This is a genomic window from Klebsiella terrigena, assembly GCF_012029655.1.
GTDB lineage: Bacteria > Pseudomonadota > Gammaproteobacteria > Enterobacterales > Enterobacteriaceae > Klebsiella > Klebsiella terrigena.
On record NZ_CP050508.1, the window covers coordinates 736,116 to 849,400 of the forward strand.

The following is a 113,285-nucleotide window of genomic DNA, read 5'->3' on the forward strand; positions in this document are numbered from 1 at the left end:
CATCCTGGGCAAGCAGATTATTCGCGAGATGCTCTACTACGTGCTGACCGGGCCGTGCGGCGGGGCGCTGCTGGCGCTGGTCAGCCGGCAAACGCACTTCAGCCTGATTAGCCGCGTTCTCAAGCGCATTGAAAGCCAGTACACCGAGAACCTGAGCGTCGATCAGCTGGCGGCGGAGGCCAACATGAGCGTCTCGGCGTTTCATCACAATTTTAAATCGGTCACCAGCACCTCGCCGCTGCAGTATCTGAAAAGCTATCGTCTGCATAAGGCGCGGATGCTGATGATCCACGACGGGATGAAGGCCAGCGCGGCGGCGATGCGCGTGGGCTACGAAAGCGCGTCGCAGTTCAGCCGGGAGTTTAAGCGCTATTTTGGCATGACGCCGGGCGAAGACGCGGCGCGGATCAGAACGATTCAGGGGATCTAACGGGAAATGCCCGCTTCGGGAAGGCGCGCTGGCGCCCTCCCGGGAAGGTCAATCAGGCGCTGCAGAACTTTTTCTTAATGACCACCACCAGCGTACCCAGCAGCCCGGCAACCAGCAGAGCGATAGGCAGGATCATCAGGCAGGTCATCACCTGATCTTCGTGGCGCTTGACGAAAGGGATCATGCTGAGCGCATATCCGAGCCCGGTGACCACGCCGACCCACAGCAGCGCGCTGAGCCAGTTGAAGAACTGGAAGCGGCGGTTGGAGAGCCCGGAAATACCGGCCATTGTTGGCAGCAGGGTGCGAACGAAGGCCAGGAAGCGCCCGGCCAGCAGGGCCAGCAGCCCGTGCTTATCGAACATGCAGGTCGCGCGCTGATGATATTTCTGCGGCAGATGGGCAAGCCAGCCCTTAACGGTCTCGGTGTTGCCGAGCCAGCGCCCCTGAATATAGCTCAGCCAGCAGCCGAGGCTGGCCGCCGCGGTCAGAATGGCGAGGGTGGGCACAAAGTCCATGACGCCTTTCGCAATCAGCGCGCCGGCGAGCAGCAGCAGGCTGTCCCCGGGTAAAAACGAGGCCGGCAGCAGACCGTTCTCGAGAAACAGGGTCGCGAACATGACCAGATATACAACGCCCACAACGTGAGGGTTCGCCAATGCGGCAAAATCATGTTGCCAGAGCGCGGCGACAATCTCTTGGATAACAACCATGGACTTTCCTAAGTGGTACCGTATTTTTGACTAGTGTACTCCTGAAGAGCCCCGAACACCTTGATCCCGGGCGCAACAAAAGCGGCCGCCTCTAACAGAACGTCCGCAATTATTGCCACTGGCCGTCACTTTACACGATACGCGCGAAGCCCGCCGCTAAATCCGCCAGCAGATCGTCAACATTTTCTAAACCGATATGGACGCGAATCAGCGTGCCGCTGAAATCGACTTCCGCCTCGGGGCGGATGGCAGCGATGTGCTCCGGCTGGTTAGCCAGGATCAGTGATTCGAAACCGCCCCAGGAGTAGGCCATGCTGAACAGGCTGAAGTTGTCCAGATAAGTGGACAGCTCGGCGTCGTTCAGCCGCTTATTGAGAATAAACGAGAACAGGCCGCTGCTGCCGGTAAAGTCGCGCTTCCAGAACTCATGCCCTTTGCTGCCCGGCAGCGCGGGATGGTTGACCCGCGCCACCTGCGGATGCTGCGCCAGCCATTCGGCGATGCGCAGGCTGCTCTCGTGGTGCTGACGCAGGCGCACGCCGAGGGTGCGCAGGCCGCGGCTGGTCATATAGGCGGTATCCGCGTCGAGCATCTGCCCCATCAGATAGGCGTTCTCACGCAGCTGGTCCCAGCAGCGCGCGTTGGCAACCGCGGTGCCGACCATCGCATCGGAGTGGCCAATCAGGTATTTGGTCCCGGCCTGAATCGAGATATCGACGCCAAAATCCAGCGCCCTGAACAGCACGCCGGCCGCCCAGGTGTTGTCGATCATGATGATTGCCTCCGGGGCAACGCTGCGCACGGCCGCGACGATCGCCGGAACGTCGTGGACCTCCATAGTGATTGAACCCGGAGACTCGAGAAACACCACGCGGGTATTCGGCTGGACCAGACGGGCGATATCGGCGCCAATCAGCGGATCGAACCAGCCGGTGCTCACGCCGAGCCTGGCAAGCACCTTGGTACTGAAGTCCTGGCTCGGCTCATAGGCGGTGTTGGTCATCAGAACGTGGTCGCCCTGCTCAACAAACGCCAGAATCGTATTGGCCACCGCCGCCGCACCGCAGGGGAACAGGGCGCAGCCGGCGCCGCCTTCCAGCTCGCACATGGCTTCCTGCAGCGAGAAGTGGGTCAGCGTGCCGCGGCGGCCGTAAAACAGCTCGCCCTTCGCCCGGTTGCGGGTGGCATGTTTCTTATCTTCGACGGTGTCGAACACCAGCGACGAAGCGCGCTGAATCACGCTGTTTACCGATCCGAGGGTATATTTTTTACTGCGTCCGGCGTGGACCAGAGCGGTATCAAGATGTTTGTCAGCCATGTTTTTTGCCTGTTTTTATACGTCTGGACGTCTAAACTAGCATGAATACCCGGAGCTGTACCGGCTAACGACGGATACAGGCAAAAATTTTACCAAATCCCCCGGCTGCCGCTTTTTTACTGCGTAAGCGCAAGGAAAATAAACGTGATTTGCTGCACAGTGTAAATACTAATGAGAACCACTATCAATTCGATGCCGTTTTGATATTATTATGCTCAGATTTTGTGATTTACGTCCTGGAGACTCAGAGTGGGTAATAATTTGATGCAGGCGGATCTTTCCGTTTGGGGTATGTATCATCATGCCGATATTGTCGTTAAGGTCGTGATGATTGGCCTGATTCTGGCGTCGATAGTCACATGGGCTATCTTCTTCGGCAAGGGTGCTGAAATCCTCTCCAGCAAGCGCCGCCTCAAGCGCGAACAGCAGCTTCTCGGCGAAGCGCGCTCCCTCGACCAGGCCAGCGACATCGCCAACGCTTTCGATCCTAAAAGCCTGAGCACGCAGCTTATCAACGAAGCGCAGAACGAGCTCGAGCTGTCGGCTGGCGTCGAAGATAACGAAGGCATTAAAGAGCGTACCGGTTTCCGCCTTGAGCGCCGCGTGGCGTTTGTAGGTCGCTATATGGGCCGCGGAAACGGCTACCTGGCGACCATCGGCGCCATCTCCCCGTTCGTCGGCCTGTTTGGTACCGTCTGGGGCATCATGAACAGCTTTATCGGCATCGCCCAGACTCAGACCACCAACCTCGCGGTTGTCGCACCGGGCATCGCGGAAGCGCTGCTGGCAACGGCTATCGGCCTGTTTGCCGCTATCCCGGCGGTAGTTATCTATAACATCTTCGCCCGTATGATCGGCAGCTACAAAGCCACTCTCGGCGACGTCGCCGCCCAGGTATTGCTGCTGCAAAGCCGCGATCTGGACCTGAGTGCCAGCGGCTCTTCGCCGGTACGTACCGCGCAGAAATTACGAGTAGGTTGATGCTTTATGGCGATGCATTTTAACGAAAACCTCGATGATAACGGCGAAATGCACGATATTAACGTGACGCCGTTTATCGACGTCATGCTCGTGCTGCTGATTATCTTTATGGTGGCCGCTCCGCTGGCGACGGTTGATGTGAAGGTCAACCTGCCCGCCTCCTCCAGCCAGCCGCAGCCGCGTCCGGAAAAGCCGATCTATCTGTCGGTGAAGGCGGATAAAACGATGTTCCTCGGCAACGATCCGGTGACCGAAGAGAGCATGATTAACGCGCTGAATACCCTGACTGAAGGTAAGAAAGACACCACCGTCTTCTTCCGCGCCGATAAAACCGTGGACTACGAGACGATGATGAAAGTCATGGATACCCTGCACCAGGCGGGCTATCTGAAGATTGGTCTGGTGGGCGAAGAGACCGTTAAAGCGCAGTAGCCCTCACCAACATCTCCCCAGGAGGCTGGCCTTGTGCCGGCCTTTTTTATCTCTGTCGATCCGCAGCGCTGAGCGGATGTTGCAATCACGCTGGCGGGTTGCGATATAATGCCGATCGTTTTTTTTAACTTACAGGGTCTTATGGAACGCTTTCTGGAAAATGCCATGTACGCCTCACGCTGGCTGCTGGCACCGGTTTATTTTGGTCTCTCTCTGGGACTGGTGGCGCTGTCGATCAAATTTTTTCAGGAGATCCTCCACATCCTGCCGCATATCTTTAGCGTAGGGGAGTCGGACCTGATCCTGACCCTGCTGTCGCTGGTGGATATGACGCTGGTCGGCGGCCTGCTGGTAATGGTGATGTTCTCGGGGTATGAAAACTTTGTCTCTCAGCTGGATATCAACGAGGGCAAAGAGAAGCTCAGCTGGCTGGGAAAAATGGACGCCACTTCGCTGAAAAACAAGGTTGCGGCCTCCATCGTTGCGATCTCCTCGATCCACCTGCTGCGGGTGTTTATGGATGCCAAAAACGTGCCGGACAATAAGCTGATGTGGTACGTCATTATCCACCTGACCTTCGTGCTGTCGGCGTTTGTGATGGGCTATCTCGATCGCCTGACCAAAGTTAAGCACTAGTTCCTGCCTGCCCGGCAGCGTTTAGCTACCGGGCGAGCGGTTTGCCTCTCTGACGAAGTCTGCCACATATTCAGCTGACCAACCGCCGCGTGCTGGCCGCTCTGCGCCAGCTCTCCCAGCACCCTCTGCGCCAGGCCACGATCCCGCTTCTTTTACCGACCCTCGCGGGATTTCTGGCGTCCCGGCGAGCTTATGCTTTGCTTAAAGGGCCTTCACTAACGGAGAACACGCGATGACGCGACTGACGGCCAAAGATTTCCCGCAACAGCTGCTCGAGTACTACGACTACTATGCCCACGGTAAAATCAGCAAACGTGAGTTTCTCCAGCTGGCGGGGAAATATGCCGTCGGCGGAATGACCGCGCTGGCGCTGTTTAACCTGCTGAAACCCAACTATGCCCTGGCGGAGCAGGTGACGTTTACCGACCCGGATATCCGCCCGGAGTATATTCACTATCCCTCTCCCGACGGTCATGGCGAGGTGCGCGCATACCTGGTGACGCCGACGAAGATCGCCGACAAAGCCGCGGCGGTGGTGGTGGTGCATGAGAACCGCGGCCTCAATCCCTATATTGAAGACGTTGCCCGGCGGGTGGCGAAGGCGGGCTACATCGCCCTGGCGCCGGACGGCCTGAGCTCCGTCGGCGGCTATCCCGGCAATGATGATGAGGGGAGAGAGCTGCAGCAGAAAGTCGATCCCGTGAAGCTGATGAACGACTTTTTTGCCGCGATCGCGTTTATGGCGAAGCATCCGCAGGCGACGGGAAAAGTCGGCATCACCGGCTTTTGCTACGGCGGAGGCGTCAGCAACGCCGCCGCGGTGGCTACCCCGGAGCTAGCCTGCGCGGTACCGTTCTACGGCCGGCAGCCGCCGCTCAACGAAGTCGCCAGGATTCAGGCGCCGCTGCTGCTGCACTACGCCGGTCTCGATAGCGGCATCAACCAGGGCTGGCCGGCCTATGAAGAGGCGCTGAAAGCGCAGCATAAGGTCTATGAGGCCTATATTTATCAGGGCGTTAATCACGGGTTTCATAATGACTCCACGCCGCGCTATGACCGGGAAGCGGCGGAGCTGGCGTGGCAGAGAACCCTGGCCTGGTTTGAGAAGTATTTACGCTAGCGTCATCGATTATGGATTTCTTTAAAGAGGGGAGTTCCGGCACCGCGATGCGCTACTTTATGGCGGGATAGCGCCTGGAGCGCTAATAGCCGAAGGCCGAAGCCTTCGGCTGGGATGGCCTTATGCCTGGCGCTTGTCTTCGGTTTGGCTGTCGAAATCGCTGGCGCTATGGCGCTCGTGGAGCTGCTCGTTTAGCGGGCCGTTGGTGCGGTTAACGATCCGTCCGCGCTGCACCGCCGGACGGCTGCCGACCTCCTGCGCCCAGCGCAGAACGTTTTTATAGCTGCCGGCGTCGAGGAATTCGGCAGCGTTGTAGACGCCTCCGAGCACTACGTTGCCGTACCACGGCCAGATAGCCATATCGGCGATGGTGTACTCTTCTCCGGCGACGTAGCGGTTATCGGCGAGCCGCTTATCCAGCACGTCGAGCTGACGCTTGGCTTCCATGGTGAAGCGGTCGATGGCGTACTCGATTTTCACCGGCGCGTAGTTGAAGAAGTGGCCAAAGCCGCCGCCGAGGAACGGCGCGGCGCCCTGCAGCCAGAACAGCCAGTTCAGCGTCTCGGTGCGCCCGGCCGGATCTTTTGGCAGGAAGAAACCGAACTTCTCCGCGAGATAAAGCAGAATGCTGCCGGACTCAAACACGCGGGTTGGCGGGGTGGTTGAGCGATCGCTCAGCGCCGGGATTTTTGAGTTCGGGTTCACCGCAACAAAGCCGCTTGAGAACTGATCGCCCTCGCCGATCCGAATCAGCCAGGCGTCATACTCCGCATCGCTCACGCCGAGCGCCAGCAGCTCTTCCAGCAGGATCGTCACCTTCTGGCCGTTAGGCGTGCCCAGGGAGTAAAGCTGAAGCGGATGTGAGCCGACCGGCAGCTCTTGCTCATGCGTTGCGCCGGAGACAGGACGGTTGATGTTGGCGAACGCGCCGCCGTTGTTCTGCTTCCATTCCCACACTTTCGGGGGTTGGTAGTTATTCTCTGACATGCTGGTCTGCCTTTGTAGTGAGGTGTTCAGGGAGTGTAGCAGGTGGCGTAGTAAGGATTTAACAGTGTGAGGCTTATTCACCCGCTGGCGATATTCCCGGACGGTTTCCCCGGCCGCGTTACGCTCACCGGGGCAGCGCCCTAACTCAGGCCATTATCCGCGCGGCCCAGACGCTGATATCGTCGCCGCTGCCGAGATCCGCCTGCACCAGCCCGTTGACCATAAAGGTTGGCGACACGTGGATGCCGTTCTGGCGCGCATATTTGCTGTGCCATTTGATCTCCGCCTGCAGCTCAGGGCGGGCGAACGCTGCGGAAAGCAGAACGTGGCTGTAGCGCTCGATACGCTCAACGATTTGCTGCGGAGTGGCGTTCATATTCGGCCCGCTGCAGTGATCGGTAAATTCGAACTCTTCGCGATGGTCGGCCACGGCTTGTAGCACCTTATGCGCCTGCTCTCTGCCGTGCGGCAGGGTGGAGGCCGCCAGAATACAGCGCACGATGACCCCCGAGAACATATGCCAGGGCTGGGACTGCAGGCGAATTTTAATGGTCACGTTATCCGCGCCGACCTCGTCGAGCAGGTCGTCGAGCTTATTGAATGCGCGTACCGAATAGGGGCAGGTCGGCTCCAGGAAAACCTCGAAGGTGCGCGGGCCATGTCCCCAGACCAGCGGTTGCGCTTGCAGATGCGGTTGTGTGCTCATAATCAACTCCTGACGTTAATTCGCTATTTGTTGTTATATCTCAGATAAACGATATCACTTTTGCCCTGCGGCGCAGGGTTATTTTCCGTAAGGGCACAATTAGCGAATCGAATGAGTGGTATCATCATTCCACCTCTGTCTGGTAAGTGCCTGCGGCAGGATAAGAAGAGGGAGTTTTGTTCCGCCAACTGCCCGGGCTGCATTAATTTGAGGTCAGGCTAATGAGCAAAGGATCGACAAGCAGTGATGCCCCTTTTGGTACATTGTTAGGCTACGCGCCGGGCGGCGTGGCAATCTATTCATCGAACTACAGCAGCTTAAATCCGCAAGATTATCCGGATGACGCCACGTTCCGCAGCTATATCAATAACGAGTATATGGGGCACAAATGGCAGTGCGTCGAGTTCGCGCGCCGCTTCCTGTTTCTCACCTACGGTTTCGTCTTCACCGACGTCGGCATGGCGTATGAAATCTTCTCTCTGCGCTTTCTGCGCGAAGTGGTTAACGACAATATTCTGCCGCTGCAGGCCTTTGCCAACGGCTCGCGTCGTGCGCCGATGGCCGGCTCCCTGCTGATCTGGCAGAAGGGCGGCGAGTTCAAGCATACCGGCCACGTGGCGGTGATTACGCAGCTGGTGGGCAATAAGGTCAGGATCGCCGAGCAAAACGTTATCCACACGCCGCTGCCGCAGGGCCAGCAGTGGACGCGGGAGCTCACCCTCGAGGTGCACAACGGCGTCTATACCCTCAAAGATACCTTCGCCGACACCGAGATCCTTGGCTGGATGATCCAGACCGCCGATACCGAGCACAGCCTGGCGCAGCCGGTGCTGCCGGGCGAAGCGCTGGCCATTCGCGGTGCCCGCCTGCCGAACAACGGACAGTTTCGCGGCAGGTGGCTGAACGAGAAAGACACGCTGCAGAAAGCCTACGTTGACGCCAACGGCCACTTTATTAACGCCGACCCTTACCAGTATTTCACCATTACCGAAAGCGCCGAGCAGGAGCTGATCAAAGCAACCAACGAGCTGCATTTGATGTACCTGCACGCCACCGATAAGGTGATGAAAGACGACGGCCTGCTGGCGCTGTTCGATATCCCCAAAATTCTCTGGCCGCGTCTGCGCCTCTCATGGCAGCGACGTCGCCATCATATGATCACCGGCCGCATGGATTTCTGCATGGACGAGCGCGGGCTGAAGGTCTATGAATACAACGCCGACTCCGCCTCCTGCCATACCGAAGGCGGGATGATCCTCGAGCAGTGGCTGAAGCAGGGCTACTACGGCAGCGGTCATAATCCGGCGGAAGATCTGCTGGATGAGCTGGCGGGCGCGTGGAAGCACAGCCGGGCGCGGCCTTTTGTGCACATCATGCAGGATAAGGATCTGGAGGAGAACTACCACGCGCTGTTTATCCAGCGTTCGCTCACCCAGGCCGGCTTCGAGAGCAAAATCCTCTTTGGCCTTGATGAGCTGCGCTGGGATGCCGCCGGGCAGCTGATTGACGGCGACGGGCGGCTGGTTAACTGCGTCTGGAAAACCTGGGCATGGGAAACCGCTATCGAGCAGGTGCGCGAGGTCAGCGCCGACGAGTACGCCGCCGTGCCGATCCGCACCGGCCATCCGCAAAACGAGGTGCGGCTGATTGACGTCCTGCTGCGCCCCGAGGTGCTGGTATTCGAACCGCTGTGGACGGTGATCCCCGGCAACAAGGCGATTCTGCCGGTGCTGTGGTCGCTGTTCCCGAATCATCGCTATCTGCTGGATACCGACTTTGTCGTCAACGACGAGCTGGCGAAAACCGGCTATGCGGTTAAGCCTATCTCCGGGCGCTGCGGCAACAATATCGACCTGATTGGCCCCGACGACGAGGTGCTGGATAAGACCAGCGGGCAGTTTGTCGATCGCAAAAATATTTATCAGCAGCTGTGGTGCCTGCCGAAAGTGGATGGTAAATACATTCAGGTATGCACCTTTACCGTTGGCGGCAACTACGGCGGCACCTGCCTGCGCGGCGATGATTCGCTGGTGGTCAAAAAAGAGAGCGATATTGAACCGTTAATTGTGCTGAAAGACAACGAGAGACGATAGTTTCGCCGGCGCCGAATCGCAGGGGCCGTAAAATCCCCGGTAAGCATAGCGCTGCCGGGGATTTTGGGTAAAAATTGGTACTAAATAGTTAACAAACCACAACAACAAGACAGACAAAAAAGGAAAATAATATGCACGATCGGCGACTCGCCGCCCGCGCGGGTGAACTCAAGCCCTCCGCCGTCCGCGAACTTCTCAAGCACAGTAAACTCCCCGGCGTTATCTCACTGGGTGGTGGGATCCCGGCTCCGGAGCTGTTTGATACCGAAGGTCTGAATCTGGCGGTGCAGCAGGTGATGAGCGGGCGTTTCAACGATGCGTTCCAGTACGGATTGACCGAAGGCTATCCGCCGCTGCGTCAGGCCGTCAGCGAACTGTGTCAGGCGCGCGGCGTTGCCTGTCCGGCAAGCCATGTCTATATCACCTCCGGTTCGCAGCAGTCTTTGGATATCGTCGCGCGTACGCTGCTCGATCCGGGCGATGCGATCGTCGTCGAGCGCCCGACCTATCTGGCTGCGCTGCAGGTGTTCCAGCTGGCTCAGGCGAATATCCTCAGCGTCGATACCGATGACGACGGCATGCTGGTGGAACAGCTGGCGGATCTGCTGGAGACGACTAAGGTCAAGGCCGTGTACCTGGTGCCCACCTTCGGCAACCCGGGCGGAAAAACCCTCAGCGCCGATCGCCGCCGTCGGGTGGTTGAGCTGGCGAAGCAGCATGATTTCGTGATTATCGAAGACGATCCCTACGGCGAAATCAGCTTTACCGACGAAGTCCGCCGCCCGCTCTACCAGTACGCGCAGGAGCTCGGCTGTGAAGACCAGGTGGTCTACACCTCGACGTTCTCCAAGATCCTCGCCCCGGGCATGCGCATTGGCTGGATTGTGATGCCGGACTGGCTGGCGCAGCAGACGGTGATCGTCAAGCAGGCGGCGGATCTCCACACCAACATGCTGTCGCAGGTGATCACCGCGGAATACCTGGCGATGAACCGCCTGGAGAACCAGATAGCCCTGATTCGCGAAGACTATCGCAAGAAGTGCGTCGCGCTGGCCGATGCCCTGGAGAGCCAGCTTGGCGAGCATCTGGAGTTCAGCCGTCCCAAAGGCGGCATGTTCCTGTGGGCCCGTTTCCGCTATCCGTTCGATACCATGCAATGGATGAAAAAGACCCTCGAAAACGGCGTGGTCTACGTGCCGGGCGAAGCGTTCTATAACGACAATCCGGATACCCGCACGCTGCGCCTCTCCTACTCAACGGTGTCGGAAGCGGGTCTGCTGACCGCCGTCGAACGCCTGGCAAAGTCGCTGTAATTACCGCGCTTTCACTCCGCGTCGCGAGACGGCGCGGAGCCTTCACGCTTTCCCGCACCGCGGCGAGTGAGCAGATTGGCTGAAGTGGCTCGGGTGCTGCAGGAACAGCCCGTAGCGCTTCACGATGAGCGCACACGGGCATGTAGAATAAAAGAGGGGGGAGCTGCGCGCCGGAGGTTAATCCTGCTCGCTGATGCGATCGTCAAGCCAGATCAGCATTAATGAAGAGAGAAAAGCAACTGCTGCTGTGCCAATAAATAGCAACATAAGAAATACCTCAGAGGTTTTTAATTATTTTTCTAATTTTACCGGTGAGTGGGTGTTTTTGTCGGAGATGGTGATTTTGGTGGCGTGCTGGGATGTCGCGAGGGTGAAAAAATCATCGGCATCAATATCAAAGTTAAGAACTATTTCCTTATATTTCCCGCAGTTAATTAATTCTTTGGCTTCTTTCATACTACCGGCTGTAATAGTAGGCATCGTTTTATCTCGTTTGAAAAACTGACAAGCAAAATAAAAGCTTGTGCGTATCAGATCAACTACTTTTTTATGACCGCGAGCAATATATGGTTTCTTTATAATTTAAAGAAGAAATCACTGGCGAAACGGGAATAGAAGGCAGGTCGCCAGCAACCACGACCTGCCCTACGGGCTAAAAGGCGTACGCCATGGTCAGCTTGCGGCTGGCTTAATCCTGCTTCTTCTCGCCCATCAGCTGATAGCAGCGCTGCCGGTCTTCGCGGCTCGCGCGTTGCTCATCCGGGCTAAGCTGCTGCCACGTTTGCCGCATTTTTTCACCCAGAGCCGGAATGTAGCGGATCTTGTGCAGGGCATAATCCGAATTACCGCCTTCGACAACACTTTCCATATCGTGAAGGAATGCGCGGCTGTCGTGATGATCGATGAGGCAGAAAACCGAGCGATAGTAGGCTTCGTCTTCTTCAGAGTAGCGTGGCGTAAACCACCAGACGACCAGGGCTGCCAGCGCCAGGAGTGGAACAATAAAGCGTAGTTTCTTCAGCATGAGTGACTTGAGAGGGAGTACTGGAGGCGTAGTGTACCCGCTAAAGAAACGGGATGTCATCCCGAAGGCGCCTTCCGCCTCCGGCTGATGGATATCAGAGCTGGTATTGCCAGGCCAGCAGGATGCGCTTATCGGCCTCATCAAGGTAGGTGTTGTTATCCTGAACGTACGTCAGCACCTTCACCGCGTTATGCTCGGTGAGGTTATAACCGAGGCCGAGACCGCCGAAGTAGCCTTTATAGTTGTCACCCGCGTCGCTTTTCGAACCATAAGAGCCGCCCAGGAAGCCGATCATCCGCAGATTCTGCGTCAGCGGTTTGAGGACAAAGGCGCCGAGATAGCCGCTGCTGCCGGAGATATTGGTTGATTCAAAACCATTTTCCGGCGACGGCATGCCGCTAAAATCGGACTGCGAGCAGGCCTTATGCTTATCGGCATTGCAGGCCATGCGATCGCCGGTGTTGTAGCTATAGCCGGCCATCGGGAATATCTGGAAGCCTGCGGGCTCAATACCAAAGAAGCTCAGCGGCACAAAGGTGCCGATGGAGTAGTTGGTCTGCGACGCGTCGCCGGGGTACTCATTTTTGCCGAAATTGAAGTTAAAGATCCCAATCGGAAACAGCCACGAACCGCCAACGCGCCATTCGGAAGCATCGCTGTTGATCCGCACGTTGATTTTCCGGGCCTGGTCCAAGGCCAGCGAACCGGAGAAGGCGAGGTTGCTGTCATCCATTGCATAGTTATCGGACCAGGCGATGCCGACCCTGGTGGTGACCCGGGTTGGGTCATCAGCCGATTTTTCGGCGTTGGTTTTGACTTGTCCCGTTTGCGCCAGCAGCGCGCCGGGAAGCAGGCCGATGCAGAGCGTCAAAAGGGGCAGGAGTGGTATGCGCATTCAGGGTATCCAGGGTAACGATTGTCATGTGAAAATAAAAATAACGCGCCACTGTACAGGCCGCCGCTCCTCGCCAGGAGGCGCTTTTTATTTATTTTTGTATTTCACCTGCGCCGCGATCTTTATTTGGCGGGATGCTTCACGGGTTTTGAAAATAGCAGCACCAGCGGCACTAAAATAAAGCACAGGAACATCATCAGGCGGAAGTCCTGATAATAGGCCAGCACCATCGCCTGGCGCGTGACCTCGCCGTTAATGGCCACGAGTCCGGGCAGGTGATGAATATTGTAAGCGCCCGCTTGCATATCGTGCTGCAGAGCCTTATTGAACGGATTAATAAAGCCGGAAAATAGCATGTGGTTACGCTGGGACTGCTGCGCCAGATAGGTCGTCACCACCGAAATACCGATGCTGCTGCCGATATTGCGAATCAGCGAATAGAGCGCGGTGCCCTCGGTGCGATACTGCGGCTGCAGCGTGGAGAAGGTCAGCGTCGAAAGCGGCACGAAGGTTAATCCCATCCCCACGCCCTGCACCACGCCGGAGCTGACGATATCCCACGGGCTCATCCACATGGCGTAGCGCGTCATCATCCACAGCGAAGCCGCCATAATGACGATCCCCACGGTAATGACGTGGCGCATATCGACTTTGCCCGCCATTCGCCCGACCAGCATCATGCTGAACATGGTGCCAAAACCGCGCGGCGTCATCAGCAGGCCGACGTCAATGACCGGATATCCCATCAGCCCCTGCAGCAGCGGCGGCATCAGCGCCATGGTCGCCAGCAGGATCGTCCCGACCACAAAACTGAACAGCAGGCCGACGACAAAGTTCTTATCGCGGAAAATCGCCGGGTCGATAAAGGGTTTTTTAATCGTAAAAATATGCACCACAAACAGATACAGCGTCAGCGCCGCCAGCACCGCTTCAGTGATTATCTCGCCGCTGGCAAACCACGCCTTTGACTCGCCGCGATCGAGGAAGAGCTGCAGGCTGCCGATGGCAACGCTGAGGAAAAAGAATCCCAGCAGATCGAACCGGCGGGTGCTATCGATCGGCGTTTCGGTGACGAAGGTGCTAATGCCCAGCCACGCGAGGACGCCGAAGGGAATATTGATATAGAACACCCAGCGCCAGCTGTAGTATTCGGTCAGCCAGCCGCCGAGGGCCGGGCCGAGGATCGGGCCAACCATAACCCCCATCCCCCACATTGCCATCGCGGAGCCCTGTTTCTCCGGCGGCCAGCTGTCTAACATGACCGATTGCGAGAGCGGCACCAGGCTGGCGCCAAAAATCCCCTGCAGCAGGCGAAAGAGCACAATCTGATTCAGCGACTGGGCGGCGCCGCACAGCATCGAAGCGACGGTGAAGCCGATGACCGAAATAACGAACAGACGTTTGCGGCCGATGCGGGCGGAGATAAAACCGGTCAGCGGCATGGCGATGGCCGCGGCGACGATATAGGAGGTGAGCACCCACGAGGTTTGATCCTGAGTGGCTCCCATCGCGCCCTGCATATGCGGCAGGGCAACGTTGGCAATCGTGGTATCCAGCGCCTGCATGATGGTCGCCAGCATCACCGAGAAGGTGATGAGCAGGCGGCGATCGACGGAGCTACTTTTACGCGGCGGGGCGAGGGTGGTATCAGACATAGTCACCTCGTTACGACGCACGGCCGGCGTCAGACCGGGTGTCAATTTTTATGGTGGCGCTCAGGCCCGCCCGCAGCTGCGGCTGCCGGGCATCGGTCTGCAGGTGAATACGTACCGGAATACGCTGGGTCACCTTCACCCAGTTACCGGTGGCATTTTCGGCGGGAATTACCGCATACTCCGCGCCGGTGGCCGGGCTGATGCTGCTGACCTTGCCGTGCCAGGTCACGCCCGGAGCGTAATCAACGCTGATCTCCGCCTGCTGGTTATTGCGAATATGGGTCAGATCTTTCTCGGTAAAATTGGCCTCGATATAGAGGTTGGCATCGGAGACCAAAAGCATCGCCGTGGTACCGTCCTGCACGTATTCGCCGGTTTGTAATACCCGGGTTATGGTGCCGGAGGCGGGAGCGTATTCATTAACGTGGCGTAGATTATTTTTGGCCGTATTGAGCTCAGCCAGCGCTTTCTTATAACGCGGGTGCTGCTGTAGCGGCATATTAATATCCCCGCCAAAGCTGTCGGCCACTTCCTGGAGCTGCTTCTTCAACATGTTGACCTCAAGGGCCATAAGCAGCGTTTTCTGATGCGCGCCGTCCAGATCGGAGGCCGAGACGTAGCCTGGCCCGTTCAGACGATGCAGGCGCGCCTCTTCACGGCGAGCGTACTCGTGCTGGCTTTGGGAAACCTGAATATTGGCCTGCTTGCTTTGATACTGCGACTTAATGGTTTTCAAATCGATGATCGTACTATTGAGATCCGATTCCGCTTCGGCAACGGCGAGCTGATAGGGCCTGGCATCGACGCTGAACAGAAGGTCGCCTTTATTCACGTGCTGGTTTTCTTTCACCAGCACCTTTACCACCCGACCCGCGACTTCGGCGCTGATATCGGTTTTATCGGCCTTCACGTAGGCATTATCTGTTTCAACGTAGTGACCGTTGGCAAAATAGCACCAGCCGCCCGCCGCCAGCCCCAGAGCCGGTACGACGAGCAGCAGCATTAAACGCAGCTTTTTAATATTCATATTGCGGGTCTCTTTATTATGGCGATATCGATAGCCGGGTCCGGTCGTCGCACTTTGGGCGCCGGGCGGGGATTCGATATTTCATGGCACAGCATAAATAGCGATACGTACCGCTATATCTTGCAGAGAAGATCGATCGGCAATGAGTGAATGTCGCCAGAGGTGGTTGATGGAGTGAAATAATAGTTAGCAAGCTTATTATAAACTAAGCAGCACGTGCTATTTGCAGTTTAAAAATAAACCGCAGACGGGGCGTTGGTTTGTGCGGAAATTAGCGGGCGCGCGTTTTTGCGGGTTAATCGCTTTATTTATCGAGAGAAGGGCAGGCCCCCCGGCGCCTGTGGCGGCGCGGGGGGAAGAGGATAATTTACAGCAGGCCGGCTTCCTTCGCCGTACGGTCGATAGCGCGTTTGGTCTTCTCGACCAGCTCATCCAGCTCGCTGCGTCCGGCGATCAGCGCCGGCGCCATGATCATCCGCCCCAGGGTCGAGCGAATAATGACTCCCTCCTCAAAACCGATGGTTCGGCAGCGCCAGGCCAGCTCGTTCTCGTTGGCGAAGCGGCGGCGGGTGCTTTTATCTTCCGCGAACTGCAGGGCCGCGACGAGGCCGGTACCCTGAACTTCGCCGATCAGCGGGTGATTGTCGAATACCTCCCGCAGCGTTTTCTGCAGATACGGGCCGGTGTTGTCGCGCACGTTGGTGACGTGGTTTTCGTCACGCAGCGCTTTGAGGTTGGCGATCGCCACCGCGGCGGCAACGGGGTGGCCGGAGTAGGTCAGACCGTGGGCGAAGACGCCGCCTTTCTCAACCAGCACTTCCGCCATGCGCTTGCTCAGCACCAGGCCGCCCATCGGCACGTACCCGGAGGTCAGCCCTTTGGCGATGGACAGCGTATCCGGCTCGAAGCCGAAGTACTGATGCGCGAACCACTCGCCGGTGCGGCCAAAGCCGCCAATGACCTCATCGGCGCACAGCAGGACGTCGTACTTCCGGCAAATACGCTGAATTTCAGGCCAGTAGCTTTCCGGCGGGAAAATCATCCCGCCCGCGCCCTGGAACGGCTCGGCGATAAAACCGGCCACGTTTTCCGCGCCCAGCTCGACTATTTTCTCCTCGAGCTGGCCGGCGCAGCGCAGGCCAAACTCGTGCGGCGTCAGGCTGCCGCCGTGCATGTACCAGTAGGGTTCGTCGATATGGGCCACGTCGGGGATCATGCCGCCCATGGTGTGCATCGCCTTCATCCCGCCCAGCGCGGTGGCGGCGAGGGTTGAGCCGTGATAGCCGTTCCAGCGGCCAATCATCACCTTCTTCTGCGGCTTGTCGAGGATCTGCCAGTAGCGGCGAACGGTGCGGATCAGCACTTCGTTCGATTCAGAACCCGAGTTGGTGTAAATCGCGTGGCTGTAGTGCGGCGGCAGCAGGCTGAACAGCAGCTCGGAGAGCTCGATCACCGTCGGGTGGGTGGTGTGGAAGAACATATTGTAATAGGGCAGTTTAGCGAACTGCTGCGCCGCCGCATCCGCCAGATCCTGGCGGCTGTAGCCAAGCTGGGTGCACCACAGGCCGGACATGCCGTCGAGGTATTTGTTGCCGTCGTTATCCCAAAGGTACAGACCCTCCCCGCGGACCATCACGCGAGGCCCCTCGGCGTTCAGCGCCTTCTGGTCGAGAAAGGCGTGGATATGGTGCGCGGCATCGGCGCTCTGGTAGTCCGGGGTGCTGCGCTGCGGGTTATTCGGGGTAGTCATCTTCTCTCTCCTGTAAGCGGAATCTAAAAATGCGAAAGCTGCCGGGTGCTAGCGAAACTGGAACCAGGTCGTTTTGAGGCTGGTGAATTTGTCAAAGGCGTGCAGCGACAGGTCGCGGCCAAAGCCAGACTGCTTATTGCCGCCAAACGGCACGCTGACGTCCAGCGCGTCGACGGTATTCACCGAAACTGTCCCGGCGTTAAGCATTCCGGCAACGCGATGGGCGCGGTGGAGATCGTCGGTCCACACCGAGGCGGCGAGGGCGTAGATGTGCTGATTGGCCAGGGTGATGGCCTGCTGCTCGTCGTCAAAAGGCATGACGGCAAGCACCGGGCCGAAAATCTCCTCCTGCCACAGGGAGGAGGCGGTATCTGCGGCTTCAATCAGCGTCGGTTCCACGTAGTTGGCGACGCCGTCAATCTCAATCTCATGACCGCCGAGGAGGACGCGGGCACCGGCGCGCTCGGCGGCGCGGATGGCGCTTATCACCTTTTGCGCATGCGCCGCGCTGACCATGGCGCCCATTTTGGCTGCAGGCTCGAAGGGGTGAGAGGGCGCCCACGCCTGCATTTTCTCCTGCAGCTTAGCGATAAATTCGGCGTAAATCGTCCGCTCGACCAGCAGGCGAGAGTTAGCCGAGCAGACCTCGCCCTGGTTGAAGCAGATGCCGAAAGCCGCTTTTTCGGCGGCCAGATCGAGATCCTTGCAGTCGGCGAAGATGATATTGGCGCTTTTGCCGCCGCACTCCAGCCAGACCTGCTTCAGATTGGACTGCGCGGAGTAGGCCATAAAGGCTTTGCCGACGGCGGTAGAGCCGGTGAAGGTGATGGTATCGACGTCGTTATGCAGGCCTAAGGCGCTGCCGGCTTCGGTCCCCAGGCCGGTGACGACGTTCAGCACGCCCGCCGGGAGGCCCGCCTCAAGCGCCAGCTCCGCCAGACGCAGCGCCGAAAACGGCGAGTTCTCCGAAGGTTTAAGGATCACGCTATTACCGGCCGCCAGCGCCGGGCCGAGCTTCCACGAGGCGAGGTCGAGCGGGAAGTTCCACGGCACGATGGCCGCCACGACGCCAATCGCTTCGCGGGTGATGGTGGCGAGAGAGCCTTTCCTGGCGGGGGCCACCTCGTCGTAAATCTTATCCACGCTTTCGGCGTACCACGAGAAAACGTGCGCCGCGCCGGGAACGTCGACGTTTAGCGCATCGTTGACCGGTTTACCCATGCTGACGCTCTCCAGCAGCGCCAGCTCTTCACGATGCGCGAGGATCAGCTCCGACAGCCGCAGCAGAACGGCCTTGCGCTCCTGCGCGGAGATCCCTGACCAGATGCCTGAGTCAAAGGCCTTACGGGAGGACTGGACGGCGACAGCAATATCTTCTGCCTGCAGCGCCGTGACCTCGGCGAGCAGCGCGTTGGAGGCGGGATTGATAACCGGGAAAACGCGGCGGCTTTGGGCGACGTAGGGCTGGCCATCGACGATGGCATGGCTGATAAAGCGCTGCGCCTGCAGCCTGCTGTGCCAAAAGTTTCTGTCGGTCATAAGCCTCTCCGTTATCGTGTTGCGTAATTGTTATTTATTTGTTGCCGTTAATTCATGATGCCGGAGGGGGAAGAAGTGAGAAAGGACTAAAAATCTAGGTAACCTCCATAAAAAACTTTGTTAGCCTGGTCGGGAGTCGCCGGCGCGCGGATCCTGCCGATGACGCTTTGCGTGATGTGGCTCAAAGGAATTCGCCATCTGAGATTTTAATGACCTGTAATTTAACGGATTTTATTTTCTAGGTGGGATTTTAGCGCCGGATGGTGATGGCGTTTCTGGAAAGCTTTAATGTTGTCAGATGGGGAGGTAAGGAACTAAAAAAATATAACCGGACTTTTTTAGCCACCGCCATAAAGCCGCTGCCCCGTGACGGCGTCGCCGTTTTCTTTACGCCTTCATGTTAATTTTCTGTAAAAATCTGACCGATGTCGGATTGTTGATCTTTATTTGTCGGCGGGGTTGCGCCCGAGGGGGAGCATCGTTTAATCCTATTCAGCTTATCTCTTTGCCTACAAAAAATAAGGTATCGCATGCCCCATTTCACCCTGAAACAGCTCAAATACTTTGTTGCCGTTGTCGAAGCTGAGAGCATTGCCGAAGCCTCCCGACAGCTCCATATCGCGCAGCCCTCTATCTCCATCGCGGTGAAAACCCTGGAAGATATGTTTGAGCAGCAGTTTTTTATTCGCCACCATGCGCAGGGGGTTTCCATGACCTCCAGCGGGCAGCGCTTCTATGAGAAAGCGAAGGAGCTGCTCCGGCTCTCGTACCAGTTCGAGCAAAACTCGAGGGCGGATAATGAGCTGGTCTCGGGGATTGTTTCTATCGGCTGTTTCGAGACCGCGGCGCCGCTCTACCTGCCGTCGCTTATCGCCGGGTTTAAGACTATTTATCCGGATATCACCATTAAAATTTACGATGGCGAGCAGCATGAAATAGCCCATGGCCTGCACCGCGGTCGCTTTGACCTGGCGTTTATGTACGATCTCGAGCTGGACGTTTCGATTCAGACCGAGAGCCTGAACGCGCCGCAAAAGCCCTACGCGCTGCTGCCGGCAAATCATCCGCTGGCGCAGCGGGCGTCGGTCAAGCTGTCGGAGCTGAGCCACCTGCCGATGGTGCTGCTGGACGTTGTCCCCAGCCGTAACTATTTCATCAGTATTTTCAAAGATAAAGGCTATAACCCTCAGGTGGCCTACAGCTCGCCGTCGATTGAGATGGTGCGCTGCATGGTCGGCCAGGGGCTGGGCTTTTCGGTTCTGGTGACCCGCCCGGTTTCTGATATCACCTACGACGGGCAGCAGGTGCGCTGCGTCGAGATTCAGGATGAGATGGCCAACTCGACGCTGGTGATGGCCCATCTGCGCAGCAGCGAGCCCACCAACCCCGCCAAACTGTTTATGGAATATTGCCGCAACGCGGTGCTCAGCCCGCCGGAGCAGGCGGCGCGGGTGGCCTGACCGGGGTTTTATTCAGCTCAGCGGCCCGCGCCCGCGCGGGTCTTTTTATATTTGGCGGCATATTTTCTGAATATAAAAAAACGATACTCTGCATATATTTTTTATATCCTCTCGGGTTGCCCCCCGCCGCGTTGCTAAATAAGCGCTAAGCACAAAATTATCCGGCGAATATTTTCCGCTAAAACCCGCTTTACCTTGTAGATTCAAGGTTCTGCACTCTGCATCACTATTTTATTCTCAGGTTCTAAATTTATAATAATTTACCTGTTTGTTACTGTTTATTAACCTCGGTCCTGCGCAGTGGTTTATTCCTGGCGATTGAACTCCATTCGAAGGACACATTTATGACCGTAGAAAAAACACAAATTGATACGCTGATTGTTGGCGGGGGTCAGGCCGGTATTGCCATGAGTGAGCATCTGACCCAGCTGGGGATCTCGCATCTGGTTATCGAGAAAAACCGTATTGCTGAGGCCTGGCGTACCGGGCGCTGGGATTCGCTGGTGGCGAACGGCCCGGCGTGGCACGACCGCTTCCCGGGAATGGAGTTTAAAGGCGGCCAGCCGGATAGCTTCATTCCCAAGGACGATGTGGCGCAGTACTTTGAAGATTACGTCAGGAAATTCTCCCTGCCGGTGCGTACCGGCGTGGAGGTAAAAAGCGCGGTTCGCAACAGCGGACGTCCCGGATTTACCGTTGAAACCACGGATGGGGTGATCGAAGCGCAGCGCATCGTTGCCGCGACCGGGCCGTTCCAGAAGCCGGTTATTCCGCCGATTGCGCCGAAAGAGGGCGACATTCATCAGATCCATTCCGCCAAATACTACAACCCTGAGCAGCTGCCCGCCGGCGCGGTGCTGGTGGTTGGCGCCGGCTCCTCCGGCGTGCAGATTGCCGATGAGCTCCAGCGCGCGGGTCGCCAGGTCTATCTCTCCGTTGGCGCCCACGACCGGCCGCCGCGCGCCTACCGCAACCGGGATTTCTGCTGGTGGCTGGGGGTGCTGGGACTGTGGGATGCCCCCGCCAGCGAGCCGGGGAAAGAGCACGTTACCATCGCGGTGAGCGGCGCCCACGGCGGGCGGACGGTGGATTTTCGCGAGCTGGCGCAGCGCGGCATCACCCTGGTCGGGCTGACGAAGGCGTTTGCATCCGGCGTCGCGACCTTCCAGCCGGATCTGTGCGACAACATCCGCCGCGGCGATGAAAACTACCTCTCGCTGCTGGACGCCGCTGACGCCTACGTTGCGGCCAACGGCCTCGATTTGCCGCCGGAGCCCGCGGCGCGTGAATTCTTAGCCGACCCGGCGTGCATGACGTCGCCGATCCTCTCTCTGGACCTGGCGCAGGCCGGCGTGACGAGCATCATCTGGGCGACCGGCTACGCCGTGGACTACGGCTGGCTCAACGTTAACGCCTTTAACGCGCAGAATCGCCCTCAGCACCAGCGCGGCGTCTCCAGCGAGCCGGGGGTCTATTTCCTCGGCCTGCCGTGGCTGTCACGCCGGGGTTCGACCTTTATCTGGGGCGTTTGGCACGACGCGAAGCACATCGCCGACCATATCGCGACCCAGCGGAAATACAGCCAGTACCGGGATGCCGGTCAGCGCTGAACTGTAGCTCTTAATCAGGATAAAAATGATGCCGACACATACCCGTATTCGCATGTTTAACACCAAAGAGACCTATCCCAATCAGACCCTGGACAACGATTTGTGCCAGGCCGTACGCGCCGGTAATACCGTCTACGTGCGCGGCCAGGTGGGCACGGATTTTGAAGGCAATCTGGTGGGGCTGGGCGACCCGCAGGCTCAGGCCGAGCAGGCGATGAAAAACGTCAAGCAGCTGCTGGAGGAGGCCGGAAGCGACCTTTCGCATATTGTGAAAACCACCACCTATATTATCGACCCGCGCTATCGCGAGCCGGTCTATCAGGAAGTTGGCAAGTGGCTGAAGGGCGTGTTTCCCATCTCCACCGGGCTGGTTATCTCAGGCCTGGCGCAGCCGCAGTGGCTGATGGAAATTGACGTGATCGCCGTGATCCCCGATGGCTATGTGAAATAAGGAGCCGCCATGACCTTTTCTATCGCGGCATTCTGCCCGGAAACCGGGCAGTTTGGCATCGCCATAAGCTCCTCCAGCATTGCCGTCGGCGCCCGCTGCCCGTGGCTGCAGGCGGGAGTCGGCGCGGTCTCCAGTCAGAACATTACCCTGCCTGCCCTCGGCCAGCTGACGCTCTCGCAGCTGGAGCAGGGGCTGGCGCCGGAAAAGGCGCTGCGTAAGGCGCTGGCAGAGGATGATTTCAGCCGCTATCGGCAGATTATCGCCATCAACGCCAGCGGGGAAACGGCCTCGTTTAGCGGCGATAAAACCCTCGGCATCTATCACGTTGCCGAAGGGGTAAACTGTATCGCCGGCGGCAATATGCTCGCCAGCACTGCGGTGGTTGAGGCGATGGTTGCCGAATTCCAGCAGGCCGAAGGGGAGATGGCGATGCGCCTGCTGGCCGCTCTCCAGGCGGGGCTGGCCCTCGGCGGCGAGGCCGGGCCGGTGCACTCTGCGGCGGTAAAAGTCGTGGATGATTACTCCTGGCCGCTGGTTGACCTGCGGGTTGACTGGCACGAACAGGATCCGATTGGCGAGCTTACCGCGCTGTGGCTGGCGTATGAGCCGCAGATGCAGGCCTATATTACGCGCGCGCTCGACCCGCGGGAGGCCCCCAGTTACGGAGTACCGGGTGATGAATAGTGACCTGAAACGGATCCTCGCGACGCTGCTGGCATTCGACACCACCAGCCGCGCATCTAATCTGCAGCTGATTAACTATATCGATGAGTATCTCCGCGGTTTTGGCATTGCCACGCGGCTTTTCTTTGATGAGGAAGGCAAAAAAGCCAACCTCTACGCCCGCTTTGGCCCGCAGGGGCCGGGGGGCGTGATGCTCTCGGGCCACACCGACGTGGTCCCGGTTGACGGGCAGCGCTGGACGGTGCCTCCGTTTGAACTCACCCTGCGCGACGACCTCTGCTACGGCCGCGGCAGCACCGATATGAAAGGCTTTATCGCCTGCGTGCTGGCCGCCGTTCCCGACTTTCTCTCCCAACCTTTACGCATGCCGCTGCATCTGGCCTTTTCCTACGATGAGGAGGTCGGCTGCCTTGGCGTACGCAGCCTGGTGGACCATCTTAAAGCCTCAAAGGACAAGCCGGCGCTGTGCATCATCGGCGAGCCTACGGAGATGCGTCCGGTCTACGGCCATAAGGGCAAGCTGGCCATGCGCTGTACGGTGCAGGGCAAGGCCTGCCACTCGGCCTACGCGCCCCACGGCGTCAACGCCATCGAGTATGCGGCAAAGCTGATTACCCGTTTAGGTACGCTTGGCGAAACGCTGGCGCAGACCCGGGATAGCCGCTTTGACCCGCCTTACAGCACGCTGCAGGTTGGGGTGATTCACGGCGGGGCGGCGCTCAATATCGTGCCGGAAAGCTGCCAGTTTGATTTTGAAATTCGCCATCTGCCGGAGGTCTCGCTCGAGCCGACCCTCGCCGAGCTGCACGGCTACGCTGCAGGCGAGCTGCTGACGTCGATGCGGGCGGTGGCGCCGCAGGCGGATATTACCTTTAGCCCGCTCAGCCGCTATCCTGGCCTGCTCAGCGACCCGCAGTCGGAGTTTGCCGGCTGGCTGGCGCAGTGGGCGCAAAGCGAGGCGTTTTCCACCGTGGCCTTCGGTACCGAGGGCGGCCTGTTCGATGAAGCCGGCGTAGCCACGCTGATCTGCGGGCCTGGAAGTATGGATCAAGGGCATAAGGCGGATGAGTTTATTGCCCTCGCTCAGCTGGAGAAGTGCCTGACGATGCTGGGTAATCTGCGCCGCTGGATGGTGCTGGCTTAACCTTTACGCGCCGGCATTAAGGCGCGTTTTTTTTATCTCTCCCCCCCCGACCTGCTCCTTTGCCACCTTCCTCCTGTTCCTGCGCTGCCCCGCACCCTGCTTCGTCGCCGTCCAGAGATAAAAAAACTCCGGATGGTTTATCCGGAGTCAGCAATGCGTACTGATATTCCCGTCATCTCTCAAGCCGCATGGCCGGCGCCTTCACCGGGCGCCTGCCTGAAGCTCGACTTATTTAGGGAAAAGAAAGCGAAGCGCTAAACTTTCTCTTTCACCAGGGCGATACTCTTCACCACCTTGGCTTTAGAGAGGGTGTAATAGACCGGTGAGACCACCAGCAGACCAATAATCCATGATAAATCGGCCCCGCCAAATGCGGTTGCAATCGGGCCGGTATAAATCGCCGTCGACATAAACGGCACCTCAACTAATATCCCCAACAAATAGCAGAAGATGGCGGTAGCATTAAAGTAGCCATATATTCCGCCGTCGCGCTTAAAGAAGGAGTCGACATCATATTCGCCGTGCGCAACCAGGTAATAATCCACCAGGTTAATTGCCGTCCACGGCACCAGGACATACAGCAGGACGGTAATAAAGTTGGTATAGATTAACAGGAAGTTTTCCTGACCATAGATCGCCAGCGCTATTTCAAGGAGCATGGTGAGGATCGCGGTAATTATCCTCGCGCGGGCCATCGGCGACCAGCCGTCAATAAAGGTCTGGCCCAGGGTCAGCGTACAGAGCACGCCGCAGTACAGCATCATCGAGTTTGTGGCGGCAATCCCCAGCGCCAGCACCACGATAACCACCGCGCCGAAGCCGCCGGTGAGGTCAATAATGCCTTGAATAATATCATCATTGCCAATGCTGGTAGCCACCAGCACCCCGAGAACCATCGGCAGATAAGAGCCTAATATGCAGCCAAAGTAGCTGGCGTAAAAAACGCTTTTGTCGTTGGTGCTGTAGGGCATATAGCGTGAGTAGTCAGAGACATAGGGCGCGTAGGCCAGCTGCCACAGTGCGGCAATCGAGACCGCGCCGAGGAACCCAACCTTGTTGAAACCGCCGCGATCGAGAAAATCGACCGGCAGCCCGTGGACAAAGACGATCCACACAAAGGTTGCGGCCAGCACAATCCCGGATATCCACGACATAATTCTGGCGTAGGAGTGGATGATCTTATAGCCAAAAATAGTGGCAAACAGACTCAGGGCGCCGACGATAATAATCCCTACGTCGGAGTTCATCGGCTTATAGATGGCGTGCATGGACTGCCCGCCTAATACCAGACTGGAGGCGGTAAAGCCGATATACATTAATACGACAATGGACACCACCAGCACCGAACCATAGGAGCCAAACTGGCCCTTGGTTTGCACCATTTGCGGCACGCCGAGCTTTGGACCCTGTGCGGAATGCAGGGCCATGAACAGCCCGCCGACCAGACTACCGATAAACAGCGCAACGACAGACCAGAAAAAAGAGAGATGGAAAATAGTGACCGACATCGCTCCGGTGATAACGGTTAATAGCATGATGTTAGAGCCAAACCAGATGGTAAACAGATCGCCCGGTTTGCCGTGTCGCATATTAAGAGGGATAGGTCTGATGGTATTGCTTTCGAGATTTTCAACGTTGACAGGTTGATGTTTAGTCATGGTGCTCTCTCATCACTGTGGGTCTATACCGTGAATAATTCAGGCAACAGCAGGCCGCTAGCTGAGCGAACGCAGCCAACAGCGAAGTCGCCTGAAGCATCATGGGTATAAATCAGCGTTAGATTGATATTCCAATGAGGAGTACAGCTAATCTACTCATCATAACATTTCGTTTACTATTCTCACAATCTCGTATCATTTTGGAAATTATTAAAAATGTCGAACGTCGATATAAAAAAAGTGCTTTACCCGGGACCCTGGGCCTGATTGTGGTTAACGCTTGGCCATCTCCCGCTTGTTTTTAGACGTTTATGCTGCGGCCCTGCTTTTTTTATATTTAACAATCTGGACGGCTAATTTAAGCCAGATAATTCTGCGAGCAGGCGGATGCGGCGTGGAATGATTGAGGGTCTGCAATAAAAGCAAAGGCGTATTTATTGTAGGGAATATAAAAGCCGCTTTAATTCACCAGATAATGACGATAACTCCGAAAGATATTTAATCTAATCTGAGATAAATCATGGGATTGACCGTCGCTGCTGGCAGCGGTCGTCTGCGGCGCGTAAATTAAATATGCGAGGTTGTTCACAATAAAATTCATTTATTAAGAGTGTGCGATGGATCAATATTTAAAACACGTGGCGCTGGCGCTGAGCAGATGAATGGCGAAGAAATAGCCTCTGCAGAGATAAATAATAACCCGCCAGCGTGGCGGGTTATTAGCGACGGGCGGATTATCAGTAGCCGACGGTGTATATCCGACCGCTCTGGACGCCCTCCACGCTGCGGCGGTACGCCTGGGCCACCGTGGCGGCCGGGACGCTGATAAAGCCCGGGAAGAACCCGTCATAGGCGGCGGCTGATTCGGTCAGCACCGTGGGGCTGATCAGGTTGATGCGGATCCCGCGCGGCAGCTCGCAGGCAGCGGCGCGGACGAAGCCCTCGAGGCCGGCGTTCACCGTCGTGGCGTTAACGCCCTGGGCAATCGGCTCATGCGCCACGATGCCGCTGATAAGGGTGATGGAGCCGCCGTCGTTCAAATAGTGCTGGCCGGTGAGCGCCAGGCGGATTTGCCCCAGCAGCTTGTCCTGAAGGCCCTGGTTGAAATTGTCGTCGGTCATGGTGGCCAGCGGGCCAAAGAACAGGCTTCCGCTCGCCGAGACAATCGCATCAACCCGGCCAATTTTTTCAAACAGCGCCTGGACGCTTTGCTGAGAAGTGATATCAACCTGATGGTCGCCCTGAGACCGACCGACGCGAATGACTTCATGCTGACGACTGAGCTCTGCGGTGACCGCGCGGCCTACGGTACCGCTGGCACCAATAACGACGATTTTCATGGCTGACTCCTGATAAGTTGTGAGCCTCTATTCTTTAATGAAATGGATATCGGATAAACTGGCAAAAAGTTAGATGATTACTAACCAGAGGTTCGCAATATGGATAAGCTGCGCGGAATGGAAACGTTTATCGCCGTGGTGGAGCACGGCAGTTTTACCGAGGCGGCATCGCACCTGGAGATGTCGGCGGTGATGGTGGGCAAATATATCGCCCTCATCGAACGCCGGCTGGCGACGCGCCTGCTTGAGCGCAACACCCGCCGCCAGAGCCTCACCGACGCCGGGCGAGTCTACTATGAAGAGGCGAAACGCGTTCTGGAGCAGGTCTCAATCGCCGAAAGCTCGGTTGAGCGACTGCGGCTGGCACCCGCAGGGACGCTGCGCATCAGCGCGCCGACCTCATTTGGCGCCTGCGTTATGGCGCCGCTGACCGCCACCTTCTTACAGCAGTGGCCGGACGTGCGCGTGGAGCTTGACCTGACCAACCGGCTGGTCGATCTGGTGGATGAAGGGTTCGATCTGGCTGTCCGCATTGGCGATATTCACCAAACCGACCTGGTGGCGAAATATCTCTGCGCCTACCGGATGGTGATTTGCGCCGCCCCTGCCTATCTCAGTCGCCACGGCACGCCGCTCACGCCGGCCGACCTTGCTGGCCATCTCTGCCTCTCCCATACGGTGTGGACCGCGCGCAACGAGTGGAAGCTGCCGGGCGTCACGCAAGAGGTGCGCTGGCGGCGCGATGCTGTCCTCCGCTGCAACGACGGCTACGGCCTGAGGATGGCGGCCATCGCCGGAGCCGGCCTGCTGCTGCAGCCGGAAGTGCTGCTGGGGGAGGATCTTGCCAGCGGAAAACTGGTCCGCGTACTTAAGGCCTATACCCCCGAACCGCGCCCGGTTCATCTGCTCTGGCGTCAGGATCTTCGCCCGTTGCCGAAGCTGACCCGGTTTGTCGAGCACGTGCTGACCGAGGTCGGGCGCCATTAATGAACTATTATTATCGGGTCTGGTCTGATGAACGTTCTTCATAGATCACTTCTGCTAAAAGGAGATTGGTATGAGTTTATTGAGTTTTGTGAAAGAAGCGGGCGAGAAAATCTGGGATGCCGTTTCGGGCGGAGACAAAGAGAGCCAGGCCGATAAGCTGAAAAAGCATATCGATGGGCTTAATCTCCCTGGCGCGGATAAGGTCAGCATCACCGTGGCTGAAGACGGCACCGCGACGGTCACCGGCGACGTCGGCTCGCAGGAAGATAAGGAAAAAATTATGGTGGCGGTGGGTAACGTCACCGGCATTGCCCAGGTCAGCGATAACGTGAGCGTCACGCAGAGCGGCGCCGAGAGCCGCTACTACACCGTGAAATCCGGCGACACGCTGAGTGCTATTTCTAAAACCGTGTACGGATCGGCGAATGACTATCAGCGGATCTTTGAAGCCAACAAGCCGATGTTAAAGCATCCCGACAAGATCTATCCGGGACAGGTGCTGATTATCCCGAATAAGTAAGGCGGGAAAATCGGCGTTATGCACGCTCTATTGATACGGAGTCGGTAATGGGACTACTTGATCAAATTGGCGGTATGCTCGGCGGCCAGGCCGGTAAAGCCGAGCAGCTGCAGGCCATCATGGCCTGGATCCAGCAGCAGGGGGGCGTCCAGGGAATCCTCGAAAAATTCCGCAGCGGCGGCCTGGGTGAGATCGTTGAATCCTGGATCGGCCAGCAGGGCAATATTCCGGTTTCCAGTGACCAGGTCACCTCGGTGTTCGGATCGTCCGCGCTGCAGGATCTCGGGGCCAGGCTCGGGATCGACCCGCAGACCGCCTCGTCGCTTATCTCCGAGTATCTGCCGAAAATTGTCGATGGCTTATCTCCGCAGGGCGAAGCGCCTGCGCAGCAGGATCTGCTGTCTGAAGGCATGAACCTGCTTAAAGGCAAGCTGTTTAGCTAAGCGCATCGTGCGCGGCAGATGTACCAAAAGTTAAACCCGCCGACAGGCGGGTTTATTGTTTATGCCCGCAGCGCCTGCTGCCAGTCGGCAATCAGATCCTGCTCGTCCTCAATGCCAACGGAGAGGCGAATGAGCTGGGGCGTAATGCCGTTTGCCAGCCGCTGCTCGAGCGGAATGGAAGCGTGGGTCATGCTAAACGGCTGGCTGACCAGGCTCTCCACGCCGCCGAGGCTCTCCGCCAGCGTAAACAGGCGCAGCCTGCCGATAACCTGCTCTGCGTAGCCATCGTCGCCTTTCACCACCAGCGAAATCATCCCGCCCGGCAGCGCCATCTGCCTGCGCGCCAGCTGATGATGCGGGTGCGACGCCAGCCACGGGAACCACACCTTTTCCACCTGCGGCTGCTGCTCCAGCCACTCGGCGAGCGCCAGCGCGTTGCTGCTGTGGCGTTCCATACGCAGCGCGAGGGTGCGAATGCCGCGCAGCGTCAAAAAGCTGCTGAAGGGGTCGAGCACGCCGCCCACCGCGTTTTGCAGATACCCCAGCCGCTCTGCCAGTTCGCGGTTGTCGCCGACCACCGCGAGGCCCGCCACCACGTCGGAATGGCCGTTGAGATATTTTGTCGCCGAGTGTACGACGATATCAAAGCCCAGCTCGAGGGGACGATGAATGGCCGGCGAGGCGAAGGTGTTATCGGTGACGCTGATGAGATTGTGCCGCCGGGCGATCGCCGCGATGGCGCTGAGGTCCGCCAGCTTGAGCAGCGGATTCGTCGGCGTTTCAACCCATATCATCCGCGTATCCGGCCTGATGGCCGCCTCAATCGCCGCCAGGTCGTCGGGTTTGACCCAGCTGACCTGCAGGCCGGCGCTGCGGCGGCGGACGTTTTCGATCAGCCGCCAGGTGCCGCCGTACACGTCGTCGACGGCCACCAGGTGGCTGTCTTTATCCAGCAGCTCAAGCACCGTGGAAATCGCCGCCAGCCCGGAAGCAAAGGCGTAACCGCGGGAGCCGCTCTCCAGTTCGGCAATCGCCGTTTCCAGCGCGTGGCGGGTAGGGTTACCGCTGCGCGAATATTCATAGCCGGTATGCTGCCCGGGGGCTGGCTGTGCGAAGGTGGAGGTGGCATAAATGGGCGGCATTACGGCGCCGTGCGCATCGTTAAAGGTGCCGCCGTGTACGCTTAATGTATTTAAATTTTTCATGGACGATCCTTAGTGTTCGAGTCGGTTACGCCAGGTGGTCAGCACGTCGCTGCGGGTGATCAGGCCGAGAAAACGATCGTTATCGGCGATGACGGCTACCAGGCCGCGATCGAAAATGGCTTTTAGCGCGCTTTCCGGCGCGCGTTTATCGAGGGTTTCGACGTTGCGGGTCATGGCCTCTCTGACCGGCAGCGCAAAGCGCTGGCTGTCGCCCTCGACGTGGCTAATCAAATCCCACTCATCGACGATGCCAACGACGCGGCCGTTTTCCAGCACCGGCAGCTGGGAGATGTCGTACAGGCGCATGCGCGCCAGGATGGCGGCCAGCGTGTCGTCCGGCGCGGCGGTGACGGTGGCGTCTTCGTCATGACGCAGGGCGATAAAATCGGTTAAATCGCCGCGTGAGGGGCGGGTCAGCAGCCCCTGCTGGCGCATCCAGTCGTCGTTGAACATTTTCGACAGGTACTTGTTGCCGCTGTCGCAGGCGAAAGTCACCACGCGTTTGGCGGTCGTCTGCGCCTGACAGTAGCGCAGGGCGGCGTGCAGCAGCGTGCCCGTTGAAGAGCCGGCAAGAATGCCCTCGGTCTGCAGCAGCGTCCGCGCGGTGGCAAACGCCTCCCCGTCGGTGACGCGATAGGCGGTATGAACGCCGTCGAGATGGGCCAGCGGCGGGACAAAATCTTCGCCAATCCCCTCGACCAGCCACGATCCCGCCTCGCCGGAGCGGCCGGTTTCTACCCGATCGGCGAGGATCGATCCCGCCGGATCGGCAAGAATAAACTCCGTTTTCGGCGAGTGTTCGGCAAACCACGCCTGCAGCCCGCCGAGGGTTCCGCCGGAGCCGACGCCAACGACGATAGCGTCGATATCGCCGTCGAGCTGGGCGAAGATTTCTGGCGCGGTGGTGCTGATATGCGCCAGCGGATTGGCCTCGTTATTAAATTGATCGATATAGAACGCTCCCGGCGTCTCCTCCGCCAGGCGACGGGCGTAATCCTGATAGTAGGCCGGGTGGCCTTTATTCACGTCGGAGCGGGTGAGCAGCACCGTTGCCCCCAGCGCCCGCAGATGGAATATCTTCTCGCGGCTCATTTTGTCGGGGACGACGAGGATCAGGCGGTAGTTCTTTTGCGCCGCAATGAGCGCCAGGCCGAGCCCGGTATTGCCGGCGGTGGCTTCAATAATCGTGCCGCCGGGCTGCAGCTTACCGAGGCGCTCGGCCTCGTTAATCATCGACAGCGCGACGCGATCCTTAATAGAACCGCCGGGGTTTTGATTTTCCAGCTTGAGGAACAGGCTACAGGGGCCGGTTTCCAGCTTGTGCAGCTGGAGCAGGGGCGTGTGGCCGATAAGATCGCTAACAGAATGAAAGAGTGACATGACTATTTACCCATTCGTATCGAGATGACGAATGGTAGGTCTGTGAATTTGGCAAATTAAAGAATATTTAACCGCTCATAAGAGCAAAATGGAATATAAGATGCTATTTAGCCATCCGGAGGGAAAGGTTGTTAGCCGCCTGGGTGTATTGATATCTGAAAAAGAGAGTTTTTGGCGTAATTTCCAGCAATTAATACCTTTTTACGCCGACGCAAATGCGTTTTTCAGCAAAGGATGGTTAAAAAAATTATAGCCGAAAATATCAGGATGGCGTGCGCGATATACTCTGCCGATGCATAGCTGTTGGCCGAAAACAAATAACAAAGCCGGCTATTCAATACCGTTTTTGATAGATACGTCTGGGCTCGGACGCATGATAACCTTTTATTCAATTAGAGTGATTTGCGATTACGTCTGGGCTTATTAATGAGGCGCCGGAAGAAAAGGTGAGATGTGCCTGAATTTATATCACTAGCGATTAGTTCATTCTGGCCGATGCTGTATGCCGGGCTGGTTTTTACTATCCCCATTACGTTAATTTCGTTTGCCCTCGGCCTCGGGCTGGGGTTTATCGTGGCGCTTATCAGGCTGTACGGGCCGCGACCGCTGCGACTGCTGGTGCGTTTCTACGTCTGGGTTATCCGCGGCACGCCGCTGCTGGTGCAGCTGTTTCTGATTTTTTACGCGCTGCCGGGCGTCGGCATTACCCTCGACGCTTTTCCCGCTGCGGTGATCGGCTTTACGCTGAACGTCGGGGCCTTCACTTCCGAGGTTATCCGGGCGACGCTGCTCTCCGTGGCTAAGGGGCAGTGGGAGGCCGCGCACTCGATCGGCATGAACTGGTGGCAGTCGCTGCGCCATATTATTTTGCCGCAGGCCGCACGGGTGGCCGTGCCGCCGTTATCGAATACCTTTATTTCGCTGGTGAAAGATACCTCGCTGGCGTCGGTTATTACCGTACCGGAGCTATTTTTAGCGGCCCAGAGAATTGCCGCCGTGACCTATCAACCCTTAATACTCTATACCGAAGCCGCCCTAATCTATTTATTAATCAGCTCGGTGCTGTCGTATCTGCAATCGAGGCTCGAGGCCCGGTTAGAAAAAAACACCTCAGGCAAGGAACATAATAATGATAACCCTGTCCGGGCTTGAGAAAAGTTTTGCCGGGCAACAGGTCCTGCAGGATATTTCTTTGAATATTGCCGAAGGGAGCGTTACCGCGCTTATTGGGCCATCGGGAAGCGGCAAAAGCACGCTATTACGCTGTATTAACCTGCTTGAGCTGCCGCAGGCCGGGAAATTAACCATTGGTCAGGAGAATATTACCTTCTCGGCGGATGCTGCGCCGAAGAGAAAGGATATCCGCCGTATGTGCCAGCAGACCGGAATGGTTTTCCAGAGTTTTCAGCTGTTCCCCCACCTGTCGGTACTCGAAAACATTATGACGGGGCTGATTGTGGTGCAGAAATGGCCCGTCGAACGGGCGAGGGCCCGCGCCGAAGCGCTGCTGGCGAAAGTGGGGCTGCTGCATAAGCGTCATGCCTGGCCGGCGATGCTGTCCGGCGGCCAGCAGCAGCGGGTGGCGATTGCCCGGGCGCTGGCGCCTTCACCCAAGGTTCTGCTCTGCGATGAGCCAACTTCGGCGCTGGATCCCGAGCTGTCGCTGGAGGTGATTGCGGTTTTGCGTCAGCTGGCTCAGGAGGGGACCACCATGCTGATGGCCACGCACGATCTGCGCCTGGCCGCCAGCATCGCCAGCCAGGTGGTGTTTCTTGAGTCCGGGCAGATTATTGAGAGCGGCAGCTCGCGGGATATTTTTACCCGCGCGAAGAAAACCCGAACCCAGCTTTTTATTTCCACCTTAACCGAAACGTTTCCCGATTCCTGGGAAATTTAAAACAACAACACGGCATAGCAGATTAAGGAGTTAATGATGAAGGTATTGATGACGGCACTACTGGCTACCGCTATTCAGCTGGGCGTGGCGCATGCGGCGGCCGCGCAGGACGACCTCGCAAAGATTAAAACGGCCGGCGTGTTTAAGGTCGGCACCGAAGGGACCTTCCCCCCGTTTACCTACCACAATAGCGCGGGGAATCTGGTGGGTTTTGACGTTGATATCGCGCGTGAAATTGCCAAACGGATTGGCGTAAAGGCCGAGTTCGTTGAAGGCAAGTGGGATGGCCTGGTTGCCGGCCTGGACGCTAAGCGCTACGACGCGGTGATAAACCAGGTGTCCATCACGCCCGAGAGGGAGGCGAAGTATGATTTCTCCGATCCCTACATTTCCCCGAAAGCCGTACTGATCGTCAATGATAAAAACACCGATATTCATACCTTTGCCGATCTAAAAGGCAAGAAATCGGCGCATACCCTGACCAGTAACTACGCGCAGATTGCCCGTGAAAATGGCGCGGAAGTCGTGGGCACCGACGGCTTTGACCAGTCCATTGCGCTGGTGTCGCAGGGACGGGCGGATGCGACCATCAACAGCAACCTCTCATTCCTCGATTTCAAAAAGCATAAACCCGACGCCCCGGTAAAAATTGTGGCCGAACGGGCCGATACCGAACAGGAGGCGGTATTGATCCGCAAGGGGAATCCGGATCTGCGTCAGGCGATCAATACGGCGCTGGCGGGTATTAAATCCGACGGCACCTGGCAGCGGATCTCCAACGAGTATTTCGCCGCCGACGTGTCGAAATAAGAGGATTCGGCGGCGTTACTGATAGGAAAAAGTAATGCTCGCGAGGGCGTTGGCGCTGCCCGGCACCAGCTCACCGGTGCGGACGTACTGCGCCTGGAACGGCAGCGACAGGATTTGGGTCGCCGTGGTGGTCTGGATAAAGAACTGGTTTGCGGTGCCCGCTGCGGAGCTGTCCGGCCCCATCATCAGCGGGCCGCTGCCGTTATAAAAGAACTGTACGCCGATGCCGGAGGCGGTGGAGTCGCTGGTCAGGGTTACCACGGAGGAGTCGTTCGTTGGCGTGGTTTGATCGGTCATTACCGCATACAGCGCTACCTGCTCGTCGCAGGTCAGGCTGACGTTAAACGAGCCCGACGGGGAGGTGCTGCCGACGGTGGGCAGCGTACGCATATCCGGCGCGCCGAGATCGATGCTGGCGCTTTTGGTGCTCACCGTACAGCCGCTGGCCGTCACCGTGACGGTCGTCGGGTTGATGATCACCCGTGCCGTTTTGGTCTCGTTATTATAGGCGGTCAGGATCGCGGCGCTGATGGCAGGGAGGTGGTATACGCCCGACTTCAGCGCGTTATCCGTTTTAACGTACGTCAATTTTGCCGACCAGCCTAAATCAAAAGCCATGCCGTTGGTGCCATCGGCGGGGTAGCTTTGGGTCACGCCGGTTTGCAGCGGCACGTAGGTTGTGCCGTTAAAATCCTTCAGGCCGAGGATATAGCCGATGCCGGGGATGCCGGTTTCAAAAACGCTATAGTTTACGCCATCAACGTTGACGGATACTCCTGCCGACACGGCGCTACTGCCGGGTTCGAGGGTTCCTTTGGTGCAGACGAATATGTATCCGCACCAGAACACCTGCTGCACGCTGGCCGTGGCGCTCCACGCTGAGCCGATAATATTTCCCGGCATAACGGAGTCCGCGGGGCCGGTGTAGGTCATCGCCTGGGGCGAGAGCGTAATGTCGGATATCCAGTCGAGGGCCAAAACCTTCGCGCTGACGCACAGCCAGCAGGCAAGCAGTAAGAAACGCATTATTGATACTCCGTAGTCCAGGTGGCGATGGCGGAAACGTCTCCGGCGCTGACGGCGGCGCCGTTGGCCGCCAGCCGGGCATAAAATGTCATCTGCACGCGTTCATCTCCCGAGGTGCCGTAGGCTGTCGTTTGGGCCTCCAGCGGAATCAGCTCCCCGTCTTTATCGAGGATTTGCACCGCCACGCCGCTCGCTCCGCCGTCGTCCGTCTTAATCAGCTGCGGGTTGCGTTCATCCGGCGTGCCGCTAAAGCGGATCTTCACGCCGACAAAGGTCGGGCCGCACTCTTCCAGCGTTAGGGTGAAGGCCTGTTTGATATTGCTGACCGCCCCCGGTGCGTGAAACTGCTTTATGCCGATGGCGCCCAGCGGGACGGTTTGCTCTACTGAATCGGCGGCAACCACGCAGGTATTGCCGATCAGGTTGCCGGTAACGGAAACCAGCACGTCATAGCCGAGGGCCGGGGTGACGAGGGCCGTAAGCAGGGCGATGCCGGATAGGCGGACGGCTACTGACATTGCGCCTCCTGTGAATAAAGGCCCGTGCGGGCGCTGTAATCCTGCGGATTGAGGCGATATTTAATGACGCACTTTTTGTCGCTGCCCTGTCCCCAGACGGCGCTGAGCGTGCCTTCCGCCGGCAGGCCGGCGAGATAAAGGCTGCCACCGTCCCCCACGATGCCGCTGGCCTGCTCATCGGCGAGCGTGACCACGGTGCCAAACGGCAGCGCCTCGTTGCGGTAGCCGATAGTGAACAGGGCCTTCGCGCCGCGGCGGGTGACGATGGTTGCGCGCACCAGCGCGCCATCGGTCGGCGTTTTACTGACGATAGCGTTCTCCAGCTCAACGTCGTTTCCGGCGGTAGTGACGTCCAGCGCGACCTGGTTGACGCGATACGGCGTGGCGTACGGAATGACGGCATAGCCGCGGCTATCGGTTTTGATGCCTTTGTGATTAAGCACCGCCACGCTACCGGCCCCCGGCGCCTTGACCAGGATGTTGGTGTTCCCCAGCGGCTGGCTGAGGGTCAGGCCATCTTCATGCAGCACCGCGCCGCCGCTCATGCCGTAGCTGAGGTTGCGGGAGTCGCTGGAGTAGCTGTAGCCGAGGCTGTAATCGCCCAGCTGGCCCGCATACTGCAGCGCGGCATCGCCGCCGTACCGCTGCTGCGCGCCGTAGCGCTGATTGACGCTATAGAACAGGCTCTCCTGTCCGGGGACGTAGCCGCTGACGCCCGCGCTGCCGGTGGCGCCCGTTGAGTCCGCACGGGTGGTGGTAAAACGCGCCCGGGTAGCCTGCTGCGGGTTGCCGAACGGCACGGAAAGCGACATCGCCACGATGTTATCTTTATGGCTATCGTACAGGCTGGTGCTGCGCTGAACGCTCACGCCGACGGAGACGTTGCGCACCATTGCGTTCCACGCAAACTGCATGCTCTGCGTTCTGTTGGCGGTGCGCCAGTAGGTTTGCCGATCCCACGACAGCGAAAGCGAACCAAATCTGCCCATTGGCTGCGACAGCAGCAGCTGATTTTTGGCCTTGCGCGACATATGCAGGTTATACAGGTTTTCATAGCTGGTGGTGACGGCGCCGTCTGCCCCGGTGACCTGCTTTGCCGTGCCGCCCGTCATCCCCTTATAGGCGGTATCGCTGAGGGTATAGAACCCCTGCGTCGAGTAGCGCAGAGAGTAGAAGTTAAAGCGCGTGCCGATATCGTTCAGCCGCTTGCTGTATCGCAGGCGCACGGAGTCCCCGGAGTAGGGCCGATCGTCGGCCAGCACGCTGCGCGCGTGGGTCACATCGACGGAGTAGGCGCCAAAGCGCCCGAGATTTTGTCCTACGCCCAGCGCGAGCCCGCTGTAGCGCTCTGCAAGCTGCGCGCCGCCGTAAAAGGTGAGGCCGTATTCCCAGCCGAAAAACAGCTCTCCCTGGGCAAACGTCGGGGTGTTCTGGCCGCCGACGGCGCGAAGCTTACCGGCGCCGAGGGCGTATTTTATCTGCCCGCTGCGCACCAGGTTCGGCACGCTGGCAAACGGCACGGTATATTGCGTTTTGCGGCCGTCGCTCTCCTCAATCGTCACCTGCAAATCGCCGCCGGAGGAGGTGGGATAAAGGTCTTTCAGCATGAACTCCCCGGCGGGGACGCTGGTTTGATAAATAGTGTTGCCGTTCTGCTGGACGGTAACGGTCGCGCTGCTGCGGGCGATGCCGCGAACCTCCGGCGCATAGCCGTTCAGGCTGGCAGGCAGCATATTATCATCGGTTTTCAGCGCGAGGCCGCGCAGGCCAACGGAGTCAAAAACCTGAGCGGAGGTGTAGGTTTCCCCTGCGTACGCCTGCGCGCCCAGGGCGGGGATATCCCGCTGCAGCCAGGTCTGGACGTGGCTAAGCGTATTCGCATCTTTGGTCCAGGTCGTGTAATCGCGCAGGCGCCAGGCGCCCAGGTTCACGCCGCTGTTCAGGCTAACGAATAGCTGCCGGGCGCGGGTGCGCTTGTCGCCCCGGTACTCATTGTTGGCGCCGTTAACGACATAGTTCAGCCACGCGGCAGGGATCCCGGCCTCCCAGCTCTCAGGGCTGACGTAGCCACGCGGAAGATTCCGCATATAGCTCTGCGGCAGGCTGAGATTGAGCGTCAGCGTCTTCTGGTCGAAGTCAAAGCTGGCGCCGGGGAACGCGTGATTCAAAAAATAGCATTGCCGGGTCAGCGGCAGCAGCTCTTTCGCGGCCAGGCGGCTATCAATGCCCAGGGCGGCAATCTGCTGCGGCGTGACGCAGGGCTGGGCGTCCTCCTGGGCCGCATTTTTATCAACGCTGAATTCGACATTTCCGGTGAAGGCGTAATTTTTATTGATATAAACGTTAATGTTGTATTCGCCCGGCGGTAAGGCGCTCCCGGCATTGACCCATGAGAGGTCGGCAATATTTCCACTTTCGCCGTTGAGGAACGCAGGGTTAAATTGCAAATCGTTCTCTGCGGCAGAGACATACCGAACGGCATGGCAGATCATCAGGGCACAGACGATTTTTGCTTTCACTCACTCGCACCTTTCTTCTTTTATTTCCGGTTCAACGACAGGCTGACGGCAGGGGTCCATGCGCCGTAATCATTGATGGTCTGATAGCTAAAAGTGCTTGCCTGACTGAACGATCCGCCCAGGGTGACGCTTGCTTTTGGCGGGACCATCGCCGGCTGTACCGGCTTGCCATCGACTTTTAAATTGATGGTGGTGAGGTAATAGGGCGTTGGGTTATTGAGCGTAATTTTGCCCGCACGGTAGTCGGCGGTTATTTTTTTCCAGCCCTCGCTGGCGCCGCTTTGCAGCCCCTCCGGGCGGTAAAAAACTTTAATGCGGTTGGCTGAGGCAAACTGCAGCGAATTGCTGGCGGCGCTTTTGGACTGCTGTGGAATGGCTTTGACCGTAATCCAGTACAGCGTTTCCCGGTCCTGCGGCAGGGATTTACCGCTAAACATAATTTTCACTACGCTTTCGGTGGCCGGTTTTAAAACATACAGCGGCGGCGTAATGACGAAATCGTTGGAGCGCCGATTGTTCTCATCCTCGACCCATGACTGAATGAGGAATGAGGCGTCGGGATGCGTATTTCTGACCTGCAGCATCGACTGGTTGGCGCTGCCGAGGTAGACCATTCGCGTTGCGCCCAGCCCCACGCCGCCGGCGCAGGCTACGGATGACCACAGCGAGCCGAGCAGACAAATCCATGTAAACGAGCGCATAGCGTCTCTCTCCTGAAGGTTGGGCCTGGCCCGGCAACGCGGCCGGGCCAGAGGATTACGAATAGGTGACGGTGTAGGTGGCGACAGCGCTGGCATCGCCAGCCGTGGCGTTGCCCTGCGGGGAGTAGTATTTGGCGCTGAAGTTCAGAGTGTTCGAGCCGCTGCGCAGCTCGACGGGGGCAGCGGACTCGCCCAGTCTTACGACGTTGCCCTGTTCGTCATACAGGCGAATTGCGACGTTTTGCGCCGAGGCGCTGCTGCCGTTTGAGCCGACGGCCAGGCCATCGGCATCGGTGCTATCCGGGGTGCCGGTGAAGGTGACGGCAACCGTTGTCGCCGGGATCGGATCTTCTTCGGTGCCGGCGGAGGTATCGGCGATTTCGCAATCTTCAAGGGTGATGGTGAAGGCTTTTGCCGTGTTGGCTTCGCTGCCTGCCGCGGCCAGCGTGGCGGTACGAACTTCACCCAGGTCGACGTCAATATTGCTGCTGTTGGCGCTGATGGCGCAGGCCGAGGTTACGACGCTACCGCTGAAGTTTACGGTGCCGCCGCTGGCGGTGGCGGCCAGAGAGGAGCCCGCAGGCAGCAGCGCCGCAATGCCCAGCGCCAGCAGAGTTTTGTTGTTTAAGTAAGCTTTCATTTTTCTGATTCCATAGTTTTATTATGACGAGATTGGCCCTGAAGGCAGCAGTTCTAGCTGGTTAAAAACACCAGTAAATCTGTTTTATTCCTGAGCCCGAGTTTTCTTATTGCTGAGCTTTTTAACGCGCTGACACGGCGGTATGAAAGCTTCTCTATTTCTGCGATATAACGTATATCCAGTCCATTTCTCAGTTTCTTCAATACCCTCCATTCCCCTGGTGTTAGCGAAAGTGCCATTGATTTCTTTTTCGGCTGAGCGCGGTTTTCCGCTATTTTTAATAAACAGTTTCGCCAGCGATAAAGCGGGTCCTGTAGTGAAATATAGGCATCAATATCGCCGTGGACCCACAGTGATGAATTCACCGCTGCGGAATACATGTATATAAGCACCTGCGGGTAGCTGGCTTTAATCGTTTTTATATACGCCAGACAATCCATGCCGGTATGGTGTTTCTCTAGCCCGGAGATAAAAATAACGTCAATTGGGGTCATTGCTAAAAGATCGTCAAGGTGCTGGTAATCATTTATCGATGTTGTGATTTGAATATCAGCATACATTCCTTGCAATAAGGCGGTGATGCCGCCGCGTGCGAAGCGATCTCCGCCGATTAACGCAACATTTAAATGTTGCTGTAGTTCAAGCTTATTCGCCATGTTATTCCCTCGATTTATAATAGTAAGGAGGTCAGCCTGTATGCGTATGACAGGTATCAACCTGTATTCCTGTATTTTCGAAGCAATTAAGCCTTTCACTTTGTAGAACTACTATACCTCGGGAGATGAGAAGGTAATCTCAATTAATCTTAAGTTATATTAATTGCAGAACGCGCGGCCGTCCGGTGAGGCCGTTCGCCAATCGATATTGGCTTAACTGCGGACGAACTGTCCTCAATTCCCGGAGGTGGCCGGTTTTTTGTACTGCTTATTATCGCTTTTTTTCAAGGCTTCAGGCGCGTGTTGAGCCATGTGATGTCTTCTGTTTTTCTTTTCACATCAGCCTGTTGTTGGCATTTTTTCTACGCCAGACAAGGCGCAGGAGCGAACGGTCAGGGCGTGAGGAGAGACCTGCGGGCAGGTATTTGTTCGCCGGTTGAGTGAAGATAAGAAGGACTTAAGAAAAGATAAGATAAGGACGTTCGCACCCGTCGGGCGGCGGCTGAGAAAGGGATGAATAGCGGGGTTAGCGTTTATTGTACTTCAGTTAACCTGCAGAGCAATGACAGGAAAATAAGATGTTTCGCCAGCGGTTGTGATATACAGCACTAAATTTATCGGCCATATTACCCCCTCAGAAAGGAGATGGATCCCTCTCTTCTCATCCATATGGTGATAAGACCTGGGCACTTCCGACATGCTTTCACCGGAGACTTTTCGCCGATTGTATGCACAAGCATTATATTATCAATGAAATAGTTGAGTTTCATCCCGTGGACGGCACGCTGCGCGATCTCAGCAATCCGGATCGCGTGGTGGTACTGAATTCACCAGCGGGGCGCTGCTTATTATTATTAATAGAGCGGGCCGGCACTATTGTGACTCAGCAGGAGTGTATGGATATCGTCTGGCAAAGGCGAGGGATGCTGGTTTCGCCTAATACCTATTACCAGAATATTTCTGTTTTACGCAAAGGATTGAGAAAAATAGGCTTCCAGAACGATCCGATCGTTACAATTCCGCGTATTGGATTAACGTTGGCCAGCGAAACGACGATAACGATTAAAGAGGTTCCGCGGCAAGCGTCAGAGGACCATGAATATGATACTGCGCGTTCGGATGAAGCGAGCGCTTCGCAGGCTGAACCTACCGCGCAGCCTACAATAGCGGTTTATTCACCACGGCGTATGCGCTGGTGGACGAAAGCGTTATTGGTGGTTTTGTTATTCAGCGGTGCAGGCGTGATTAATCACAGCTTTTCCCGGAGCAATCTTTTTATTGATGATTATTACTTTGCGAGCACGGTGGGAGCGTGTCGGGTTTATTTGGCAAATAGCATCCAGGCGCAGGATGAGCGGGCGATGGCGCTGACCTACGTTGGGCAATTTAAAGATGGCTGCGTTAACTATCCGTGGGTGTATATCGGCAGATACGCGCGGCTGCCTCGTGCCTCCGTCATTCGGTGCGATCGGTCGATGAAGGAGCCAAACCGCTGCATTTCTGACTATTTTATTGAGGATCGCTAGCATGGCCCATCATCGTCAGGTGCTTTACCTGTCCTGCTTTTGCCTGCTGCTCGGCAGCGTACTGGCGGGGTATTTTTTGTGGCGCCGCTATTATGTTGCGCCGTTTTCCTGTCGGGTGAGCTTTGTCCAGCATCATCAGGATACGACCCTCGTTCTGTGGATGAACTACATCCTGGACGGGAAGAGCGGTACGCTCAGCATCAACGGCCACGTGCAGGGGGAGCCCGGCAGAATCATTAACCGCAAAATATCGTTTATGGTGACGCGAAGGGGCAGCGCTTACTACCTGATATCAGAGCACAATATTAAATTTCCGGACGATAGCGTGCCGGATAGCTGGCTGGAAAAATATGAGCCCCTGTTTTTCGTCTATCCGGCAAAAAACATCTATATGCGCATTCATGAACTGCAGAACGGTAGCTATCTCTTTATTTTGGGCACGCTGCCGACCTATGTGTGCAGTAGCGCCACGAGCGAGGCCGCGCAGCGATAAGCAGCCAACCACAGGCCGGGCCTCTGTTTAGCGCGCCAGCGCGTGTCCACAAACTCATCGTGGACACGCGCTGTTATCCAAATTGCCGCGTTATCGCCGGTCCGATAGCGGCGCCGTTTGGAACTAGCGTCTGAAAAAGAGATGCTCAGCAGAGGGGACGAAAGGCAGTACGGCGAAATCATCCGACCTCAGCGGCCGTTGAAATAAAAGATGAGCTATATTGTTGGCACGCTCTTTACGCCACCGATACGTGCCCCCTTATATCGGAGATATCGTTATGAAACTCTTACAACTCATCGCCCTGGCTCCTCTATTACTGCTGCCGGCAGGCGCATTTGCCTCCTCAGAGGCGGCGTGGAAAGAATTTGATAAGACCATCCAGCGCGCCTGCCTGGCGCAGAGCGACCTGCCGCATAAAAAGGTGGCCGGGCAGCGGATCGATTTTAGTGATGACGTCGGCTACTCGGCGCTTATTATTTCCGGTAAAAGAGTCGATAAAGGCAAGGTGCAAACGGTGAAATCTCTCTGCCTGTATAACCGGCAAAAACAAACTGCCGCTCTTGCGGATATGCCATGAATTGACGCTCCCTTCTGAGGGACATCTTCTCCGGCGGCATTCAGGTCGATGCTCTGTCGGTTTCGACCTCTGCGGCCGGCGAACGCCAGTTTGCCCTCCGGGGCGAGATCTGTGTCGGCTGAGAATCGGTGGGCGTCGGGAGAAGTGATATTTTTTATCGCCGGATTCTTACGCTGCGGTTTCGACCGCAGGACAAATTTATACCCTCTTCCCCAGACGGTTAGCAGGCGCTCCGGCTCCGCCGGGTTGCGTTCTATCTTGATCCGCAGGCGGTTAATGTGCGTATTGACCGTATGCTCATAACCTTCATGCTGATAGCCCCAGACCTGATTGAGCAGGCTCATGCGCGAGAAGACTTTTCCGGGGTTTTTGGCGAAAAAATAGAGCAGATCGAATTCACGCGGCGTAAGTTCCACCGGTTTGCGGTCCAGATGGACTTCACGCGCGATCGGATCGATAACCAGGCCGGCAAAGCGCAACATTCCTGCATCCATTCTGGTAGCGCAGATCATCGCTTCCTGACGGCGAAACAGGGCCTTGATGCGGGCGACCAGCTCCAGCATCGAAAACGGTTTTGCCAGATAGTCATCGGCCCCCAGCTCCAGGCCAAGCACGCGGTGTATTTCGCTGGCGCGGGCGCTGATAATAATGACTGGCGTATAGTGGGCCATATTACGCGCTCGACGGCAGATCTCCAGGCCATCGATACCGGGGAGCATCAGGTCGAGGATCAGCGCATCCCAGCCGCTGTTTTCCAGCAGGTCGACGCCCTTATTGCCGTCGTCGGCATGGGTAACGTCATAGCCCTCATCACGCAGGTGAAGAGCGAGAAGGTCGGCAATATCGGCATCATCTTCGACGATCAGGACTTTTTTTGCGCTTACGCCTGTCATATTTAACTCCCGTTTTCTCGTCTACTCCTGCAGCTTACACAACTCCCTCTGCTGGGATTGAACTATCACATTTTATTTAAACTTACGTGAGGCTTTGGGGAACAGATGGGGCGGATAGTCGGTGATGGTATCGCGGGTATATCGACAATAACTGAGGAAAACAGGATGAAAAAATTAGCTATTCTCGCACTGTCAGCCGTCTGGGCTATGGGTTCCGTGGCGGTGAGCTATGCGGCAGATTCAACGAGCGAAACGTCATCGACCACCATGATGAAAGCAGACAAGAAGTCCGGCGCGATGATGGAGGCCGATAATCATTCCGCAACCATGATGAAAGCGGATAAACATCCAGGCACCAAGATGAAGAAGGAGAAAAAACCTGCCGCCGGGATGGCAATGAAAAAAAAGGAAGAGGTTAAAAATCCGATGTAACCGGCAGCGAGCAGCCGAACGCAGTTCGATGGAGAGTCCGGCTGCAGAAACGCAAAAACCCGCCTTTGGGCGGGTTCTTTAAATAGTGGTGCCGGACTCGGACTAACGCCGGAGGCGTTGAACGGCGCGCCTGTCGCGCCGGCCCCGAAGGGGTGAGCCGCTGGCGGCGAATAATCGAACGCAGTTCGATGGAGAGCCCGGCTGCAGAAACGCAAAAACCCGCCTTTGGGCGGGTTCTTTAAATAGTGGTGCCCGGCTCGGACTAACGCCGAAGGCGTTGAACGGCGCGCCTGTCGCGCCGGCCCCGAAGGGGTGAGCCGCTGGCGGCGAATAATCGAACGCAGTTCGATGGAGAGTCCGGCTGTAGAAACGCAAAAACCCGCCTTTTGGGCGGGTTCTTTAAATAGTGGTGCCCGGACTCGGAATCGAACCAAGGACACGGGGATTTTCAATCCCCTGCTCTACCGACTGAGCTATCCGGGCAACGGGGCGCATTAAAACCGATTCGCCTCGCTGCGTCAACGAAATTTCATCAAATCAACGCAGGATGGACAATCTATCACCACATTGCATTAAAAGCACGCACCTTCAGGCGAAAAAGAGGCTCCAGGCTGCCGATAGCGGCATGGCCAGCACCAGCGCCGGCAGCATATTGACCACCGCAAACATCTTGATACCGCAGATGCGCAGCCCGGTCGCCAGCAGCAGCATTCCGCCAACGGCGCTGAAATCAGCCATCATCATCGGGGTCGTCAAAGGCATAATTAACGCCGCGCATGCCGCCAGGGTGAGCTGAATAGCCAGCATCGGGAAGCTTATCGCCGCGACGGCAATGCCGAGAGAACAGGCAAAGATGGTGGCGGTGAAAAAGTCGAGGAACGCTTTGGCAATAAGGATACTGGCGTCGCCGGTCATGCCTTCGCGCATCGCGCCGAAGATCCCGGTGCCGCTGGCGCAGAACAGCACGATAATCGCGACGTAGCTCTGAACAAAAGAGTCATGGGCGGCAATCCGCCGCTTGCCCTTGGGCGAGAATATCTGCTGGAGCTTGCCGACCAAAGCGTTGGTCCCTTTCTCCATATTGCACACTTCGCCAAGCAGGGCGCCCAGCAGGGTGGCGAGCACCATCACCGGCAGGTTGGCGCATTTAATCACTAATAAAATACCGATACCCAAAGAGGCGAGGCCAAAAATAGAGGTCATCGATGTGCGGATGCGCTCCGGCAATCTCTGGCTTAAAAGTGCGCCAATAATGCCGCCTAACAGCACCGCACCGGCGTTAATAAAAGGCCCTGTAACCACAGTGTGCTCCCGTTAATTATCCCTAATAAGTGCATTATTATGAACCTGTCACGGCGTAAACGCTTGTGGATCCGTGGTATGACTGCATATGCAATTCATCTTGCCTGGGTATGGCAAAGGTGACATTATTGCGCGAATTTTCTTCTCTTCAACTATGAGGCCGCCGGGATGACCGCATCACCAACGCATTGCCGCCGTGCGCGGATGCGCAAGCCGCCTCATCTTGCTACTCTTAGTCTCGATCCTCTTCCCCTCATGCGGTGAAGGCAGCGTATGCTCACTGCAGGACAACAGTAAAAGCGGACCCGGTCTGCTTTTACTGATGTCGGGTGGTCGGAGCTGGAATCCAGTCGGACCCTGACATTTCGTTGGACAAGGCGTGAAGGCCTTGTCTGAGGCCTTTTACTCTCCGGAAACGGGTATTCGCGCTAATGAAATCAATGCACATTGCCGCCAGCTGCGAGCTGGTCCCCCATCTGTCCACCCACCGTCGCGTGGTGGCGCTGGACAGTACTGATTTTACCGATGTGGCGGCAGTCGTCATTACCGCAGCGGACAGCCGTAGCGGCATCCTCTCTCTACTTAAGCGTAGCGGGTTTAACCTGCCGGTCTATCTGCTAAGCGAAAATGAAATGGCAAAGCCAGACGGCGTCGCGGCGGTGATGAGCGGCAAAGAGCAGGAGTGGCTGGAGCTGGAAGCGGCCGCCTGCCGCTATGAAGACAACCTGCTGCCGCCGTTCTTTAATACCCTGACTCAGTACGTCGAGATGGACAACAGCACCTTTGCCTGTCCGGGGCATCAGCACGGGGCGTTTTTTAAAAAACACCCTGCGGGCCGTCAATTCTTTGACTTCTTTGGTGAGAACGTCTTCCGCGCCGATATGTGCAATGCCGACGTCAAGCTGGGTGACCTGCTGATCCACGAAGGCTCCGCCAAGCATGCGCAGAAGTTCGCGGCGAAGGTGTTTAACGCCGACAAAACCTATTTCGTTCTTAACGGCACCTCGGCGGCGAATAAGGTGGTCAGCAACGCGCTGCTCACCCGCGACGACCTGGTGCTGTTTGATCGTAATAACCACAAATCCAACCACCACGGCGCGCTGATTCAGGCCGGGGCCACGCCGGTCTACCTGGAGGCCTCGCGCAACCCGTTCGGCTTTATCGGCGGCATCGATGACCACTGCTTCGATGAAGGCTATCTGCGTAACCTGATCCGTGAAGTGGCGCCGGAGAAGGCCGATGCGCCGCGGCCGTTTCGCCTGGCGGTGATTCAGCTTGGCACCTACGACGGGACCGTCTACAACGCCCGTCAGGTGGTGGATAAGATTGGCCGCCTGTGCGACTACATCCTGTTTGATTCCGCCTGGGTCGGCTACGAGCAGTTTATTCCGATGATGGCCGACTGTTCGCCGCTGCTGCTCGATCTGACGCCGGAAGACCCGGGCATTTTTGTCACCCAGTCGGTGCACAAACAGCAGGCCGGTTTCTCGCAAACGTCGCAGATCCACAAGAAGGATAACCACCTGCGCGGTCAGGCACGATTCTGCCCGCACAAGCGGTTGAATAACGCCTTTATGCTGCACGCGTCAACCAGCCCGTTTTACCCGCTGTTTGCGGCGCTCGACGTGAATGCCAAAATTCATGAAGGCGAAAGCGGCCGCCGGCTGTGGGCAGAGTGCGTGGCGCTGGGTATCGAAGCGCGTAAGGCGATCCTTGCCCGCTGTAAGATGATTCAGCCCTTTGTTCCGCCGACGGTGGCCGGGCGTCCGTGGCAGGATCATCCGACCGAAGCCATCGCCCGCGAGCGGCGCTTCTTCAGCTTTGAGCCGGGCGCCAGCTGGCACGGCTTTGAGGGCTATGCGGGCGATCAGTACTTCGTTGATCCCTGCAAGCTGCTGCTGACCACGCCGGGCATTGACGCGCAAAGCGGCGAATATACCGACTTCGGGATCCCGGCGACGATTCTGGCGCACTACCTGCGCGAGAACGGCATTGTGCCCGAGAAGTGCGATCTGAACTCGATTTTGTTCCTGCTGACCCCGGCCGAGAGCGCTGAAAAAATGGCGCAGCTGGTGGCGATGCTGGCGCAGTTTGAACAGCATATCGAAGCCGATACCCCGCTGGCCGACGTGCTGCCGACCATCTTTAACAAGTATCCGGTGCGCTATCGTGATTACACTATCCGCGAGCTGTGCCAGGAGATGCACGATCTGTACGTCAGTTTCGACGTTAAGGATCTGCAAAAAGAGATGTTCCGCAAGCGGAGCTTCCCGCGGGTGGTGATGAATCCGCAGGACGCGAACCGCGAGTTTATCCGCGGTAACGTTGATCTCGTGCGCCTGAGCGAGGCCGAAGGCCGCGTGGCGGCTGAGGGGGCGCTGCCGTATCCGCCGGGGGTGCTGTGCGTGGTGCCGGGCGAAGTGTGGGGCGGAGCGGTGCTGCGCTACTTCCTCGCGCTGGAGGAGGGCGTCAATATGCTGCCCGGCTTCTCGCCGGAGCTGCAGGGCGTCTACAGCGAAACGGATCCTGACGGCATTAAGCGGCTGTACGGCAACGTGCTGAAGGCATAAAAAAACGCCCCGGCGCGAGCGCGGGGCGTGGCATTTTGTAGCCCGGCAGGCGTTGCGCCGCCGGGCTGTTATCAGGCGCTCTGCTGGACGGCGGCAGGCTGTCTGACGTGCTTGTATTTAAACAGCGCGACGAAGGCGAAGGCCAGAACCAGCGAGTATCCGGCGAAGATAAGCCATACCGGCTGCCAGTTGGTGATACCGTTGGTGGTATACATCTCCACCACTTTCCCACTCACTACGCCGCCAAGAATACAGCCGAAGCCGTTGGTCATCATCAGGAACATCCCCTGGGCGCTGGCGCGAATTTCCGGTCTCACCTCTTTCTCGACAAACACCGAACCCGAGATGTTGAAGAAGTCGAAGGCGCAGCCGTAGACAATCATCGACAGAACCAGCAGCACGGTGCCGAACGGCGATGGGTCGCCGTAGGCGAACAGGCCGAAGCGCAGCATCCACGCCACGATACTGATCAGCATGACGTTCTTGATGCCGTAGCGGCTCAGGAAGAACGGAATGGTCAGAATAAACAGGGTTTCGGAGATCTGGGAAATCGACATCATTACCGACGCATGCTCGACAATAAAGCTGCCCGCGAAGAGTGGGTTATTGTCGAAGCTGTGCAGGAAGGTATTACCGAACATGTTGGTGATCTGCAGCTCTGCGCCTAACAGCATGGAGAAGATAAAGAAAATCGCCATCCGTTTGTTTTTGAACAGGGCAAATGCGTCCAGGCCCAGCATGGTGCTCCAGCTCTGGTTTTTCTGCTGGTTAGAGACCGGGATATGCGGCAGCGTCAGGGTGAACAGCGCCAGCACGACGGAGAGCGTTGCGCCGATATAAAGCTGCATATGGCTTAGCTCGAAGCCGGCGAAGCTGACGGCCCACATCGCCATGATAAAACCGATGGTTCCCCAGATACGGATAGGCGGGAAATCGGTGACGATATCCATGCCGGCGGATTTCAGACGATAGTAGGAAATGGTGTTAATCAGCCCCAGCGTTGGCATATAGGCCAGCGAGTTGAGGAGAATAACCAGGAACATCTCGCCCGGCGTGGTGACCTGGGCCGCCATAAACAGCGTCCCCGCCCCGACCAGATGACATAGCGCATAGACCCACTTGGCGCTGATCCACTTATCCGCCACGATACCCAGCAGCGTGGGCATAAACACGGCCGCAATACCCAACGAGCTGTAAACGGCACCGATCGACGCTCCGTCAAACTTAAGCGTCACAAACATATAGGAGCCTAGCGTAGTCAGCCAACTACCCCACAGGCAGAACTGCAGAAACGACAATATTTTAAGCTGCAGCTTAAGGTTCATGTTATTTTCCTCACGAGTAAGCGGGGGAGCTGTTGTTATGGTTACATTCAGGACTACGATTTGATGAAATTCTATCAGCAAGCGGCATCATGTTTTGTTACCTTCCGCAAATAAATGCAATCCATATTAATTTGCAGATTAGATTGTGATGCAAATAACGTTTTCGTATGGCGCACGGTGAAATGGCACGAGACGATCCCGGCTCTCGCGCGTGCCGAGAGCCGGGTAGAGGGTAAAGACCCTATTTGCGGCGGTAGGACTTCTGCGCCGTGTTGACTTTATACAGGTAGCGGCGGGATTCCCCTGAGGGGTGGCGGGTGGTGAGCGTCGTGTAGACGTCGCCCGGCGTCATGCTGTTAATGATATTGGCCGCCTGGACCTTATCGCTGGAGAAGACCCGCAGTACGCTCCCCGCGCCGCCGTTATAGGCGGTGATCACCGCGTAGCGTCGCGAGGTAGGGTTGTCGATGCCGGCGAGGTAGACGTTGTTCAACATCGCCAGATACGCGGTCCCGGTGTCGATATTATTGGCCGGATCGAACAGGAAGCTGCGGCTCGGCAGGCCCGATCTCCCCTGGGAGCGGAAAACGTCTTTCCCGGCGCTGTGCTGGACGACCTGCATCAGGCCCAGCGCGTCGGCATGGCTGACGGCGTAAGGGTTAAAGGAGGATTCGGTCTGCATAATCGCCAGGATCAGCGACTCGTCAATGCCGTACTTCCGCGCCGACTGGCGCACCATACCGATATACTTATGCGCGCGCTTATCGAGGTGGTTCGGCACCAGGTTGATGGTGATGCTGTAAATGATCCGCAGGCCGTTGCTGCGGCTCTTCAGCCGCGTCTGCAGCAGATAGTCGGCGTAACGCGACGCGCGCCACTCCCAGCGAATCGGATCGCCGTGATTGTCCACCACCTGACCGTAGAGGAACGGCTCTTTCGAAATCTGGATATCGTCGGTGTCGGAGTAGAGGTCAATGGAGCCCGGATCGTCGCCCATCAGCAGCGTTTTGATGATGGTCTGACGAAGACGGCCGGTGGGATCGGTACCGGCGATAGTCTCGACGGTAATGGTACCCTCATCAAAGTTGATGTGGCTACGGGTCTGATAACCGTCGGTATATTTAACGTAGTCTTTCGGCCCGGCGAGCAGGACTTCGTTATAACCCCAAATATTTTCGACGTTGTGGGCGAACTGGCCCATCAGGATATCGAAACCGTTGGTGTCCTTTACCCACGCTTCGTCATACCCGGCGCCCTTTTTATTCGAGCTGGAACACGAAACGAGCAAAGGCGCAATGAGCGCTAGCGCTAAATATTTTTTCATCATTCCGGGAGTGTGCGTTGTGTTGGTGGTGGTAAAAGCCGTCAGGCTCTTACCGTTTTTCCGGCGGCGTATAGCCTTCGATATGCACATCCTTCCCTTCAAACAGGAACTGAATCATCTCCTGCTCAAGCAGTTTGCGGTGCTCTACGTTCATCATGTTGAGCTTCTGCTCGTTGATCAGCATGGTCTGCTTGTGCTGCCACTGGGCCCAGGCTTCCTTGGAGATTTCGTTATAGATGCGTTTGCCGAGATCGCCCGGGTAGAGCTGGAAATCCTGGCCATCCGCTTCGCGCTGCAGGAAAGTACAAAAAATAGTTCTGCTCATGATTAATCCTCTTTAATTGGCCTGAACGCTATACCAGCGCCCCGGCCTTAAGCTGTTGCAACAGGCGTTCCACGGGAGCCGCCAGACCGACTGACGGCGGCTGCGCTAAGTTATACCAGAGTGCGCCAGCTTCATCCATGCATGCGCCTGATGAGTGCACTGTAAGCCACATCGGCACAATATCCAGGTGGAAATGGCTGAAAGTGTGGCGAAACGCGGTCAGCTGCGTCAGATTATCGGCCTGAATCTGCCGCTGTGCCAGCCACTCGCGCAGCGTCTCTTCATCTTCAAACTGCGGAAAACAGAATAATCCGCCCCACAGCCCTACCGGCGGGCGCTGGGCGAGAAACACCTCGTCGCCGTGCTGCATCAGCAGAAAATAGCCGGTGCGTTGCGGAATAGTTTGCTTCGGTTTCCTGCCGGGATATTGAGTCCATGAATTATTGGCGTAGGCCTCGCAGCCGTTATTCAGCGGGCACAGCTCGCATTTAGGCTTCGAGCGGGTGCAGACGATCGCCCCCAGATCCATCATCGCCTGGTTAAAACGTTCGACCCCTTTGGCCGGCGTCACCTCTTCGCTAATCCCCCAAAGCTGCTTCTCTACCTCTTTTTTCCCCGGCCAGCCGCTGACCGCATAGCAGCGGGCCAGCACGCGCTTCACGTTGCCGTCGAGAATCGGAAAATGCTTACCAAGAGAGAGCGATAAAATGGCGCCCGCCGTCGAGCGTCCGACTCCGGGCAGGGCGGCCACTTCGTCAAAGGTCTGCGGGAATTCGCCGCCGTGCTGGTTGGCCACCTGCTGCGCCGCCTTATGTAAATTACGCGCCCGGGCGTAGTAGCCGAGGCCGGTCCACAGATGCAGGACTTCGTCCAGCGGGGCGTTGGCCAGATCGATAACCGTTGGGAAACGCGCCATAAAGCGTTCAAAATAAGGGATTACCGTTGCCACCTGCGTTTGTTGCAACATCACCTCGGAGAGCCATACTTTGTAGGGCGTTTTGCCGATTTGCCATGGCAGGGTTTTACGCCCGTATTTGTCGTACCACTCCAGCACCTGGGCTGAAAATTGCGCGGCGAGAAAAGTCAAAGCTGCAGCTCCGGAATTGCGATAACAGGGTGGCAGATTGCAGCACAAGGGCGAGAGGCTGTAAACCCTTGCATCCGTCGGGTAACTTTGGATAATGCCCGTTTTCCGAACACATTCACAAGCAGACCTAACCTTTATGAAAAACGACGTCATATCTCCGGAGTTTGATGAAAACGGCCGCCCTCTGCGCCGCATTCGTAGCTTCGTCCGCCGCCAGGGCCGCCTGACCAAAGGGCAACAGCACGCGTTGGATAATATCTGGCCGGTGATGGGCGTTGAGTTCACCGATGCGCCGCTTGATTTAGCTTCGCTGTTTGGCCGCGAGGCGCCGGTCACCTTAGAGATCGGTTTTGGCATGGGCTCCTCGCTGGTCGCGATGGCCAAGGCGAAACCGGAGCAGAATTTCCTCGGGATTGAAGTACACTCTCCGGGCGTCGGGGCGTGCCTTGCTTCCGCTGAGGAAGAGGGTGTACAAAACCTGCGCGTGATGTGTCACGATGCGGTCGAAGTTCTGCACACCATGATCGCGGATAACTCCCTTAATATGGTGCAGCTCTTTTTCCCGGACCCGTGGCATAAAGCGCGGCATAATAAACGCCGCATCGTGCAGGCGCCGTTTGCTGAACTGGTTAAAAGCAAGCTCAAGCTCGGCGGCGTCTTCCATATGGCGACCGACTGGGAACAGTATGCCGAGCATATGCTGGAAGTGATGTCGTCGCTCGACGGCTACCGCAACCGCTCGGAAAGCAACGACTATGTACCGCGCCCGGAATCGCGCCCGGTAACCAAATTTGAACAGCGTGGCCATCGTCTTGGCCACGGCGTATGGGACTTAATGTTCGAGAGGGTGAAATAATGGCAAAGAATCGTAGCCGTCGTCTGCGTAAGAAAATGCATATCGACGAGTTTCAGGAAGTGGGCTTCTCCGTCGCCTGGCGTTTCCCGGACGGGAGCAGCGAAGAGCATATCGACCAGACCGTGAATGACCTGATCAATGAAGTGATCGAGCCGAACAAGCTGGCGTTTGACGGCAGCGGCTACCTCTCCTGGGAAGGTCTGATCTGCCTGCAGGAAATCGGTAAATGTACCGAAGAGCATCAGGCCATTGTCCGCAAGTGGCTGGAAGAGCGTCAGCTTGCTGACGTGCGCACCAGCGAACTTTTTGACATCTGGTGGGACTAAGTTTGACGAGGGTCGGCAATTGCCGACCCGTTTTGTCTGAAGGGAGCTTTATGATGCGCAAAACGCTGCTGGCGGTGGCGCTGTCCGTCACCGCTTTGACCGCGCATGCGGACTACCAGTGTAGCGTCACGCCGCGCGACGACGTGATCCTCAGCCCGCAGAAGGTGCAGGTGAAAGGGGAGAACGGCGATCTGGTGATTATGCCGGACGGCAGCCTGACCTATAACGGAAAACAGTATCCCCTGAACGCGGCCCAGCGCGAGCAGGCTCAGGATTATCAGGCCGGCCTGCGCAGCAGCCTGCCGTGGATTGACGACGGCGCCCGCGCGCGGGTTGAAAAAGGCCGCAAGGCGCTGGATAAAATCATCACCGAACAGGTGGGAACCAGCAGCAGCATGCACGGTCGTCTGACCAAGCTGGACGCGCAGCTAAAAACGCAGATGAATCGTATTATTGAACGCCGCAGCGATGGACTGACCTTCCATTATAAAGCGATCGATCAGGTCCGCGCCGACGGCCAGCAGCTGGTCAATCAGGCGATGGGCGGCATCCTGCAGGACAGCATTAACGAAATGGGCGCGAAGGCGGTTCTCAAGGGCGGCGGTAACCCGCTGCAGGGGATCCTCGGCAGCCTTGGCGGCCTGCAAACGGCGATTCAGGAAGAGTGGAAGAACCAGGAAGCGGATTTCCAGCAGTTCGGCAAAGACGTCTGCAGCCGGGTGGTTTCCCTTGAAGATAGCCGCAAGACGCTGGTGAGTTCACTGAAATAACCTATTCATTGCGCGGCCCGTAACGCCCGAGCCGCGCACTATTCTCTTTAATCGTCCCGATTCAGGCACGTCCGTGCGATACGCGCGAGCGGCGGGCCAGCGAGTCGATAATCACCGCAATCGCCAGCACGCAGCCGGTAATGATATAGCGCAGCGATGAGGGCAGATTCAGCAGCGTCAGACCGTTCGAAATCGACTGAATCACGATGATCCCCAGCAGTGCGGACCAGGCGCTACCGCGCCCGCCAAACAGGCTGGTGCCGCCGATCACCGCCGCGGCGATGGCGTTGAGGTTAACGTCGCCGGTACCGGCCTGCTGGCTGGCTGAGGCCAGGCGTGAAGCCGCCAGAATCCCCCCGAATGTCGCCAGCGTCGCGCAGAGCACAAAGGCGCTGACGTAAATGGCCCTGACGTTAATCCCCGAACGACGCGCGGCCTCGCGGTTGCCGCCGACCGCAAACATCGAGCGTCCCCATTTTGTCCGCTTCAGCGCATAGTTGAGCACCATCGCCGCCGCGACAAACAGACCGAAAATCCACGGCACGCCGCGACCCAGGTTGAGGTAGAAAACGGCGGCCTCAAAAATCACCGTCAGCAGCACCGCGCGCAGCAGCAGCGAGCTGACGGACTCCGCGGAGAGGTTAGCCTGCAGGCGCCGTACGCGGGTTTTAACGCCAAACGTCAGCAGCGCCAGGCCGGGTAGAAGCGCCATGGTATGCGAGAACCAGTCCGGCATGACCATCAGCTGGCCGAAGCGAACCAGCGGCGAAGCGTAGGGCAGGTTGATGCTGCCGCTGGGGCCGAGAATGTACAGCTGCATCCCGAGCAGCGCCAGCAGGCCGGCGAGCGTCGCCACGAAGCTCGGCATCCCGACGCGGTTGTAGAGCAGGGCGTAAATCAGGCCGACGGCGATACCGCACAGCAGCGCGACGCCAATAGCCGCGGCGACCGGCCAGCCTGCGTTGACCCACAGGACGCCGACAATCGCCGAGGCCAGACCGCTCATCGAGCCGACGGAAAGGTCGATTTCGCCCAGCATCAGCACGCAGACGATCCCCAGCGAGATAAAGCCTACGGTGGCGCAGTCAAAAAGCAGGTTTACCAGGTTATTCGGCGCAATAAACACCGGGTTGAGCCAGGTAAACACCAGGGAGATAACGATCAGCCCGGCAATCACCGGGGCGGTGCCGAGATCGCCGGTCTTGATACGGTTGATTTGCGCACGCACCACGCCGAACAGACCATCGTTGTGCTGGACGCGCTCATCGCTGCGATCCAGGGCCGGGCGGGTTTCTGTCTTGCTGTTCATAAAATTAAATCACTCCCGAAGAACTTAACTGTGATTTACGTTCAACGCGGCGCGATACGGCATTTTCCGTTGCGCCGGTAATGGCGGCGACCAGATCCTGGTTGGATGCGTCGGGGGTGAAGATCCCCTTATTGCGTCCGAGGCGCAGCACCACGATGCGATCGGCAACCGCGCGCACGTCTTCCATGTTATGGCTGATAATAATGACGCCGAGGCCGCGTTCGCGAACGCGCTCGATCAGGTTGAGCACTTCCGCCGTCTGGGCGACGCCGAGGGCGGCGGTTGGCTCATCCAGCATGATGATTTTTGGATTCATCAGCAGGGAGCGGGCAATGGCGACGGTTTGGCGCTGGCCGCCGGAGAGCGAGGCGATGGGTTCGCGCACCGACGGAATTCGGGCCGCCAGCTCCTGCAGCAGCGTCCACGCCCGCACCTCCATGGCGACCTCATCCAGCTGTAAAGGCGAGATCTCCTGGCCTAAAAACAGGTTGGCCACCACATCCAGGTTTTCGCACAGGGCTAAATCCTGAAAAACCGTGGCGATGCCGTATTCCAGCGCTTTTCCCGGGCTATCAAGCGTGACGACCCTGCCGTCGAACTCAATGGTGCCATCGGTAGGCTGATGCACGCCGGCGAGGATTTTGACCAGCGTAGATTTTCCCGCGCCGTTATCGCCCACCAGCGCCACCACTTCCCCGGCGTGGACCTCCAGCTCGATATCCGCCAGGGCGCAGACGGCGCCAAAGTGTTTAGAGACGTTGCTGAGCTTCAGGATCGGCTGCCCGGCCGTGGATATTTTCTCTTGTTCTTGCGACATGGAAGAGACCTCAACTATTGCGAAACTACGCCCGCCGTTGGATGACGGGCGCGTGGGCAAAATTACTTTTCGATGCCTAACTTCTGGCAGGCTGCGGCGTATTCGCCGGTACAAACCTGAGCGTAGGTCTGGATCTTCTTATCGAAGATTTCCGCTTTAATATTCTTCGCGGTGATCACCGCCGGGGTGAAGAGCTGCGAAGGGGTGTTGTACAGGGTGGTGCTGGCCTGCGGCTTCTTACCCTGAATAAACTCAACGGCCACTTTCGCCGCCGCCGCCGCGACGATTTCCGACGGTTTGGAGATGGTGTTGTACTGGTCGCCGGCAATAATGAGCTGCAGCGCGGCGATGGTGGCGTCATTGCCGGTGACCGGCGGTAACGGCTGTACGCCAGCGGCTTTGAAGGCGGCAATCGCCCCGCCGCCGGTGCCGTCGTTGGCGGCAACCACGCCTTTAATTTTGTCACCAAAGCGGGTTATCTGCCCGGCAGCCCACTCCTGCGCTTTAGGCGGCGCCCATTCCGGCGTATCAAATTCTGCGAGGGTTTTGTAGCCCGACTCCTTCAGGCCACGGTGGATACCGTCGCGGATCAGTCCCGCCGCCGCGTCGGTAGGGGAGCCGTTGATTTGCAGCACGCCGGCATCCTGCGGCACGCCGCTCTCTTTCAGATGGCTGGTTAAGGATTTAGAGATGGCATAGCCAATCCCTTCGTTATCAAACGAGACGTAGAAATCTGCCGGTTTCGCCGGGATGGGGCGATCGTAGGCGATCACTTTGACATCCTGCGCCTGGGCGTTGGCGACCAGCGCAGCGGCGGCGGAAGAGTCCACCGGATCGAGAACGATGATTTTCGCGCCCTGGGCAATCACCGAGTTGAACTGCTGCTGCTGCAGGGTGGCGCTGGCGTTGGCGTTTTGATAAATGACCTTGCAGTCGGCGCACAGTTTGCTCATCTCCGCCTTGAAGCCCGGAAAATCATGCTGCTCGTAGCGCGTCGATGCCTGGTCGGGCATTAAAAAGGCGACCGTGGCGGATTCCGCTGCCTGTGCTGAAGCGGTAATGCCGGCGGATATTGTGGCAAGTGCGATAAAAACATTGCGGTAATTCATTGTCTTACCCTCTTTTTTATATGCTTGAGCCCGCCGGCATGGGCCGACGTCATAAAGACTTTTTTAATAAGAGTTACCAATAATTCACATGTAGGATACTTCGGTTTTACATTTGCTCAACCGATGAAGCAGGATTACCACCGCGCAAAAAAGGAGTCAAGAAATGGAAAAATATCGATGTGTATTTGTGATTGGCTGCAAAGATCTGAATAAAAAAGGAGCAGGCGCTTTGACCGAAGCGCGGAGGGAAAAACGAGGGTGAGAAGAGGGGATCGTGCGGGAAAAAACGGGCGGCGAAGGGCCGCCCGGATGCTTAATCTTCGCTCAGGAACAGCTCCAGCAGCGAGTTTAAAAACAGCTTGCCGTGCTCGGTTATCTGCCAGCAGTGCGCATCCTCAGCCAGGTAGCCCTGGGCGATGGCGGCGGCAATTTGCGGGCGAATCACGCTCTCATCAAGGCCGGTATAGCGGCTGAACTCGGCGCGCGGCGCGGCTTCCAGCAGGCGGAAACGGTTCATAAAGAACTCGAACGGCTTATCCGTCGCCTCGACGTCGTGCTGACGCTCAAGGTAGCGGCCTTCCATGTAGCCGCGGGGATGGCGCGTTTTTGCCGTACGCAGAATGCGTCCGTCAGGGAAGGTCACCTTACCGTGCGCCCCGCAGCCGATGCCGAGGTAGTCGCCAAAGCGCCAGTAGTTAAGATTGTGCTGGCACTGGTAGCCGGGTTTGGCGTAGGCGGAGGTTTCATACTGCTGATAGCCTGCCGCCGTCAGCAGCTGATGCCCCTGCTCAAAAATATCCCACAGCGCATCGTCGTCCGGCAGCACCGGCGGACGGGAGCCGAACAGGGTATTCGGCTCAATCGTTAGCTGATACCACGACAGGTGCGGCGGGTTGAGCTCAATGGCCTGGCGCAGATCGTCCAGCGCTTCATCCAGAGACTGGTCCGGCAGGCCGTGCATCAGGTCGAGGTTGAAGCTGCGCAGGCCGAGGCCGGTGGCCAGATGCGCCGCGCGTTTCGCCTCGTCCGGGCCGTGAATACGTCCCAGACGCTGCAGTTTTGCTTCGCTAAAGCTTTGCACGCCGATGGAGATCCGGTTAACCCCCGCGCGCTGATACTCAACGAAGCGATCGGCTTCCACGGTGCCGGGGTTGGCCTCCATGGTTATCTCGGCGTCGGCGGCCAGCGGCAGGCAGGCGCGAACGCCGTCGAGCAGCGTCTGCATCGCCGGCCCGGAGAGCAGGCTAGGCGTACCGCCGCCGATAAAAATAGTCCTGATTTCACGGCCCTGGGCATAGTGTGCGTCGGCCCGCAGATCGTTGAGCAGGTGCTGCACATAGTCGTCGTGCGGCACCTCGCCCTTTAACGCGTGCGAGTTAAAATCGCAGTACGGGCACTTCTGCACGCACCACGGGATGTGAATATACAGGCTCAGAGGTGGCAAGTTAGCCATTACGTAATGCTTCCAGTAACAGTTTCAGCGCGCGCCCGCGGTGGGATATCGCGCTTTTTTCTTCACGACTCAGCTCCGCCGCGGTTTTCCCCTCGGACGGAACAAAGAAAATAGGATCGTAGCCAAAGCCGCCGCTGCCTGCCGCGCTGCGGGCAATCACGCCGGGCCAGCTGCCGTGACAAACAATCGGCGTTGGGTCTGCGGCATGGCGCAGGTAGACCAGCACGCAGTGGAACTGCGCCTGGCGCTTATCGTCGGGAACGTCGTGCAGGGCAACGAGCAGCTTTTCCAGGTTCTGCTGGTCGCTGGCACCTTCGCCGGAGTAGCGCGCGGAGTAGATCCCCGGCGCGCCGCCTAGCGCATCGACCGCCAGGCCGGAGTCATCGGCAATCGCCGGCAGGCCGGTAATCTCTGCGGCATGGCGCGCCTTCAGAATGGCGTTTTCGATAAACGTCAGCCCGGTTTCTTCGGCGTTGTCGACTCCCAGCTCGGTTTGAGCAACGATATCCAGACCAAAATCTTCCAGCAGCGAGGCCAGCTCGCGGACCTTTCCGGCGTTGCCGGTGGCGAGAACAACTTTTTGCATGATTAATCCTGTTTAGAGCCAGGCTCTTATTCTGTCAGCGCCGCGACCTGAGTCGGGATCTGTTGCGGGTTAATGATTTTTATCTGCTTGTGCCGGCCCAGTTCGCCTTTTTCAAGAAGCACCTGGCTTTTCGCGACGCGAAACTGTTTGGCGAGGAACTTAATCAGATGGGCGTTTGCCTGACCATCAACGGGCGGGGCGGTAATGGCGACTTTGAGCTCGTCGCCATGTAAACCAACGATGCTATCACGGCTGGCCTTGGGCTGAATATACAGCCGCAAAACCAGCCCGTCAGCGCAGGCTTCGACGGCACTCATAGCGCCATCCACAGCCCCGGAAGCAGAACGTTACCGGTCGCCTGAAGCAGCTCGGAAATGCCCATGTTAATCACGTACAGCAGCAGAACCAGCACCATCGGCGAGAAGTCGATACCGCCCATGGACGGCAGCAGCTTGCGAATAGGACGCAGCAGCGGGTCGGCGAGCTGCATCAGCACGTATTCAACCGGGCTGCGGCCCTGGCTTACCCAGCTCATAATCGCCATCAGCAGCAGCACCCAGAAAATCAGCAGGCCGATAGTCTTAATCAGGATCAGCAGCGCGGAAATCCAGATGATTGGCTGGAAGGTGACCACCATAAACAGCACGATGGCTTTGATGACGCAGAGAATAAAGGCCAGCAGCATCGAGGCGCTGTCGAGCGGCCCCAGAGCCGGGATAATACGGCGCAGCGGCCCAACCACCGGCTGGGTTGCCTTCACCACAAACTGCGAGAAGGGGTTGTAAAAGTCGCAGCGTGCCCACTGCATCCAGACGCGTAACAACATGATCATGGTGTAGAGTTCAATGACCGTTGAAAGCAGGAAAGTCAACGTCTTCATGGCGTTCCTCAGATTCCTTAATTTTTGCTGTAGTCGCGCGCACCGAAGATTGCGGTACCGATGCGCACCATAGTGCTTCCCGCCGCGATAGCGGCTTCCATATCATCCGACATTCCCAGAGACAGCGTATCGACCGCAGGGTAGTGCGCCTTAAGCCGCGCAAATGCTACCGCCATTTGTTGGGCGACGGCAAACTGCCTTACATACTCTGACTCAGGGGCCGGAATGGCCATTAATCCGCGTAGCTGCAGATTCGGCAGGACATCGATCTCTGCCGCCAGCGCATCCAGCTCCTCAGGTGGGATCCCTGATTTGCTTTGCTCGTCGCTGATATTAATTTGAATCAACACGTTAAGCGGCGGCAGATGCGCCGGACGCTGCTCGCTAAGCCGGGCGGCGATCTTCAGCCGGTCGACGGTGTGGCACCAGTCGAAATGCTCCGCTACCAGACGACTTTTGTTGGACTGCAGCGGGCCAATAAAGTGCCACTGCAGATGGTGAACCCCGGCATCCTGAAAGTGGCGAATTTTTTCCACGCCTTCCTGAACGTAGTTTTCACCGAAAGCCACCTGACCGGCAGCCACCGCTTCTTCGACCGCGCTCGCAGGTTTGGTTTTACTGACTGCAAGCAACGTAACTTCTTCTGGCGAGCGGCCGCAGCGAGCGGCAGCGCCTGAGATTTTGTCCCGGACCTGTGCCAGGTTATGCGCAATATCGTTCATATTCCGAGGATGAGTTATGGAGCTGGAAGAAATAGTGGCCCTTAGTGTAAAGCATAACGTCTCCGATCTACACCTGTGCAATGCCTCGGCGCCGCGCTGGCGTCGTCAGGGGAGGCTGGAGCCCGCGCCCTTCACGTCGCCGGAGATCGGCAAAATACTCGCGCAGTGGCTCAATAACGATCAGCAGGCGCAGTGGCAGGCCAGCGGACAGGTTGATTTCGCGCTGGCGCTACCCGGCGGGCCGCGCCTTCGCGCCAGCGCATTTGCCCACACGCGCGGGCTATCGCTGGCGCTGCGCCTGCTGCCGGAAGCCTGTCCGCGGCTTGATGAGCTCTGCGTTCCCGCCGCGATAGCCGAGCTGCTCAATGAAGAGAGCGGGCTGATCCTCGTGACCGGCGCGACCGGCAGCGGTAAATCGACCACCCTCGCGGCGATGGTTGGCTATCTCAATCAGCGCCTCGACGGCCATATCCTGACCCTTGAAGATCCGGTGGAGTTTGTCCATGGCAGCGAGCGCTGCCTGGTCCAGCAGCGTGAAATTGGCCGCCACGCGCCGTCGTTTGCGGCGGCGCTGCGGGTGGCGCTGCGCCAGGACCCGGACGTCATTCTGCTGGGCGAGCTGCGCGACAGCGAGACCATCCGCCTGGCGCTGACGGCTGCGGAGACCGGGCACCTGGTGATGGCCACGCTGCATACCCGCGGCGCCGCGCAGGCGGTGGAGCGTCTGGTTGACGTTTTTCCTGCTCAGGAAAAAGAGCAGGTTCGCGGCCAGCTGGCGGGAAGTTTATGCGCCGTACTGGCACAAAAATTATTACCGGATATATCTGGCGGTAGAGTTGCGCTATTCGAGCTTTTGGTAAATACCCCAGCGGTGGCTAATTTGATCCGCGAAGGTAAAACCCATCAGCTGCCCGGCGTTATGCAGACCGGACAGCAGAGCGGAATGCAGACTTTTACGCAAAGTTTTCAACAGCGTGTCTCCTCCGGTCGCCTGTAGCCGGAGGTTTAATATCCAGTCATCATGCCAGTTTGTTGTTATCGTAATGTTTTATTAATGTTCTTTGATATTGATTTTAAATATAGGTAAGCGTAAATGACTACGTCAAAATAATGAGTGCCAGGAATTTGCTTAGGCATTATCCTCGCAGAAATGGGAAAAAAATAAGATTATCTTTTGACACTTTTAATGAATTCACCTTATGCTGTTTGTGGGGATAGGATGATTCCCATGAAATATTGTTTTAATATGTAAACTTATTTCAGTTTATTAATGAATATGTGATTTTTTGTTTTTAATTCATTTAACCACCATGATGGTGGATGTTTGCTAAGGAGAGTTTTAAGTGATTAATTTATCAGGTAATTGCGCCCATTCTCGTCAGATTATCTTTATTACTCATCCCTCGATTCAGAGTAAGTCTTTTGTCAGCGGACTGGCGGAAACCCTATCGATCGCAGTGACTCTGCATAATATCAATAAGCCCCTGACGCAGCGTTTAGCGAAAGACTGTGTAATATTATTTGATATTGCCGTGTCGAATAAAAAACTGAACGGCGTGTGGCGAGATATTATTCGATCGCACGCAGAGAACCCGCGCCTGCTGATTATCAACAGCGCACAAAAGTATGAGCTCTATGAGATGGCGCAGTGGCCCGCGCTCTACGGCGTCTTCCGCCATGACGATGACGTCTCGCGTTTAATTGAGGGCGTGAAGGCCGTGCTGAACGGCGAACAGACGGCTGAGCTGAGCGTGATGCATCCGGCGATGTACGCTGCGAATCATGCATCGGTGCCGGTGGAAAGCTCGCCGCTTACGGAACGGGAATGTGAGATCTTAAATGAGCTGCGCTGCGGTGCGACCAATATGGATATTGCCCGGGCGCTGTTCATTAGTGAGAATACGGTGCGCACTCATCTCTATAACGTCTTTCGCAAGCTGAGCGTGAAGAATCGTACTCAGGCGGTGAGCTGGGCTAACGAGCATCTCCGTCACTAGGTCGTCACTAAGTCGTCACGATGATGGCGCCGGCTCGGCGCCATCATGTCGGGGTTTAAAAACCCTGCTCGAAGTAGCTTTCCAGAATAACCACCGCCGAGGCTGAGTCGACGCTGCCTTTATTCAAGGCGCGAAACCCGCCGTGCTCAAAGAGCCCCGCGCGGGCTTCCACCGTGCTCAGACGCTCATCGTGCAGGGTTATCTTGACCCCGAAGCGGCCGTGAATTTTATTGGCGAAGTTGCGCGCGCGCGCGGTTAGCGGCTGCTCGGTGCCGTCCATATTCAGCGGCAGGCCGACGATAACAGCTTCCGGCTGCCACTCTTTCAGCAGCTTTTCGATAACGTTCCAGTCCGGCTTCCCATCCTGTGCTTTTAGCGCAGGAAGCGGGCGGGCGGTGCCGGTAATGCGTTGTCCAATCGCGACGCCGATGCTTTTGGTTCCAAAATCAAAGCTCAGTAAGGTTCCACTCATTACGCGTGCCCCGCAACGCCGGGCATCGTCACAATATCGATCCCAATCAGTTTTGCCGCTTCACGCCAGCGATCGGCAATCGGTGTTTTAAACAAAATATTCTGATCCGCCGGGGCGGTGAGCCAGGCGTTATCGAGCAGCTCCTGCTCCAGCTGTCCCTTTTCCCAGGAGGCGTAGCCCAGCGCGACCAGAACGTTGCTCGGCTGTTTATCGGTACCGAGAGTTTCCAGCACGTCTCGCGACGTGGTGATCACGGTATTGTCGGAAATACGGATGCTGGAAGAGAAGTCGGAGGGCGGCGAGTGCAGAATAAAGCCGCGATCTTCCGCCAGCGGGCCGCCAAGCATGACCGGCTTATCGAGACGAATATCGGGATTGCGCGGCTCAGCGACAATTTTCAGCTTCTCGAGGATCCCGTCAATCTGCAGATTTTCCAGCGGTTTGTTGACGATAATACCCATGGCACCGTCATCGTTGTACTCGCAGATATAAACCACGGAGCGGCGGAATATGGGGTCCTGAAGCGCAGGCATGGCAATCAAAAAGTGATGCTGTAAATTCATTGGCAGAGGTTCTGTTCCTGGTTCAAAAAGCAGCACCCAGTATGCGGGCAAAGTGCTGCCCTGTCGATTCAACTTTATCTTTCACGCTACGGGGGCGTTGGCTTCCTCGCTCGCCCCGGTCACATAGTAAACTATGCTCCCGGGCGCTCGCTGCGTCGCCGCCTTCCCGTAGCGCGAAATCTTTCGTTGAATCAGTTTGGCCGATTATCGGTTCGAAAAGGGCGAAGAGTAAAAAGCGAAGAACAAGGAGCAAAGAGCAAAGGGCAAGAGAACAAAAGAGTAAAGGGGCGTTGGCCCTTTTACTCTTAAGCTTTTGTTGATGCAAGCTGGCTCATCTACAAGCCGCTGATTACTTAGTGAGGCGCTTCTCGATGGCGTCCATCAGCATCCCGGTGATGGAGATCGGGAAGGCGGCCTCAATCTCGCGTACGCAGGTTGGGCTGGTGACGTTAATTTCCGTCAGGCGATCGCCGATGATATCCAGACCGACGAAAATCAGACCCTTGGCCTTCAGCGTAGGGCCGACGCGGCGGGCAATCTCCCAATCGCTCTCGGTCAGCGGGCGGGCTTCGCCGCGACCGCCGGCGGCCAGGTTGCCGCGCGTCTCTCCGCCTTGCGGAATACGCGCCAGGCACCAGGGAACCGGCTCGCCGTCGACGACCAGCACGCGCTTATCGCCGTCCTTGATGGCCGGCAGATAGTTTTGCGCCATGCAGTAGCGGCTGCCCAGATCGGTCAGCGTTTCCGCAATCACCGGCAGGTTAGGATCGCCCTCTTTCACGCGGAAAATAGAGGAACCGCCCATGCCGTCCAGCGGCTTGAGGATAATATCGCCGTGCTTTTCCCAGAAGGCTTTCAGCTGCGCCTTGTTGCGGGTGACCAGCGTTTCTGGCGTCAGGTCGGCAAACCAGGCGGTAAACAGCTTCTCGTTACAGTCGCGCAGGCTCTGCGGCTTGTTGACGATAAGCGTGCCCTTATCTTCCGCGCGCTCGAGAATATAGGTGGCATAAATGAACTCGGTATCGAACGGCGGATCCTTACGCATCAGAATCACGTCGAGATCAGCCAGCGGCAGATCCTGCTCACCGCTGAACTCGTACCACTTGTCGTAATTCTGCTCGACGCTCAGCGTGCGCGTACGGGCGCGGGCTTCGCCGTTGATTAAGTACAGGTCGTTCATCTCCATATAATGGAGTTCGTAGCCACGACGCTGGGCTTCCAGCAGCATGGCGAAGCTGGTGTCTTTCTTGATGTTGATGGTTGCGATGGGGTCCATCACGATGCCGAGCTTGATCATTATTATTCTCCGTTAACGCTTCAACCTAAGTCGCCAAAACGCACCTGTAGCGCGGTAATGGCGGTTAGCGCAGTTGTCTCTGTACGCAGAACGCGCGGTCCCAACAGAATATCAGTAAACTGGTAACGAGCGGTCATCGCGATCTCTTCCGCTGACAGCCCTCCTTCAGGGCCAATCAGCAGACGAATGCGCTCGACCGGCAGCGGCAGCGTGTTAATGCTGGCGCTGGCGCGAGGGTGCAGGTTCAGCTTCAGGCTATCATCCTGCTCCGCACACCATGCTTCCAGCTGCATGGCCGGGCGAATCTCTGGCACCACGTTGCGGCCGCTCTGCTCGCAGGCGGCAATGGCGATTTTCTGCCACTGCTGGATCTTTTTCTGCAAGCGTTCGGCATCCAGTTTAACCCCGCAGCGCTCGGAAAACAGTGGCGTAATGAGGCTTACCCCGAGCTCGATCGATTTCTGGATGGTGAATTCCATCTTTTCGCCGCGCGACATGACCTGACCGAGGTGAATATGCAGCGGCGATTCGCGGTCGTCACGCTCGCCGCTGACAATCTCAACCGTCACATTTTTCTTGCCCGCGTCGACGATTGTGGCTTCAAATACCTGATTACTACCGTCAAAAAGCTGAATGGCCTGGCCTTTACCCATTCGCAGTACGCGGCCAACGTGGTTCGCCGCGTCGTCGGAAAGGGCTATCTGGCTGCCGACGATAATCGGTTCGGGGTGGTGGATGCGGGGAGTGCGCATGCTTGATATTCCGTTCTTCGCGCAGGCCCCGGTTCCCCGCCGCAGCGGGAGAATAGCGGGACCTGCAAATTAACAATTGCCGCTAGTGTAGGTTAGCTCTTTTGCGCCTGGCAAGCCTGCTGGACGTAAGGATTGTGGTTGCCCTGAACTTTAGCGATACGCTCATCGCGTTCGCACTCCCAACTGGTGACCGGGTAGGTCTTATCCCAGGCGGTAAACAGCTGGGTTTGCTGACGGGAAAGGGTGAGCTGATAGCTATCGCGCATATAGAAGTAGGTCCGCGCAATCGCGCCGCGCGCGCGCACCGGCGGCTCGGCGACCTTCTCTTTAAAATCGACCTTCATCGCGCACTGGCCGTACTGGCCTTCGCCGCCGTTCCACTGGCTGTACATATAGTTAGCGCGGTCGCCGTTGACCTCGCCAACCGCCGGCTGCAGGTTGTGCATATCGCTTTCCATCCTGCGGTAAACCGGATCTTTGGCGCAGTTTTTACGCCCGCCATCCTGCCAGCACTGGCGCTGGTGGCCAAACTGCCACGCCGGGACGACGTGCTCCCACTCGACGCGGCTGGCGCGGTTTTCGTTTTTACGCACTTTATAGCCGCAGGATTGTAGATTGATAATGCCTTTTTTACCCTGCCAGTCGATTTTGCAGCCGCAGTAGAAGTCGCCGGGGGCATCGGCGTTAACCTTCACTCCGGCGGCTTTTGCCTGGGAAAAACTGTGGATCCCTTCGGCCATAGCCTGACCGCTAAAGGCCGCAGTCAAAAGCGCTGCGGCAAAAATATGAGTACGGGACATCGTGAACTCCGTGTCAAAAAGAGCCCGCAACGTAGCGAATGCGATTGTCAGATGCAATCAGTCAGATCAGAAAATTTCCAGTTATAGCCGATATTTACTCTTCGGCGACCAGCAGATCGCCGCAGCGAACGCAGCGGTAGGTGGCTTCGCCGCGCGTCACGCGGTTGTGACGGCGAACGGTAAGCTGGTGCTGCTGGCACTGGCAGCGGTAGGGGAAGGTATTCTGCCGCACGGAGTCCAGTTCGAAGCGGTGGGTGCGGCGGGCCGGCACTTCCAGCACGCTTTCCATCATCCACTTCCACTCTTTGCCATGCGGCGCCACGCGTCCAAAATGCTGCCACACCAGCAGGTGCGCCAGCTCGTGCGGCACGACCTCATCGATAAACGCCTGCTGGTTCTCCAGCAGCAGCACCGGGTTGAGGCGAATTTCATTCTTCTCCAGCCAGGCGGTGCCGGCGGAGGTTCCTCGCTGCTGATAGACCAGCGCGGGTTCCGGATAGCGGCGCTCAAGCTTGAGGTTCGCGAGGGCGAGTTTTTCCCGCAGGCTGCGCATTACGGCCTGCTGCGTAGCGATGGGAATTCGGGGTGTCTTCATAGCGCCAGAGGATAGTGCGGCGAGGAGAGGAGAGCAAGAAGAAGCTTCCTCCCGCGGGGGGAGGAAGCGCGGTGATGACTAGTCGCGAGCGCCGATTTCACGCAGCGGACGGCCCTTCATCAGGTTACGTTCGATATGTTCCAGCGAAACGTTTTTGGTTTCCGGAATCAGCCACAGGGTCAGGAAGATGAACAGGATATTCAGGCCGCCATAGACCCAGAAGGTGTTCGCGCTGCCCAGCGAGTTCAGCATGGTCAGGAAGGTCGCACCGACGATCATGTTGGCAATCCAGTTGGTGGCCGTGGAGCAGGTGATGCCGAAATCGCGGCCCTTCAGCGGCTGAATTTCTGAACACAGGACCCAGATCAGCGGGCCTGCGCTCATTGCAAAGCCGACGATAAACATCAGCAGCATCAGCACGGAGAAGTACTGCGCGGTCGTGGAGTGAATGCCGATATGCATCATGCTGCCCAGCACGCCCATGCCGACGGCCATGACGATAAAGCCGAGGATCAGCGTTGGCTTACGGCCCCAGCGGTCAACCAGGCCGATCGCGATAAAGGTCGCCAGCACGTTGGTCAGGCCGACGATAACCGTGCCCCACATCTGCTCGGTGGTGTTGGCGTAGCCCGCCAGCTCAAAGATCTTCGGCGCGTAGTACATGATGACATTCATCCCGGTGAACTGCTGCATCACCTGCAGCAGGACCCCGAGGAACACCGCGCGGCGGAAGTTGCTGTTCTCTTTAAACAGCTCCCAGCCGGACTGTTTAACCTTCAGGCTTTCACGGATTTCATCGAGCTCACGTTTGGCTTCGGCGCTGGTATCACGCAGGCGCAGCAGCACGCGCTCAGCGTCGACAAAGCGGCGTTTAGCGGCAAACCAGCGCGGGCTGTCCGGCAGGAAGAAGACGCCAATCAGCAGCAGAATGGCCGGGATGATAATGACCCCGAGCATCCAGCGCCATGCGCCGCTGTAGCTAAACGCGGTATCCGACAGATAGGCGCCGAGAATACCGATGGTGATCATCAGCTGATACATCGAGATCATGCTGCCGCGAATTTTCTCCGGCGCAATTTCCGAGAGATACAGCGGGGCGGTGTAGGAGGCGACGCCTACCGCCAGGCCGAGCAGTACGCGGGAAATCAGCAGCACTTCAACGTTCGGCGCGGCGGCGGAGCACAGCGAGCCGGCAACGAACAGGATGGCGCCGATCATCAGGCTTTTCTTGCGGCCCAGCTTGAAGGAGAGCCAGCCGCTGCCGACCGCACCGACCGCGGCGCCGAACATCATGGAGCTCACCACCCATTCCTGAGTGTGAGCGGTAATCTGAAACTCGTTGGCAATAAAGGGTAGGGCACCCGCAATGACGCCGATATCAAGGCCAAAAAGCAGGCCGGCCAGTGCGGCGAGGAAACAGACAAAGAACGTCATCGTTTTGTTCGAGCGCCCTTGTTTTTTGTTGTCAGGCATAACGCCCTCCAGTTGAGTTATTGATTCTGTCGCTGCTTAGAGTAGGGGAGTGCGTAGCAAAAAAATGTGATTGTAATCACGGCTGTGTAATCGATTACACTAAGGTAAAGAAACGTAATCAATAAATTTTTATATAAATCAATATAGTATGTGATTTTAGTTAATGAGATAAAAAACGGAAATCAGACTTGCCTGAAATAGTATGTAACATTGTGAAAGATTGCTTCATTAACGCTGATGCTGAGCTAAATAATGGCTGCCAATCTGATGTAATCGCTTTCATTGTCGAGGGTTGCAGGAACCGATGGCGGCGGGGCGCAGAGCGCGGTGGGGGAAGAGATAAAGAAAAAGGCCAGCACGAGGCTGGCCTTTGAAACGGTAAAGCGCGCGGTTATTTCAGGCCGGCAGCTTCGCGCAGCAGAGCGGCTTTGTCGGTTTTTTCCCATGGGAAATGTTCGCGACCAAAGTGACCGTATGCCGCGGTTTCTTTGTAGATCGGGTGCAGCAGATCCAGCATCTGGATCAGGCCGTACGGACGCAGGTCGAAGAATTCGCGCACCAGCAGCGTCAGCTGCTCGGAAGCAATCTTCTCGGTGCCGAAGGTTTCCACCATGATAGAGGTCGGTTCAGCCACGCCGATTGCGTAGGACACCTGAATCTCACAGCGATCGGCCAGGCCTGCAGCAACGATGTTCTTCGCCACATAGCGCGCTGCGTAAGCCGCGGAGCGGTCAACTTTAGACGGATCCTTACCGGAGAACGCGCCGCCGCCGTGACGAGCCATGCCGCCGTAGGTATCAACGATGATTTTACGCCCGGTCAGGCCGCAGTCGCCCATCGGGCCGCCGATCACAAAGCGGCCGGTTGGGTTGATAAAGAATTTGGTGGCGCTGCTCAGCCATTCGGTCGGCAGAACCGGCTTGATGATCTCTTCCATCACCGCTTCCTGCAGCGATTTCTGATCGATATCTTCCGCGTGCTGGGTCGACAGTACCACCGCGTCGATGCCGACGATTTTGCCGTCGTCATACTGGAAGGTCACCTGGCTCTTTGCATCAGGACGCAGCCACGGCAGCGTGCCGTTTTTACGCACTTCAGCCTGACGCTGCACCAGACGGTGAGCATAGGTGATCGGCGCCGGCATCAGCACGTCGGTCTCGTTAGTGGCATAGCCAAACATCAGGCCCTGGTCGCCCGCGCCCTGCTCCAGCGGATCGGCACGGTCAACGCCCTGGTTGATGTCCGGGGACTGCTTGCCGATTGCGCTCAGCACGGCGCAGGAGTTGGCATCAAAGCCCATATCGGAATGCACGTAGCCAATTTCACGAACCGTATTACGGGTGATCTCTTCGATATCAACCCATGCGCTGGTGGTGATTTCACCGCCAACCAAAACCATGCCGGTTTTGACGTAGGTTTCACACGCGACGCGGGCTTTCGGATCCTGTTCCAGGATCGCATCAAGCACGGCATCGGAGATTTGGTCAGCAATTTTGTCTGGATGCCCTTCTGATACGGACTCGGACGTAAAGAGGTGTTTTGCCATGTTTTATTTTACCTGTGGAGTATTCGTATAGCTCATACTGTTGTGTGGATTAGCTTTGGTGGATGATTCTACCAAAGCCTGCAGGTAGTGACACGAGCAGTCTGAGTGTTAATCAGTATAGACGGATTAACTTCTGGACGGCTATTTTAGGTCAAATCTTAATCCCATTTCCAGACTTTTTTTGATGCACATCGCATTTATGCGTCATAGCCGGTGGAAATTTTTCCTGCCAGATGCGGCAACGCGCATATTTTTATTTTGCATTTTAGCCTGCTTCTCGGTATAAAACGCCGCGCGCGGCTCATTATGACAGCGCACGAAGAGTACCTCGTGACGCCACTTCCAGCCGGGTTAAGCACTCTGTATTGACAGAATCCCGCAGCGGCCTTTGCGCCTGCTGCCAGGTATATAGCTTTGGCTTGTCGCTGGCCCGTTTCGGGGCAGTGTGGAGGTGATACCAGATAATGAACCCACGTTTTTCACCTGATTCGTCGCGTCGTTCCGTCGCGCGTCACTATCCCGCAATCTGCATCTCTTTCATGCACACCTGCCGATGTTCTACCCATCTCGGCGCTTCTCAGGATTCCAGGGCCGGAAGGTCGTCAGAAAACTGAACAAGGGCTCTCTTGCCGCTATCGCAAGGGTTTTCTCGTGGTTTCTCCGAACTGTCATACCAGGTTCGGGTACGTGTTTTATTATCATATGAAGAAGAAACCGGTCGCGCAGTCGCAGCGCCAGCACTATCTGCTGGGGTTTAGGACTGTTCATGGGTTGTTATCGCGTCTTTGGACTGCGATAGTAGTTAACTGTCTTACACTTATTATTAAAAATTGAGGTTCGCTATGTCTGACGACATGTCTATGGTTTCGCCTTCGTCAGCAGGCGAACACGGTGTACTACGTTCTATGCAGGAGGTGGCGATGAGCTCCCAGGAAGCTAGCAAAATGCTACGTACTTATAATATTGCCTGGTGGGGTAATAACTACTACGACGTCAACGAACTGGGCCATATCAGCGTTTGCCCGGATCCTGACGTACCGGAAGCGCGCGTCGATCTTGCCGAATTAGTTAAAGCGCGCGAAGCGCAGGGGCAGCGCCTGCCTGCACTGTTTTGCTTCCCGCAGATCCTGCAGCATCGCCTGCGCTCGATTAACGCCGCCTTCAAGCGCGCGCGCGAGTCCTACGGCTATAACGGCGACTATTTCCTGGTTTACCCGATTAAGGTTAACCAGCATCGTCGCGTGATTGAGTCGCTGATCCACTCCGGCGAGCCGCTGGGCCTGGAAGCCGGTTCAAAGGCCGAACTGATGGCGGTGCTGGCGCACGCGGGCATGACCCGCAGCGTGATCGTCTGTAACGGCTATAAAGACCGTGAATATATCCGCCTGGCGCTGGTCGGCGAAAAGATGGGCCACAAGGTCTATCTGGTCATCGAAAAGATGTCGGAAATTGCCATCGTGCTGGAAGAAGCCGCGCGCCTGAACGTGGTGCCGCGTCTTGGCGTCCGCGCGCGTCTGGCCTCGCAGGGCTCCGGTAAATGGCAGTCCTCCGGCGGCGAGAAATCCAAGTTCGGCCTTGCGGCAACGCAGGTTCTGCAGCTGGTTGAAATTCTGCGCGCGGCAGGACATCTGGAAAGCCTGCAGCTGCTGCACTTCCACCTTGGCTCGCAGATGGCCAACATTCGCGATATCGCCACCGGCGTGCGCGAATCCTCGCGCTTTTACGTTGAGCTGCATAAGCTGGGCGTCAATATTCAGTGCTTTGACGTCGGCGGCGGCCTGGGCGTGGACTATGAGGGCACCCGTTCGCAGTCCGACTGTTCGGTGAACTACGGCCTCAACGAGTACGCTAACAACATTATCTGGGCGATCGGCGACGCCTGTGAAGAGAACGGCCTGCCGCACCCGACGGTGATTACCGAATCCGGGCGTGCGGTCACCGCGCACCATACCGTGTTGGTCTCCAATATTATCGGCGTTGAGCGTAACGAATACACCGAGGCGACCCCGCCTGCGGAAGATGCGGCGCGCCCGCTGCAGAGCATGTGGGAAACCTGGCAGGAGATGCACGAGACCGGCAACCGCCGCTCGCTGCGCGAATGGCTGCACGATAGCCAGATGGACCTGCACGATATTCACACCGGCTACTCTTCCGGCACCTTCAACCTGCAGGAGCGCGCGTGGGCGGAGCAGCTGTATCTGAACATGTGTCACGAAGTGCAGAAACAGCTCGACCCGAGCAACCGCGCGCACCGTCCAATCATTGACGAGCTGCAGGAGCGGATGGCGGATAAAATTTACGTCAACTTCTCGCTGTTCCAGTCGATGCCGGACGCGTGGGGTATCGATCAGCTGTTCCCGGTGATGCCGCTGGAAGGGCTGAACATGGTGCCTGAGCGTCGCGCGGTGCTGCTGGATATCACCTGCGACTCCGATGGCGCTATCGATCACTACGTCGACGGCGACGGGATCGCCACCACCATGCCGATGCCGGAATACGATCCTGATAACCCGCCGATGCTGGGCTTCTTTATGGTCGGCGCCTACCAGGAGATCCTCGGCAACATGCACAACCTGTTCGGTGATACCGAAGCGGTTGACGTGTTCGTCTTCCCTGACGGCAGCGTTGAAGTCGAGCTCTCCGACGAAGGGGATACCGTGGCCGATATGCTGCAGTACGTGCAGCTGGATCCGAACACGCTGCTGACCCAGTTCCGCGATCAGGTGAAAAACTCCGGTCTTGACGAGGCGCTGCAGCAGCAGTTCCTCGAAGAGTTCGAAGCGGGCCTGTACGGCTACACTTACCTGGAAGACGAGTAACATGCTGCGCGCCCTCTCTTATGAAGGAGAGGGCATCTGGTCACGCAAACGCGATACCGACTTGAACCCGCATGCATTAACGGCGATAATTCGCCCAACAAGCAGTCACCCTATTCAAACCCTTCCTCGTCGGGCCTAACGACGCGGAGGGGTTTTTTTATGTGCATTTTTAACACTATCGCCTGTAAAAAGAGGTCACACCCATGAGCACTTTAGGTCATCAATACGATAATTCCCTGGTCTCTAACGCGTTTGGTTTTTTGCGTCTGCCGCTGAACTTCCAGCCGTACGACAGCGACGCCGACTGGGTGATCACCGGCGTTCCTTTTGATGCGGCAACCTCCGGCCGCGCGGGCGGGCGTCACGGTCCTGCGGCGATCCGTCAGGTTTCCACCAACCTCGCCTGGGAAGGCAACCGCTTCCCGTGGAACTTCGACATGCGCGAGCGTCTGAACGTTGTCGACTGCGGCGACCTGGTTTACGCCTTCGGCGACGCGCGCGACATGAGCGAACGTTTGCAGGCCCACGCTGAGAAGCTGCTGGCGGCCGGGAAACGTATGCTCTCCTTCGGCGGCGATCACTTCGTCACTCTCCCGCTGCTGCGCGCGCACGCTAAGCATTTCGGTAAAATGGCGCTGGTGCATTTCGATGCCCATACCGACACCTACGCCAATGGCTGCGAGTTCGATCACGGCACCATGTTCTACACCGCGCCGAACGAAGGCCTGATCGACCCGAACCACTCGGTGCAGATCGGTATCCGCACCGAGTTCGATAAAGACAACGGCTTTACCGTACTGGATGCGGGCCAGGTTAACGATCGCACCGCTGAGGATGTTATTGCTCAGATCAAACAGATCGTTGGCGATATGCCGGTCTATCTGACCTTCGACATTGACTGCCTGGATCCGGCGTTTGCCCCGGGCACCGGTACGCCGGTGATCGGCGGGCTGACTTCGGATCGCGCGATCAAGCTGGTGCGCGGCCTGAAGGATCTGAACATCGTCGGGATGGACGTGGTGGAAGTGGCTCCGGCCTACGATCAGTCCGAGATCACCGCCCTGGCGGCGGCGACCCTGGCGCTGGAAATGCTCTATATTCAGGCGGCGAAAAAGGGCGAATAAGCCCTAAGCGCTCACTGCTGCTGCGCGACGCATGCGCAGCAGCAGCACGCCTCCGGCAAGCAGGGTAACGACCTGTGACGCCACCAGCACCGAAAATCCTGAACTGACCGACCCTACCGACTTCATCACCAGCCCCATCAGCAGCGGGATAAACGCCGCGCAGATATTGCCGATACCGTTAATGATGCCGTAGGCGCTGCCTACCGCCTCCTTTGCCGCGTGATGCTGCACCACCGCCGGTATCGCCGCCCCCTGAAGCCCCCAGAATATATTGGCCGACAGCATAAACAGCGCCAGCCACGCCGGCTGGTGGCTGAGCATCAGCGCCAGTATCGAGCAGGCCGTCAGAAGGCCGCCGCTTATAAACAGCAGCGGAGCCTGCTCGGGACGCATTTTATCGAGCAGCACGCCGCCAAGAAATTTAGAGCCGAGGCTGAGCAGAAAGGGGATCGCTGCCAGAATGCCGGTGGCCTGTAGCGAGAAGTGATGCTCATCGCGCAGCCACGCCGGCAGCCAGGCGCTGCTGCCCCACAGATAGCTGAGGGTGGCGATCTCGACCAGCAGGATCCAGCCGAGGAGCGGCGTGCGCCAGGCCAGCTGAAACGTCTGCTTAAAGCCGGCGCGAGACCTTTGCGCCGCCGCGGCCGGAGCCGGCAGGAAGCGCCAGATAAGCCCGCCGCCGAGCAGCAGGTTCAACGCGGCCAGGCTGTAGAAAGAGCCTTGCCACCCCTGATGCGCGATTAAAAAAGTGACCAGCGGGAAGCCCACCGCCAGCCCCAGCGAGACCCCGAGCGCGGTGACCGCGTTCGGTTTACCGATCTCGTCGGCGGCGAAGCTGTCGCTGATAAAGCGCGTTTTAAGTGAAAATAGCGGCCCCTCCGCAATACCTAAGATAACGCGGGCGATCAGCATCCCGAACAGCGATCCGAGCAGCGGAGAAACGGCGCACACTGCGGCCCAGATAGCGATGCTGATTAATAGCCCCTGCCGATAGTGCAGTCGGTTTTCAATCACCGGCGTTAAGAGTAGTGCCGACAGTCCATAGCCCACAAGAAAGCAGGTCATCAGCATTCCCTGTAACATTCTGTTTTCATTTAGCTGAAAATGGGCCGCAAATTCGGGGTTAAGTATCATCACTGAGATATTTACCCGGTCAATATAAGAGATGATAATTAACAACAGTAGCGCGATTGTTCCCTGCCATCTTGCGGTCATGATTACTCTTTTCTCCCGGTCATTTATGAATCAAAGGCGCTATTTTTAAATAACGGTGATAGTCACGTATGTAAAACGATTCATAGGTGAAACTCGTTGTTTTAAAAGATAATAATTGAAAAGTGTTTCACCAGTGAAACTTGATGTTTAGCCGGCTTTATCATTTTTAATGATTGTAGGGAAAAGAAGTCAATAGTCATTTTCGAAAAGTTAAGCACCCGCTTAATTTATTTTCACGCCTTCTTTTAAATATCACAATTTCATATTACCGCAATTTTTCGTGATCGATTGCACACTTAGATAATTAAATCACGATCGGTTAACAAATCCTTCACATTGCCGCTTGACGAAAGATTGAACGCTTTTATATTGACCGTATTAAATAAGAAACAAAGTTTCATATATGAAATAAAGCCTGGAGGATCGTGATGAGCTGGATAGGCGTATGTGACGCAGAGCAGGTACAGGAAGATTTCCCTTATAGCGGCAATATCGACGGTAAAGAGATCGGCATTTATCTGATTGATGGCGAGTATTACGCGCTGGAGGACGTGTGTCCCCATGCCTACGCGCTGTTAAGCCAGGGCTTTGTGGAAGACGGCAAGGTTGAATGCCCGCTGCACGAAGCGGTATTCGATGTGAAAACCGGTCAGTGCCTGCACGGTCCGGGCGGTCGTAGCCTCAATCGTTACCCGGTGCGGGTATTCGACAATCAGATCCAGATTACTTTTATCGAGGAGAGCGTGGCATGAGCGAAACCCTGAACTTCAACCCGGCGCTGCCGGAAAGCCGCCAGTTTACGCCGCCCGCCGAGGGCGGTAACGGCAATATCCACAAGCCGGGCGACTACGCCAATCTTATCTGGCAGACCCGCAGCCGCGTTCCGGAAAACTGGGAGCTGCAGCTTATCGCCACCCTTGAAGGGCTGTTTGAGCAGGGCGCAGAGAGCCTGACGCAGCTGGTGGACGGGCTGAACGACCTGAGAATGCACGACCAGCAGGGCGAACCCTGGAGCGAGACCAGCTTCGAGGCTTTTTTGCAGGTAAACGGATACTGAGGACACAGCGATGACGACAACGGTACAAAACTATCTCGATAAAGGGTTACGCGGCCTGTGGTATCCGGTGCTGGCAAGCTGGGAGGTGCAGTCCGCGCCGGTGGGCATCACCCGCCTCGGCGAGCAGATTGTGGTCTGGCGTAATAAAGACGGCCAGCTGCAGGCGCTGGAAGACCGCTGCCCGCACCGCGGCGCGCGCCTGTCGATGGGCTGGAACCTCGGCGACCGCATCGCCTGCTGGTATCACGGCGTGGAAGTGGCGGGAAACGGCGAAGTGAAAGATGTCCCGGCGGTCGACAAGTGTCCGCTGGTGGGCCAGCAGTGCGTGCGCAGCTATAGCGTTCAGGAAGCGCACGGGGCGATCTTCTTATGGTTTGGCGCCACGGCGAACCAGCCGCCGGAGGAGCTGACCTTCCCGGAAGAGCTGGCTAACGGCGACAAATACAGCAACTTCCTCTGCACCGCCGCGTGGAAATGTAACTATCAGTACGCGCTGGAAAACGTCATGGACCCGATGCACGGCACCTATCTGCACTCCTCTTCGCACTCGATGGCGGAAGGCGAGCGTAAAGCGGACATGGTGCTGCAGCCGACCAAAACCGGCTTCATTTTTGAGAAGAAGGGGCAGAGCGGCGTCAACTTTGACTGGGTAGAGCTCGGCAACAGCGGCGCCTGCTGGATGCGCCTGTCGATCCCGTATCAGAAACGCTTTGGGCCAGGAGGCCACTTCTTTATCGTCGGCATGGTGGTGCCGGAAGATAACGACAACTGTCGGGTCTTTTTCTGGCGTATCCGCGGCGTGCAGGGCTGGCAGCGCGATATGTGGCGCTTTATGTACCGCAACCGCCTGGAAAAACTGCACTGGGAAGTGCTCGAGCAGGATCGGGTGGTGCTGGAGAGCCTGGCGCCGAACGCCCGCGACCACGAATATCTTTATCAGCACGACGTCGGGCTGTCGCGCCTGCGCCGCATGATGCAAAAAGCGGCCAAAGAGCAGCTGGCGGCGCGTGAAGAACAGCAGGGTGCCGCCTGATGAACGGACTGCTGAACGGTAAACGCATCGTGGTGACCGGCGCCGCGCGCGGGCTGGGCTATCACTTTGCCAAAGCCTGTGCGGAGCAGGGCGCGAAGGTGGTGATGTGCGACATCCTCGAGGGCGAACTGGCCGAGCGCGCGCATGGGCTCAGTGAACAAGGTTTTGCCATTGAGTCTCAGGCTATAGATCTCGCCGATCCGCACTCAATCGCGCAGGCGTTTAGCGCGATTGGCGAACGAGGTCCCATTGACGGACTGGTGAATAACGCCGCGATGGCCACCGGCGTCGGCGGCAAAAATCTGATCGATTACGATCCGGATCTGTGGGATCGGGTGATGTCGGTTAACGTCAAGGGCACCTGGCTGGTGACCCGGGCGGCGGTACCGCTGCTGCGAGAAGGCAGCGGGATCGTTAACGTGGCGTCGGACACCGCGCTGTGGGGCGCGCCGCGCCTGATGGCCTACGTCGCCAGCAAAGGCGCGGTGATCGCCATGACTCGCTCAATGGCGCGCGAGCTCGGGGAGAAGCGCATCCGCATTAACGCGATCGCCCCAGGGCTGACCCGCGTGGAGGCCACCGAGTACGTTCCGGCTGAACGTCATCAGCTGTATGAGAACGGCCGGGCCCTGAGCGGCGCCCAGCAGCCGGAAGATGTTACCGGCAGCGTGGTGTGGCTGCTCAGCGAGCTGTCGCGGTTTATCACCGGGCAGCTGATCCCGGTCAACGGCGGATTTGTTTTTAACTAAAGAGGCGAGGCGGTATGGCAAACGAGCGGGAAGTGAAGTACCTGGTGCCGGGCCTGGAGCGGGGGCTGGAGCTGCTGCTGGCGTTTGGCGAGCAGCATCGCGATCTGACCTTCGCCGAGCTGCATCGGCTGGTGGATATGCCGAAAGCGACCGCCTATCGCGTGGTGCAGACGCTGGAATATATGGGCTTTCTCGAGCGCAATCCACGCACCAATACCTTTTCGCTCGGGATGAACGTCCTGCGTCTGGGCTTTGAATACATCGCCTCGCTGGATGTGGCGCAGGTCGGTCAGCCGGTGATTGAGCAGCTGCGCGATACCAGCCAGTGCAGCAGCCACCTGGCGATCCGCGACGGGCGAGACATTATCTACATCGCCCGCGTCAGCGCCGCCGGCTCGCGCATTAATCAGGTCAGCATTGGCACCCGCCTGCCGGTCCACTGCACTTCGCTTGGCCGCATGCTGCTGACCGATGTCTCTCGCCGCGAGTTCGAACTGCTGTTCCCTGACGAGCGGCTGCCGGGCAATACGCCGGGGCAAATTCACGACCGCGAAGCGCTGTGGCAGATGGTGCAGCAGGATAAGGCGCGGGGCTTTGTGATCGGCGAGTCCTTCTACCGTCACGGCATCTCCTCCATCGTTTACCCGGTCTACGATCGCAGCGGACGGGTGGCGGCGGTGGTGAGTATCCTGGTGCCGTCGGATGAGATCCCGCAGGCCGACCGCGAGCGGCTGCAAAACGATGTCAGCATGGCGGCGGACAAAATTTCAGGCTTCCTCGGGCATTTAGCTCAGGCTATTTAAATCAATACGTTAACTGCAGGCGCTTGGGTGCGTCGGGCATGTTTTACGCCCAAATCCGGGCGACAGAACGGTAAAGAGGCAACGAACGATGAGTGTAACCGGAATTGAAAAGCTGGAGTTTGGCGTCGACGACCTGACCCATAGCGCCAAATTTATGCGTGATTTTGGCCTGACGAGCGATGCCGACGGCCGGCGTTTTACCACCCTGAGCGGCGCTCAGGTGCTGCTGAACCCGATCAACAGCCCGGATCTGCCGCCCGCCTTTGAGGCGGGTAATACCCTGCGCCGGATGACCTGGGGCGTAGCGGACCGGGCGGCGCTGGAGGCGCTGCGGCCGAAGCTGGCGCAGCAGCCGGCCTTTCGCGAAGTGGACGGCGCCCTCGAGTGCCAGGATCCGAACGGCATGACGCTGCGGGTTCAGGTGAGCCAGCAGACGCCGGTTGAGCTGGACGTCGAGCCGATAAACCAGTGGGGCGACGTGCGGCGGATCGATACGCCGAGCCCGGTTTACGAGCGCGCCCAGCCGATCAACATCGGCCACGTGGTGTTCTTCGTTGAGGAGCTGGCGGCGGTAGAGAGCTTCTACCGCGAGGTGCTGGGTTTCCAGGTGTCCGATCGCTATATCAACCGCGCGGTGTTCCTGCGCTGCGGCGTGCGCGGCGGCCATCACAATCTCTTCTTATTACAGCTGCCGACCCGCAAGCGCGGTCTTAACCACGTCGCCTTTACGGTGCGCGATATTCACGAAGTGATCGGCGGTGGGATCGCGATGAACAAAAGCCAGTGGAGCACCTTTATCGGCCCCGGCCGCCACCCGGTCTCTTCGGCCTACTTCTGGTACGTCAACAGCCCGACCGGCGGCGCGTTTGAGTACTACACCAACGACGACTATCTGACGGAAAACTGGCAGCCGCGCGAGCTGGAACACTCCCTGGTTTCCTTTACCGAGTGGGCGGTGGAGGGCGGAATCGACCACGACACCCGCCGCCAGCAGAAAAAGCCGGAGGCGGTATGACGGTGCGGATAGTGATTATCGGCGGCGGCCAGGCCGGCGGCTGGGCGGCAAAAACGCTGCGTGATGAAGGCTTTGACGGCGAGATTTGCATCATTGCCGAGGAGGAGTGGGATTTTTACGAGCGCCCGCCGCTGTCGAAGGCGGCGCTGCTGGAGGCCGAACCGGCGCTGCCGCGTCTGTTTAGCGCAGAAGCGCAGCAGGCGCTGAACCTGAAGTGGTACCGCCCGCAGCGCGCGGAGGCCATCGACCGTGAGGCGAGAACCGTGCGCCTGAGCGGCGGTGAGCGGCTGGCCTACGACCGCCTGCTGATCGCTACCGGTGGCCGCGCCCGCCTGCCCGGCGAGGCCTGGGCGCAGCATCCCCAGGTCTACACCCTGCGCCACTGGCAGGATGCCCGGCGCCTGAAGGCGCGCCTGGCGGCCAGCACCCGGCTGGCGATTGTCGGCGGCGGCTGGATTGGCCTCGAGATTGCCGCCTCGGCGCGTAAAAGCGGTGTCGAGGTCACGCTCTACGAACAGCAGCCGGCGCTGTGCATGCGCTCGGTGAGCGGCGAGGTATCGCAGGAGCTGGAATGGCTGCACCGCGAGCAGGGAGTCAACGTCCGCACGGGGTGCGGCGCGCTGGGCCTCGAAGATAGCGACGGCCTGCCGGTGATCCGCTGCGACGGCCGGCGTCAGACCTTCGACGCGGTGGTGGTGGGGATCGGCGTCGAGCTTAATCTGGAGCTGGCGCAGGAGGCGGGCCTGCCCGTCGATCGCGGGATCGTGGTTGATGCCCAGGGGCGAACCGCCGATCCGGCTATTTTCGCCGCCGGCGATGTCGCCCGCCATCACCAGTACGGATTGTGCATTCAGTCGTGGGCCTTTGCCCAGAATCAGGCGGTAGCGACGGCGAAGGCGATGCTCGATCCGCAGGCCGAGGGCTACGACGAAGCGCCGTGGCTGTGGTCGGATCAATACGCGCACAACATTCAGATCCTCGGGATCCCCCAGCCGGGAACCCGGACGCTGGTTCGCCGCGATCCCAAAGGTCCGCTCTTTTTCTCGCTCGATAGCGATGGCCGGCTCAGCCAGCTGGTGGCGTTTAACGATGCGCGTACCGTCAAGCTGGCGAAGCGCTGGATGGCGGCGGGGAGAGATCTTTCCGCGGTGCCGCTCGACGATCTGACCTTTTCGCTGATGTCATTGCGATAACACCCGCGCACCCTTAAGGGGGAGAGATGACCACATTAGAGACAAACACCGCGCCCTCCGTGGCGAGCGGTGAGGGCGTCCACGCGCCTGAAAAAGCGGTTCGCTGGGCTATTCCGCTGTCGTTACTGGCCTGCGTGCTGCTGGCGTTCTTCGACAAAATCAGCATTGCGGCGCTGTTTTCTGATAGCCATTTTCAGCAGGCGATGGGCATCGATTTTGATACCACGCGCCTCGGCATCCTGATGAGCGCTTTTTTACTGAGCTACGGTTTCTCCTCGGTTCTGCTCAGCGGGCTGGGCGACCGCATCGCGCCGCTGCGCCTGCTCACCGGCATGATGGTGGTGTGGTGCGTATTGATGGTGATGATGGGATTCACCCACAGCTACAGCGCCATGATCGTGCTGCGCGTGCTGCTCGGCATCGCCGAGGGGCCGCTGTTTCCGCTGGCCTTCGCTATCGTGCGCCACACCTTCCCGCAGCGTCTGCAGGCGCGCGCCACCATGCTGTGGCTGCTCGGCACGCCGGTCGGCGCGGCCATCGGCTTCCCGCTCTCCATCTGGCTGCTCAGCACCTTCGGCTGGCAAAGCACCTTCTTCGTGATGGCGATGCTGACGGCGCCGGTGCTGATTTTTGTCCGTATCGGCCTGCGCGGGATCCAGCTGGAGGGCAAAACGTCCGCGGCCGCCAGCTCGCAGGAAGAGCGGCGTAGCGCGCGCCGGGAGCTGTTTGTCAGCCCGCACTTTTGGATGATCTGCGTCTTTAATATCGCCTTCCTGGCCTATCTGTGGGGCATCAACGGCTGGCTTCCCGGCTACCTGATTAAGGGCAAGGGTATCCACCTGGAGCACGCCGGCTGGCTGTCGTCGATGCCGTTTATCGCCATGCTGCTTGGCGAAATCATCGGGGCGTGGCTTTCCGACCGGGTCGATAAACGCGCGGCTGCCTGCTTTATCTCGCTGGCCGGCGCGGCGGTGGGCCTGGCGGCGGTGATGCACTTCACCAGCCCGCTGACGGTTATCGCGGCGATGAGCTTTAGCACCTTCATGTGGGGAACCGGCGCCCCCAATATTTTTGCGCTGCTGGCGAAGGCGACCCATCCCCGGGTCAGCGCCACGGCGGGCGGGATTTTCAACGGGTTGGGAAACTTTGCCGGCGCCCTGTCGCCGGCGGTGATGGGCGCGCTGATCGCCTTCACCCACAGCATGGATTCCGGACTGATCTTTCTGGCGGTGATGGCGGTCGTAGGCTGTCTCCTGTTGCTGCCGCTGCTAAGACGTTACTGAGGAGAAGACGATGACAGATTCAAGCGTAACTGCAAAACAGGGCCTCAAGCCTGAGCACCTGACGATGGAAGAGTGGATTGAGTCGCGGATCGCGCGCTTTGAAGGACGCAAATATGACTGGAATGCGCTGAAGTTCCAGGCCGATTTCGACCCGAAATACCGCCGCGCCCAGATGCGCTACATCGGCACCGGCGCCACCGGCGTCGCCAACGATACCAATACCGTGGCGGCGGAGAACTTCACCTTCTCCACCATGGTGCTGCCGGCGAAGTGCGAAGGGCCGCTGCACCTGCACGATGACGTCGAAGAGGTGTTTTTCATGCTCAAGGGGCAGATAACCCTGATGGTTCAGGACGGCGATAGCTACACCGAAACCGTGCTGCGCGAGCGCGACCTGATCTCCGTCCCGGCGGGGATCTATCGCGGGTTGTTTAACCACGGCGAAGAGGAGGCGCTGATGTGCGTGATGCTCGGCACCCGTAAGCCGAATATCCCGACCTATCCGCAAGATCATCCCCTGTCGAAAGTGAAGCGGGGTTAAGGAGACATGATGACGGGTTTTCGTGAACAGGGGAGCGGCACACCGCTGGTGCTGCTGCACGGCATCAGCTCCGGCGCGGCCTCCTGGCATAAGCAGATGGCGCTGCCCGGCTACCGCGTGCTGGCCTGGGATATGCCCGGTTATGGCGAAAGCCCGATGCTCTCGGCCGAGCGTGCGGATGCCGGCGACTATGCCGAGGCGCTGGCGCGGCTGCTCGACCACGCCGGCGTTGAGCAGGCGGTGCTGGTGGGCCACTCGCTCGGCGCGCTGGTGGCCAGCGCCTTTGCGGCAAAGTATCCCGGGCGCGTTCTGCGCCTGGTGCTGGCCGATGCCGCTCAGGGCTACGGCCGGGCGGAAGCCGCGCAGCGTGAAAAAATCTGGCAGGGTCGGCAGCAGCAGATGGCCGCCGGCGGCGAAGCGATGGCGCAGGGCCGGGCGGCGAAGCTGCTGCACCCCTGTAGCGATGAGGCCAACGTTGCCGTCGTTGCCGCCGGGATGCGCAGGCTGCGCGCCGAGGGCTACCTGGCCGCGGCGTGGATGCTGGCCCATGACGATATTCACCGCTGGCTTGGCGATTTTGGCGGCCGCTTTGAGGCGTGGTGCGGCGAGCAGGACGCCGTTACCCAGCCGGAGCTGGTGCACGGCCTGGCGCTGCGCTACCGCATGCCGTACGTCGGCATCCCGCGAGCGGGGCACGCCAGCTATCTCGATAACGACACATTTTTCAATCAACAGCTTTTACGGGTAGGGGAAGAGGTGCGCGATGAATGCACAAATTGAGGGGCGCGTAGCGGTGGTCACCGGCGGGTCGTCAGGGATTGGCTTTGAAACGCTGCGCCTGCTGCTGGGGGAGGGGGCGAAGGTCGCCTTCTGCGGCCGTAATCCGGACCGGCTCGCCAGCGCCCATGCGGCGCTGCAAAACGAATATCCGGGAGCGGACGTCTTCTCTTACCGCTGCGACGTGCTGAAAGAAGACGAGGTGCAGGGCTTTGCCGACGCGGTAGCGGCCCGCTTTGGCGGTGCCGACATGCTGATTAATAACGCCGGTCAGGGGTACGTGGCGCACTTCGCCGATACGCCGCGGGAGGCGTGGCTGCACGAGGCGGAGCTTAAGCTGTTCGGGGTGATTAACCCGGTGAAAGCCTTTCAGGCGCAGCTCGAGCGCTCGGATATCGCCTCGATCACCTGCGTGAACTCGCTGCTGGCGCTGCAGCCGGAGGAGCACATGATCGCCACCTCCGCAGCGCGCGCGGCGCTGCTCAACATGACCCTGACGCTGTCGAAGGACCTGGTTACCAAAGGCATTCGCGTGAACTCCATTCTGCTCGGCATGGTGGAGTCCGGGCAGTGGCAGCGGCGCTTCGAGAACCGCACGGACAAGAGTCAGAGCTGGCCCGCGTGGACGGCGGATATCGCCCGCAAGCGCGGGATCCCGATGGCACGCCTCGGCAGGCCGCAGGAACCGGCGCAGGCGCTGCTGTTCCTCGCCTCGCCGCTGGCGTCGTTTACCACCGGCGCGGCGCTGGATGTCTCCGGCGGCTTTTGCCGTCATCTGTAAGGAGTTGAGATGAAAAAGATCATGCTCATCGGCTATGGCGCGATGGCGCAGGCGGTGATTGAACGGCTGCCGCCGCAGGTCGCCCTTGGCTGGGTGGTGGCGCGCGAGGCGCACCACGCGGCGATCCGCCAGCGCTTCGGCGATGCGGTAGCGGTACTGGACGATCCGCAGTCCTGCGCGGAAACCCCGGATCTGGTGCTGGAGTGCGCCAGCCAGCAGGCGGTGGCGCAGTTTGGTGAAGCCATTCTTAGGCGCGGCTGGCATCTGGCGGTGATCTCTACCGGCGCGCTGGCGGATAGCGAACTGGAAAAGCGCCTCAACGGCGCCGGAGGCCGGCTAACTCTGCTTTCCGGCGCGGTGGCCGGTATCGACGGTCTGGCGGCTGCGAAAGAGGGCGGTCTTGAGCAGGTGACCTACCGGTCGCGCAAAAGCCCGGCCAGCTGGCGCGGCAGCTATGCGGAAATGCTCATCGACCTCAACGCGGTCACTGAAGCAAAAATCTTTTTTGAAGGCAGCGCGCGCGAAGCGGCTCGCCTGTTTCCGGCGAACGCCAACGTTGCGGCAACCGTGGCGCTGGGCGGCATCGGGATGGACGATACCCGGGTACAGCTGATGGTCGATCCGCTGACCCGGCGCAATACCCACACCCTGCACGTACAGGGCGCGTTTGGCGAGTTCCATCTGGAGCTCAGCGGATTACCGCTCGCCAGCAACCCAAAAACTTCCACCCTGGCGGCACTGAGCGCGGTTCGCGCCTGCCGCGAACTGGCATAGAGCAAAGAGGCGGCGATGGATGAGTTAAAGATTTTTATCGGCGGTCGCTGGCGCCACGGCGGCGGCAACCTGATGCACAGCCAGTTTCCGGCCGACGGCACGGTCAACGCCACGCTGCATGCGGCAAGCCTTGAGGATCTGCATGAGGCGATCGCGCTGGCCGAAAGCGCCTGGCGCCAGCCGGCGTGGCGCAGCATGCTGCCCCATCTGCGGGCAAAGATCCTGCATAAAGCGGCGGATATTATCGAATCCCGCCTTGATGAACTGGCGCGGATGCAGAGCCGCGACAACGGTAAGCCGCTGGCGGAGGCGCGAGGCCTGGTGATGAGCGCCGCGGGCAGCGCCCGCTACTTTGCCGCCGCCTGCGAGCTGCTGGAGGGTGAACTGCCGACCCCGCGGCAGGCGGATCTGCTGACGCTCAGCCGCTACGAGCCGCTGGGCGTAGTGGCGGCGATCACGCCGTGGAACTCGCCGATCGCCAGCGAGATGCAAAAAGTGGCCCCGGCGATCGCCGCCGGTAACGCGGTGATCCTCAAGCCGGCGGAAGCCACGCCGCTGATGGCGCTGGAGCTGGCGCGGATCTTCGAACAGGCCGGCCTGCCGGCGGGCCTGCTCAGCGTCCTGCCGGGGAAAGGATCGGTGATTGGCGACGCGCTGGCCCGCCACCCTCTGGTGCGCAAAATTTCGTTTACCGGCGGCACCAGCACCGGACGTCATCTGGCGCACGTGGCGGCGGAAAAGCTGATCCCGGCGTCGCTGGAGCTTGGCGGCAAATCGCCGACTATCGTGCTGGAAGATGCCGATGTTGAGCAGGCGGCGCGCGGCATCTGCTACGGCATCTTTAGCTCCGGCGGCCAGGCCTGCATCGCCGGCTCGCGGCTGTTTGTGCATGAAAAAGTCTATCCGCAGCTGATGGCGCGCCTGCTGGAGCTGACCCGCGGGCTCAGAATCGGCCATCCGTTTAGCGCGGACACCCACGTCGGACCGCTGATTAATGAAAAGCACCGCGACAGCGTGCTGGAGTACGTCGAGCTGGCTAAACGCGAAGGCGGCCGGGTGCTGTGCGGCGGCGAGATCCCGGCGGATCCGGCGCTGGCGGCAGGCAGCTATTTTCAACCGACGATCGTTGAGGGGCTGACCAACGCGGCCCGCGCCTGCCGGGAGGAGATCTTCGGCCCGGTGCTGGTGGCGATGAGCTTCAGCGATGAAGACGCGCTGATCCAGCAGGCCAATGATTCGGTTTACGGCCTGGCGGCCGGGATCTGGACGCGAGACAGCGGACGCGCCCTGCGCTTAAGCGATCGCCTGGAAGCCGGAACGGTGTGGATCAACACCTACAAGGTTTTCTCCATTTCGACCCCGTTTGGGGGCTTTAAAGAGAGCGGCCTGGGCCGCGAAAAAGGGATTCAGGGGCTAAAGGCCTGGATGCAACAAAAAAGCATTTATCTGGCGACGGGTAATAGCGTCAACCACTGGTGCGACTAAGAAAAGGGTGTGCAATGAGCGAAATGATAACCGTCGGCGAAGCCATCGCCAGAACGCTGGAGCAGTACAACGTTGAGGCTATTTACGGCGTCATCTCTATTCACAACCTGCCGATCGCCGATGCGGTAGGCCAGCGTGGAAATATCCGCTTTGTTCCGGCGCGCGGTGAGGCCGGATCGGTCACCATGGCCGACGCCCACGGGCGCTTTTCCGGACTGGGCGTGGCGTTGACCAGCACCGGCGCGGGGGCCGGCAACGCGGTAGGGGCGCTGGTGGAGGCGATGAACGCCTGCACGCCGCTGCTGCACCTCACCGGTCAGGTGGAGAAAACCTGGCTCGATGCCGACACCGGCTTTATTCACGAAACCCGCGACCAGCTGACCTTCTTGAAGGCCAGCTCGAAGCGCGCGTACCGCATCAGCAACGCCAGTCAGGCGCTGGCTATCCTGCATAAGGCGATTCAGGAGGCGCAAACGCCGCCGTGCGGGCCGGTATCGGTTGAGATCCCGATTGATATTCAGGGCGCGAAAATCCCGGCCTCGCTGGTGACCGCCGCGCTGAAAGCGGCCCCGGCGGCGGACGCCGATAGCGCCGTTGTCGATGCGCTGTGGGCGCAGCTGCGACAGGCGAAACGACCGCTGCTGTGGCTGGGCGGCGGGGCTATCGGCAGCGCGGCGGCGGTGAAAAAGCTGGCCGATGCCGGGATGACGGTGATCTCCAGCACCCACGGCCGCGGCGTGCTGCCGGATGCGCACCGCGCCAGCCTGCGCGCGTTCCATAATTCGCCGTCCGTTGAAGCGCTGATGGCGCAGTGTGATTTTACCCTGGTGGCGGGCTCGCGCCTGCGCAGCAATGAAACCCGCTCCTGGACCCTCGAACTGCCGTCGCCAAGGGTGCAGATTGATATCGACCCGGCGGCGGCCAGCCGTAACTATCTGATGGATAACACGCTGATTGCCGACTGTGGCAACCTGCTGGCGGCGCTGGCGGAAAAAGCGCAGGGGCGTGAATGGGGCAATGAGCAGTGGGACGCGCAGGTCAAAGAGGCGGTCGCGCTGGCGGATAGCGGGCTGCGCGAGCAGTGCGGCGCCTACGCACAGCTGAACGACGCCATCGCGCAGGCGCTGCCTGACGACGGGATCCTGGTGCGCGATATCACCGTTTCCGGCAGCCTGTGGGGGAGCCGTCTGTTCCGCGCCCACGGCCCGTTAATGAACATCCACTCGCTGGCCGGGGCCATTGGCATGGGCCTGCCGATGGCGATCGGCACGGCGATTGCTAACCCGCAGCGGAAGGTGGTCGGCCTCGTCGGCGACGGCGGGCTGAGCCTGAATCTGGGGGAGCTGGCGACGCTGGCGCAGGAAAAGGCTAACGTCACGCTGATTGTCATGAACGATGGCGGCTACGGCGTGATGCGCGGGATTCAGGATAAGTATTTCGGCGGGCGTCAGTATTACAACGAGCTGCATACTCCGGATTTCACGCTGCTGGCGCAGGCCATCGGCCTGCAGGCGTGGAGCGTTGAGCGGGCGGAGGATTTCCAGTCGGTGATGACCGAAGCGCTGGCGATGCCGGGGCCGTCGGTGGTGGAGGTCAAAATGGGGCAGATTGGCGCGCTGCGTTTTGCCGGGCCGCCGCAGAAAACGCTGTATTAAGCCGTTTTCCCCTCTCTGGCGTTGCAGAGAGGGGAGTCGGGATTATTTAATGCCGTCGGCCTTCATGCGATCGCGGATGTGCTGAGCGCGCTCCTGCGATGCCGGGTGATCGTCAAACATTGAGCTCTGACGCCCGGCTTCCAGCTTGGCCAGCTTCTCGAAGCTGGTGGCCAGTCCCGACGGATTAATTCCGCGCTTACGCAGCAGATCGTAGGAGTAGTCGTCCGCTTCGGACTCCTGGCGCTGGGAGAACTGCGAGTTCACCAGCTTTTCGCCCAGATCGCCCAGCTGAGACTGGGAGAGGCTGCCGACGATACCGCCCGCAGACGCGGCGGCGGCGCGAACGGCGTTGGTGCCGAGCGCCACCTGCATACCTTTCTTCACGTGACCCAGCGCAACGTGGCCCATTTCGTGGCCGATAACCGCTTCCACTTCGTTATCGTTCATGATGTCCATCAGGCCGCTGTATACGCGGATGCAGCCGTTGGCCATCGCAAACGCGTTAACGTCTTTGGTTTCATATACTTTGTAGTTAACCGGCTGGCCGTTGATATTGTCCCCCAGCGCGGCGGCGATTTTATTCAGACGCTTGCTGTATTCGCTGCCGGCGGGCGAAATAGTTGCCTTGCTATCCATCTCTTTACAGGCCTGGTCGCTGAGCGCTTTGACCTGCGCGTCGCTCAGAGAGTAGGCCTGGAAAGCTTCGGCGCCGGAGCTGAGGAGGGCGTTGGAGTCCATGTTCTGACATCCGGTGAGCGTTGCTGCGATCCCAAGGGCAAGAATAGTTGAGCGAATTTTCATTTTTTATCTTCCACAATCTTACGATTTTTTGTCTGAAAAAGGCGACGGTAAGCATGTCGCATCCTGCACAAATTATAAAGAGTATTGCGCGTTACGGGCGAGAGGATTCCGGGGCAGCACAACGTGTTCCGGAGATTTCTTAAACCACAAAAGGATGCTCCATGTACATGTTTTGTCGCTTGGGTTACATTGTTGTCACTTTTTTCCGGCGTAGCCCAAAACGCGCTGTCGTCAAGTCGTTAAGGGTATGGCCTTCAACAGTCCGAACTGGAGTCAAAATGTCCTCACGTAAAGAGCTTGCTAACGCTATTCGTGCGCTGAGCATGGACGCGGTACAGAAAGCCAAATCCGGCCACCCGGGTGCCCCGATGGGTATGGCTGACATTGCCGAAGTCCTGTGGCGTGATTTCCTGAATCATAACCCGAACAACCCGGCCTGGGCCGATCGCGACCGTTTCGTGCTCTCCAACGGCCACGGCTCAATGCTGATTTACAGCCTGCTGCATCTCACCGGTTATGATCTGCCGATTGAAGAACTGAAAAACTTCCGTCAGCTGCACTCCAGAACCCCGGGCCACCCGGAAGTTGGCTACACCGCCGGCGTTGAAACCACCACCGGCCCGCTGGGCCAGGGGATTGCCAACGCGGTTGGGATGGCGATTGCTGAAAAAACCCTGGCGGCGCAGTTCAACCGTCCGGGCCACGATATCGTTGACCACTTCACCTACGCGTTCATGGGCGACGGCTGCATGATGGAAGGCATTTCTCACGAAGTGTGCTCCCTGGCCGGTACCCTGAAGCTGGGCAAACTGGTGGCGTTCTATGACGACAACGGCATCTCCATCGACGGTCACGTTGAAGGCTGGTTCACCGACGATACCGCTAAACGTTTCGAAGCCTACGGCTGGCACGTGGTGCGCGGCGTTGACGGCCATGACGCTGAGGCCATCAAACGCGCGGTAGAAGAAGCGCGTGCGGTGACCGACAAGCCGTCCCTGCTGATGTGCAAAACCATCATCGGCTTCGGTTCGCCGAACAAACAGGGCACCCACGACTCCCACGGCGCGCCGCTGGGCGACGCGGAAATCGCGCTGACCCGCGAGGCCCTGGGCTGGACCCACCCGGCGTTTGAAATCCCGTCTGACATCTACGCGCAGTGGGATGCGAAAGAAGCCGGTCAGGCTAAAGAAGCAGCGTGGAACGAGAAGTTCGCTGCTTATGCGAAAGCCTTCCCGCAGGAAGCCGCCGAGTATACCCGCCGCATGAAGGGCGAGATGCCGGCTGACTTCGACGCGAAAGCGAACGAATTCATCGCGAAACTGCAGGCTAACCCGGCGAAAATCGCCAGCCGTAAAGCGTCGCAGAATGCGATTGAAGCCTTTGGCCCGCTGCTGCCTGAATTCCTCGGCGGCTCGGCTGACCTGGCGCCGTCCAACCTGACCATCTGGTCCGGCTCGAAGGCGATTAACGAAGACACCGCCGGGAACTACATCCACTACGGCGTGCGTGAGTTCGGGATGACCGCGATTGCCAACGGTATCTCCCTGCACGGCGGTTTCCTGCCGTACACCTCTACCTTCCTGATGTTCGTGGAGTACGCGCGTAACGCGGTACGTATGGCGGCGCTGATGAAACAGCGTCAGGTGATGGTCTACACCCACGACTCCATCGGTCTGGGCGAAGACGGCCCGACGCACCAGCCGGTCGAGCAGGTGGCTTCCCTGCGCGTGACGCCGAACATGAGCACATGGCGTCCGTGTGACCAGGTGGAATCGGCGATTGCGTGGAAATACGGCGTTGAGCGTCACGACGGCCCGACGGCGCTGATCCTGTCACGTCAGAATCTGGCGCAGCAGGAGCGTACGGCGGAGCAGCTGGCGAACGTTGCCCGCGGCGGCTACGTGCTGAAGGATTGCGCCGGCCAGCCGGAGCTGATCTTCATTGCCACCGGTTCAGAAGTTGAGCTGGCGGTTGCCGCGTGGGACCAGCTGTCTGCGGAAGGGGTGAAGGCGCGCGTGGTCTCCATGCCGTCCACCGACGCCTTCGACAAGCAGGATGCGGCGTACCGTGAATCGGTGCTGCCGAAAGCGGTTTCGGCTCGCGTGGCCGTGGAAGCGGGTATCGCTGACTACTGGTTCAAATACGTGGGTCTGAACGGCGCCATCGTTGGTATGACCAGCTTCGGCGAGTCTGCGCCGGCTGAGCTGCTGTTCGAAGAGTTCGGCTTCACCGTTGAAAACGTTGTCGCTAAGGCGAAAGCGCTGCTGTAGTTCTGTGCAACGCGCTTCGCGAAGGCATCAGAAGAATGAGCCGGGCTAACGCCCGGCTTTTTTGTTGCTGTTATTCCCGATGGCTGTCACGAGGCTGCATATTATTCCAGTGAAAATGTGATGTATGTCAGATTACACGCTTCTCGTACTGGACAAGCATTCCTTTTATTCCGCGTTTGGCTTATTCTAGCTGAAGCGTTTCAGTCGTCTAAATGTTCGACAATTAATCAATCAGTCGCAGTTTGCGACGGGTAAGGTTTCCCTCCGGGCGTTGCTGGATTACTCTGTCAGCCACTTCACATCAGGGATAACCTTGCAGGAGACCTATGACCATACGCATTGCGATTAATGGCTTCGGTCGCATAGGACGCAACGTGGTTCGTGCTTTATATGAATCCGGGCGTCGTGCGGAAATTACCGTGGTGGCAATCAACGAGCTGGCGGATGCTGCGGGCATTGCGCACTTATTGAAATATGACACCAGCCATGGGCGCTTTGCCTGGGATGTTCGCCAGGAGCGGGAGCAGCTTTACGTTGGCGATGACGTCATTCGCCTGCTGCACGAAGCTTCGATAGAGGCGCTACCCTGGCAAGAGCTGGCGGTGGATATCGTACTGGATTGTACCGGGGTTTACGGCAGCCGTGAGCATGGCGAAGCCCATCTTCAGGCTGGCGCGAAGAAGGTTATCTTTTCGCATCCCGGCGGTAACGATCTCGATGCCACCGTCGTGTTCGGCGTTAACCATGATGAGCTACGTGCAGAGCACCGTATTGTCTCCAACGCCTCCTGCACCACCAACTGCATTATTCCGGTCATTAAGCTGTTAGATGATGCCTACGGCATTGAGTCAGGGACGGTAACAACGATCCACTCCGCCATGCACGATCAGCAGGTTATAGACGCCTATCATCCGGATTTACGCCGTACGCGTGCGGCCAGTCAGTCAATTATTCCGGTTGATACTAAACTTGCGGCGGGGATCGCACGTATTTTCCCTCAGTTTAACGACCGTTTTGAAGCGATTGCGGTTCGCGTACCGACGATAAATGTGACGGCGATCGACCTGAGCGTGACGGTGAAAAAACCGGTAAAGGCTAGTGAAGTCAACCAGTTGCTGCAAAAAGCAGCGCAGGGAACATTTCATGGTATAGTTGACTATACGGAATTACCGTTAGTCTCGACAGATTTTAACCACGATCCGCACAGCGCCATCGTTGATGGTACTCAAACGCGGGTGAGTGGGGCGCATTTGATCAAAACGTTGGTCTGGTGCGATAACGAATGGGGCTTTGCTAACCGGATGCTCGACACGACGTTAGCGATGGCCGCTCAAGGTTTCAGGTAAAGTGCGTGAGCGCTTGCAAAACTTTATGAATCAACGAGAGGATTCACCATGTCTGTAATTAAGATGACCGATCTGGATCTGGCTGGTAAACGCGTTTTTATCCGTGCCGATCTGAACGTACCAGTTAAAGACGGTAAAGTAACCAGCGACGCGCGTATTCGTGCTTCTCTGCCGACCATTGAGCTGGCTCTGAAGCAGGGCGCTAAAGTGATGGTCACTTCTCACCTGGGTCGTCCGACCGAAGGCGAGTACAACGAAGAATTCTCTCTGCTGCCGGTTGTTAATTACCTGAAAGACAAGCTGTCCAACCCGGTGCGTCTGGTTAAAGATTACCTGGACGGCGTTGAAGTTGCCGCCGGTGAACTGGTTGTTCTGGAAAACGTTCGCTTCAACAAAGGCGAAAAGAAAGACGACGAAGCGCTGTCTAAAAAATACGCCGCGCTGTGCGACGTATTCGTTATGGATGCATTCGGTACTGCCCACCGTGCCCAGGCTTCTACCCACGGTATCGGTAAATTTGCCGACGTAGCCTGCGCCGGTCCTCTGCTGGCTGAAGAGCTGGACGCGCTGGGTAAAGCGCTGAAAGAGCCGGCTCGCCCGATGGTTGCCATCGTCGGTGGTTCTAAAGTTTCCACTAAGCTGACCGTTCTGGACTCCCTGTCTAAAATCGCTGACCAGCTGATTGTCGGTGGCGGCATTGCCAACACCTTCGTTGCCGCTCAGGGCCACAACGTGGGCAAATCCCTGTACGAAGCTGACCTGGTTGACGAAGCTAAGCGCCTGCTGACGACCTGCGATATCCCGGTTCCGACCGACGTTCGCGTGGCGACTGAATTCTCCGAAACGGCGACTGCAACCCTGAAATCTGTTAACGACATCAAAGATGAAGAGCAGATTCTGGACCTCGGCGACGTTTCTGCACAGAAGCTGGCTGATATCCTTAAAAATGCCAAAACCATTCTGTGGAACGGCCCGGTTGGCGTGTTTGAGTTCCCGAACTTCCGTAAAGGCACTGAAATCGTGGCTAACGCCATCGCCGACAGCGAAGCGTTCTCCATTGCAGGCGGCGGCGATACCCTGGCTGCAATTGACCTGTTTGGCATCTCGGACAAAATTTCCTACATCTCTACTGGCGGCGGCGCGTTCCTCGAATTCGTGGAAGGTAAAGTACTGCCAGCAGTAGCAATGCTCGAAGAGCGCGCTAAGAAGTAAGTTTGTACAGGCGGGTAACACCGCCTGTTTTTCAAATTCTATTCAATTGTCGCTCTAAATAATTCGCGCTGCCGGAAGGCAGCGACACGGCGAACCCCGGCGGCTTACGCAAGTTAGCGGCGGCGGTAAGCGAGGAAAGCCAACGCACCGGCAGCACGAATTGTGACGAGCAGAAACGGCCGAAGATACAGGACTACGTAACATGTCTAAAATTTTTGATTTTGTAAAACCTGGCGTGATCACTGGTGATGACGTTCAGAAAGTGTTCCAGGTAGCTAAAGAGAATAACTTCGCACTGCCAGCGGTTAACTGTGTGGGTACTGACTCCATCAACGCCGTTCTGGAAGCAGCTGCAAAAGCTAAATCTCCGGTTATCGTTCAGTTCTCTAACGGCGGCGCGGCGTTCATCGCGGGTAAAGCGGTTAAAACCGACGTTCCTCAGGGTGCGGCAATCCTCGGCGCTATCTCCGGTGCACATCACGTTCACCAGATGGCTGAACACTACGGCGTGCCGGTTATTCTGCACACCGACCACTGCGCTAAGAAACTGCTGCCGTGGATCGACGGCCTGCTGGACGCCGGTGAAAAACACTTCGCCGCTCACGGCAAACCGCTGTTCTCTTCTCACATGATTGACCTGTCCGAAGAGTCCCTGCACGAAAACATCGAGATCTGCTCTAAGTATCTGGCGCGCATGGCCAAAATGGACATGACTCTGGAAATCGAACTGGGCTGCACCGGTGGCGAAGAAGACGGCGTGGACAACAGCCACATGGACGCTTCTGCGCTGTACACCCAGCCGGAAGACGTTGATTACGCGTACACTGAACTGAGCAAGATCAGCCCGCGTTTCACCATCGCTGCTTCCTTCGGTAACGTACACGGCGTGTACAAGCCGGGCAACGTGGTTCTGACCCCGACTATCCTGCGCGACTCTCAGGAATATGTTTCTAAGAAACATAACCTGCCGCACAACAGCCTGAACTTCGTCTTCCACGGCGGTTCCGGTTCTTCTGCTCAGGAAATCAAAGACTCCGTAAGCTACGGCGTGATCAAAATGAACATCGATACCGATACCCAATGGGCAACCTGGGACGGTATCCTGCAGTACTACAAAACTAACGAAGCTTACCTGCAGGGCCAGCTGGGCAACCCGAAAGGCGAAGACCAGCCGAACAAGAAATACTACGATCCGCGCGTATGGCTGCGCGCTGCTCAGACGTCCATGGTGACTCGTCTGGAGCAGGCATTTAAAGAGCTGAACGCGATCGACGTTCTGTAAGAAAATTCTGTTTCTTGCCCTGAAGCCCGCTTAACTGCGGGCTTTTTCGTTTCCAGGCAAAAGGATATACCAGGGGAAAACTGTGATCGACTTGGCAAAACAGGCGCATATTGTTTACCCTTAACCTACCTGCCGTTTTGCAGGCCTGGTTTTTATTTCCCGCCCGGGTATTTATAAGGAATGTTAAATGGAAGATTTGAACGTTGCCGATAGCATACACAACGCCAGCTCGTGGCTGGTGCGTAATCAGGAACTGCTCCTGAGCTATGCCGTCAACATCGTCGCGGCAATCGCGATTATTATCGTCGGGATGATCGTGGCGCGCATGGTGTCGAACACGGTTAATCGTCTGATGCTGGCGCGTAAGATTGATGCCACCGTTGCCGATTTTCTTTCCGCGCTGGTGCGCTACGCCGTTATCGCCTTTACCCTGATTGCCGCCTTAGGTCGCGTCGGCGTGCAGACGGCGTCGGTGATCGCCGTACTCGGTGCCGCCGGTTTAGCCGTTGGTCTGGCGCTGCAGGGCTCGCTGTCCAACCTCGCCGCCGGCGTGCTGCTGGTGATGTTCCGTCCGTTCCGCGCGGGTGAATACGTCGATCTCGGCGGCGTGGCCGGTACCGTGCTGAACGTGCAGATTTTCTCCACCACCATGCGCACGGCCGATGGCAAAATCGTAGTGATCCCGAACGGTAAAATCATCGCCGGTAACATCATTAACTTTTCGCGTGAACCGGTTCGCCGCAACGAATTTATTATTGGCGTCGCCTACGATGCCGATATCGATAAGGTGAAGCAGCTGCTGACCAATATTATCGAATCCGACGAGCGCATCCTGAAAGATCGTGAAAGGACCGTACGCCTGAACGAGCTGGGCGCGTCGTCGGTTAACTACGTTATCCGCGTCTGGAGCCAGAGCAGCGATCTGCAAAGCGTTTACTGGGATGTTCTGGAACGCATCAAGCGCGACTTTGATGCCAACGGTATCAGCTTCCCGTACCCGCAGATGGACGTGCACGTGATCCGTCCGCAGGAGCAGGCGGAGTAGTTCAGCGCCCGCAGTCGATAAAGGCCAGCACCCGCTGGCCTTTATCAGAACGCGACTATTAGCATTGCTTATTAATGATTAATATTATCAATTTCCTCTAATGATTTGTTCGCGCTATATTCCCCTGCATTAACGACCTCATCGGAAAAACCACTATGTTATCGTATTACTTTCAGGGGCTTGCCCTGGGAGCGGCTATGATTTTGCCGCTCGGTCCGCAGAATGCGTTTGTGATGAATCAGGGCATTCGCCGCCAGTATCATCTGATGATTGCGCTGCTGTGCGCGATTAGCGATCTTCTGCTGATCTGCGCCGGTATTTTTGGCGGCAGCGCGCTGCTGATGCAGTCGCCGTGGCTGCTGGCGCTGGTCACCTGGGGCGGCGTGGCCTTCCTGCTGTGGTACGGTTTCGGCGCGCTGAAAACGGCTTTTAGCGACAATCTGGAACTGGCGAGCGCGGAGGTGATGAAGCAGGGGCGCTGGAAAATTATTGTCACCATGCTGGCGGTCACCTGGCTCAACCCGCACGTCTACCTCGATACCTTCGTGGTGCTCGGCAGCCTGGGCGGGCAGCTGGCGGTTGAGCCGAAACGCTGGTTTGCGCTCGGCACCATCAGCGCCTCTTTCCTGTGGTTCTTCGGTCTGGCCCTGCTGGCGGCCTGGCTGGCGCCGCGTTTGCGCACCGCCCGGGCGCAGCGGATCATTAACGTGCTGGTTGGCCTGGTGATGTGGCTGATCGCCGTCCAGCTGGCGAAAGATGGCTTTTTACACGTACAGGCGCTGGTCAACCAGGCTTAGTCCGATGGACTTTTCGCTTATACGCGTTAAGCTTGCTGGCATGCGTCCGTATATGGGCGACCAATGTAGATGGAGAAACGACAGTGAAGTTAAAGCTCATGGCCCTGGCGGCAGCAATCGGATTCAGCTCAATGGCAGCTCAGGCAAATGAATTGCCAAATGGCCCCCACATTGTGACCTCGGGTACCGCCAGCGTTGCTGCGGCGCCCGATATTGCGACCCTGGCAATTGAAGTCAACGTGGCCGCGAAAGATGCCGCATCGGCGAAAAAACAGGCCGACGATCGCGTTGCGCAATACCTCTCTTTCCTCGAAAAGAACGGCATTGCCAAGAAGGATATCAACTCCGCGAACCTGCGCACCCAGCCTGACTATGATTACCAGAACGGTAAAAGCATCCTGAAGGGCTATCGCGCCGTGCGCACCGTCGAAGTGACGTTGCGCCAGCTGGACAAGCTTAACGGCCTGCTGGACGGCGCGCTGAAGGCCGGCCTGAACGAAGTTCGCTCGGTATCCTTGGGCGTTGCGCAACCGGATGCCTATAAAGATAAGGCGCGCAAGGCGGCCATCGATGACGCCGTACACCAGGCGCAGGAGCTGGCTGCCGGTTTCCACGGCAAGCTGGGCCCGGTTTATAGCGTGCGCTACCACGTCTCGAACTATCAGCCGAGCCCGATGGTGCGCATGATGAAAGCCGCCGATGCCGCGCCGGTTTCCGCCCAGGAAACCTACGAGCAGGCGACAATCCAGTTTGACGATCAGGTGGATGTGGTCTTTGAGCTGCAGCCAACCCAGCCGGCTCAACCGGCGGCGCCGGAGAAACCGGCCGCAGCGGCGCAGTAAGCCAGATGCAAAAAAGCCCCTTCAGCTGAAGGGGCTTTTTTTATGCCCGAGGTTTAGTCCTGGCGCAGCACCTTGTGCCCGTAGGCAATCAGCGCATCGGTGACCCGGCGCATCATCCGGCTTTCCGGCGCGAAGCGATGCCAGTAGAGCATCCGGCGCTGGAACAGGCCCGGCGTCAAATCGATAAGCTCGCCGCTGTTGAGCTCCTTTTCGATCTGCAGATGCGGGATCATACAGCAGGTGGTGCCCTGACGGGCGAGCTGCACAAAGGCTTCCGATGAGTTAACGATATGGCAAGGCACGCTGCCCGGCGGCAAATCGAAGTTCTGCTGCAAAAAAGCCTGATGCATGTCGTCGAGATGATCGAAAGCGACTACCGGCGCTTTGAGCAGCGCCGAGCGGGTTACGCCGTTGGGAAAATAGCGTTGCGCAAACTCTTTCGAGGCGACAAACAGGTAGTCCAGCGCCCCGAGCTGATCGACCAGGCAGCTTGGCAGCGCCTGCGGCTGGATACTGACCGCCCCGACCACCTCACCGCGGCGCAGGCGCTCCTGGGTGCGGGTTTCGTCTTCCACCTGCAGATTCAGGCGAATAGGGGAGTCGGAAAGCACGCTGGAGAGCGCCGGCAGCAGCCAGGTCGCCAGGCTGTCGGCGTTCACCGCCAGCGACAGCAGCAGCGGCGTCGAGCCGGTTTGCTCATCGCCCAGCCACTCCTCTTCCAGCAGCTCAACCTGGCGCAGCAGGGCCAGCAGCTTCTGCCCCTGCTCGGTAGGACGCGGCGGTACGGTACGCACCAGCAGCGGCTGGCCGAACATGTTTTCCAGCTGTTTAATACGCTGAGAGACGGCGGACTGTGTAATGCATAGCTTCTGCGCGGCGCGCTCAAACCCACGTTCTCTTATCACCGCGTCCAGCGCTTGTAGTGTTCTGTAGTCCGGTCGTTTCATTGCTCTGGCGTACCCCCATAACTTTTCATTAACTTGCACTATGACATAAATTTCTTTTTGATGAAGACGAAAATAGTCTGCTCAGTTGTGTGATCCCCGTCGCAGGGACAATAACACCCCTGATGTTCTATAATGCGCCTCAGGTATTCACATCTCGGACCATAATCATGACGCAAGATGAACTGAAGAAAGCAGTAGGCTGGGCGGCATTGCAGTATGTTCAGCCGGGCACCATCGTGGGTGTCGGCACCGGCTCCACGGCCGCGCATTTTATTGATGCACTGGGCACAATGAAAGGGCAGATTGAGGGTGCGGTTTCCAGCTCCGATGCCTCCACCGAAAAGCTGAAGGGCCTGGGCATTCCGGTTTTCGATCTCAATAGCGTCGACCGTTTAGGTATTTACGTAGACGGTGCGGATGAGATCAACGGCCATATGCAGATGATTAAAGGCGGCGGCGCGGCGCTGACCCGCGAGAAGATTATCGCCTCGGTCGCGGACAAGTTTATCTGCATCGCCGACGCCTCAAAGCAGGTCGATATCCTCGGCAAATTCCCGCTGCCGGTAGAAGTTATTCCTATGGCTCGTAGCGCCGTGGCGCGTGAGCTGGTGAAGCTGGGTGGCCGCCCGGAGTACCGTCAGGGCGTGATTACCGACAACGGTAACGTCATTCTCGATGTTTTCGGCCTCGAGATCCTCGACGCTATCGCGCTGGAAAATGCCATTAACGGTATTCCTGGCGTCGTGACGGTGGGTCTGTTCGCCAACCGTGGCGCCGATGTCGCGCTGATCGGCACCGCCGATGGTGTTAAAACCATCGTAAAATAATCCGTTCGGAGGGAGCGAATCGCTCCCTCGCAAATATTTTTTCTCCAGGCTGAATTTGGTGACTTCTGTCACATTTATGCAACTAGCCTGAGTAACAATCTACCTTTCTTTCCCTTTCTGGTTTTTTGTCCTGCTATTTCCCTCTGTGTGATATTTCTTCAGGACGTCGACGCAAACGTTCATATTGCTGCGATAGTTTTTTTTGATATGTTGCTGGGATGAAGTGTCGTTCCACACGACATCAGATAAGACAAAAACAGGACGGGGAAATGGCTAAGGTATCACTGGAAAAAGACAAGATTAAGTTTCTGCTGGTTGAAGGTGTGCATCAAAAGGCGGTGGATAACCTCCGCGCTGCAGGCTATACCAACATTGAATTTCACAAAGGCGCGCTCGATAGCGAAGCGCTGAAAGCATCGATCCGTGATGCCCATTTCATTGGCCTGCGCTCCCGTACTCACCTGACGGAAGAGATTTTCGCTGCTGCAGAAAAGCTGGTCGCCGTTGGCTGCTTCTGTATCGGTACTAACCAGGTCGATTTGAACGCGGCAGCCAAACGCGGTATCCCCGTCTTTAACGCCCCGTTTTCTAACACCCGCTCCGTTGCCGAACTGGTCATTGGTGAGCTGCTGCTGATGCTGCGCGGCGTCCCTGAAGCTAACGCCAAAGCGCACCGCGGCGTGTGGAACAAACTGGCGGTTGGCAGCTTTGAAGCGCGCGGCAAAAAGCTCGGTATTATCGGCTACGGCCATATCGGTACGCAGCTGGGCATTCTGGCCGAATCGCTGGGGATGCACGTCTATTTCTATGATATTGAAAGTAAACTTACGCTTGGTAACGCCACTCAGGTGCAGCATCTCTCCGACCTGCTGAACATGAGCGACGTGGTGAGCCTGCACGTGCCGGAAAATGCCTCCACCAAAAATATGATGGGTGCGGAAGAGCTGGCGCTGATGAAGCCTGGTGCGCTGCTGATCAACGCCTCTCGCGGCACTGTGGTCGATATCCCGGCCCTCTGCGATGCGCTGGCGAGCAAGCACCTGGCGGGCGCGGCCATTGACGTCTTCCCGACCGAACCGGCCACCAACAGCGATCCGTTCACCTCGCCGCTGTGCGAGTTCGACAACGTGATCCTGACGCCGCATATCGGGGGTTCTACCCAGGAAGCGCAGGAAAATATCGGTCTGGAAGTGGCGGGCAAGCTGGCGAAGTACTCCGACAACGGCTCAACCCTTTCCGCGGTAAACTTCCCGGAAGTGTCGCTGCCGCTGCACGGCGGTCGCCGTCTGCTGCATATCCACGAAAACCGTCCTGGCGTACTGACCGCCATCAACCAGATCTTTGCCGCTCAGAGCATCAACATCGCGGCGCAGTATCTACAAACCACCCCGCAGATGGGCTATGTGGTTATCGATATTGAAGCCGAAGAGGATGTGGCGCAGCAGGCACTGCTGGCGATGAAGGCGATCCCGGGCACTATCCGCGCGCGTCTGTTGTTCTGATTCATATCGAGGATCCCTGCGGGGATCCCTTTAACCTATGCATAAATCACTACTGAATACCGGCGTTCTCCTCCTGCTGCTGATCCTTGCATGGACGGGATGGGGAACTCACGACCGCCTGACGTGGCTGATGGAAGTGACGCCGGTCATTATCATCGTTCCGCTGCTGCTGGCAACGCGTTCGCGCTATCCGCTCACCCCGCTCCTGTACACGCTTATCTTCTTTCACGCCATCATTCTGATGGTCGGCGGGATGTATACCTACGCCAAAGTGCCGATTGGTTTTGACGTGCAGGCGTGGCTTAACCTAAGCCGCAATCCGTACGATAAGCTCGGCCACTTTTTTCAGGGGCTGGTGCCGGCGCTGGCGGCGCGGGAAATCCTTATTCGCGGCGGCTACGTCCGCGGGCGCAAGATGCTGTCATTTTTGGTGTGCTGCATCGCGCTGGCCATCAGCGCGACCTACGAGCTGATTGAATGGTGGGCGGCGCTGGCGATGGGGCAGGGGGCGGACGATTTTCTCGGCACCCAGGGCGACCCGTGGGACACCCAGTCGGATATGTTCTGTGCGCTGCTGGGATCGCTGGCGACTCTCTTCCTGCTAAGCGGCCGGCATAACCGGCAGCTGAAGACGCTCGGCTACCAATAACCTACGCCCACTGCCACAGCTTTGAGGGCGTGATCACCGCGGGCAGCGGGATATCCCACTGCTCCGTCGGCAGTACGTCAACCTGCTGGCAATCGTGGGCATAGCCGACGGGCTGCAGAGGATACTGGCGCCAGTTTTGCAGCGTCCTGTCGTAAAATCCCCCACCCATTCCCAGACGCTGGCCGAGCGCATCAAAGGCCACCAGCGGCGTAATCAGCACATCCAGCTGCGACAGCGGCAGCACGTCGCGCACGTCGAGCTTTGGCTCGTGGATTTTCAGGCGGTTTATCACCAGTTCGCTTTGCGGATGGTAGTGTAAAAACAGCAGGTTTCCCGGACTGAAAGGGTGGAGCACGGGGAGATAGACGCGTTTTCCCGCCCGCCACAGCTGCTCAATCAGCGGTCGGGTATCCAACTCGCCGTCGAAGGAAAGAAACAGCGCCACGGTTCGCGCGAGGGTCACCGGCGGATAGGCCATCATGCGGTTCGCACCCAGCGCGGCAAAACTGGCCTGCTGTTCAGGCGTCAGCGTGCGTCGAAGCTGGCGGATGTGCTGGCGAATCTGCTGTCGGGTTGAGCGGGTATCAGAAATTTGGGTCATGAAAGATCGCCTGATCTGGCATTATCACGTCACGACGTGAGCCGGTTATGCATGTAGGCGTAGTGTAATACAGAGTAGGTGTAATGCTGAATGTGAAGTGGTGCGAATGAAGCGCTAAAGAAGGGAATCTCCGAGATGCCGCCGCAGGCTGTAACCCTTGAACCCTTGGTTCAAGGTGAATGCGTCGTCACAGTTTTAAGGCTTCTCGGACGAACCGAGCATGCTCACCAACCGTGGAGCGCCACATTCTTGTGGTATGAAATATCGGCTCAGGGGACTGGCCCGCTTGCAAACATCTCAGAGAAATTTTGTTCTTGCGATTACTCTAACACAGTTAATTGCAAAGTGTTATTCAAACTTTGGCCCGGTTCTTTCGCTTATGCGACCTTGCTCAAGCAACGCTTGTTCGATGGTCTGCTGAAGCATCCGAATACGCTGTTCCATACTGGAGGCGTAGTCGCGGGTTTTCGCTTTTTCCTGAGTTAACTCATAGCTGATGTTCAACGCGGCGATGAAGACCAACTGCTCAGTATTTGTGACTCTAGTGCGTTCTTTTAAATCTTGCAACCGCTGATTCAGGTCATCAGCTGCCTGACTCAAGGCATCCCTTTGTTCAGGCGGGCAATTCACGCGAAGTGAACGGCCAAAAATTTGGAGATCGACGGGTTGTGCAGACATGCCACCTTCCTGCTGATTGACTGCGCGGCCTTCACGCCCATACCCGGGGCTACGAAGGGGCGACACTATAGCTACCCTGATGCGAAGGTACAAGCCCTATTCTGGTTCACCAGGGTCCAAAGTGGTAGCATATCATGAATATTCCTCCCAACGATGACGAATGCGCATGTCTATACAGAACGAAATGCCTGGTTACAACGCCGTAGACCAGTTACTGAACCAACAGGGCGTGGGCTTAACCCCGGCCGAAATGCACGGTTTGATCAGCGGGATCCTGTGCGGCGGTAATAAAGACAGCAGCTGGCAGCCGCTGGTGCACGACCTGACGAACGAAGGTCTCGCATTCGGCCACGAGCTGGCGCAGTCTCTGCGCAACATGCATTCCGCGACCAGCGACTCACTGGAAGACGATGGCTTTCTGTTCCAGCTCTATCTGCCGGAAGGGGAGAACGTGACCGTGTTTGAACGCGCCGATGCGCTGGCCGGTTGGGTTAACCACTTCCTGCTAGGCCTTGGTGTGACTCAGCCGAAGCTGGATAAGGTCAAAGATGAAACCGGCGAAGCCATCGACGATCTGCGCAACATTGCGCAGCTGGGCTACGACGAAGACGAAGACCAGGAAGAGCTGGAGATGTCGTTAGAAGAGATTATCGAGTACGTACGCGTTGCCGCGCTGCTGTGCCACGAAAACTTCTCGCGCCAGCAGCCAACCGCACCAGAAGTACGCAAGCCGACACTACACTAATTACAATTTGTTGAGGGGGCGTCATGACACAGCAGGAATTTCTTTCTCGTCGCCAGGCGCTGTTAGCGCAGATGCAGCCGGGCAGCGCGGCGCTCATTTTCGCCGCACCGGAAGCGGTACGCAGCGCAGATTCAGAATATCCCTACCGGCAGAACAGCGATTTTTGGTACTTTACCGGCTTCAATGAGCCTGAAGCCTTGCTGGTGCTGATTAAAAGCAACGACACCCATAACCATAGCGTGCTGTTTAACCGCGTTCGCGATCTGACGGCAGAGATCTGGTTCGGCCGTCGCCTTGGGCAGGAGGCCGCGCCCGCGAAGCTCGGCGTCGACCGCGCCCTGGCGTTCAGCGAAATTAACCAACAGCTGTTCCAACTGCTGAACGGCCTTGACGCCATCTATTTTGCGCAGGGCGAATATGCCTACGCCGATAAAATCGTCTTCACGGCGCTGGAGAAGCTGCGTAAGGGCTCGCGCCAGAACCTGCAGGCGCCAAACTCCGTCATCGACTGGCGGCCGATAGTGCATGAGATGCGCCTGTTCAAATCGCCAGAAGAGCTTGAGGTGCTGCGCCGTGCCGGAGAGATCTCCGCCCTGGCCCACACCCGGGCGATGGAAAAGTGTCAGCCGGGGATGTACGAATACCAGCTGGAGGGCGAAATCCTTCACGAATTCAACCGTCACGGCGCCCGCTTCCCTTCCTATAACACCATCGTGGGCGGCGGCGACAACGGCTGCATTCTGCATTACACCGAAAACGAGTGCGAGCTGCGCGATGGCGATCTGGTGCTGATCGATGCCGGCTGCGAATACCGCGGCTATGCGGGCGATATTACCCGCACCTTCCCGGTTAACGGCAAATTTAGCCCGGCCCAGCGCGAGATTTATGACATTGTCCTCGAATCGCTGGAAACCGCGCTGACGCTATACCGCCCTGGCACCTCTATTCAGGAGGTTAATCAGGAAGTTGTGCGGATAATGATCGTCGGCCTTGTGCGCCTCGGCATCCTTAAAGGGGATGTCGAAGAGCTGCTCGCCAGCAATGCGCACCGCCCGTTCTTTATGCACGGCCTGAGCCACTGGCTGGGGCTGGATGTACATGATGTCGGCCGCTACGACGCCGAGCGTTCGCGTATCCTTGAGCCGGGCATGGTGCTGACCGTTGAGCCAGGCCTGTACATCGCCACCGATGCCGACGTGCCGTCGCAGTATCGCGGTATCGGTATCCGCATCGAAGACGATATTGTGATAACCGCTGACGGCAATGAAAATCTCACCGCCGGGGTGGTGAAACGCGCTGACGATATCGAAGCGCTGATGGCGGCGGCGCGACGCTCATGAGCGTGCTGATCGTTGGCGGCGGAATGACCGGCGCGACCCTGGCCCTGGCTATCTCCCGGCTGACCGACGGCGCACTGCCGGTCCATCTGGTAGAAGCGGCGGCGCCGGAATCATCGAAGCATCCAGGATTTGACGCCAGGGCGATTGCGCTGGCGGCAGGCACCTGCCAGCAGCTGGCGCGCGTCGGTATCTGGCAGGAGATCGCCGACTGCGCGACGCCGATCCAGCGCGTGCACGTCAGCGACCGCGGCCACGCGGGGTTCGTCACGCTGGACGCTCAGGACTATGGCCTGGCAGCGCTGGGCCAGGTCGTTGAACTGCACGATATTGGCCAGCGCCTGTTTGCGCAACTGCGCGAGGCGCCGGGTATTACCCTGCACTGTCCGGCAAAAGTAGAGAACGTCGGCCGCCGGGAGGAGGGCGTCAGCATCACCCTGGACAGCGGTGAAACTATCGACGGCAGGCTGCTGGTGGCGGCGGACGGATCGCGCTCGACGATCGGCGCCCGCTGCGGTATCAGCTGGCAGCAGCAGCCCTACCAACAGCTGGCGATTATTGCCAACGTCAGCACCGCTTTGCCCCACGAGGGGCGCGCCTTTGAGCGGTTTACCGAGCACGGTCCCCTGGCGATGCTGCCGATGTCGCAGGGCCGCTGTTCGCTGGTGTGGTGCCACCCTCAGTCCCGCTATGACGACGTCCTGAGCTGGTCGGACGAACGTTTTTGCCACGAGCTGCAGCAGGCGTTTGGCTGGCGGCTGGGGCGGATTACCCACGCCGGGGCGCGCAGCGTTTATCCGCTGGCGTTAACCACCGCCAGCCGCGCCGTTTCCCATCGTCTGGCGCTGGTCGGCAACGCGGCGCAGACGCTGCATCCCATTGCCGGGCAGGGGTTTAACCTCGGCCTGCGCGATGTGATGAGCCTGGCTGAAATTGTGGCCGAGGCCGGCGGGCGCGATCCGGGCGATTACGCCTTGCTTGAGCAGTATCAGGCGCGGCGAGCGGATGATAAGTCCGCGACTATCGGCGTGACCGATGGCCTGGTTCATCTGTTTGCCAACCGTTGGGCGCCGCTGGTTGCGGGGCGCAACCTTGGCCTGATGGCGATGGAATTATTTACTCCGGCGCGCGATGCGCTGGCGCAGCGTACCCTCGGTTGGGTCCCCCGTTAAGGAGTTGAACGTGCAAAGTGTTGATGTTGCCATTGTGGGCGGTGGCATGGTGGGGCTGGCGGTTGCCTGCGGATTGCAGGGCAGCGGGCTGCGCGTCGCCGTCCTTGAGCAGGCTGAGCCACAGCCGCTGAGCGCCGATGCGCGGCCAGCGCTGCGGGTCTCCGCGATTAACGCCGCCAGCGAGAAGCTCCTGAGCAAGCTTGACGTCTGGCCAGCAATTATCGCCCGCCGCGCCAGCTGCTATCACGGGATGGAAGTGTGGGATAAAGACAGCTTTGGCCACATCAGCTTTGATGACCAAAGTCTGGGCTTCAGCCACCTCGGACACATTATAGAAAATGCGGTCGTTCACCACGCGCTGTGGCAAAAGGCGCAGCGCTGCTCTGACGTTACGCTGCTGGCTCCGGCGCAGCTGCAGCAGGTCGCATGGGGGGAGAACGAAGCCTTCCTTAGCCTGCAGGACGGCAGCATGCTCACCGCCCGGCTGGTGGTCGGCGCCGACGGCGCCAACTCGTGGTTGCGCAACAAGGCCGATATTCCGCTGACCTTCTGGGACTATCGCCATCACGCGCTGGTGGCCACCATCCGCACCGCGGAGCCGCATCGGGCCATCGCACGCCAGGCCTTCCACGGCGACGGTATCCTCGCCTTCCTGCCGCTCAGCGATCCGCACCTGTGCTCGATCGTCTGGTCGCTACCGCCGCAGGAAGCGGAGCAGATGCAGCAGGCGGACGAGGCGACGTTTAATCAGGCGCTGAATATCGCCTTCGATAATCGCCTTGGCCTGTGCCAGATTGAGAGCGAGCGCGAAGTTTTCCCGCTGACCGGCCGCTACGCGCGGCAGTTTGCCGCCCATCGTCTGGCGCTGGTTGGCGACGCCGCCCATACCATCCACCCGCTGGCCGGGCAGGGAGTGAACCTGGGCTTTATGGATGCCGCAGAGCTTATCGATGAGCTCAGGCGCCTGCACGCTCAGGGCAAGGATATCGGCCAGCATCTGTATCTCCGCCGCTATGAGCGCAGCCGCAAGCACAGCGCCGCGCTGATGCTGGCGGGAATGCAGGGCTTTCGCGAAATGTTTGCCGGTAGCCATCCGGCGAAGAAGCTGCTGCGCGATATCGGTCTCAAGCTTGCCGATACGCTGCCGGGCGTCAAGCCGCAGCTGATTCGTCAGGCGATGGGGCTAAACGACCTTCCTGGCTGGTTACGTTAAGCTCGTCACACTTCTCTCACCCGGCTTCGCGCCGGGTTTTCCCCTCTCATTTGAAATAATCTAATCTCACCCATTTTTTCGCATTAGTTTTATTAATGTCTGTCTTTTTTTGTTAAAGAAAATAGGCCCATTTTTTCGCATAAAATACCATCATGACCTGCTTTGTTCGGTGGTTATGTTAATTTTATGTGGCATTAATCGCTTTTTTCCAGTCAATAATTCTGTAGAGTTTTCGGCGAGTTTTGGTCATAAGCTAATGTGATGTCCTGATTTACCTTATGGTTTAGCGCCGGTTTCGGTGGTAAGTTCAGGCAAAAGATAACGTTTGCGTCGGCGCCAGCGAAAGGCCTCGACGCCGGATTTCGCGGGGCGAAATCGCCGCAAAAAAGTAGCTGGTTCCGTTTTATTCGACGAGGAAAAGATGGCTCAACAGACTCCGTTGTATGAACAACACACGCTGTGCGGTGCTCGCATGGTGGACTTCCATGGCTGGATGATGCCGCTGCATTACGGTTCCCAGATTGATGAACACCACGCGGTGCGCAGCGATGCCGGCATGTTCGACGTCTCGCACATGACCATCGTCGACTTCCACGGGAGCCGGGTGCGCGAGTTCCTGCGCTATCTGCTGGCTAACGATGTAGCGAAGCTCACCGTCCCTGGCAAAGCGCTGTACAGCGGAATGCTGACCGCTTCGGCGGGCGTTATCGATGACCTGATTGTCTATTTCCTGACGGAAGACTATTTCCGCCTTGTTGTTAACTCCGCGACGCGCGAAAAAGACCTCGCCTGGATCGGCCAGCAGGCTGAATCCTATGGCCTGGAGATAACCGTACGCGACGATCTGTCGCTGATCGCCGTCCAGGGCCCGCAGGCGAAAGAGAAGGCCGCCACCCTGTTTAGCGAGCAGCAGCGCCAGGCCGTTGCCGGCATGAAGCCGTTCTTTGGCGTACAGGCGGGGGATTTATTTATCGCCACCACCGGCTACACCGGCGAAGCGGGCTACGAGATTGCGCTGCCGAAAGAACAGGCCGCAGATTTCTGGCGCAGCCTGCTGGACGCGGGCGTGAAGCCCTGCGGCCTCGGCGCGCGCGATACGCTGCGCCTGGAAGCCGGGATGAATCTGTACGGCCAGGAGATGGACGAAGGCGTCTCCCCGCTGGCGGCGAATATGGGCTGGACCATCGCCTGGGAACCTGCCGATCGCAACTTTATCGGTCGTGAAGCGCTGGAGCTGCAGCGCGAAAAAGGAACCGAGCAACTGGTTGGTCTGGTGATGACCGAGAAGGGCGTACTGCGCGGCGGTCTGCCGGTGCGCTTTACCGATGCTGATGGTAATCAGCAAGAGGGCATTATCACCAGCGGGACGTTCTCCCCGACGCTGGGCTACAGTATTGCACTGGCACGCGTACCGGCGGGCATCGGTGAAACGGCTGTCGTACAAATCCGTAACCGCGAAATGCCGGTAAAAGTGACTAAACCCGTTTTTGTGCGTAACGGCAAAGCCGTTGCGTGATTCCCCCTTTTGGAGATGAATTGATGAGCAACGTACCAGCAGAACTGAAATACAGTAAAGAACACGAATGGCTGCGCAAAGAGGCTGACGGCACCTACACCGTTGGCATCACCGAGCACGCGCAGGAGCTGCTTGGCGATATGGTTTTCGTCGATCTGCCGGAAGTCGGCGCGGCGGTTGAAGCCGGTGATGACTGCGCCGTTGCGGAGTCGGTTAAAGCGGCCTCGGATATCTATGCTCCGATTAGCGGCGAGATCGTGGCGGTGAACGAAGAGCTCAACGACTCCCCGGAGCTGATTAACAGCGATCCGTACGCCGACGGCTGGATCTTCAAAATCAAAGCCAGCGATGAAGCTCAGGTCGCGGCGCTGCTGGACGCGACGGCTTATGCCGCGCTGTTAGAAGACGAGTAACTACGTTCATCCTTCACGCGGCGGGCGGGTTAGCTTCCCGGCTAACCCGCCCGCTGGCGTCACTGCCAGCCGCGTGAACGGTTTTGCGTAGAAAGGTCCGGTGAGCATGCGTGCAAAACCGGGCAAACCAGTCAGACAATTACGATTCACTGCACGTTTCAGGAACCATCGCTCATGACTCAGACTTTAGGTCAGCTTGAAAACCGCGGCGCCTTTATTGAACGTCACATCGGTCCGGATGCTCAGCAACAGCAGGAGATGCTGAATACCGTTGGCGCCGATTCGCTTAACGCCCTGATTGGCCAGATTGTGCCGCAGGATATTCAGCTGGCAACGCCGCCGCAGGTCGGTGATGCGACGACGGAATTCGCCGCGCTCGCGGAGCTGAAGGCAATTGCCGGGCGTAACAAGCGCTTTAAGTCTTACATCGGCATGGGCTACACCGCCGTGCAGCTGCCGCCGGTTATTCAGCGCAATATGCTGGAAAACCCGGGCTGGTATACCGCGTATACCCCTTATCAGCCGGAAGTATCGCAGGGTCGCCTCGAATCGCTGCTCAACTTCCAGCAGGTTACGCTCGATCTGACCGGGCTGGATATCGCCTCTGCCTCGCTGCTGGATGAAGCAACCGCCGGCGCGGAAGCGATGGCGATGGCGAAGCGCGTCAGCAAGCTCAAAAACGCGAACCGCTTCTTTGTGGCTGCCGACGTGCACCCGCAAACGCTGGACGTGGTCCGCACTCGCGCGGAAACCTTCGGCTTTGACGTTATCGTCGATGACGCGGACAAAGCGCTCGATCATCAGGACGTTTTCGGCGTGCTGCTGCAGCAGGTCGGTACGACCGGTGAAGTGCACGATTACGCAGGCCTGATTGCCGAGCTTAAAGCGCGCAAGGTCGTGGTGAGCGTGGCGGCCGACTTTATGACCCTGGTGCTGCTGACCGCGCCGGGCAAGCAGGGCGCCGATATCGTCTTCGGTTCCGCCCAGCGTTTCGGCGTGCCGATGGGCTACGGTGGTCCGCACGCGGCCTTCTTCGCGGCAAAAGATGAATTCAAACGCTCCATGCCAGGCCGTATTATCGGCGTATCGAAAGATGCCGCCGGCAACACCGCGCTGCGCATGGCGATGCAGACCCGCGAGCAGCATATCCGCCGCGAGAAAGCGAACTCCAATATTTGTACTTCCCAGGTGCTGCTGGCCAACATCGCCAGCCTGTACGCGGTCTTCCACGGCCCGGCTGGCCTGAAGCGTATCGCCAGCCGCATCCATCGCCTGACGGATATTCTCGCCGACGGCCTGCAGAAGAAAGGGCTCAAGCTGCGCCACGCGCACTACTTTGACACCCTCTGCGTTGACGTTGCCGATAAAGCGGCGGTGCTGGCGCGCGCCGAGGCGCTGGAAATTAACCTGCGCAGCGACATTCACAACGCGGTCGGTATCACCCTCGATGAAGCCACCACCCGCGAAGACGTGCTGAACCTGTTCCGCGCGATCGTTGGCGAGGCGCACGGGCTGGATATCGATACCCTGGACAAAGACGTTGCGCTCGACAGCCGTTCGATCCCGGCCAGCATGCTGCGCGACGATGCGATCCTGACCCACCCGGTATTCAATCGCTACCACAGCGAAACCGAGATGATGCGCTACATGCACTCGCTGGAGCGTAAAGATCTGGCGCTGAATCAGGCGATGATCCCGCTGGGATCCTGCACCATGAAGCTCAACGCCGCGGCGGAAATGATCCCGATCACCTGGCCTGAGTTTGCCGAGCTGCACCCGTTCTGCCCGGCAGAGCAGGCGGAAGGTTATCATCAGATGATCGCCCAGCTCTCCGACTGGCTGGTGAAGCTGACCGGCTACGACGCCGTGTGCATGCAGCCGAACTCCGGCGCCCAGGGCGAATATGCGGGCCTGCTGGCTATCCGTCATTACCACGAGAGCCGCAATGAAGGCCATCGCGATATCTGCCTGATCCCAAGCTCGGCGCACGGCACCAACCCGGCATCCGCGCAGATGGCAGGGATGCAGGTCGTGGTCGTGGCCTGTGATAAAAACGGTAACATCGATCTCGCCGATCTGCGTCTTAAGGCAGAGCAGGCGGGGGAAAACCTCTCCTGCATCATGGTGACCTACCCGTCGACGCACGGCGTGTATGAAGAGACCATCCGCGAAGTGTGCGAGATTGTGCATCAGTTCGGCGGCCAGGTTTACCTCGACGGCGCGAACATGAATGCGCAGGTGGGGATCACCTCTCCGGGCTTTATCGGCGCGGACGTGTCGCACCTTAACCTGCACAAAACCTTCTGCATTCCGCACGGCGGCGGCGGCCCTGGCATGGGCCCAATCGGCGTGAAGGCGCACCTGGCTCCGTTCGTACCGGGCCACAGCGTGGTGCAAATTGAAGGCATGCTGACCCGTCAGGGCGCGGTTTCCGCGGCACCGTTCGGCAGCGCCTCCATTTTACCTATCAGCTGGATGTATATCCGCATGATGGGCGCGGAAGGGCTGAAGCAGGCCAGCCAGGTGGCTATTCTCAACGCTAACTATATCGCGACGCGCCTGAAAGAGGCTTTCCCGGTGCTCTATACCGGCCGCGACGGCCGCGTGGCGCACGAATGTATTCTGGATATTCGTCCGCTGAAAGAAGAGACCGGCATCAGCGAGCTGGACATTGCCAAGCGTCTGATCGACTTTGGTTTCCACGCGCCGACGATGTCCTTCCCGGTTGCCGGTACGCTGATGGTTGAGCCGACCGAATCGGAAAGCAAGGTTGAGCTGGACCGCTTTATCGAGGCGATGCTGGCGATCCGCGGCGAAATCGAGCGCGTGAAAGCGGGCGAGTGGCCGCTGGCGGATAACCCGCTGGTGAACGCGCCGCACACCCAGGGCGAGCTGGTTGCTGAGTGGAGCCATCCGTACACCCGCGAGCTGGCGGTGTTCCCGGCAGGGCTGGCGAATAAATACTGGCCGACGGTGAAGCGTCTGGACGATGTTTACGGCGACCGTAACCTGTTCTGCTCCTGCGTACCGATGAGCGAATATCAGTAATTAGCTGATTAGACTATCTTTTAAAGGCGCTGCGGCGCCTTTATTTTTTGGGAGAACGCGATGACGGTAGCACTGATTAGCGGCGCGAGCCGCGGAATTGGCAGGGCGACGGCGCTGCTGCTGGCGCAGGAAGGCTATACCGTGGCGGTGAATTACCATCACAACGTGAACGCGGCGACGGAAGTGGTGAATGAAATTATTGCCCGGGGCGGCAAGGCTATCGCGCTGCGCGCGGATATTAGCGACGAGGCGCAGGTGATGGCGATGTTTGCCGGCCTCGATCGCCTTGGCGAA

Annotated in this window: 109 protein-coding genes, 1 tRNA gene, 1 other RNA gene and 2 pseudogenes (2 of these 113 cut by a window edge); 63 read left to right on the top strand and 50 right to left on the bottom strand. The window is 58.1% G+C overall.

Annotation, left to right across the window (positions count from 1 at the left end):
- A protein-coding gene (locus HCK03_RS03565) for an AraC family transcriptional regulator (protein WP_041147260.1) crosses the window boundary here: on the top strand, positions 1–430 show its end. Its footprint begins 470 nt before the window's first position; the window shows 430 of its 900 coding nt (coding positions 471–900); the start codon falls outside the window, past its left edge; the stop codon is at positions 428–430.
- A 52-nt stretch (positions 431–482) separates the two neighbouring features.
- Here the strand turns inward: HCK03_RS03565 and yghB are convergent, their stop codons facing one another.
- Both yghB and metC read right to left on the bottom strand, forming a co-directional pair.
- A complete protein-coding gene (yghB, locus tag HCK03_RS03570; protein WP_041147259.1) occupies positions 483–1,142 on the bottom strand; it encodes a DedA family general envelope maintenance protein YghB in 660 nt (219 codons plus the stop codon).
- A 130-nt stretch (positions 1,143–1,272) separates the two neighbouring features.
- The gene (gene metC / locus HCK03_RS03575; RefSeq protein ID WP_115191865.1) at positions 1,273–2,460 is read right to left on the bottom strand and encodes a cystathionine beta-lyase; all 1,188 of its coding nucleotides are present in this window, start codon (positions 2,458–2,460) and stop codon (positions 1,273–1,275) included.
- Positions 2,461–2,709: 249 nt separating this feature from the next.
- Between metC and exbB the strand changes: the two genes are divergently transcribed.
- The 4 genes from exbB to yghX all read left to right on the top strand — a co-directional run bounded on the left by exbB (position 2,710) and on the right by yghX (position 5,629).
- A complete protein-coding gene (exbB, locus tag HCK03_RS03580) occupies positions 2,710–3,441 on the top strand; it encodes a tol-pal system-associated acyl-CoA thioesterase (protein WP_041147257.1) in 732 nt (243 codons plus the stop codon).
- A 6-nt stretch (positions 3,442–3,447) separates the two neighbouring features.
- Entirely contained in the window at positions 3,448–3,873 is a 426-nt protein-coding gene (gene exbD, locus HCK03_RS03585) for a TonB system transport protein ExbD (RefSeq protein WP_041147256.1), read from the top strand.
- A gap of 141 nt (positions 3,874–4,014) precedes the next feature.
- The gene (locus tag HCK03_RS03590) at positions 4,015–4,509 is read left to right on the top strand and encodes a TIGR00645 family protein (protein WP_041147753.1); all 495 of its coding nucleotides are present in this window, start codon (positions 4,015–4,017) and stop codon (positions 4,507–4,509) included.
- 232 nt (positions 4,510–4,741) lie between these two features.
- The gene (gene yghX / locus HCK03_RS03595) at positions 4,742–5,629 is read left to right on the top strand and encodes a YghX family hydrolase (protein WP_123551933.1); all 888 of its coding nucleotides are present in this window, start codon (positions 4,742–4,744) and stop codon (positions 5,627–5,629) included.
- A 120-nt stretch (positions 5,630–5,749) separates the two neighbouring features.
- Here the strand turns inward: yghX and yghU are convergent, their stop codons facing one another.
- Together yghU and HCK03_RS03605 are read right to left on the bottom strand one after the other, a co-directional pair.
- On the bottom strand, positions 5,750–6,616 hold the full coding sequence (gene yghU / locus HCK03_RS03600; protein ID WP_133600923.1) for a glutathione-dependent disulfide-bond oxidoreductase: 867 nt from the start codon (positions 6,614–6,616) through the stop codon (positions 5,750–5,752).
- Positions 6,617–6,761: 145 nt separating this feature from the next.
- Entirely contained in the window at positions 6,762–7,322 is a 561-nt protein-coding gene (locus HCK03_RS03605) for a DsbA family protein (RefSeq protein ID WP_076946638.1), read from the bottom strand.
- 221 nt (positions 7,323–7,543) lie between these two features.
- Between HCK03_RS03605 and gss the strand changes: the two genes are divergently transcribed.
- Both gss and HCK03_RS03615 read left to right on the top strand, forming a co-directional pair.
- The gene (gene gss / locus HCK03_RS03610; RefSeq protein WP_143966446.1) at positions 7,544–9,415 is read left to right on the top strand and encodes a bifunctional glutathionylspermidine amidase/synthase; all 1,872 of its coding nucleotides are present in this window, start codon (positions 7,544–7,546) and stop codon (positions 9,413–9,415) included.
- Between the two features lie 131 nt (positions 9,416–9,546).
- The gene (locus tag HCK03_RS03615; protein WP_115191870.1) at positions 9,547–10,728 is read left to right on the top strand and encodes an aminotransferase-like domain-containing protein; all 1,182 of its coding nucleotides are present in this window, start codon (positions 9,547–9,549) and stop codon (positions 10,726–10,728) included.
- Between the two features lie 291 nt (positions 10,729–11,019).
- On the opposite strand, the gene HCK03_RS03620 is transcribed toward HCK03_RS03615, so the two are convergent.
- The 7 genes from HCK03_RS03620 to HCK03_RS03650 all read right to left on the bottom strand — a co-directional run bounded on the left by HCK03_RS03620 (position 11,020) and on the right by HCK03_RS03650 (position 18,618).
- The gene (locus HCK03_RS03620) at positions 11,020–11,208 is read right to left on the bottom strand and encodes a hypothetical protein (RefSeq protein ID WP_045856893.1); all 189 of its coding nucleotides are present in this window, start codon (positions 11,206–11,208) and stop codon (positions 11,020–11,022) included.
- 208 nt (positions 11,209–11,416) lie between these two features.
- On the bottom strand, positions 11,417–11,752 hold the full coding sequence (locus HCK03_RS03625; RefSeq protein ID WP_041147250.1) for a hypothetical protein: 336 nt from the start codon (positions 11,750–11,752) through the stop codon (positions 11,417–11,419).
- A gap of 94 nt (positions 11,753–11,846) precedes the next feature.
- A complete protein-coding gene (locus tag HCK03_RS03630) occupies positions 11,847–12,647 on the bottom strand; it encodes a hypothetical protein (RefSeq protein ID WP_083708728.1) in 801 nt (266 codons plus the stop codon).
- Positions 12,648–12,769: 122 nt separating this feature from the next.
- A complete protein-coding gene (locus HCK03_RS03635; RefSeq protein ID WP_167691153.1) occupies positions 12,770–14,302 on the bottom strand; it encodes a DHA2 family efflux MFS transporter permease subunit in 1,533 nt (510 codons plus the stop codon).
- A gap of 10 nt (positions 14,303–14,312) precedes the next feature.
- A complete protein-coding gene (locus HCK03_RS03640; protein WP_076946643.1) occupies positions 14,313–15,329 on the bottom strand; it encodes an HlyD family secretion protein in 1,017 nt (338 codons plus the stop codon).
- A gap of 367 nt (positions 15,330–15,696) precedes the next feature.
- On the bottom strand, positions 15,697–17,079 hold the full coding sequence (locus HCK03_RS03645; RefSeq protein WP_167691154.1) for an aspartate aminotransferase family protein: 1,383 nt from the start codon (positions 17,077–17,079) through the stop codon (positions 15,697–15,699).
- Positions 17,080–17,127: 48 nt separating this feature from the next.
- A complete protein-coding gene (locus HCK03_RS03650; RefSeq protein ID WP_167691155.1) occupies positions 17,128–18,618 on the bottom strand; it encodes an aldehyde dehydrogenase in 1,491 nt (496 codons plus the stop codon).
- A 530-nt stretch (positions 18,619–19,148) separates the two neighbouring features.
- Here HCK03_RS03650 and HCK03_RS03655 point away from each other — a divergent pair.
- The 5 genes from HCK03_RS03655 (at position 19,149) to argE (ending at position 23,967) form a co-directional block, all read left to right on the top strand.
- Positions 19,149–20,078 carry a LysR family transcriptional regulator gene (locus HCK03_RS03655; protein WP_041147246.1) on the top strand — a complete coding sequence of 310 codons (930 nt, stop codon included), beginning with the start codon at positions 19,149–19,151 and terminating at the stop codon, positions 20,076–20,078.
- Between the two features lie 344 nt (positions 20,079–20,422).
- Positions 20,423–21,688 (top strand): flavin-containing monooxygenase, encoded by a 1,266-nt coding sequence (locus HCK03_RS03660; RefSeq protein ID WP_115191875.1) that lies wholly within the window; start codon positions 20,423–20,425, stop codon positions 21,686–21,688.
- A gap of 28 nt (positions 21,689–21,716) precedes the next feature.
- Positions 21,717–22,139, top strand: a complete 423-nt coding sequence (locus HCK03_RS03665) for a RidA family protein (RefSeq protein WP_041147244.1) — start codon at positions 21,717–21,719, stop codon at positions 22,137–22,139.
- Positions 22,140–22,148: 9 nt separating this feature from the next.
- Positions 22,149–22,823, top strand: a complete 675-nt coding sequence (locus HCK03_RS03670) for a DUF1028 domain-containing protein (protein ID WP_076946646.1) — start codon at positions 22,149–22,151, stop codon at positions 22,821–22,823.
- Positions 22,816–23,967: an acetylornithine deacetylase gene (argE, locus tag HCK03_RS03675; protein ID WP_167691156.1), complete on the top strand. Its 1,152-nt coding sequence runs from the start codon at positions 22,816–22,818 to the stop codon at positions 23,965–23,967. Before HCK03_RS03670 ends, argE begins: the two co-directional genes overlap by 8 nt.
- A gap of 254 nt (positions 23,968–24,221) precedes the next feature.
- On the opposite strand, the gene HCK03_RS03680 is transcribed toward argE, so the two are convergent.
- Together HCK03_RS03680 and HCK03_RS03685 are read right to left on the bottom strand one after the other, a co-directional pair.
- The gene (locus tag HCK03_RS03680) at positions 24,222–25,625 is read right to left on the bottom strand and encodes a purine-cytosine permease family protein (RefSeq protein ID WP_143966453.1); all 1,404 of its coding nucleotides are present in this window, start codon (positions 25,623–25,625) and stop codon (positions 24,222–24,224) included.
- Between the two features lie 737 nt (positions 25,626–26,362).
- The gene (locus HCK03_RS03685; protein WP_041147240.1) at positions 26,363–26,965 is read right to left on the bottom strand and encodes a short chain dehydrogenase; all 603 of its coding nucleotides are present in this window, start codon (positions 26,963–26,965) and stop codon (positions 26,363–26,365) included.
- Between the two features lie 99 nt (positions 26,966–27,064).
- Here HCK03_RS03685 and HCK03_RS03690 point away from each other — a divergent pair, with 99 nt between their 5' ends.
- The 3 genes from HCK03_RS03690 to HCK03_RS03700 all read left to right on the top strand — a co-directional run bounded on the left by HCK03_RS03690 (position 27,065) and on the right by HCK03_RS03700 (position 28,915).
- Positions 27,065–27,952, top strand: coding sequence for a LysR family transcriptional regulator (locus HCK03_RS03690; RefSeq protein ID WP_167691157.1), 888 nt, complete (start codon positions 27,065–27,067; stop codon positions 27,950–27,952).
- A 70-nt stretch (positions 27,953–28,022) separates the two neighbouring features.
- The gene (lysM, locus tag HCK03_RS03695; protein ID WP_041147238.1) at positions 28,023–28,472 is read left to right on the top strand and encodes a peptidoglycan-binding protein LysM; all 450 of its coding nucleotides are present in this window, start codon (positions 28,023–28,025) and stop codon (positions 28,470–28,472) included.
- A 47-nt stretch (positions 28,473–28,519) separates the two neighbouring features.
- Complete coding sequence (locus HCK03_RS03700) at positions 28,520–28,915, top strand: YidB family protein (RefSeq protein ID WP_041147237.1); 396 nt, start codon at positions 28,520–28,522, stop codon at positions 28,913–28,915.
- Positions 28,916–28,974: 59 nt separating this feature from the next.
- On the opposite strand, the gene HCK03_RS03705 is transcribed toward HCK03_RS03700, so the two are convergent.
- Both HCK03_RS03705 and HCK03_RS03710 read right to left on the bottom strand, forming a co-directional pair.
- A complete protein-coding gene (locus HCK03_RS03705) occupies positions 28,975–30,120 on the bottom strand; it encodes a trans-sulfuration enzyme family protein (protein ID WP_167691158.1) in 1,146 nt (381 codons plus the stop codon).
- A 9-nt stretch (positions 30,121–30,129) separates the two neighbouring features.
- Positions 30,130–31,506 (bottom strand): pyridoxal-phosphate dependent enzyme, encoded by a 1,377-nt coding sequence (locus HCK03_RS03710; protein WP_166793791.1) that lies wholly within the window; start codon positions 31,504–31,506, stop codon positions 30,130–30,132.
- 489 nt (positions 31,507–31,995) lie between these two features.
- On the opposite strand from HCK03_RS03710, the gene HCK03_RS03715 reads away from it, so the two are divergent.
- Genes HCK03_RS03715 through HCK03_RS03725 form a run of 3 tightly spaced genes read left to right on the top strand, consistent with a single transcriptional unit; the run spans position 31,996 to position 34,207 of the window.
- Positions 31,996–32,652: an amino acid ABC transporter permease gene (locus HCK03_RS03715; RefSeq protein WP_052474600.1), complete on the top strand. Its 657-nt coding sequence runs from the start codon at positions 31,996–31,998 to the stop codon at positions 32,650–32,652.
- Positions 32,630–33,397: an amino acid ABC transporter ATP-binding protein gene (locus tag HCK03_RS03720; RefSeq protein ID WP_041147233.1), complete on the top strand. Its 768-nt coding sequence runs from the start codon at positions 32,630–32,632 to the stop codon at positions 33,395–33,397. Before HCK03_RS03715 ends, HCK03_RS03720 begins: the two co-directional genes overlap by 23 nt.
- Before the next feature lie 36 nt (positions 33,398–33,433).
- Positions 33,434–34,207 carry an amino acid ABC transporter substrate-binding protein gene (locus tag HCK03_RS03725; RefSeq protein WP_123551942.1) on the top strand — a complete coding sequence of 258 codons (774 nt, stop codon included), beginning with the start codon at positions 33,434–33,436 and terminating at the stop codon, positions 34,205–34,207.
- 15 nt (positions 34,208–34,222) lie between these two features.
- On the opposite strand, the gene HCK03_RS03730 is transcribed toward HCK03_RS03725, so the two are convergent.
- The 6 genes from HCK03_RS03730 to HCK03_RS03755 are packed head-to-tail and all read right to left on the bottom strand — an operon-like array spanning position 34,223 to position 40,267.
- Entirely contained in the window at positions 34,223–35,233 is a 1,011-nt protein-coding gene (locus HCK03_RS03730; protein ID WP_041147231.1) for a fimbrial protein, read from the bottom strand.
- Positions 35,233–35,751, bottom strand: a complete 519-nt coding sequence (locus HCK03_RS03735) for a fimbrial protein (protein ID WP_115191884.1) — start codon at positions 35,749–35,751, stop codon at positions 35,233–35,235. Before HCK03_RS03735 ends, HCK03_RS03730 begins: the two co-directional genes overlap by 1 nt.
- Positions 35,742–38,270 carry a fimbria/pilus outer membrane usher protein gene (locus HCK03_RS03740; RefSeq protein WP_167691159.1) on the bottom strand — a complete coding sequence of 843 codons (2,529 nt, stop codon included), beginning with the start codon at positions 38,268–38,270 and terminating at the stop codon, positions 35,742–35,744. Before HCK03_RS03740 ends, HCK03_RS03735 begins: the two co-directional genes overlap by 10 nt.
- Positions 38,271–38,290: 20 nt before the next feature.
- The gene (locus HCK03_RS03745) at positions 38,291–38,971 is read right to left on the bottom strand and encodes a fimbrial biogenesis chaperone (RefSeq protein WP_143966459.1); all 681 of its coding nucleotides are present in this window, start codon (positions 38,969–38,971) and stop codon (positions 38,291–38,293) included.
- A 55-nt stretch (positions 38,972–39,026) separates the two neighbouring features.
- Positions 39,027–39,611 carry a fimbrial protein gene (locus HCK03_RS03750; protein ID WP_041147227.1) on the bottom strand — a complete coding sequence of 195 codons (585 nt, stop codon included), beginning with the start codon at positions 39,609–39,611 and terminating at the stop codon, positions 39,027–39,029.
- 53 nt (positions 39,612–39,664) lie between these two features.
- A complete protein-coding gene (locus HCK03_RS03755) occupies positions 39,665–40,267 on the bottom strand; it encodes a helix-turn-helix transcriptional regulator (RefSeq protein WP_167691160.1) in 603 nt (200 codons plus the stop codon).
- Between the two features lie 728 nt (positions 40,268–40,995).
- Here HCK03_RS03755 and HCK03_RS03760 point away from each other — a divergent pair.
- Positions 40,996–41,793, top strand: a complete 798-nt coding sequence (locus tag HCK03_RS03760; protein ID WP_167691161.1) for a winged helix-turn-helix domain-containing protein — start codon at positions 40,996–40,998, stop codon at positions 41,791–41,793.
- 1 nt (position 41,794) lies between these two features.
- Complete coding sequence (locus HCK03_RS03765; RefSeq protein WP_167691162.1) at positions 41,795–42,286, top strand: hypothetical protein; 492 nt, start codon at positions 41,795–41,797, stop codon at positions 42,284–42,286.
- Between the two features lie 771 nt (positions 42,287–43,057).
- Here HCK03_RS03765 and HCK03_RS03770 read toward each other — a convergent pair.
- Positions 43,058–43,756 (bottom strand): annotated as a pseudogene (locus HCK03_RS03770) (response regulator transcription factor); the annotation flags it as partial.
- Positions 43,757–43,921: 165 nt separating this feature from the next.
- On the opposite strand from HCK03_RS03770, the gene HCK03_RS03775 reads away from it, so the two are divergent.
- On the top strand, positions 43,922–44,188 hold the full coding sequence (locus HCK03_RS03775) for a hypothetical protein (protein WP_167691163.1): 267 nt from the start codon (positions 43,922–43,924) through the stop codon (positions 44,186–44,188).
- 407 nt (positions 44,189–44,595) lie between these two features.
- Here HCK03_RS03775 and HCK03_RS03780 read toward each other — a convergent pair.
- A tRNA-Phe gene (locus tag HCK03_RS03780) sits at positions 44,596–44,671 on the bottom strand.
- 105 nt (positions 44,672–44,776) lie between these two features.
- Positions 44,777–45,490 (bottom strand): DUF554 domain-containing protein, encoded by a 714-nt coding sequence (locus tag HCK03_RS03785; protein ID WP_115191891.1) that lies wholly within the window; start codon positions 45,488–45,490, stop codon positions 44,777–44,779.
- A 431-nt stretch (positions 45,491–45,921) separates the two neighbouring features.
- Here HCK03_RS03785 and HCK03_RS03790 point away from each other — a divergent pair, with 431 nt between their 5' ends.
- Entirely contained in the window at positions 45,922–48,060 is a 2,139-nt protein-coding gene (locus HCK03_RS03790; RefSeq protein WP_123551947.1) for an ornithine decarboxylase, read from the top strand.
- 71 nt (positions 48,061–48,131) lie between these two features.
- Here HCK03_RS03790 and HCK03_RS03795 read toward each other — a convergent pair whose 3' ends face one another.
- From HCK03_RS03795 to mutY, 4 genes are all read right to left on the bottom strand, one after another.
- Positions 48,132–49,385 (bottom strand): nucleoside permease, encoded by a 1,254-nt coding sequence (locus tag HCK03_RS03795; protein WP_041147217.1) that lies wholly within the window; start codon positions 49,383–49,385, stop codon positions 48,132–48,134.
- 241 nt (positions 49,386–49,626) lie between these two features.
- Entirely contained in the window at positions 49,627–50,709 is a 1,083-nt protein-coding gene (mltC, locus tag HCK03_RS03800) for a membrane-bound lytic murein transglycosylase MltC (RefSeq protein WP_041147216.1), read from the bottom strand.
- A 49-nt stretch (positions 50,710–50,758) separates the two neighbouring features.
- Positions 50,759–51,034, bottom strand: a complete 276-nt coding sequence (locus HCK03_RS03805; RefSeq protein WP_041147215.1) for an oxidative damage protection protein — start codon at positions 51,032–51,034, stop codon at positions 50,759–50,761.
- A 28-nt stretch (positions 51,035–51,062) separates the two neighbouring features.
- Positions 51,063–52,121, bottom strand: a complete 1,059-nt coding sequence (mutY, locus tag HCK03_RS03810) for an A/G-specific adenine glycosylase (RefSeq protein ID WP_115191893.1) — start codon at positions 52,119–52,121, stop codon at positions 51,063–51,065.
- A 136-nt stretch (positions 52,122–52,257) separates the two neighbouring features.
- On the opposite strand from mutY, the gene trmB reads away from it, so the two are divergent.
- Genes trmB through HCK03_RS03825 form a run of 3 tightly spaced genes read left to right on the top strand, consistent with a single transcriptional unit; the run spans position 52,258 to position 54,073 of the window.
- Complete coding sequence (trmB, locus tag HCK03_RS03815; RefSeq protein ID WP_041147213.1) at positions 52,258–52,977, top strand: tRNA (guanosine(46)-N7)-methyltransferase TrmB; 720 nt, start codon at positions 52,258–52,260, stop codon at positions 52,975–52,977.
- A complete protein-coding gene (locus HCK03_RS03820) occupies positions 52,977–53,303 on the top strand; it encodes a YggL family protein (RefSeq protein WP_041147212.1) in 327 nt (108 codons plus the stop codon). The genes trmB and HCK03_RS03820 overlap by 1 nt, the downstream gene beginning before the upstream one ends.
- A gap of 50 nt (positions 53,304–53,353) precedes the next feature.
- Positions 53,354–54,073 (top strand): YggN family protein, encoded by a 720-nt coding sequence (locus tag HCK03_RS03825; RefSeq protein ID WP_167691164.1) that lies wholly within the window; start codon positions 53,354–53,356, stop codon positions 54,071–54,073.
- A gap of 61 nt (positions 54,074–54,134) precedes the next feature.
- Here HCK03_RS03825 and HCK03_RS03830 read toward each other — a convergent pair whose 3' ends face one another.
- The 8 genes from HCK03_RS03830 to HCK03_RS03865 form a co-directional block, all read right to left on the bottom strand.
- Positions 54,135–55,382: a sugar ABC transporter permease gene (locus tag HCK03_RS03830; RefSeq protein ID WP_167691165.1), complete on the bottom strand. Its 1,248-nt coding sequence runs from the start codon at positions 55,380–55,382 to the stop codon at positions 54,135–54,137.
- 4 nt (positions 55,383–55,386) lie between these two features.
- The gene (locus HCK03_RS03835) at positions 55,387–56,199 is read right to left on the bottom strand and encodes an ATP-binding cassette domain-containing protein (RefSeq protein ID WP_041147209.1); all 813 of its coding nucleotides are present in this window, start codon (positions 56,197–56,199) and stop codon (positions 55,387–55,389) included.
- Between the two features lie 62 nt (positions 56,200–56,261).
- The gene (locus HCK03_RS03840; RefSeq protein WP_041147208.1) at positions 56,262–57,308 is read right to left on the bottom strand and encodes a substrate-binding domain-containing protein; all 1,047 of its coding nucleotides are present in this window, start codon (positions 57,306–57,308) and stop codon (positions 56,262–56,264) included.
- Between the two features lie 313 nt (positions 57,309–57,621).
- On the bottom strand, positions 57,622–58,761 hold the full coding sequence (gene hemW, locus HCK03_RS03845; protein ID WP_167691166.1) for a radical SAM family heme chaperone HemW: 1,140 nt from the start codon (positions 58,759–58,761) through the stop codon (positions 57,622–57,624).
- Positions 58,754–59,347, bottom strand: a complete 594-nt coding sequence (locus HCK03_RS03850) for an XTP/dITP diphosphatase (protein WP_076946669.1) — start codon at positions 59,345–59,347, stop codon at positions 58,754–58,756. Before HCK03_RS03850 ends, hemW begins: the two co-directional genes overlap by 8 nt.
- A 26-nt stretch (positions 59,348–59,373) precedes the next feature.
- Positions 59,374–59,664, bottom strand: coding sequence for a DUF167 family protein YggU (yggU, locus tag HCK03_RS03855; protein ID WP_041147205.1), 291 nt, complete (start codon positions 59,662–59,664; stop codon positions 59,374–59,376).
- Positions 59,661–60,227, bottom strand: coding sequence for a YggT family protein (locus tag HCK03_RS03860; protein WP_041147204.1), 567 nt, complete (start codon positions 60,225–60,227; stop codon positions 59,661–59,663). The genes yggU and HCK03_RS03860 overlap by 4 nt, the downstream gene beginning before the upstream one ends.
- Positions 60,228–60,244: 17 nt before the next feature.
- A complete protein-coding gene (locus tag HCK03_RS03865; protein ID WP_076946670.1) occupies positions 60,245–60,949 on the bottom strand; it encodes a YggS family pyridoxal phosphate-dependent enzyme in 705 nt (234 codons plus the stop codon).
- A 16-nt stretch (positions 60,950–60,965) separates the two neighbouring features.
- Here HCK03_RS03865 and HCK03_RS03870 point away from each other — a divergent pair, with 16 nt between their 5' ends.
- Positions 60,966–61,946 carry a type IV pilus twitching motility protein PilT gene (locus tag HCK03_RS03870; RefSeq protein ID WP_167691167.1) on the top strand — a complete coding sequence of 327 codons (981 nt, stop codon included), beginning with the start codon at positions 60,966–60,968 and terminating at the stop codon, positions 61,944–61,946.
- Positions 61,947–62,292: 346 nt separating this feature from the next.
- Entirely contained in the window at positions 62,293–62,946 is a 654-nt protein-coding gene (locus tag HCK03_RS03875; protein ID WP_167691168.1) for a LuxR C-terminal-related transcriptional regulator, read from the top strand.
- Between the two features lie 55 nt (positions 62,947–63,001).
- Here the strand turns inward: HCK03_RS03875 and ruvX are convergent, their stop codons facing one another.
- From ruvX to metK, 8 genes are all read right to left on the bottom strand, one after another.
- Positions 63,002–63,418, bottom strand: a complete 417-nt coding sequence (gene ruvX, locus HCK03_RS03880; RefSeq protein ID WP_167691169.1) for a Holliday junction resolvase RuvX — start codon at positions 63,416–63,418, stop codon at positions 63,002–63,004.
- Positions 63,418–63,981: a YqgE/AlgH family protein gene (locus HCK03_RS03885; RefSeq protein ID WP_041147199.1), complete on the bottom strand. Its 564-nt coding sequence runs from the start codon at positions 63,979–63,981 to the stop codon at positions 63,418–63,420. The genes ruvX and HCK03_RS03885 overlap by 1 nt, the downstream gene beginning before the upstream one ends.
- A 349-nt stretch (positions 63,982–64,330) precedes the next feature.
- Complete coding sequence (gene gshB, locus HCK03_RS03890) at positions 64,331–65,278, bottom strand: glutathione synthase (RefSeq protein WP_167691170.1); 948 nt, start codon at positions 65,276–65,278, stop codon at positions 64,331–64,333.
- A 20-nt stretch (positions 65,279–65,298) separates the two neighbouring features.
- Positions 65,299–66,030, bottom strand: a complete 732-nt coding sequence (gene rsmE / locus HCK03_RS03895; RefSeq protein ID WP_076946674.1) for a 16S rRNA (uracil(1498)-N(3))-methyltransferase — start codon at positions 66,028–66,030, stop codon at positions 65,299–65,301.
- A 92-nt stretch (positions 66,031–66,122) separates the two neighbouring features.
- The gene (gene endA, locus HCK03_RS03900; protein ID WP_167691171.1) at positions 66,123–66,830 is read right to left on the bottom strand and encodes a deoxyribonuclease I; all 708 of its coding nucleotides are present in this window, start codon (positions 66,828–66,830) and stop codon (positions 66,123–66,125) included.
- Between the two features lie 94 nt (positions 66,831–66,924).
- Positions 66,925–67,425 carry a SprT family zinc-dependent metalloprotease gene (locus HCK03_RS03905; protein ID WP_041147195.1) on the bottom strand — a complete coding sequence of 167 codons (501 nt, stop codon included), beginning with the start codon at positions 67,423–67,425 and terminating at the stop codon, positions 66,925–66,927.
- 78 nt (positions 67,426–67,503) lie between these two features.
- Positions 67,504–68,898, bottom strand: coding sequence for a sugar porter family MFS transporter (locus tag HCK03_RS03910; protein ID WP_041147194.1), 1,395 nt, complete (start codon positions 68,896–68,898; stop codon positions 67,504–67,506).
- Positions 68,899–69,289: 391 nt separating this feature from the next.
- A complete protein-coding gene (gene metK, locus HCK03_RS03915; RefSeq protein ID WP_041147193.1) occupies positions 69,290–70,444 on the bottom strand; it encodes a methionine adenosyltransferase in 1,155 nt (384 codons plus the stop codon).
- 518 nt (positions 70,445–70,962) lie between these two features.
- Here metK and HCK03_RS26520 point away from each other — a divergent pair.
- From HCK03_RS26520 to speB, 4 genes and pseudogenes are all read left to right on the top strand, one after another.
- Positions 70,963–71,058 (top strand): annotated as a pseudogene (locus HCK03_RS26520) (hypothetical protein); the annotation flags it as partial.
- Positions 71,059–71,146: 88 nt separating this feature from the next.
- On the top strand, positions 71,147–71,278 hold the full coding sequence (gene yqgB, locus HCK03_RS03920) for an acid stress response protein YqgB (RefSeq protein WP_115191897.1): 132 nt from the start codon (positions 71,147–71,149) through the stop codon (positions 71,276–71,278).
- Positions 71,279–71,286: 8 nt separating this feature from the next.
- The gene (gene speA, locus HCK03_RS03925; RefSeq protein ID WP_071844984.1) at positions 71,287–73,263 is read left to right on the top strand and encodes a biosynthetic arginine decarboxylase; all 1,977 of its coding nucleotides are present in this window, start codon (positions 71,287–71,289) and stop codon (positions 73,261–73,263) included.
- A gap of 203 nt (positions 73,264–73,466) precedes the next feature.
- On the top strand, positions 73,467–74,387 hold the full coding sequence (gene speB / locus HCK03_RS03930) for an agmatinase (RefSeq protein ID WP_041147191.1): 921 nt from the start codon (positions 73,467–73,469) through the stop codon (positions 74,385–74,387).
- A 3-nt stretch (positions 74,388–74,390) separates the two neighbouring features.
- Here the strand turns inward: speB and HCK03_RS03935 are convergent, their stop codons facing one another.
- Complete coding sequence (locus HCK03_RS03935; protein ID WP_115191898.1) at positions 74,391–75,602, bottom strand: MFS transporter; 1,212 nt, start codon at positions 75,600–75,602, stop codon at positions 74,391–74,393.
- Positions 75,603–76,030: 428 nt separating this feature from the next.
- On the opposite strand from HCK03_RS03935, the gene HCK03_RS03940 reads away from it, so the two are divergent.
- The 14 genes from HCK03_RS03940 to HCK03_RS04005 all read left to right on the top strand — a co-directional run bounded on the left by HCK03_RS03940 (position 76,031) and on the right by HCK03_RS04005 (position 88,748).
- The gene (locus HCK03_RS03940) at positions 76,031–76,354 is read left to right on the top strand and encodes a Rieske (2Fe-2S) protein (protein WP_041147189.1); all 324 of its coding nucleotides are present in this window, start codon (positions 76,031–76,033) and stop codon (positions 76,352–76,354) included.
- Positions 76,351–76,659, top strand: a complete 309-nt coding sequence (locus HCK03_RS03945) for a recombinase-like helix-turn-helix domain-containing protein (RefSeq protein ID WP_041147188.1) — start codon at positions 76,351–76,353, stop codon at positions 76,657–76,659. Before HCK03_RS03940 ends, HCK03_RS03945 begins: the two co-directional genes overlap by 4 nt.
- Before the next feature lie 10 nt (positions 76,660–76,669).
- The gene (locus HCK03_RS03950) at positions 76,670–77,692 is read left to right on the top strand and encodes an aromatic ring-hydroxylating oxygenase subunit alpha (protein ID WP_143717513.1); all 1,023 of its coding nucleotides are present in this window, start codon (positions 76,670–76,672) and stop codon (positions 77,690–77,692) included.
- On the top strand, positions 77,692–78,441 hold the full coding sequence (locus HCK03_RS03955) for an SDR family oxidoreductase (RefSeq protein WP_167691172.1): 750 nt from the start codon (positions 77,692–77,694) through the stop codon (positions 78,439–78,441). The genes HCK03_RS03950 and HCK03_RS03955 overlap by 1 nt, the downstream gene beginning before the upstream one ends.
- Before the next feature lie 14 nt (positions 78,442–78,455).
- Positions 78,456–79,244, top strand: a complete 789-nt coding sequence (locus tag HCK03_RS03960) for an IclR family transcriptional regulator (protein WP_045857098.1) — start codon at positions 78,456–78,458, stop codon at positions 79,242–79,244.
- Positions 79,245–79,332: 88 nt separating this feature from the next.
- Entirely contained in the window at positions 79,333–80,259 is a 927-nt protein-coding gene (locus HCK03_RS03965) for a VOC family protein (protein ID WP_041147184.1), read from the top strand.
- Complete coding sequence (locus HCK03_RS03970) at positions 80,256–81,452, top strand: NAD(P)/FAD-dependent oxidoreductase (protein WP_123551958.1); 1,197 nt, start codon at positions 80,256–80,258, stop codon at positions 81,450–81,452. Before HCK03_RS03965 ends, HCK03_RS03970 begins: the two co-directional genes overlap by 4 nt.
- A gap of 26 nt (positions 81,453–81,478) precedes the next feature.
- Positions 81,479–82,735 (top strand): MFS transporter, encoded by a 1,257-nt coding sequence (locus HCK03_RS03975; protein ID WP_076946682.1) that lies wholly within the window; start codon positions 81,479–81,481, stop codon positions 82,733–82,735.
- Positions 82,736–82,745: 10 nt separating this feature from the next.
- Positions 82,746–83,276 carry a cupin domain-containing protein gene (locus HCK03_RS03980; RefSeq protein ID WP_123551960.1) on the top strand — a complete coding sequence of 177 codons (531 nt, stop codon included), beginning with the start codon at positions 82,746–82,748 and terminating at the stop codon, positions 83,274–83,276.
- A gap of 9 nt (positions 83,277–83,285) precedes the next feature.
- Positions 83,286–84,056: an alpha/beta fold hydrolase gene (locus tag HCK03_RS03985; RefSeq protein ID WP_135183985.1), complete on the top strand. Its 771-nt coding sequence runs from the start codon at positions 83,286–83,288 to the stop codon at positions 84,054–84,056.
- Positions 84,040–84,834, top strand: coding sequence for an SDR family oxidoreductase (locus HCK03_RS03990; protein WP_041147179.1), 795 nt, complete (start codon positions 84,040–84,042; stop codon positions 84,832–84,834). The genes HCK03_RS03985 and HCK03_RS03990 overlap by 17 nt, the downstream gene beginning before the upstream one ends.
- A 9-nt stretch (positions 84,835–84,843) precedes the next feature.
- Positions 84,844–85,608 carry an aspartate dehydrogenase gene (locus HCK03_RS03995; RefSeq protein WP_076946685.1) on the top strand — a complete coding sequence of 255 codons (765 nt, stop codon included), beginning with the start codon at positions 84,844–84,846 and terminating at the stop codon, positions 85,606–85,608.
- Between the two features lie 15 nt (positions 85,609–85,623).
- The gene (locus HCK03_RS04000; protein ID WP_143717510.1) at positions 85,624–87,093 is read left to right on the top strand and encodes an aldehyde dehydrogenase; all 1,470 of its coding nucleotides are present in this window, start codon (positions 85,624–85,626) and stop codon (positions 87,091–87,093) included.
- Between the two features lie 14 nt (positions 87,094–87,107).
- Entirely contained in the window at positions 87,108–88,748 is a 1,641-nt protein-coding gene (locus tag HCK03_RS04005) for a thiamine pyrophosphate-binding protein (RefSeq protein ID WP_135183987.1), read from the top strand.
- 42 nt (positions 88,749–88,790) lie between these two features.
- Here the strand turns inward: HCK03_RS04005 and loiP are convergent, their stop codons facing one another.
- A complete protein-coding gene (loiP, locus tag HCK03_RS04010; RefSeq protein WP_041147175.1) occupies positions 88,791–89,549 on the bottom strand; it encodes a metalloprotease LoiP in 759 nt (252 codons plus the stop codon).
- 278 nt (positions 89,550–89,827) lie between these two features.
- Between loiP and tkt the strand changes: the two genes are divergently transcribed.
- From tkt to HCK03_RS04045, 7 genes are all read left to right on the top strand, one after another.
- A complete protein-coding gene (gene tkt / locus HCK03_RS04015; protein ID WP_041147174.1) occupies positions 89,828–91,819 on the top strand; it encodes a transketolase in 1,992 nt (663 codons plus the stop codon).
- 326 nt (positions 91,820–92,145) lie between these two features.
- Positions 92,146–93,165, top strand: coding sequence for an erythrose-4-phosphate dehydrogenase (gene epd, locus HCK03_RS04020; protein WP_041147173.1), 1,020 nt, complete (start codon positions 92,146–92,148; stop codon positions 93,163–93,165).
- A 48-nt stretch (positions 93,166–93,213) separates the two neighbouring features.
- Complete coding sequence (pgk, locus tag HCK03_RS04025) at positions 93,214–94,377, top strand: phosphoglycerate kinase (RefSeq protein ID WP_041147172.1); 1,164 nt, start codon at positions 93,214–93,216, stop codon at positions 94,375–94,377.
- Between the two features lie 202 nt (positions 94,378–94,579).
- Positions 94,580–95,659 (top strand): class II fructose-bisphosphate aldolase, encoded by a 1,080-nt coding sequence (gene fbaA, locus HCK03_RS04030; RefSeq protein ID WP_041147171.1) that lies wholly within the window; start codon positions 94,580–94,582, stop codon positions 95,657–95,659.
- A gap of 187 nt (positions 95,660–95,846) precedes the next feature.
- On the top strand, positions 95,847–96,704 hold the full coding sequence (mscS, locus tag HCK03_RS04035; RefSeq protein WP_041147170.1) for a small-conductance mechanosensitive channel MscS: 858 nt from the start codon (positions 95,847–95,849) through the stop codon (positions 96,702–96,704).
- Positions 96,705–96,859: 155 nt separating this feature from the next.
- Positions 96,860–97,501, top strand: a complete 642-nt coding sequence (gene argO, locus HCK03_RS04040) for an arginine exporter ArgO (RefSeq protein WP_041147169.1) — start codon at positions 96,860–96,862, stop codon at positions 97,499–97,501.
- 83 nt (positions 97,502–97,584) lie between these two features.
- Entirely contained in the window at positions 97,585–98,343 is a 759-nt protein-coding gene (locus tag HCK03_RS04045) for an oxidative stress defense protein (RefSeq protein WP_041147168.1), read from the top strand.
- Positions 98,344–98,396: 53 nt separating this feature from the next.
- Here the strand turns inward: HCK03_RS04045 and argP are convergent, their stop codons facing one another.
- Positions 98,397–99,290 (bottom strand): DNA-binding transcriptional regulator ArgP, encoded by an 894-nt coding sequence (gene argP, locus HCK03_RS04050; RefSeq protein WP_041147167.1) that lies wholly within the window; start codon positions 99,288–99,290, stop codon positions 98,397–98,399.
- 167 nt (positions 99,291–99,457) lie between these two features.
- Here argP and rpiA point away from each other — a divergent pair, with 167 nt between their 5' ends.
- From rpiA to HCK03_RS04070, 3 genes are all read left to right on the top strand, one after another.
- Positions 99,458–100,117, top strand: a complete 660-nt coding sequence (gene rpiA, locus HCK03_RS04055) for a ribose-5-phosphate isomerase RpiA (RefSeq protein WP_041147166.1) — start codon at positions 99,458–99,460, stop codon at positions 100,115–100,117.
- A gap of 269 nt (positions 100,118–100,386) precedes the next feature.
- On the top strand, positions 100,387–101,619 hold the full coding sequence (gene serA, locus HCK03_RS04065) for a phosphoglycerate dehydrogenase (RefSeq protein ID WP_041147165.1): 1,233 nt from the start codon (positions 100,387–100,389) through the stop codon (positions 101,617–101,619).
- A gap of 37 nt (positions 101,620–101,656) precedes the next feature.
- On the top strand, positions 101,657–102,268 hold the full coding sequence (locus tag HCK03_RS04070) for a DUF2238 domain-containing protein (protein WP_041147164.1): 612 nt from the start codon (positions 101,657–101,659) through the stop codon (positions 102,266–102,268).
- 1 nt (position 102,269) lies between these two features.
- Here HCK03_RS04070 and HCK03_RS04075 read toward each other — a convergent pair whose 3' ends face one another.
- The 3 genes from HCK03_RS04075 to zapA all read right to left on the bottom strand — a co-directional run bounded on the left by HCK03_RS04075 (position 102,270) and on the right by zapA (position 103,547).
- Complete coding sequence (locus tag HCK03_RS04075) at positions 102,270–102,869, bottom strand: 5-formyltetrahydrofolate cyclo-ligase (RefSeq protein ID WP_135183988.1); 600 nt, start codon at positions 102,867–102,869, stop codon at positions 102,270–102,272.
- 123 nt (positions 102,870–102,992) lie between these two features.
- Positions 102,993–103,176: non-coding RNA, 6S RNA (gene ssrS, locus HCK03_RS04080), on the bottom strand.
- 41 nt (positions 103,177–103,217) lie between these two features.
- Positions 103,218–103,547, bottom strand: a complete 330-nt coding sequence (zapA, locus tag HCK03_RS04085; protein WP_041147162.1) for a cell division protein ZapA — start codon at positions 103,545–103,547, stop codon at positions 103,218–103,220.
- A 166-nt stretch (positions 103,548–103,713) separates the two neighbouring features.
- Between zapA and HCK03_RS04090 the strand changes: the two genes are divergently transcribed.
- The 8 genes from HCK03_RS04090 to HCK03_RS04125 all read left to right on the top strand — a co-directional run.
- On the top strand, positions 103,714–104,292 hold the full coding sequence (locus HCK03_RS04090; RefSeq protein ID WP_123551966.1) for a YecA/YgfB family protein: 579 nt from the start codon (positions 103,714–103,716) through the stop codon (positions 104,290–104,292).
- 23 nt (positions 104,293–104,315) lie between these two features.
- Positions 104,316–105,632: a Xaa-Pro aminopeptidase gene (pepP, locus tag HCK03_RS04095; RefSeq protein WP_076948137.1), complete on the top strand. Its 1,317-nt coding sequence runs from the start codon at positions 104,316–104,318 to the stop codon at positions 105,630–105,632.
- Positions 105,629–106,801 carry a 2-octaprenyl-6-methoxyphenyl hydroxylase gene (ubiH, locus tag HCK03_RS04100; RefSeq protein WP_167691173.1) on the top strand — a complete coding sequence of 391 codons (1,173 nt, stop codon included), beginning with the start codon at positions 105,629–105,631 and terminating at the stop codon, positions 106,799–106,801. Before pepP ends, ubiH begins: the two co-directional genes overlap by 4 nt.
- A 10-nt stretch (positions 106,802–106,811) precedes the next feature.
- A complete protein-coding gene (gene ubiI, locus HCK03_RS04105) occupies positions 106,812–108,014 on the top strand; it encodes an FAD-dependent 2-octaprenylphenol hydroxylase (RefSeq protein ID WP_041147158.1) in 1,203 nt (400 codons plus the stop codon).
- A gap of 421 nt (positions 108,015–108,435) precedes the next feature.
- Complete coding sequence (gene gcvT, locus HCK03_RS04110; protein WP_041147157.1) at positions 108,436–109,530, top strand: glycine cleavage system aminomethyltransferase GcvT; 1,095 nt, start codon at positions 108,436–108,438, stop codon at positions 109,528–109,530.
- Positions 109,531–109,553: 23 nt separating this feature from the next.
- The gene (gcvH, locus tag HCK03_RS04115; protein ID WP_041147156.1) at positions 109,554–109,943 is read left to right on the top strand and encodes a glycine cleavage system protein GcvH; all 390 of its coding nucleotides are present in this window, start codon (positions 109,554–109,556) and stop codon (positions 109,941–109,943) included.
- Positions 109,944–110,117: 174 nt separating this feature from the next.
- The gene (gene gcvP / locus HCK03_RS04120; RefSeq protein WP_076948133.1) at positions 110,118–112,991 is read left to right on the top strand and encodes an aminomethyl-transferring glycine dehydrogenase; all 2,874 of its coding nucleotides are present in this window, start codon (positions 110,118–110,120) and stop codon (positions 112,989–112,991) included.
- A 60-nt stretch (positions 112,992–113,051) separates the two neighbouring features.
- Positions 113,052–113,285: the 5' portion of an SDR family oxidoreductase gene (locus HCK03_RS04125; RefSeq protein ID WP_148250356.1), read on the top strand. 510 nt of this gene lie beyond the right edge of the window; the window shows 234 of its 744 coding nt (coding positions 1–234); the start codon lies at positions 113,052–113,054; its stop codon lies off the right edge, out of view.

Bases quoted from the DNA above. Each gene is read 5' to 3' on its own strand.
- yghB (WP_041147259.1), bottom strand. From the start codon at position 1,142: ATGGTTGTTATCCAAGAGATTGTCGCCGCGCTCTGGCAACATGATTTT.
- metC (WP_115191865.1), bottom strand. From the start codon at position 2,460: ATGGCTGACAAACATCTTGATACCGCTCTGGTCCACGCCGGACGCAGT.
- exbD (WP_041147256.1), top strand. From the start codon at position 3,448: ATGGCGATGCATTTTAACGAAAACCTCGATGATAACGGCGAAATGCAC.
- HCK03_RS03590 (WP_041147753.1), top strand. From the start codon at position 4,015: ATGGAACGCTTTCTGGAAAATGCCATGTACGCCTCACGCTGGCTGCTG.
- yghX (WP_123551933.1), top strand. From the start codon at position 4,742: ATGACGCGACTGACGGCCAAAGATTTCCCGCAACAGCTGCTCGAGTAC.
- yghU (WP_133600923.1), bottom strand. From the start codon at position 6,616: ATGTCAGAGAATAACTACCAACCCCCGAAAGTGTGGGAATGGAAGCAG.
- HCK03_RS03605 (WP_076946638.1), bottom strand. From the start codon at position 7,322: ATGAGCACACAACCGCATCTGCAAGCGCAACCGCTGGTCTGGGGACAT.
- gss (WP_143966446.1), top strand. From the start codon at position 7,544: ATGAGCAAAGGATCGACAAGCAGTGATGCCCCTTTTGGTACATTGTTA.
- HCK03_RS03615 (WP_115191870.1), top strand. From the start codon at position 9,547: ATGCACGATCGGCGACTCGCCGCCCGCGCGGGTGAACTCAAGCCCTCC.
- HCK03_RS03620 (WP_045856893.1), bottom strand. From the start codon at position 11,208: ATGCCTACTATTACAGCCGGTAGTATGAAAGAAGCCAAAGAATTAATT.
- HCK03_RS03625 (WP_041147250.1), bottom strand. From the start codon at position 11,752: ATGCTGAAGAAACTACGCTTTATTGTTCCACTCCTGGCGCTGGCAGCC.
- HCK03_RS03630 (WP_083708728.1), bottom strand. From the start codon at position 12,647: ATGCGCATACCACTCCTGCCCCTTTTGACGCTCTGCATCGGCCTGCTT.
- HCK03_RS03635 (WP_167691153.1), bottom strand. From the start codon at position 14,302: ATGTCTGATACCACCCTCGCCCCGCCGCGTAAAAGTAGCTCCGTCGAT.
- HCK03_RS03640 (WP_076946643.1), bottom strand. From the start codon at position 15,329: ATGAATATTAAAAAGCTGCGTTTAATGCTGCTGCTCGTCGTACCGGCT.
- HCK03_RS03645 (WP_167691154.1), bottom strand. From the start codon at position 17,079: ATGACTACCCCGAATAACCCGCAGCGCAGCACCCCGGACTACCAGAGC.
- HCK03_RS03650 (WP_167691155.1), bottom strand. From the start codon at position 18,618: ATGACCGACAGAAACTTTTGGCACAGCAGGCTGCAGGCGCAGCGCTTT.
- HCK03_RS03655 (WP_041147246.1), top strand. From the start codon at position 19,149: ATGCCCCATTTCACCCTGAAACAGCTCAAATACTTTGTTGCCGTTGTC.
- HCK03_RS03660 (WP_115191875.1), top strand. From the start codon at position 20,423: ATGACCGTAGAAAAAACACAAATTGATACGCTGATTGTTGGCGGGGGT.
- HCK03_RS03665 (WP_041147244.1), top strand. From the start codon at position 21,717: ATGCCGACACATACCCGTATTCGCATGTTTAACACCAAAGAGACCTAT.
- HCK03_RS03670 (WP_076946646.1), top strand. From the start codon at position 22,149: ATGACCTTTTCTATCGCGGCATTCTGCCCGGAAACCGGGCAGTTTGGC.
- argE (WP_167691156.1), top strand. From the start codon at position 22,816: ATGAATAGTGACCTGAAACGGATCCTCGCGACGCTGCTGGCATTCGAC.
- HCK03_RS03680 (WP_143966453.1), bottom strand. From the start codon at position 25,625: ATGACTAAACATCAACCTGTCAACGTTGAAAATCTCGAAAGCAATACC.
- HCK03_RS03685 (WP_041147240.1), bottom strand. From the start codon at position 26,965: ATGAAAATCGTCGTTATTGGTGCCAGCGGTACCGTAGGCCGCGCGGTC.
- HCK03_RS03690 (WP_167691157.1), top strand. From the start codon at position 27,065: ATGGATAAGCTGCGCGGAATGGAAACGTTTATCGCCGTGGTGGAGCAC.
- lysM (WP_041147238.1), top strand. From the start codon at position 28,023: ATGAGTTTATTGAGTTTTGTGAAAGAAGCGGGCGAGAAAATCTGGGAT.
- HCK03_RS03700 (WP_041147237.1), top strand. From the start codon at position 28,520: ATGGGACTACTTGATCAAATTGGCGGTATGCTCGGCGGCCAGGCCGGT.
- HCK03_RS03705 (WP_167691158.1), bottom strand. From the start codon at position 30,120: ATGAAAAATTTAAATACATTAAGCGTACACGGCGGCACCTTTAACGAT.
- HCK03_RS03715 (WP_052474600.1), top strand. From the start codon at position 31,996: ATGCTGTATGCCGGGCTGGTTTTTACTATCCCCATTACGTTAATTTCG.
- HCK03_RS03720 (WP_041147233.1), top strand. From the start codon at position 32,630: ATGATAACCCTGTCCGGGCTTGAGAAAAGTTTTGCCGGGCAACAGGTC.
- HCK03_RS03725 (WP_123551942.1), top strand. From the start codon at position 33,434: ATGAAGGTATTGATGACGGCACTACTGGCTACCGCTATTCAGCTGGGC.
- HCK03_RS03730 (WP_041147231.1), bottom strand. From the start codon at position 35,233: ATGCGTTTCTTACTGCTTGCCTGCTGGCTGTGCGTCAGCGCGAAGGTT.
- HCK03_RS03735 (WP_115191884.1), bottom strand. From the start codon at position 35,751: ATGTCAGTAGCCGTCCGCCTATCCGGCATCGCCCTGCTTACGGCCCTC.
- HCK03_RS03745 (WP_143966459.1), bottom strand. From the start codon at position 38,971: ATGCGCTCGTTTACATGGATTTGTCTGCTCGGCTCGCTGTGGTCATCC.
- HCK03_RS03750 (WP_041147227.1), bottom strand. From the start codon at position 39,611: ATGAAAGCTTACTTAAACAACAAAACTCTGCTGGCGCTGGGCATTGCG.
- HCK03_RS03755 (WP_167691160.1), bottom strand. From the start codon at position 40,267: ATGGCGAATAAGCTTGAACTACAGCAACATTTAAATGTTGCGTTAATC.
- HCK03_RS03760 (WP_167691161.1), top strand. From the start codon at position 40,996: ATGCACAAGCATTATATTATCAATGAAATAGTTGAGTTTCATCCCGTG.
- HCK03_RS03765 (WP_167691162.1), top strand. From the start codon at position 41,795: ATGGCCCATCATCGTCAGGTGCTTTACCTGTCCTGCTTTTGCCTGCTG.
- HCK03_RS03775 (WP_167691163.1), top strand. From the start codon at position 43,922: ATGAAAAAATTAGCTATTCTCGCACTGTCAGCCGTCTGGGCTATGGGT.
- HCK03_RS03790 (WP_123551947.1), top strand. From the start codon at position 45,922: ATGAAATCAATGCACATTGCCGCCAGCTGCGAGCTGGTCCCCCATCTG.
- HCK03_RS03795 (WP_041147217.1), bottom strand. From the start codon at position 49,385: ATGAACCTTAAGCTGCAGCTTAAAATATTGTCGTTTCTGCAGTTCTGC.
- mltC (WP_041147216.1), bottom strand. From the start codon at position 50,709: ATGAAAAAATATTTAGCGCTAGCGCTCATTGCGCCTTTGCTCGTTTCG.
- HCK03_RS03805 (WP_041147215.1), bottom strand. From the start codon at position 51,034: ATGAGCAGAACTATTTTTTGTACTTTCCTGCAGCGCGAAGCGGATGGC.
- trmB (WP_041147213.1), top strand. From the start codon at position 52,258: ATGAAAAACGACGTCATATCTCCGGAGTTTGATGAAAACGGCCGCCCT.
- HCK03_RS03820 (WP_041147212.1), top strand. From the start codon at position 52,977: ATGGCAAAGAATCGTAGCCGTCGTCTGCGTAAGAAAATGCATATCGAC.
- HCK03_RS03825 (WP_167691164.1), top strand. From the start codon at position 53,354: ATGATGCGCAAAACGCTGCTGGCGGTGGCGCTGTCCGTCACCGCTTTG.
- HCK03_RS03830 (WP_167691165.1), bottom strand. From the start codon at position 55,382: ATGAACAGCAAGACAGAAACCCGCCCGGCCCTGGATCGCAGCGATGAG.
- HCK03_RS03835 (WP_041147209.1), bottom strand. From the start codon at position 56,199: ATGTCGCAAGAACAAGAGAAAATATCCACGGCCGGGCAGCCGATCCTG.
- HCK03_RS03840 (WP_041147208.1), bottom strand. From the start codon at position 57,308: ATGAATTACCGCAATGTTTTTATCGCACTTGCCACAATATCCGCCGGC.
- hemW (WP_167691166.1), bottom strand. From the start codon at position 58,761: ATGGCTAACTTGCCACCTCTGAGCCTGTATATTCACATCCCGTGGTGC.
- HCK03_RS03850 (WP_076946669.1), bottom strand. From the start codon at position 59,347: ATGCAAAAAGTTGTTCTCGCCACCGGCAACGCCGGAAAGGTCCGCGAG.
- yggU (WP_041147205.1), bottom strand. From the start codon at position 59,664: ATGAGTGCCGTCGAAGCCTGCGCTGACGGGCTGGTTTTGCGGCTGTAT.
- HCK03_RS03860 (WP_041147204.1), bottom strand. From the start codon at position 60,227: ATGAAGACGTTGACTTTCCTGCTTTCAACGGTCATTGAACTCTACACC.
- HCK03_RS03865 (WP_076946670.1), bottom strand. From the start codon at position 60,949: ATGAACGATATTGCGCATAACCTGGCACAGGTCCGGGACAAAATCTCA.
- HCK03_RS03870 (WP_167691167.1), top strand. From the start codon at position 60,966: ATGGAGCTGGAAGAAATAGTGGCCCTTAGTGTAAAGCATAACGTCTCC.
- ruvX (WP_167691169.1), bottom strand. From the start codon at position 63,418: ATGAGTGGAACCTTACTGAGCTTTGATTTTGGAACCAAAAGCATCGGC.
- HCK03_RS03885 (WP_041147199.1), bottom strand. From the start codon at position 63,981: ATGAATTTACAGCATCACTTTTTGATTGCCATGCCTGCGCTTCAGGAC.
- gshB (WP_167691170.1), bottom strand. From the start codon at position 65,278: ATGATCAAGCTCGGCATCGTGATGGACCCCATCGCAACCATCAACATC.
- rsmE (WP_076946674.1), bottom strand. From the start codon at position 66,030: ATGCGCACTCCCCGCATCCACCACCCCGAACCGATTATCGTCGGCAGC.
- endA (WP_167691171.1), bottom strand. From the start codon at position 66,830: ATGTCCCGTACTCATATTTTTGCCGCAGCGCTTTTGACTGCGGCCTTT.
- HCK03_RS03905 (WP_041147195.1), bottom strand. From the start codon at position 67,425: ATGAAGACACCCCGAATTCCCATCGCTACGCAGCAGGCCGTAATGCGC.
- HCK03_RS03910 (WP_041147194.1), bottom strand. From the start codon at position 68,898: ATGCCTGACAACAAAAAACAAGGGCGCTCGAACAAAACGATGACGTTC.
- metK (WP_041147193.1), bottom strand. From the start codon at position 70,444: ATGGCAAAACACCTCTTTACGTCCGAGTCCGTATCAGAAGGGCATCCA.
- yqgB (WP_115191897.1), top strand. From the start codon at position 71,147: ATGAAGAAGAAACCGGTCGCGCAGTCGCAGCGCCAGCACTATCTGCTG.
- speA (WP_071844984.1), top strand. From the start codon at position 71,287: ATGTCTGACGACATGTCTATGGTTTCGCCTTCGTCAGCAGGCGAACAC.
- speB (WP_041147191.1), top strand. From the start codon at position 73,467: ATGAGCACTTTAGGTCATCAATACGATAATTCCCTGGTCTCTAACGCG.
- HCK03_RS03935 (WP_115191898.1), bottom strand. From the start codon at position 75,602: ATGACCGCAAGATGGCAGGGAACAATCGCGCTACTGTTGTTAATTATC.
- HCK03_RS03940 (WP_041147189.1), top strand. From the start codon at position 76,031: ATGAGCTGGATAGGCGTATGTGACGCAGAGCAGGTACAGGAAGATTTC.
- HCK03_RS03945 (WP_041147188.1), top strand. From the start codon at position 76,351: ATGAGCGAAACCCTGAACTTCAACCCGGCGCTGCCGGAAAGCCGCCAG.
- HCK03_RS03950 (WP_143717513.1), top strand. From the start codon at position 76,670: ATGACGACAACGGTACAAAACTATCTCGATAAAGGGTTACGCGGCCTG.
- HCK03_RS03955 (WP_167691172.1), top strand. From the start codon at position 77,692: ATGAACGGACTGCTGAACGGTAAACGCATCGTGGTGACCGGCGCCGCG.
- HCK03_RS03960 (WP_045857098.1), top strand. From the start codon at position 78,456: ATGGCAAACGAGCGGGAAGTGAAGTACCTGGTGCCGGGCCTGGAGCGG.
- HCK03_RS03965 (WP_041147184.1), top strand. From the start codon at position 79,333: ATGAGTGTAACCGGAATTGAAAAGCTGGAGTTTGGCGTCGACGACCTG.
- HCK03_RS03970 (WP_123551958.1), top strand. From the start codon at position 80,256: ATGACGGTGCGGATAGTGATTATCGGCGGCGGCCAGGCCGGCGGCTGG.
- HCK03_RS03975 (WP_076946682.1), top strand. From the start codon at position 81,479: ATGACCACATTAGAGACAAACACCGCGCCCTCCGTGGCGAGCGGTGAG.
- HCK03_RS03980 (WP_123551960.1), top strand. From the start codon at position 82,746: ATGACAGATTCAAGCGTAACTGCAAAACAGGGCCTCAAGCCTGAGCAC.
- HCK03_RS03985 (WP_135183985.1), top strand. From the start codon at position 83,286: ATGACGGGTTTTCGTGAACAGGGGAGCGGCACACCGCTGGTGCTGCTG.
- HCK03_RS03990 (WP_041147179.1), top strand. From the start codon at position 84,040: ATGAATGCACAAATTGAGGGGCGCGTAGCGGTGGTCACCGGCGGGTCG.
- HCK03_RS03995 (WP_076946685.1), top strand. From the start codon at position 84,844: ATGAAAAAGATCATGCTCATCGGCTATGGCGCGATGGCGCAGGCGGTG.
- HCK03_RS04000 (WP_143717510.1), top strand. From the start codon at position 85,624: ATGGATGAGTTAAAGATTTTTATCGGCGGTCGCTGGCGCCACGGCGGC.
- HCK03_RS04005 (WP_135183987.1), top strand. From the start codon at position 87,108: ATGAGCGAAATGATAACCGTCGGCGAAGCCATCGCCAGAACGCTGGAG.
- loiP (WP_041147175.1), bottom strand. From the start codon at position 89,549: ATGAAAATTCGCTCAACTATTCTTGCCCTTGGGATCGCAGCAACGCTC.
- tkt (WP_041147174.1), top strand. From the start codon at position 89,828: ATGTCCTCACGTAAAGAGCTTGCTAACGCTATTCGTGCGCTGAGCATG.
- epd (WP_041147173.1), top strand. From the start codon at position 92,146: ATGACCATACGCATTGCGATTAATGGCTTCGGTCGCATAGGACGCAAC.
- pgk (WP_041147172.1), top strand. From the start codon at position 93,214: ATGTCTGTAATTAAGATGACCGATCTGGATCTGGCTGGTAAACGCGTT.
- fbaA (WP_041147171.1), top strand. From the start codon at position 94,580: ATGTCTAAAATTTTTGATTTTGTAAAACCTGGCGTGATCACTGGTGAT.
- mscS (WP_041147170.1), top strand. From the start codon at position 95,847: ATGGAAGATTTGAACGTTGCCGATAGCATACACAACGCCAGCTCGTGG.
- argO (WP_041147169.1), top strand. From the start codon at position 96,860: ATGTTATCGTATTACTTTCAGGGGCTTGCCCTGGGAGCGGCTATGATT.
- argP (WP_041147167.1), bottom strand. From the start codon at position 99,290: ATGAAACGACCGGACTACAGAACACTACAAGCGCTGGACGCGGTGATA.
- rpiA (WP_041147166.1), top strand. From the start codon at position 99,458: ATGACGCAAGATGAACTGAAGAAAGCAGTAGGCTGGGCGGCATTGCAG.
- serA (WP_041147165.1), top strand. From the start codon at position 100,387: ATGGCTAAGGTATCACTGGAAAAAGACAAGATTAAGTTTCTGCTGGTT.
- HCK03_RS04070 (WP_041147164.1), top strand. From the start codon at position 101,657: ATGCATAAATCACTACTGAATACCGGCGTTCTCCTCCTGCTGCTGATC.
- HCK03_RS04075 (WP_135183988.1), bottom strand. From the start codon at position 102,869: ATGACCCAAATTTCTGATACCCGCTCAACCCGACAGCAGATTCGCCAG.
- zapA (WP_041147162.1), bottom strand. From the start codon at position 103,547: ATGTCTGCACAACCCGTCGATCTCCAAATTTTTGGCCGTTCACTTCGC.
- HCK03_RS04090 (WP_123551966.1), top strand. From the start codon at position 103,714: ATGTCTATACAGAACGAAATGCCTGGTTACAACGCCGTAGACCAGTTA.
- pepP (WP_076948137.1), top strand. From the start codon at position 104,316: ATGACACAGCAGGAATTTCTTTCTCGTCGCCAGGCGCTGTTAGCGCAG.
- ubiH (WP_167691173.1), top strand. From the start codon at position 105,629: ATGAGCGTGCTGATCGTTGGCGGCGGAATGACCGGCGCGACCCTGGCC.
- gcvT (WP_041147157.1), top strand. From the start codon at position 108,436: ATGGCTCAACAGACTCCGTTGTATGAACAACACACGCTGTGCGGTGCT.
- gcvH (WP_041147156.1), top strand. From the start codon at position 109,554: ATGAGCAACGTACCAGCAGAACTGAAATACAGTAAAGAACACGAATGG.
- gcvP (WP_076948133.1), top strand. From the start codon at position 110,118: ATGACTCAGACTTTAGGTCAGCTTGAAAACCGCGGCGCCTTTATTGAA.